This is a genomic window from Sphingomonas sp. J344 (assembly GCF_024700005.1).
GTDB lineage: Bacteria > Pseudomonadota > Alphaproteobacteria > Sphingomonadales > Sphingomonadaceae > Sphingomonas.
The window spans coordinates 1,021,932-1,132,492 of the sequence record NZ_JAJONB010000001.1; the positions used below are offsets into that span (position 1 = coordinate 1,021,932).

Annotated in this window: 106 protein-coding genes, 2 tRNA genes, 18 pseudogenes and 1 riboswitch (1 of these 127 only partly in view); of the genes and pseudogenes, 62 read left to right on the forward strand and 64 right to left on the reverse strand. The window is 66.6% G+C overall.

The genetic code is table 11. From position 1 onward, the window contains the following. Positions 1-116: 116 nt before the first annotated feature. A complete protein-coding gene (locus LRS12_RS05100) occupies positions 117-428 on the reverse strand; it encodes a LysR family transcriptional regulator (protein WP_257843621.1) in 312 nt (103 codons plus the stop codon). 346 nt (positions 429-774) lie between these two features. Here LRS12_RS05100 and LRS12_RS05105 point away from each other — a divergent pair, with 346 nt between their 5' ends. Both LRS12_RS05105 and LRS12_RS05110 read left to right on the forward strand, forming a co-directional pair. Then, on the forward strand, positions 775-1,011 hold the full coding sequence (locus LRS12_RS05105; RefSeq protein ID WP_257843622.1) for a hypothetical protein: 237 nt from the start codon (positions 775-777) through the stop codon (positions 1,009-1,011). A gap of 130 nt (positions 1,012-1,141) precedes the next feature. Continuing rightward, on the forward strand, positions 1,142-1,465 hold the full coding sequence (locus LRS12_RS05110) for a GIY-YIG nuclease family protein (protein WP_257843623.1): 324 nt from the start codon (positions 1,142-1,144) through the stop codon (positions 1,463-1,465). Between the two features lie 595 nt (positions 1,466-2,060). On the opposite strand, the pseudogene LRS12_RS05115 reads toward LRS12_RS05110, so the two are convergent. The 5 genes and pseudogenes from LRS12_RS05115 to LRS12_RS05135 form a co-directional block, all read right to left on the reverse strand. Next, positions 2,061-3,111, reverse strand: a pseudogene (locus LRS12_RS05115) (ribonucleotide-diphosphate reductase subunit beta). A 21-nt stretch (positions 3,112-3,132) separates the two neighbouring features. After that, positions 3,133-3,339 carry a hypothetical protein gene (locus LRS12_RS05120; protein WP_257843624.1) on the reverse strand — a complete coding sequence of 69 codons (207 nt, stop codon included), beginning with the start codon at positions 3,337-3,339 and terminating at the stop codon, positions 3,133-3,135. Continuing rightward, complete coding sequence (locus tag LRS12_RS05125) at positions 3,336-3,527, reverse strand: hypothetical protein (protein ID WP_257843625.1); 192 nt, start codon at positions 3,525-3,527, stop codon at positions 3,336-3,338. Before LRS12_RS05125 ends, LRS12_RS05120 begins: the two co-directional genes overlap by 4 nt. Before the next feature lie 13 nt (positions 3,528-3,540). Continuing rightward, positions 3,541-4,332: an endonuclease domain-containing protein gene (locus LRS12_RS05130; RefSeq protein ID WP_257843626.1), complete on the reverse strand. Its 792-nt coding sequence runs from the start codon at positions 4,330-4,332 to the stop codon at positions 3,541-3,543. Between the two features lie 64 nt (positions 4,333-4,396). Continuing rightward, entirely contained in the window at positions 4,397-6,331 is a 1,935-nt protein-coding gene (locus LRS12_RS05135) for a ribonucleoside-diphosphate reductase subunit alpha (protein WP_257843627.1), read from the reverse strand. A gap of 463 nt (positions 6,332-6,794) precedes the next feature. On the opposite strand from LRS12_RS05135, the gene LRS12_RS05140 reads away from it, so the two are divergent. The 4 genes and pseudogenes from LRS12_RS05140 (at position 6,795) to LRS12_RS05155 (ending at position 10,833) form a co-directional block, all read left to right on the forward strand. Continuing rightward, the gene (locus tag LRS12_RS05140; RefSeq protein ID WP_257843628.1) at positions 6,795-7,154 is read left to right on the forward strand and encodes a hypothetical protein; all 360 of its coding nucleotides are present in this window, start codon (positions 6,795-6,797) and stop codon (positions 7,152-7,154) included. A 55-nt stretch (positions 7,155-7,209) separates the two neighbouring features. Then, positions 7,210-8,810, forward strand: a pseudogene (locus LRS12_RS05145) (amidase). A gap of 36 nt (positions 8,811-8,846) precedes the next feature. Beyond that, the gene (locus LRS12_RS05150; protein ID WP_257843629.1) at positions 8,847-10,358 is read left to right on the forward strand and encodes a M20/M25/M40 family metallo-hydrolase; all 1,512 of its coding nucleotides are present in this window, start codon (positions 8,847-8,849) and stop codon (positions 10,356-10,358) included. 178 nt (positions 10,359-10,536) lie between these two features. Further along, entirely contained in the window at positions 10,537-10,833 is a 297-nt protein-coding gene (locus LRS12_RS05155) for a hypothetical protein (protein ID WP_257843630.1), read from the forward strand. A gap of 102 nt (positions 10,834-10,935) precedes the next feature. Here the strand turns inward: LRS12_RS05155 and LRS12_RS05160 are convergent, their stop codons facing one another. From LRS12_RS05160 to LRS12_RS05170, 3 genes are read right to left on the reverse strand one after another with little or no spacing between them, the layout of a single operon-like run. After that, positions 10,936-11,316 carry a thermonuclease family protein gene (locus tag LRS12_RS05160; RefSeq protein WP_257843631.1) on the reverse strand — a complete coding sequence of 127 codons (381 nt, stop codon included), beginning with the start codon at positions 11,314-11,316 and terminating at the stop codon, positions 10,936-10,938. Beyond that, the gene (locus LRS12_RS05165; protein ID WP_257843632.1) at positions 11,258-12,805 is read right to left on the reverse strand and encodes a hypothetical protein; all 1,548 of its coding nucleotides are present in this window, start codon (positions 12,803-12,805) and stop codon (positions 11,258-11,260) included. The genes LRS12_RS05160 and LRS12_RS05165 overlap by 59 nt, the downstream gene beginning before the upstream one ends. Further along, on the reverse strand, positions 12,798-14,858 hold the full coding sequence (locus LRS12_RS05170) for a S9 family peptidase (RefSeq protein ID WP_257843633.1): 2,061 nt from the start codon (positions 14,856-14,858) through the stop codon (positions 12,798-12,800). Before LRS12_RS05170 ends, LRS12_RS05165 begins: the two co-directional genes overlap by 8 nt. Positions 14,859-15,108: 250 nt before the next feature. On the opposite strand from LRS12_RS05170, the gene LRS12_RS05175 reads away from it, so the two are divergent. The 4 genes and pseudogenes from LRS12_RS05175 (at position 15,109) to LRS12_RS05190 (ending at position 18,145) form a co-directional block, all read left to right on the forward strand. Continuing rightward, positions 15,109-15,507: a penicillin acylase family protein gene (locus LRS12_RS05175; RefSeq protein ID WP_257843634.1), complete on the forward strand. Its 399-nt coding sequence runs from the start codon at positions 15,109-15,111 to the stop codon at positions 15,505-15,507. Between the two features lie 16 nt (positions 15,508-15,523). Then, positions 15,524-16,518 (forward strand): annotated as a pseudogene (locus tag LRS12_RS05180) (penicillin acylase family protein); the annotation flags it as partial. Between the two features lie 182 nt (positions 16,519-16,700). Continuing rightward, entirely contained in the window at positions 16,701-17,372 is a 672-nt protein-coding gene (locus LRS12_RS05185) for a penicillin acylase family protein (RefSeq protein WP_257843635.1), read from the forward strand. Between the two features lie 104 nt (positions 17,373-17,476). Then, a complete protein-coding gene (locus LRS12_RS05190; protein WP_257843636.1) occupies positions 17,477-18,145 on the forward strand; it encodes an alpha/beta hydrolase in 669 nt (222 codons plus the stop codon). 185 nt (positions 18,146-18,330) lie between these two features. Here LRS12_RS05190 and LRS12_RS05195 read toward each other — a convergent pair whose 3' ends face one another. Beyond that, positions 18,331-18,792, reverse strand: a complete 462-nt coding sequence (locus LRS12_RS05195) for a L,D-transpeptidase family protein (RefSeq protein ID WP_308222971.1) — start codon at positions 18,790-18,792, stop codon at positions 18,331-18,333. Between the two features lie 449 nt (positions 18,793-19,241). Between LRS12_RS05195 and LRS12_RS05200 the strand changes: the two genes are divergently transcribed. Next, on the forward strand, positions 19,242-21,044 hold the full coding sequence (locus tag LRS12_RS05200) for an aminopeptidase P family protein (protein ID WP_257843638.1): 1,803 nt from the start codon (positions 19,242-19,244) through the stop codon (positions 21,042-21,044). Here the strand turns inward: LRS12_RS05200 and LRS12_RS05205 are convergent. After that, positions 21,028-21,159, reverse strand: a complete 132-nt coding sequence (locus LRS12_RS05205) for a hypothetical protein (protein ID WP_257843639.1) — start codon at positions 21,157-21,159, stop codon at positions 21,028-21,030. The genes LRS12_RS05200 and LRS12_RS05205 overlap by 17 nt on opposite strands. Before the next feature lie 98 nt (positions 21,160-21,257). Between LRS12_RS05205 and LRS12_RS05210 the strand changes: the two genes are divergently transcribed. The 4 genes from LRS12_RS05210 (at position 21,258) to LRS12_RS05225 (ending at position 22,557) form a co-directional block, all read left to right on the forward strand. Beyond that, a tRNA-Thr gene (locus LRS12_RS05210) sits at positions 21,258-21,332 on the forward strand. Positions 21,333-21,438: 106 nt separating this feature from the next. After that, entirely contained in the window at positions 21,439-21,708 is a 270-nt protein-coding gene (locus LRS12_RS05215) for a hypothetical protein (protein ID WP_257843640.1), read from the forward strand. An 87-nt stretch (positions 21,709-21,795) separates the two neighbouring features. Next, a complete protein-coding gene (locus LRS12_RS05220; RefSeq protein ID WP_257843641.1) occupies positions 21,796-22,329 on the forward strand; it encodes a PepSY domain-containing protein in 534 nt (177 codons plus the stop codon). Positions 22,330-22,428: 99 nt separating this feature from the next. Continuing rightward, on the forward strand, positions 22,429-22,557 hold the full coding sequence (locus LRS12_RS05225) for a hypothetical protein (RefSeq protein ID WP_257843642.1): 129 nt from the start codon (positions 22,429-22,431) through the stop codon (positions 22,555-22,557). A gap of 151 nt (positions 22,558-22,708) precedes the next feature. On the opposite strand, the gene LRS12_RS05230 is transcribed toward LRS12_RS05225, so the two are convergent. From LRS12_RS05230 to LRS12_RS05250, 5 genes are all read right to left on the reverse strand, one after another. Beyond that, positions 22,709-23,656, reverse strand: a complete 948-nt coding sequence (locus LRS12_RS05230; protein ID WP_257843643.1) for a tetratricopeptide repeat protein — start codon at positions 23,654-23,656, stop codon at positions 22,709-22,711. Between the two features lie 95 nt (positions 23,657-23,751). After that, positions 23,752-24,390, reverse strand: coding sequence for an SOS response-associated peptidase family protein (locus tag LRS12_RS05235; RefSeq protein ID WP_257843644.1), 639 nt, complete (start codon positions 24,388-24,390; stop codon positions 23,752-23,754). 9 nt (positions 24,391-24,399) lie between these two features. Continuing rightward, positions 24,400-24,546 (reverse strand): hypothetical protein, encoded by a 147-nt coding sequence (locus LRS12_RS05240; protein WP_257843645.1) that lies wholly within the window; start codon positions 24,544-24,546, stop codon positions 24,400-24,402. Then, positions 24,497-25,570 (reverse strand): hypothetical protein, encoded by a 1,074-nt coding sequence (locus LRS12_RS05245; RefSeq protein ID WP_257843646.1) that lies wholly within the window; start codon positions 25,568-25,570, stop codon positions 24,497-24,499. The genes LRS12_RS05240 and LRS12_RS05245 overlap by 50 nt, the downstream gene beginning before the upstream one ends. A 95-nt stretch (positions 25,571-25,665) precedes the next feature. After that, positions 25,666-26,004, reverse strand: a complete 339-nt coding sequence (locus LRS12_RS05250; protein ID WP_257843647.1) for a helix-turn-helix domain-containing protein — start codon at positions 26,002-26,004, stop codon at positions 25,666-25,668. Positions 26,005-26,115: 111 nt separating this feature from the next. Between LRS12_RS05250 and LRS12_RS05255 the strand changes: the two genes are divergently transcribed. Further along, entirely contained in the window at positions 26,116-26,862 is a 747-nt protein-coding gene (locus tag LRS12_RS05255) for a glucose 1-dehydrogenase (protein WP_257843648.1), read from the forward strand. Between the two features lie 290 nt (positions 26,863-27,152). Here LRS12_RS05255 and LRS12_RS05260 read toward each other — a convergent pair whose 3' ends face one another. Beyond that, positions 27,153-27,461, reverse strand: a complete 309-nt coding sequence (locus LRS12_RS05260; protein WP_257843649.1) for a LysR family transcriptional regulator — start codon at positions 27,459-27,461, stop codon at positions 27,153-27,155. Positions 27,462-27,632: 171 nt separating this feature from the next. Between LRS12_RS05260 and LRS12_RS05265 the strand changes: the two genes are divergently transcribed. From LRS12_RS05265 to LRS12_RS05280, 4 genes are all read left to right on the forward strand, one after another. Beyond that, positions 27,633-28,283 (forward strand): hypothetical protein, encoded by a 651-nt coding sequence (locus LRS12_RS05265; protein ID WP_257843650.1) that lies wholly within the window; start codon positions 27,633-27,635, stop codon positions 28,281-28,283. Between the two features lie 24 nt (positions 28,284-28,307). Next, positions 28,308-28,421, forward strand: a complete 114-nt coding sequence (locus LRS12_RS05270) for a type II toxin-antitoxin system YoeB family toxin (protein ID WP_308222972.1) — start codon at positions 28,308-28,310, stop codon at positions 28,419-28,421. A gap of 119 nt (positions 28,422-28,540) precedes the next feature. Further along, the gene (locus LRS12_RS05275; protein ID WP_257843651.1) at positions 28,541-28,873 is read left to right on the forward strand and encodes a hypothetical protein; all 333 of its coding nucleotides are present in this window, start codon (positions 28,541-28,543) and stop codon (positions 28,871-28,873) included. Beyond that, on the forward strand, positions 28,863-29,594 hold the full coding sequence (locus LRS12_RS05280; protein WP_257843652.1) for a hypothetical protein: 732 nt from the start codon (positions 28,863-28,865) through the stop codon (positions 29,592-29,594). Before LRS12_RS05275 ends, LRS12_RS05280 begins: the two co-directional genes overlap by 11 nt. A gap of 199 nt (positions 29,595-29,793) precedes the next feature. On the opposite strand, the gene thiC is transcribed toward LRS12_RS05280, so the two are convergent. The 5 genes and pseudogenes from thiC to LRS12_RS05305 all read right to left on the reverse strand — a co-directional run bounded on the left by thiC (position 29,794) and on the right by LRS12_RS05305 (position 33,932). Beyond that, positions 29,794-31,668 (reverse strand): phosphomethylpyrimidine synthase ThiC, encoded by a 1,875-nt coding sequence (gene thiC / locus LRS12_RS05285; protein ID WP_257843653.1) that lies wholly within the window; start codon positions 31,666-31,668, stop codon positions 29,794-29,796. Positions 31,669-31,703: 35 nt separating this feature from the next. Next, positions 31,704-31,813: riboswitch (TPP riboswitch) on the reverse strand. A gap of 13 nt (positions 31,814-31,826) precedes the next feature. Continuing rightward, positions 31,827-32,054 carry a MipA/OmpV family protein gene (locus tag LRS12_RS05290; protein ID WP_374581248.1) on the reverse strand — a complete coding sequence of 76 codons (228 nt, stop codon included), beginning with the start codon at positions 32,052-32,054 and terminating at the stop codon, positions 31,827-31,829. Positions 32,055-32,115: 61 nt separating this feature from the next. Next, positions 32,116-32,682: pseudogene (locus tag LRS12_RS05295) on the reverse strand (MipA/OmpV family protein); the annotation flags it as partial. 115 nt (positions 32,683-32,797) lie between these two features. After that, a complete protein-coding gene (locus LRS12_RS05300) occupies positions 32,798-33,211 on the reverse strand; it encodes a DUF2141 domain-containing protein (protein ID WP_257843654.1) in 414 nt (137 codons plus the stop codon). Next, positions 33,141-33,932, reverse strand: coding sequence for a sterol desaturase family protein (locus LRS12_RS05305; protein WP_257843655.1), 792 nt, complete (start codon positions 33,930-33,932; stop codon positions 33,141-33,143). The genes LRS12_RS05300 and LRS12_RS05305 overlap by 71 nt, the downstream gene beginning before the upstream one ends. Before the next feature lie 13 nt (positions 33,933-33,945). Between LRS12_RS05305 and gluQRS the strand changes: the two are divergent. The 5 genes and pseudogenes from gluQRS (at position 33,946) to egtD (ending at position 38,053) form a co-directional block, all read left to right on the forward strand. Beyond that, positions 33,946-34,811 (forward strand): annotated as a pseudogene (gene gluQRS / locus LRS12_RS05310) (tRNA glutamyl-Q(34) synthetase GluQRS). Positions 34,812-34,954: 143 nt separating this feature from the next. Next, positions 34,955-35,185: a twin transmembrane helix small protein gene (locus tag LRS12_RS05315; RefSeq protein WP_257843656.1), complete on the forward strand. Its 231-nt coding sequence runs from the start codon at positions 34,955-34,957 to the stop codon at positions 35,183-35,185. Between the two features lie 15 nt (positions 35,186-35,200). Beyond that, positions 35,201-35,770: a cob(I)yrinic acid a,c-diamide adenosyltransferase gene (locus LRS12_RS05320; protein ID WP_257843657.1), complete on the forward strand. Its 570-nt coding sequence runs from the start codon at positions 35,201-35,203 to the stop codon at positions 35,768-35,770. A 46-nt stretch (positions 35,771-35,816) separates the two neighbouring features. Then, a complete protein-coding gene (gene egtB, locus LRS12_RS05325) occupies positions 35,817-37,076 on the forward strand; it encodes an ergothioneine biosynthesis protein EgtB (protein ID WP_257843658.1) in 1,260 nt (419 codons plus the stop codon). Then, positions 37,076-38,053, forward strand: a complete 978-nt coding sequence (gene egtD, locus LRS12_RS05330; protein ID WP_257843659.1) for an L-histidine N(alpha)-methyltransferase — start codon at positions 37,076-37,078, stop codon at positions 38,051-38,053. The genes egtB and egtD overlap by 1 nt, the downstream gene beginning before the upstream one ends. Positions 38,054-38,083: 30 nt before the next feature. Here the strand turns inward: egtD and LRS12_RS05335 are convergent, their stop codons facing one another. Then, a complete protein-coding gene (locus tag LRS12_RS05335; RefSeq protein ID WP_257843660.1) occupies positions 38,084-39,187 on the reverse strand; it encodes a GNAT family N-acetyltransferase in 1,104 nt (367 codons plus the stop codon). A 227-nt stretch (positions 39,188-39,414) separates the two neighbouring features. On the opposite strand from LRS12_RS05335, the gene LRS12_RS05340 reads away from it, so the two are divergent. Next, positions 39,415-39,864 (forward strand): DUF2721 domain-containing protein, encoded by a 450-nt coding sequence (locus LRS12_RS05340; RefSeq protein ID WP_257843661.1) that lies wholly within the window; start codon positions 39,415-39,417, stop codon positions 39,862-39,864. Here LRS12_RS05340 and LRS12_RS05345 read toward each other — a convergent pair. From LRS12_RS05345 to LRS12_RS05425, 16 genes and pseudogenes are all read right to left on the reverse strand, one after another. Further along, positions 39,861-40,502 (reverse strand): DsbA family protein, encoded by a 642-nt coding sequence (locus LRS12_RS05345; RefSeq protein ID WP_257843662.1) that lies wholly within the window; start codon positions 40,500-40,502, stop codon positions 39,861-39,863. The genes LRS12_RS05340 and LRS12_RS05345 overlap by 4 nt on opposite strands. Before the next feature lie 9 nt (positions 40,503-40,511). Beyond that, entirely contained in the window at positions 40,512-41,174 is a 663-nt protein-coding gene (locus tag LRS12_RS05350; protein ID WP_257843663.1) for a FadR/GntR family transcriptional regulator, read from the reverse strand. A 198-nt stretch (positions 41,175-41,372) separates the two neighbouring features. Next, positions 41,373-43,418 (reverse strand): TonB-dependent receptor, encoded by a 2,046-nt coding sequence (locus LRS12_RS05355; RefSeq protein WP_257843664.1) that lies wholly within the window; start codon positions 43,416-43,418, stop codon positions 41,373-41,375. A gap of 409 nt (positions 43,419-43,827) precedes the next feature. Then, a pseudogene (locus tag LRS12_RS05360) lies at positions 43,828-44,259 on the reverse strand (TonB-dependent receptor plug domain-containing protein); the annotation flags it as partial. A 105-nt stretch (positions 44,260-44,364) separates the two neighbouring features. Next, positions 44,365-45,228, reverse strand: a complete 864-nt coding sequence (locus tag LRS12_RS05365) for a rhamnogalacturonan acetylesterase (RefSeq protein ID WP_257845434.1) — start codon at positions 45,226-45,228, stop codon at positions 44,365-44,367. Then, the gene (locus LRS12_RS05370) at positions 45,225-45,305 is read right to left on the reverse strand and encodes a hypothetical protein (protein WP_257845435.1); all 81 of its coding nucleotides are present in this window, start codon (positions 45,303-45,305) and stop codon (positions 45,225-45,227) included. The genes LRS12_RS05365 and LRS12_RS05370 overlap by 4 nt, the downstream gene beginning before the upstream one ends. A gap of 106 nt (positions 45,306-45,411) precedes the next feature. After that, positions 45,412-45,978, reverse strand: a pseudogene (locus LRS12_RS05375) (SDR family NAD(P)-dependent oxidoreductase); the annotation flags it as partial. Further along, complete coding sequence (locus LRS12_RS05380) at positions 45,979-47,256, reverse strand: MFS transporter (protein ID WP_257843665.1); 1,278 nt, start codon at positions 47,254-47,256, stop codon at positions 45,979-45,981. It lies immediately after the preceding pseudogene. Next, on the reverse strand, positions 47,253-49,430 hold the full coding sequence (locus tag LRS12_RS05385) for an alginate lyase family protein (RefSeq protein ID WP_257843666.1): 2,178 nt from the start codon (positions 49,428-49,430) through the stop codon (positions 47,253-47,255). The genes LRS12_RS05380 and LRS12_RS05385 overlap by 4 nt, the downstream gene beginning before the upstream one ends. Beyond that, positions 49,427-49,645, reverse strand: coding sequence for a hypothetical protein (locus LRS12_RS05390; protein ID WP_257843667.1), 219 nt, complete (start codon positions 49,643-49,645; stop codon positions 49,427-49,429). Before LRS12_RS05390 ends, LRS12_RS05385 begins: the two co-directional genes overlap by 4 nt. Then, a pseudogene (locus tag LRS12_RS05395) lies at positions 49,590-51,610 on the reverse strand (chondroitinase-B domain-containing protein). The gene LRS12_RS05390 and the pseudogene LRS12_RS05395 overlap by 56 nt, the downstream one beginning before the upstream one ends. 99 nt (positions 51,611-51,709) lie before the next feature. Then, positions 51,710-51,877, reverse strand: coding sequence for a hypothetical protein (locus LRS12_RS05405; protein WP_257843668.1), 168 nt, complete (start codon positions 51,875-51,877; stop codon positions 51,710-51,712). Positions 51,878-51,938: 61 nt separating this feature from the next. Next, a complete protein-coding gene (locus tag LRS12_RS05410; protein WP_257845437.1) occupies positions 51,939-52,658 on the reverse strand; it encodes a Crp/Fnr family transcriptional regulator in 720 nt (239 codons plus the stop codon). A gap of 108 nt (positions 52,659-52,766) precedes the next feature. Next, a complete protein-coding gene (locus LRS12_RS05415; protein ID WP_257845438.1) occupies positions 52,767-53,831 on the reverse strand; it encodes a TonB-dependent receptor domain-containing protein in 1,065 nt (354 codons plus the stop codon). After that, positions 53,755-54,618 carry a hypothetical protein gene (locus tag LRS12_RS05420; protein WP_257843669.1) on the reverse strand — a complete coding sequence of 288 codons (864 nt, stop codon included), beginning with the start codon at positions 54,616-54,618 and terminating at the stop codon, positions 53,755-53,757. Before LRS12_RS05420 ends, LRS12_RS05415 begins: the two co-directional genes overlap by 77 nt. Beyond that, a complete protein-coding gene (locus LRS12_RS05425) occupies positions 54,569-55,513 on the reverse strand; it encodes a TonB-dependent siderophore receptor (protein ID WP_257843670.1) in 945 nt (314 codons plus the stop codon). The genes LRS12_RS05420 and LRS12_RS05425 overlap by 50 nt, the downstream gene beginning before the upstream one ends. A 339-nt stretch (positions 55,514-55,852) precedes the next feature. On the opposite strand from LRS12_RS05425, the gene LRS12_RS05430 reads away from it, so the two are divergent. The 7 genes and pseudogenes from LRS12_RS05430 (at position 55,853) to LRS12_RS05460 (ending at position 64,965) form a co-directional block, all read left to right on the forward strand. After that, a complete protein-coding gene (locus LRS12_RS05430; RefSeq protein ID WP_257843671.1) occupies positions 55,853-56,986 on the forward strand; it encodes a dipeptidase in 1,134 nt (377 codons plus the stop codon). Between the two features lie 2 nt (positions 56,987-56,988). Further along, positions 56,989-58,049: pseudogene (locus LRS12_RS05435) on the forward strand (DUF1611 domain-containing protein). Positions 58,050-58,120: 71 nt separating this feature from the next. Next, positions 58,121-59,605 carry a serine hydrolase gene (locus LRS12_RS05440; protein ID WP_257843672.1) on the forward strand — a complete coding sequence of 495 codons (1,485 nt, stop codon included), beginning with the start codon at positions 58,121-58,123 and terminating at the stop codon, positions 59,603-59,605. A 20-nt stretch (positions 59,606-59,625) separates the two neighbouring features. After that, positions 59,626-61,575 (forward strand): serine hydrolase, encoded by a 1,950-nt coding sequence (locus tag LRS12_RS05445; protein WP_257843673.1) that lies wholly within the window; start codon positions 59,626-59,628, stop codon positions 61,573-61,575. Positions 61,576-61,584: 9 nt separating this feature from the next. Beyond that, positions 61,585-62,574 (forward strand): dipeptide epimerase, encoded by a 990-nt coding sequence (locus tag LRS12_RS05450; RefSeq protein WP_257843674.1) that lies wholly within the window; start codon positions 61,585-61,587, stop codon positions 62,572-62,574. Next, entirely contained in the window at positions 62,571-64,193 is a 1,623-nt protein-coding gene (locus tag LRS12_RS05455) for an amidohydrolase family protein (RefSeq protein WP_257843675.1), read from the forward strand. Before LRS12_RS05450 ends, LRS12_RS05455 begins: the two co-directional genes overlap by 4 nt. 100 nt (positions 64,194-64,293) lie before the next feature. Continuing rightward, positions 64,294-64,965 carry a helix-turn-helix domain-containing protein gene (locus tag LRS12_RS05460; RefSeq protein ID WP_257843676.1) on the forward strand — a complete coding sequence of 224 codons (672 nt, stop codon included), beginning with the start codon at positions 64,294-64,296 and terminating at the stop codon, positions 64,963-64,965. 56 nt (positions 64,966-65,021) lie between these two features. Here LRS12_RS05460 and LRS12_RS05465 read toward each other — a convergent pair whose 3' ends face one another. The 11 genes from LRS12_RS05465 to LRS12_RS19920 all read right to left on the reverse strand — a co-directional run bounded on the left by LRS12_RS05465 (position 65,022) and on the right by LRS12_RS19920 (position 76,275). After that, positions 65,022-65,357 carry a hypothetical protein gene (locus tag LRS12_RS05465; protein ID WP_257843677.1) on the reverse strand — a complete coding sequence of 112 codons (336 nt, stop codon included), beginning with the start codon at positions 65,355-65,357 and terminating at the stop codon, positions 65,022-65,024. A 215-nt stretch (positions 65,358-65,572) separates the two neighbouring features. Then, on the reverse strand, positions 65,573-66,763 hold the full coding sequence (locus tag LRS12_RS05470; protein WP_257843678.1) for a dipeptidase: 1,191 nt from the start codon (positions 66,761-66,763) through the stop codon (positions 65,573-65,575). Further along, complete coding sequence (locus LRS12_RS05475; RefSeq protein WP_257843679.1) at positions 66,760-68,343, reverse strand: serine hydrolase; 1,584 nt, start codon at positions 68,341-68,343, stop codon at positions 66,760-66,762. Before LRS12_RS05475 ends, LRS12_RS05470 begins: the two co-directional genes overlap by 4 nt. Beyond that, positions 68,340-69,449 carry a hypothetical protein gene (locus LRS12_RS05480; protein ID WP_257843680.1) on the reverse strand — a complete coding sequence of 370 codons (1,110 nt, stop codon included), beginning with the start codon at positions 69,447-69,449 and terminating at the stop codon, positions 68,340-68,342. Before LRS12_RS05480 ends, LRS12_RS05475 begins: the two co-directional genes overlap by 4 nt. A 2-nt stretch (positions 69,450-69,451) precedes the next feature. Next, a complete protein-coding gene (locus LRS12_RS05485) occupies positions 69,452-70,498 on the reverse strand; it encodes a DUF1611 domain-containing protein (protein WP_257843681.1) in 1,047 nt (348 codons plus the stop codon). Positions 70,499-70,509: 11 nt separating this feature from the next. Continuing rightward, on the reverse strand, positions 70,510-71,622 hold the full coding sequence (locus LRS12_RS05490; RefSeq protein WP_374581252.1) for a TonB-dependent receptor: 1,113 nt from the start codon (positions 71,620-71,622) through the stop codon (positions 70,510-70,512). Further along, entirely contained in the window at positions 71,531-72,694 is a 1,164-nt protein-coding gene (locus tag LRS12_RS20255) for a TonB-dependent receptor (RefSeq protein ID WP_374580380.1), read from the reverse strand. Before LRS12_RS20255 ends, LRS12_RS05490 begins: the two co-directional genes overlap by 92 nt. A gap of 151 nt (positions 72,695-72,845) precedes the next feature. Further along, on the reverse strand, positions 72,846-74,831 hold the full coding sequence (locus LRS12_RS05500) for a serine hydrolase (RefSeq protein WP_257843683.1): 1,986 nt from the start codon (positions 74,829-74,831) through the stop codon (positions 72,846-72,848). A 130-nt stretch (positions 74,832-74,961) separates the two neighbouring features. After that, positions 74,962-75,216 carry a hypothetical protein gene (locus tag LRS12_RS05505; RefSeq protein WP_257843684.1) on the reverse strand — a complete coding sequence of 85 codons (255 nt, stop codon included), beginning with the start codon at positions 75,214-75,216 and terminating at the stop codon, positions 74,962-74,964. Between the two features lies 1 nt (position 75,217). Continuing rightward, positions 75,218-75,796, reverse strand: a complete 579-nt coding sequence (locus LRS12_RS19915; protein WP_308222973.1) for an NAD(P)-binding domain-containing protein — start codon at positions 75,794-75,796, stop codon at positions 75,218-75,220. After that, a complete protein-coding gene (locus tag LRS12_RS19920; protein ID WP_308222974.1) occupies positions 75,760-76,275 on the reverse strand; it encodes a Glu/Leu/Phe/Val dehydrogenase dimerization domain-containing protein in 516 nt (171 codons plus the stop codon). The genes LRS12_RS19915 and LRS12_RS19920 overlap by 37 nt, the downstream gene beginning before the upstream one ends. 128 nt (positions 76,276-76,403) lie before the next feature. Here LRS12_RS19920 and LRS12_RS05515 point away from each other — a divergent pair. Further along, positions 76,404-76,867, forward strand: a pseudogene (locus LRS12_RS05515) (Lrp/AsnC family transcriptional regulator). Positions 76,868-76,870: 3 nt separating this feature from the next. On the opposite strand, the gene LRS12_RS05520 reads toward LRS12_RS05515, so the two are convergent. Next, positions 76,871-77,209, reverse strand: a complete 339-nt coding sequence (locus LRS12_RS05520) for a hypothetical protein (RefSeq protein WP_257843685.1) — start codon at positions 77,207-77,209, stop codon at positions 76,871-76,873. 50 nt (positions 77,210-77,259) lie between these two features. On the opposite strand from LRS12_RS05520, the gene LRS12_RS05525 reads away from it, so the two are divergent. Further along, on the forward strand, positions 77,260-77,616 hold the full coding sequence (locus LRS12_RS05525; RefSeq protein ID WP_257843686.1) for a hypothetical protein: 357 nt from the start codon (positions 77,260-77,262) through the stop codon (positions 77,614-77,616). A gap of 59 nt (positions 77,617-77,675) precedes the next feature. Here the strand turns inward: LRS12_RS05525 and LRS12_RS05530 are convergent. The 5 genes and pseudogenes from LRS12_RS05530 to infA form a co-directional block, all read right to left on the reverse strand. Beyond that, positions 77,676-77,751: transfer RNA gene (locus tag LRS12_RS05530), tRNA-Phe, on the reverse strand. Between the two features lie 18 nt (positions 77,752-77,769). Then, positions 77,770-77,952, reverse strand: coding sequence for a DNA gyrase inhibitor YacG (locus LRS12_RS05535; RefSeq protein ID WP_257843687.1), 183 nt, complete (start codon positions 77,950-77,952; stop codon positions 77,770-77,772). Beyond that, positions 77,949-78,885: pseudogene (locus LRS12_RS20260) on the reverse strand (ribonuclease). The gene LRS12_RS05535 and the pseudogene LRS12_RS20260 overlap by 4 nt, the downstream one beginning before the upstream one ends. Further along, a complete protein-coding gene (locus LRS12_RS05545; RefSeq protein WP_257843689.1) occupies positions 78,878-79,447 on the reverse strand; it encodes a nucleoside triphosphate pyrophosphatase in 570 nt (189 codons plus the stop codon). Before LRS12_RS05545 ends, LRS12_RS20260 begins: the two are co-directional and overlap by 8 nt. Before the next feature lie 10 nt (positions 79,448-79,457). Continuing rightward, positions 79,458-79,676, reverse strand: coding sequence for a translation initiation factor IF-1 (infA, locus tag LRS12_RS05550; RefSeq protein ID WP_033923152.1), 219 nt, complete (start codon positions 79,674-79,676; stop codon positions 79,458-79,460). A gap of 153 nt (positions 79,677-79,829) precedes the next feature. Between infA and LRS12_RS05555 the strand changes: the two genes are divergently transcribed. From LRS12_RS05555 to LRS12_RS05585, 7 genes and pseudogenes are all read left to right on the forward strand, one after another. Beyond that, entirely contained in the window at positions 79,830-80,402 is a 573-nt protein-coding gene (locus LRS12_RS05555) for a NifU family protein (protein WP_257843690.1), read from the forward strand. Further along, positions 80,402-80,995, forward strand: coding sequence for a malonic semialdehyde reductase (locus LRS12_RS05560; RefSeq protein WP_257843691.1), 594 nt, complete (start codon positions 80,402-80,404; stop codon positions 80,993-80,995). Before LRS12_RS05555 ends, LRS12_RS05560 begins: the two co-directional genes overlap by 1 nt. Continuing rightward, positions 80,988-81,609, forward strand: a pseudogene (gene tsaB / locus LRS12_RS05565) (tRNA (adenosine(37)-N6)-threonylcarbamoyltransferase complex dimerization subunit type 1 TsaB). The gene LRS12_RS05560 and the pseudogene tsaB overlap by 8 nt, the downstream one beginning before the upstream one ends. 68 nt (positions 81,610-81,677) lie before the next feature. Next, a complete protein-coding gene (locus tag LRS12_RS05570; RefSeq protein WP_374581254.1) occupies positions 81,678-82,082 on the forward strand; it encodes a GNAT family N-acetyltransferase in 405 nt (134 codons plus the stop codon). A gap of 108 nt (positions 82,083-82,190) precedes the next feature. After that, a complete protein-coding gene (locus LRS12_RS05575; protein ID WP_257843693.1) occupies positions 82,191-82,607 on the forward strand; it encodes a MucR family transcriptional regulator in 417 nt (138 codons plus the stop codon). A 161-nt stretch (positions 82,608-82,768) separates the two neighbouring features. After that, positions 82,769-83,192 (forward strand): annotated as a pseudogene (locus tag LRS12_RS05580) (Fur family transcriptional regulator). Positions 83,193-83,196: 4 nt separating this feature from the next. Further along, positions 83,197-84,054 (forward strand): 1-acyl-sn-glycerol-3-phosphate acyltransferase, encoded by an 858-nt coding sequence (locus tag LRS12_RS05585; protein ID WP_260480704.1) that lies wholly within the window; start codon positions 83,197-83,199, stop codon positions 84,052-84,054. A 127-nt stretch (positions 84,055-84,181) separates the two neighbouring features. Here LRS12_RS05585 and LRS12_RS05590 read toward each other — a convergent pair whose 3' ends face one another. After that, positions 84,182-84,940, reverse strand: coding sequence for a L,D-transpeptidase family protein (locus LRS12_RS05590; RefSeq protein WP_374580388.1), 759 nt, complete (start codon positions 84,938-84,940; stop codon positions 84,182-84,184). Positions 84,941-85,131: 191 nt separating this feature from the next. On the opposite strand from LRS12_RS05590, the gene LRS12_RS05595 reads away from it, so the two are divergent. The 4 genes and pseudogenes from LRS12_RS05595 (at position 85,132) to LRS12_RS05610 (ending at position 90,651) form a co-directional block, all read left to right on the forward strand. Next, positions 85,132-87,165 (forward strand): DUF3857 domain-containing transglutaminase family protein, encoded by a 2,034-nt coding sequence (locus tag LRS12_RS05595; protein ID WP_257843694.1) that lies wholly within the window; start codon positions 85,132-85,134, stop codon positions 87,163-87,165. A 219-nt stretch (positions 87,166-87,384) separates the two neighbouring features. Further along, positions 87,385-88,041 carry a murein L,D-transpeptidase catalytic domain family protein gene (locus LRS12_RS05600; RefSeq protein ID WP_257843695.1) on the forward strand — a complete coding sequence of 219 codons (657 nt, stop codon included), beginning with the start codon at positions 87,385-87,387 and terminating at the stop codon, positions 88,039-88,041. A 55-nt stretch (positions 88,042-88,096) separates the two neighbouring features. Then, entirely contained in the window at positions 88,097-88,603 is a 507-nt protein-coding gene (locus tag LRS12_RS05605) for a CinA family protein (RefSeq protein WP_257843696.1), read from the forward strand. Positions 88,604-88,641: 38 nt separating this feature from the next. Next, positions 88,642-90,651: pseudogene (locus LRS12_RS05610) on the forward strand (NAD(+) synthase). Here LRS12_RS05610 and LRS12_RS05615 read toward each other — a convergent pair. Further along, the gene (locus LRS12_RS05615; protein WP_257843697.1) at positions 90,644-92,221 is read right to left on the reverse strand and encodes a cisplatin damage response ATP-dependent DNA ligase; all 1,578 of its coding nucleotides are present in this window, start codon (positions 92,219-92,221) and stop codon (positions 90,644-90,646) included. The pseudogene LRS12_RS05610 and the gene LRS12_RS05615 sit on opposite strands and share 8 nt — an antisense overlap. A 140-nt stretch (positions 92,222-92,361) precedes the next feature. Here LRS12_RS05615 and LRS12_RS05620 point away from each other — a divergent pair, with 140 nt between their 5' ends. Then, positions 92,362-92,676 carry a hypothetical protein gene (locus LRS12_RS05620; protein ID WP_257843698.1) on the forward strand — a complete coding sequence of 105 codons (315 nt, stop codon included), beginning with the start codon at positions 92,362-92,364 and terminating at the stop codon, positions 92,674-92,676. Positions 92,677-92,707: 31 nt separating this feature from the next. Here LRS12_RS05620 and LRS12_RS05625 read toward each other — a convergent pair whose 3' ends face one another. Then, positions 92,708-93,931, reverse strand: coding sequence for a phosphatidylserine/phosphatidylglycerophosphate/cardiolipin synthase family protein (locus LRS12_RS05625; RefSeq protein ID WP_374581256.1), 1,224 nt, complete (start codon positions 93,929-93,931; stop codon positions 92,708-92,710). Positions 93,932-94,060: 129 nt separating this feature from the next. Between LRS12_RS05625 and rpoZ the strand changes: the two genes are divergently transcribed. From rpoZ to LRS12_RS05660, 9 genes and pseudogenes are all read left to right on the forward strand, one after another. Further along, positions 94,061-94,405 (forward strand): DNA-directed RNA polymerase subunit omega, encoded by a 345-nt coding sequence (rpoZ, locus tag LRS12_RS05630; protein WP_224923005.1) that lies wholly within the window; start codon positions 94,061-94,063, stop codon positions 94,403-94,405. A 212-nt stretch (positions 94,406-94,617) separates the two neighbouring features. Next, a complete protein-coding gene (locus LRS12_RS19925; RefSeq protein WP_308222975.1) occupies positions 94,618-94,821 on the forward strand; it encodes a hypothetical protein in 204 nt (67 codons plus the stop codon). Between the two features lie 59 nt (positions 94,822-94,880). Then, positions 94,881-95,006, forward strand: a pseudogene (locus LRS12_RS19930) (hypothetical protein); the annotation flags it as partial. Between the two features lie 56 nt (positions 95,007-95,062). Then, a complete protein-coding gene (locus tag LRS12_RS05635; RefSeq protein ID WP_308222976.1) occupies positions 95,063-96,019 on the forward strand; it encodes a glycosyltransferase family 2 protein in 957 nt (318 codons plus the stop codon). Then, entirely contained in the window at positions 96,016-96,714 is a 699-nt protein-coding gene (locus LRS12_RS05640; protein ID WP_257843700.1) for a hypothetical protein, read from the forward strand. Before LRS12_RS05635 ends, LRS12_RS05640 begins: the two co-directional genes overlap by 4 nt. 36 nt (positions 96,715-96,750) lie before the next feature. Next, positions 96,751-97,041: a hypothetical protein gene (locus tag LRS12_RS05645; protein WP_257843701.1), complete on the forward strand. Its 291-nt coding sequence runs from the start codon at positions 96,751-96,753 to the stop codon at positions 97,039-97,041. Between the two features lie 49 nt (positions 97,042-97,090). Continuing rightward, a complete protein-coding gene (locus LRS12_RS05650) occupies positions 97,091-98,005 on the forward strand; it encodes a sulfite exporter TauE/SafE family protein (RefSeq protein ID WP_257843702.1) in 915 nt (304 codons plus the stop codon). After that, a pseudogene (locus LRS12_RS05655) lies at positions 98,002-98,768 on the forward strand (TIGR02186 family protein). The gene LRS12_RS05650 and the pseudogene LRS12_RS05655 overlap by 4 nt, the downstream one beginning before the upstream one ends. 163 nt (positions 98,769-98,931) lie before the next feature. Then, positions 98,932-100,516, forward strand: a pseudogene (locus LRS12_RS05660) (ATP-binding protein). A 40-nt stretch (positions 100,517-100,556) separates the two neighbouring features. On the opposite strand, the gene LRS12_RS05665 reads toward LRS12_RS05660, so the two are convergent. Together LRS12_RS05665 and LRS12_RS05670 are read right to left on the reverse strand one after the other, a co-directional pair. Then, the gene (locus LRS12_RS05665; protein ID WP_257843703.1) at positions 100,557-101,243 is read right to left on the reverse strand and encodes a LamG domain-containing protein; all 687 of its coding nucleotides are present in this window, start codon (positions 101,241-101,243) and stop codon (positions 100,557-100,559) included. Continuing rightward, positions 101,240-102,745: a M23 family metallopeptidase gene (locus tag LRS12_RS05670; RefSeq protein WP_257843704.1), complete on the reverse strand. Its 1,506-nt coding sequence runs from the start codon at positions 102,743-102,745 to the stop codon at positions 101,240-101,242. Before LRS12_RS05670 ends, LRS12_RS05665 begins: the two co-directional genes overlap by 4 nt. Positions 102,746-102,975: 230 nt before the next feature. On the opposite strand from LRS12_RS05670, the pseudogene LRS12_RS05675 reads away from it, so the two are divergent. From LRS12_RS05675 to LRS12_RS05700, 6 genes and pseudogenes are all read left to right on the forward strand, one after another. Further along, positions 102,976-105,451: pseudogene (locus LRS12_RS05675) on the forward strand (helicase-related protein). Continuing rightward, positions 105,444-105,743, forward strand: coding sequence for a S4 domain-containing protein (locus LRS12_RS05680; protein ID WP_257843705.1), 300 nt, complete (start codon positions 105,444-105,446; stop codon positions 105,741-105,743). Before LRS12_RS05675 ends, LRS12_RS05680 begins: the two are co-directional and overlap by 8 nt. Positions 105,744-105,847: 104 nt before the next feature. Further along, a complete protein-coding gene (gene fdxA, locus LRS12_RS05685) occupies positions 105,848-106,189 on the forward strand; it encodes a ferredoxin FdxA (protein WP_257843706.1) in 342 nt (113 codons plus the stop codon). 274 nt (positions 106,190-106,463) lie between these two features. Continuing rightward, complete coding sequence (locus LRS12_RS05690) at positions 106,464-106,997, forward strand: CarD family transcriptional regulator (protein ID WP_224921717.1); 534 nt, start codon at positions 106,464-106,466, stop codon at positions 106,995-106,997. Positions 106,998-107,111: 114 nt separating this feature from the next. Beyond that, a complete protein-coding gene (locus LRS12_RS05695) occupies positions 107,112-107,840 on the forward strand; it encodes a head GIN domain-containing protein (RefSeq protein WP_257843707.1) in 729 nt (242 codons plus the stop codon). A 46-nt stretch (positions 107,841-107,886) separates the two neighbouring features. Further along, on the forward strand, positions 107,887-108,600 hold the full coding sequence (locus LRS12_RS05700) for a DUF2807 domain-containing protein (RefSeq protein WP_257843708.1): 714 nt from the start codon (positions 107,887-107,889) through the stop codon (positions 108,598-108,600). Positions 108,601-108,636: 36 nt separating this feature from the next. On the opposite strand, the gene pdeM is transcribed toward LRS12_RS05700, so the two are convergent. From pdeM to LRS12_RS05715, 3 genes are all read right to left on the reverse strand, one after another. After that, positions 108,637-109,314, reverse strand: a complete 678-nt coding sequence (gene pdeM, locus LRS12_RS05705; protein ID WP_257843709.1) for a ligase-associated DNA damage response endonuclease PdeM — start codon at positions 109,312-109,314, stop codon at positions 108,637-108,639. Positions 109,315-109,345: 31 nt separating this feature from the next. Next, positions 109,346-110,296, reverse strand: a complete 951-nt coding sequence (locus tag LRS12_RS05710) for a retropepsin-like aspartic protease (protein ID WP_257843710.1) — start codon at positions 110,294-110,296, stop codon at positions 109,346-109,348. Between the two features lie 62 nt (positions 110,297-110,358). After that, a protein-coding gene (locus tag LRS12_RS05715; RefSeq protein ID WP_257843711.1) for a ligase-associated DNA damage response DEXH box helicase crosses the window boundary here: on the reverse strand, positions 110,359-110,561 show its 3' portion. It continues 2,206 nt past the right edge of the window; the window shows 203 of its 2,409 coding nt (coding positions 2,207-2,409); the start codon falls outside the window, past its right edge; its stop codon occupies positions 110,359-110,361.

A 110,561-nucleotide genomic window follows, 5' to 3' on the forward strand; every position in this document is an offset into this window, starting at 1 on the left:
GTTTGCGACACGCTGACACCCGTGGGGTGACGGTGGCGCGACTCCGACGTGACAGGTGCGCGACAGCGGCGCGACGGGCTGACACCGGGTCTGGACGGGTTGGCGACCGCGCCGCGTCATGGACGCGACGCCGGGGCGACGGGGGCGCTACGGGCTGTGGCGGGTTCGCGCGGGGCGAGCGGATCGGGGGCGAAGGGATCGGCGAGCCGTGCGGCGTGGAGTTTGAGTGCGTGGCTCCAGTGATGGTCGAACGGCGTGCCGGTCAGGCGGTTGCGCAGCGCATGGGCGCTGGAGCGCGACATGCCGGCGGCGCGCGCGGCGCGGGCGATGCTGCCGGTTTCGACGAGCGCGGTGAGGAAGATGCGCTGACGCGCGGGGGTCCAGTGGTTGCGCGCTGGCGGCGCGGCGGGTGTGGGTTGGTCGCGCATCGACTCGACTCCGGTTGGTTGGAGTCGATTCAGTTGACCTATTTGGTTCGTGTAGGAAAGGGGGGGTTTAGGAAGTTTCTGCTCGACAAGGCGAGTCTCTTTTTCGCACGTGTGGCAGAACGTGTAGTCAAAGGCAGCGCCCAACACCCAATTCTGTGTGTCCTCGTTCCACTCCGCCCAAGCGTCCCGGGTAACGAGCTTGCTTCCGCAGGCTTCACAAGTGAAGGTAACATGCGCCATGGATGACTCACATTTTGATCGAGAGGCCAGAATAGCCTGCTCGCTCCGTGATATCGGTGAGTTTCCTTCGTTTTGGATCAAGTTTCCTGCGTTCTGGAGTGAATGAATGACAAGCTGGACCGAGGCTGTCGAAGCAGCTGTGCGACGCCATGCGGCGCACTCGGGTAATGGAGAGTTCACCCGCCAGTCGCTGATCGAGAACGAGTTGAGTACAATCGTTTTTGAAACCGGATCGACGGGCGCAACACCAGAAATGACACTGAGCCGCGAGTTGCAGGATATGCGAGATCGCGGTTCATTAGAGTTCGTGGACGATCGGGGGACATATCGACTGATCGGTTGAGGAATCGCGAGCGCATCGCCTGCGAAACCGTGGCCCCCGCGGGTGGCGAAAGAGGCCAAGCACTACGTCCTAAGTCCACCGTCACCCCGGACTTGTTCCGGGGTCCACCGGAAGGCCGACAATGTCTCCAATGATCGAGCGCCTACCCTGCGTCTATATCCTCGCCAGCGCGTTTAACGGCACGCTTTATGTCGGGGTGACCTCCGACCTGATTGGCCGGATCGTCCAGCATCGCGCAGGTACGTTCGATGGGTTCACCAAGCGCCACGGCATTCACCGGCTGGTCTATTACGAGGTCGGCGGGACGATGGAGTCCGCGATCCGGCGCGAGAAGCAGGTCAAGCGGTATCGCCGGGAGTGGAAGCGCAACCTGATCGAACGCGAGAACCCCATGTGGAACGATCTGGCGGTGGGTTTGGGGCTGGAACCGCTGACGGCGATAGCGCGCGGATGAGTGGACCCCGGCACAAGGCCGGGGTGACGAATCAAAGCCTTGAAATCAGCCAACCCAAAGCGAAGAAGAGAGCGACAACACCCACAAACATGAGAGCGCCCGCTGAGGCTTGAAGCCACTTCGGATAGAGCCTCTGATGGATAACCGGAACAAGCCGACCACTTCCGCCAGCAGACCTTACGGAGTCGATAGGCGGCCCATTCAGGATTTGGAGCGTCACGACCTCCCCGGGCGAGATGAAGGGTATCTCGACAATCCACTCGCCCCGTGGTCCAGAACGTGTCTCATGCACAAGTGAAGGGATTAATACGTAACCAGCGGGCGGAGCGCCCGGGATCGAAGTAACTTGCACGCCCTCGGCAGCTTGCCGCCCGAGGTTCTGAATAATGATCTGACCTGAATTGATGTGGACGGGCTGAACGCCTGGCTCGTTGGAATGCAGAGTAAAATGAGTTGAATTTGGGCTAAACCAAATCAGCCGCACCCTTCCTCGAATAGCCTGACCGAGAAAGGTCGCCGACAGAGTTGCGACCGCAGAAAATGCAGCCGCAAATCCGGCGTCTGTTGCGAAGAAGGCTGCAAGGCTACCCAACTTCTACTCCGCCGCGACCGTCCCATCGAACAACCCGCCCTCAGCGGCATCCTCGTTCGCTGCCGGAGCCGCCTTGGCCTTCTGGCGCTTGTCGAACGAATCCCACACTTCGTTCCAGTTGCCCTTGGTCGCGCCCTTCGAATATTCGGTCGCGCGGGTTTCGAAGAAATTGGCGTGTTCGACGCCGTTGAGCAGCGGGGTGAGCCACGGCAGGGGGGTGTTCGTCGATCATGTAGATCGGCTTCAGCCCCAGCTGGTTGAGGCGCCAGTCGGCGATGAAGCGGATATACTTCTTGATCTCCTTGGGCGTCATGCCGGGGACCGGGCCCTGTTCGAACGCCAGGTCGATGAACGCATCCTCCAGCCGCACGGTCGTCTGGCAGACGTCCATGATGTCGTCCTTCACCGCCTTGGTCAGGCAGTCGCGTTCCTTGGTGAAGGCGTGGAACAGGCGGGTGATGCCTTCGCAGTGCAGCGATTCATCGCGCACCGACCAGCTGACGATCTGGCCCATGCCCTTCATCTTGTTGAAGCGCGGGAAGTTCATCAGCATCGCGAAGGACGCGAACAGCTGAAGCCCCTCCGTAAAGCCGCCGAACATCGCGAGGGTCTTGGCGATATCCTCGTCATTATCGACGCCGAACTTCTGAAGGTAATCGTGCTTGTCCTTCATCTCGGCATATTCGAGGAACATGCCATATTCGCTTTCGGGCATGCCGATCGTGTCGAGCAGGTGGCTGTACGCCGCGATGTGCACCGTTTCCATGTTGGAGAAGGCGGCGAGCATCATCTTGATCTCTGTCGGCTTGAACACGCGGCCGTATTTTTCGTGGTAGCAATCCTGCACCTCGACATCCGCCTGGGTGAAGAAGCGGAAAATCTGGGTCAGCAGATTGCGTTCGTGATCGGTGAGCTTTTGCGCCCAGTCGCGGCAATCCTCACCCAGCGGCACCTCTTCGGGGAGCCAGTGGATCTGCTGCTGACGCTTCCAGAAGTCGAACGCCCAGGGATATTCGAACGGCTTGTAGGTCTTGCGGGCTTCGAGAAGAGGCATGGGATTACTCCTAAACTGGATTCAACCCGCCCTGGACGGCGGGGGAAGGGTCGACAGGCCGAGGCCGAAATAATGATCGGCCAGCCCGATTGCCGACACGATGAGAACGGGAACCGCGATCCAGCGCACCAGATTGCGGTCATCGATACGCGCAGCGAGATGCGGGAACAGCACGAGCAGGAAGCTCAGCCAGAACAAAGCCCAGCCGGTCGCGAGTCCCCTAGTCATACCCCACCCGCCATGCTGGCGACCAGCGCGAAGCCGGTGAGGAACAGACAGAGCGCGACCAGCATCGTGCCGCCAATGCGCAGGGCATAGGCGCCCTCACGCGATGCGGCGCGGCGGCGCAGCAGGGCGATGCCCGCCGCGCCCGACGCGATGCCGATCCCGGCCTGAATGGCGAGGGCCCTATTCATGGCAGAAGGCTCGTCACAGGGGATCGCGGTCGCGCACCACGACGCGCTCCTTGACCACGACCTTTTTCCCGCGATGCGCGCCGACGCCGAACACGCAGATGCCGAGGAAATAGCCGAAATCATACCAGCCGCCATTGTTGGGCACGGCATAGACCGCGACGTCGGGGACGAAGAGCGAGAGCACCCAGGCGACCGGGAAGATGAAGCCGTGCCACAGCCCGAGCAGGAAGCCGGGCGCGCCGGGCTCGACACCGGTCGCGACCTGCTGTGCGCAGGCGGCGAGGAGGGTGAGGCCCAGCAGGGGGAGGAGACGGATCATGGGCGGTGCTCCTTCATCCCCTCTCCCATTGGGAGAGGGGCAAGCCGCAGCGGCGCGGGGTGAGGGTGAGCGGGAATGGCCTTGAGGTGTGTCACCCTCACCCTTCCGCGCCTTTGGCGCTCCCTCCCTCTCCCAATGGGAGAGGGAATTTGCGATTGTCGCGATCACGCCGTCGGTGTTGTTCAGCACATCATTGTTCCAGAAGCGGATCACGCGATAGCCTTCACCTTCGATGAAGCGGGTGCGGCGGGCGTCGCATTCGGCGTCCTCCGCGTGCTGGCCGCCATCGACCTCGATCACCAGTCGCGCCGCGAACCACAGGAAATCGACGCGGAACGGGCCGACCGGAGCCTGAAAGCGCCATTTGGCTTCGGGGAAGGCTTCCCGCAGCGCGCGGCGGAGATGTTTCTCCGCCTCGGTTGCGTGGCGGCGCAGGGTGCGGAGCTGATCCACCGTTCCAGATGGCTGGTCCTGATACAGACGCATCACCCTCACCCTTCCGCCGCCTGCGGCGGCTCCCTCCCTCTCCCAAGGGGAGAGGGAATTTAGCTCACTGGCAAGCCAGGCACTCGTCGTAATCGGTCGATTCGCCCAGGTTGAACTGCGGCGCGTCGATCGTGTTGTCGGCCTCGACCCCGCCCGCGAACCCGGCGCGCTGCACCGATTTGCTGCGGAGATAATAGAGCGACTTGATGCCGAGCTCCCACGCGCGGAAGTGGAGCATCAGCAGGTCCCATTTCTCGACATCGGCCGGGATGAACAGGTTCAGCGACTGGGCCTGATCGATATAGGGCGCGCGGTCGCCGGCGAGTTCGAGCAGCCAGCGCTGGTCGATCTCGAACGACGTCTTGAACACGTCCTTTTCCTCCTGGGTCAGGAAGTCGAGATGCTGGACCGAGCCGCCACGCTCGAGGATCGAGTTCCAGACATTGTCGCTGTTCTTCGACTTTTCGATCAGAATCTTCTCAAGATACGGGTTCTTGACCGAGAAGCTGCCCGACAGCGTCTTGTGCGTGTAGATGTTGGCCGGGATCGGTTCGATGCACGCGCTGGTGCCGCCGCAGATGATGCTGATCGACGCGGTCGGCGCGATCGCCATCTTGCAGCTGAAGCGCTCCATCACGCCCATATCGGCGGCGTCGGGGCACGGGCCACGCTCGACCGCGAGCTGCATCGATGCTTCGTCGACCTGCGCCTTGATGTGCTTGAAGATCTTGCTGTTCCAGGTCTTCGCCATCGCGCCCTCGAACGGCAGGCCGCGCGCCTGGAGGAAGCTGTGGAAGCCCATCACGCCGAGGCCCACGCTGCGTTCGCGGCTGGCCGAATAGGCGGCCTTTTCCATGCCCGGCTCGGCGCGGTCGATATAGTCCTGAAGGACGTTGTCGAGGAAGCGCATCACGTCCTCGATGAACCCCTTCTCGCCCTTCCACTCGTCCCAGGTTTCGAGGTTGAGGCTGGAGAGGCAGCAGACCGCGGTGCGCTCGTTCCCCAGATGGTCCTTGCCGGTCGGCAGGGTGATTTCCGAGCAGAGGTTCGAGGTCGAGACCTTGAGGCCCAGATCGCGGTGATGCTTGGGCATGTTGTTGTTCACGTGATCGGCGAACACGATGTACGGCTCACCGGTCGCGAGGCGGGTTTCGACCAGCTTCTGGAACAGCGCGCGGGCGTTGACCGACCCACGGACGCTGCCGTCCTTGGGCGATTTGAGGTCCCAGTCGGCGCCGGCGCGCACCGCTTCCATGAACGCGTCGGGGATCAGCACGCCGTGGTGGAGGTTCAGCGCCTTGCGGTTGAAGTCGCCGCTGGGCTTGCGGATTTCGAGGAACTCCTCGATCTCCGGGTGGCTGATGTCGAGATAGCAGGCGGCCGAACCGCGACGCAGGCTGCCCTGGCTGATCGCGAGGGTCAGCGAATCCATCACGCGGACGAAAGGGATGATGCCCGACGTCTTGCCGTTGAGGCCGACCGGTTCGCCAATGCCGCGGACATTGCCCCAATAGGTGCCGATGCCGCCGCCGCGCGAGGCGAGCCACACATTCTCGTTCCAGGTGTCGACGATGCCGTTGAGGCTGTCGGGGACGGAGTTGAGGAAGCAGCTGATCGGCAGGCCGCGCCCGGTGCCGCCGTTCGACAGCACGGGGGTGGCGGGCATGAACCACAGGCGCGAGATATAGTCGTAGATGCGCTGGGCGTGCGCGGCGTCATCGGCATATGCGGACGCGACGCGGACGAACAGGTCCTGATAATTCTCGCCCGGCAGCAGATAGCGGTCGTTGAGCGTGTCCTTGCCGAATTCTGTCAGCAGCGCGTCGCGCGAATGATCGACCTCGACCGGGTAGATGCGCGGGGCGACCGACTTGGTGTCGATCTTCTTCTTCGTCTTGGCAGCCTTTTCCGGCGCAGCAGTTTTGGGCTCGACGAGCGTCTCTACGGTATCGGTCACGGTTTCACTCACGCTCGTTTCCTGGCTTTCTCTGAAGTCCATCGGTCGTCCCCTGCCACGTCCAATCGTCACGACTCGGGGGCGGTGCCGATCGTAGCACCTTAGCATCCGGAACGGAGAGAACAAAACATGTCCACCCCCTCCTGCCCAGGCGACGGCAAAGCGCCCCGCGATATAGGATCGCGAGCCATGCTCCACCAGTGCTTGGGCTTGTCCCCCTGTGTGACCACTAGAGATTGTGCCAATCCGGCGCGGGAGGCAATAGCGTAAATGACAGTTAAGCGACTCGGTTCGTCGCTGATATGACTCGGTTCATGGCATGTTTACCAGCGCCGATGCGGTGCGACGCGCGGACCTTCCTCGCCTTTTCAGAATGCAAGAGAACGACGGGCGAACATGGGATTTTTTTCGCGCACAGGTTCATCCACAGATTTCTGACCCCAGAGCGACCGGTCAGCGATCAGACAGGGTTCGCATGCGACGATCAGGGCAGAGGAGATGCCCGATGCGCAAGCTGTTGATCCCGATTCTGCTCGCCACCGCCCCCGCCGCCGCGCAGATTCGCGATCCGGCGGGGAGCAATGCCGGGTGGCCCGCGCCGCGCCCGGCGCTGCCCGGGGTGGCGCGCGAACTGGATCAGGTCGACCGGTCGATCCGCGACGCGCGAGACGCGGAGGAGCTTTCGCGGCGCGAGGCGCGGGAATTGCGGCGCGAGAGCCGGCGGATCGCGGCGCTGGAGGAACGCTATGCCCGTGACGGGCTGAGCGAGATCCGAGCGTGCGGGGTTGCAGGCGCGGATCGCGGCGCTGCGCAGCGTGGCGAGCGCGCGGGCCAAGCCATGATCGTTGCACACGACACCGCTTGAGGGGGCGTTGGTGCACGGCTAGCCTCGCCTTCGAAGACGCCCTTCGGAGAATGCGATGTCGCTGTTGTTCCTGTCCCTCGCCCTCGCCGCTCCTGCTGTCGCAGCATCGCCGTCCGAGCCGGTACCGGCGGCAACGGATGCGCGGATCGTCGAGCGATCGATCGACGACCTGTCCGCCGATCTCGCGGCGGGGCGGACGAGCAGCGAAAAGCTGGTGCGCGCTTACCTCACGCGGATCGCCGCGATCGACCGCAAGGGACCGACATTGCGGGCGGTGATTGCGACCAACCCGCAGGCGATTGCGGAGGCGCGGTTGCTGGATGCCGAGCGGCGCGCGGGCAAAGCTGCGCGGGCCGCTGCATGGCATTCCGGTGCTGGTGAAGGACAATATCGACACGGTCGGGATGGCGACCACGGCGGGCAGTCTGGCGCTAAAGGACAATATGACCAATCGCGATGCGCCGCTGGTGGCCCGGCTGCGCGCGGCGGGGGGCGATTATCCTGGGCAAGGCGAACCTGTCCGAATGGGCCAATATCCGGTCGTCCCGGTCGATGAGCGGGTGGAGCGCGGTCGGCGGGCTGGTCCGCAACCCCTATGCGCTCGACCGCACCGCGTGCGGATCGTCGAGCGGGTCGGGCGCGGCGACGGCGGCAAGCCTGGCTGCCGCGACGGTGGGAACCGAGACCGACGGGTCGATCGTGTGCCCGGCGTCGAGCAACGGCGTGGTGGGGATGAAGCCGACCGTGGGGCTGGTCAGCCGCACCCATGTCGTCCCGATCAGCCATAGCCAGGACACGGCGGGGCCGATGACGCGCAATGTCCGCGACGCCGCGCTGATGCTGACCGCGATGGCGGGGAGCGATGCCGCCGATCCGGCGACGGCGCAGGCGGATGCGAAGCGGGTCGATTATGCGGCGGGGCTGGACGGCACCGGCCTGCGCGGGGTCCGCGTCGGCGTGGTGCGGCCGGGGAACATGTCGCCCGATCTGGCCAAGGTATATGACGCCGCGCTGGAGCAGATGAAGGCGGCGGGGGCGGTGCTGGTGCCGGTCGAGATTCCGCCCGCGCCCGAATTGGGCGGGGCGGAGTTCAAGGTGCTGCTGACCGAACTCAAGGCCGATCTCGACGCCTATCTCGCGACCACGCCGCCGGCGGTGACCGCGCGGACGCTGGACGCGGTGATCGCGTTCAACAGCGCCAATGCTGCGGCGGAGATGCCGTTCTTTGCGCAGGAAATCTTCCTCGACGCCGCGAAGACCAAGGGGCTCGACGATCCCGACTATCGCGCGGCGCGGGCGACGTCGCTGCGGCTGGCGGGCAAGGAGGGGATCGACGCGATGCTTGCCAAGGCGGAGGTCGCGCTGATCGTCGCGCCGACGCGCGGGGCGGCGTGGCTGTCCGATCCGGTGCATGGCGATCAGGCGAGCGGGCCGTCGGCGAGCCGGTTGCCGGCGGTCGCGGGCTATCCGCATCTGACCGTGCCGATGGGGCTGGTCGATGGGTTGCCGGTTGGGCTCAGCTTCTTCTCCACCGCATGGCGCGATGCCGAGGTGCTGAAGGCGGGCTATGCCTTTGAGCAGCAGGCGCGCGCGCGGGTCGCGCCACACTACCTGCCCAGTGCGGATGCCGGGCCGGGGCTGGACGGGGTGCGCTGAGCGCGCGAACATCGGGATCAGGAACAGGGGGCGACAATGGACAGAGCGATCGGGCGGCGCACGATGCTGAAGGCGGCGGCGGCAGGGGCGGCGCTGACCGCGCCGGGCGCGGCAATGGCGGCGGATCCGCTGGCGACGGTCAAGGCGGCGATCGCGGCAGGGCATGATGCGTCGGTCAAGCGGTTGCAGGACTGGATCCGGCTGCCGTCGATTGCGGCGGAGGATCGCGGCTATCCCGAGGGGCCGGAGTTCATGAAGCGGCTCGCGCTCGATGCCGGGTTCCAGCATGCCGAGATCGTGCCGTCCAAGGGCAAGCCGGGGGTGTTCGCGACGCTGGACGCGGGCGCGAAGAAGACGCTGGGCATCTATTTCATGTACGATGTCAAACAATTCGATGCGGCGGAATGGGAGCATCCGCCACTCGACGCGAAGCTGGTCGACAAGCCGGGATTCGGCACGGTGATGATGGGCCGGGGGACGGTGAACCAGAAGGGGCCACAGGCGGCGTTCCTCGCCGCGCTGCACGCCTTCAAGGCGGCGGGGCGCAAGCTGCCGGTCAATCTGGTGCTGGTCGCCGAGGGCGAGGAGGAGATCGCCTCCCCCAATTTCCACGAGATCGTGACCAGGCCGCAGGTGATGGTGGCGATGAAGAAGTGCGTGGGCGTCATCATCCCATCGGCCGGACAGGGCGAAGATGGCGGGGTGACGCTGACGCTGGGCGCAAAGGGCGCGATCGAGTTCGAGCTGATCGCGAGCGCCGAGAAGTGGGGGCGCGGCGCAAAGGTCGATATCCATTCGAGCCAGAAGGCGCGGCTGGACAGCCCGGTGTGGCGGCTCGTCGCCGCACTCTCTACCCTTGTCTCGGCCGACGGCAATACGGTGCTGATCGACGGGATCGCCGACAAGGTGAAGCCGCTGACCGCGCGGCAGAAGGAGCTGATCGCGATCAACGCGCGCGCGACGAGCGAGGCGGCGTTCAAGAAAGCCTATGGCGTCGAGAAGTTCATCGACGATCTCGACTGGGAGGCGTCGCTCGTGCGGCTGGCGCAGGCGCCGACGGTGAATATCCAGGGGCTGGTGGCGGGCTATACCGGGCCGGGCGGCAAGACGATCCTGCCCAACAAGGCCACCGCGAAGCTGGAAATCCGCCAGGTCCCCGACATGACCTATGACGACACCGTCGCCAAGCTGAAGGCGCATCTCGCCAAGCGCGGGTTCGGCGATATCGAGGTCAATGTGTCGGGCGGGTACGGGCCGACGGAGACCGACGAGAATAGCCCGCTGGTGCGCGCGGAGATTGCGACGCTCAAGCGGCTGGGGCTGCCGGTGACGCTGTATCCGCGCAGCCCGGGCAGCTGGCCGGGAGTGATCTTCACCGGGCCGCCGCTCAACCTGCCCGCCGGACAGTTCGGCGTGGGACGCGGCTATGGCGCGCATGCCCCGAACGAGTTCTTCGTGATCGACAGCAGCAATCCGAAGGTCGCGGGGCTGGACGGCGCGGCGTTCGCCTTTGCCGATTTCCTGTATCAGGTCGCCGCGACTGCCTGAAAATCCCGGTTCGGGCCGTCGCTTATCCGCCACGACCCGTCCCGCCCCAACGCATGAACGCGCGCGAGTCAGCCGTTCTCTCCTCGAAACCCGTGCGCCCGGTCAGCCGTTCCTGGCGTCAGGTTCATGGCAACATGAGGAGTAACACGATGCGTACCCCCTGATCATCGCGACCGCGATGACGCTGCTTGCCAGCCCGGCGCTGGCGCGCGACGTGGCGCATGCGGAGGTCTTTACCGACAGCAATTCGCACTATCTGGATTACAAGACGTCGATCAGCGAGGCGAAGCGCGAGCTGCGCAAGGACCTTGCCCGCGCCAATGACGAGGCCGACCGGATCGACGCAATCGCCGAATATGAGGCGGAGATCGCCGATGCCGAAAAGGACTTCCGCAAGGAGATGGCCGAGCGCGGCGTGGTGCTGCCCAAGGGCAGCGTGATCGTCGAGGAGGATGTAGCGGTCTTCCCGCAATAAGCTGACCAGCTCGACGGCCCGGACCTGGGGTTCGGGAGGGCGGGAGGATCGTTCGCGCGGACAGCGTAGCGAGCGGTTCTCCCGCTCTTTATGTGCGTGGCCCTACCCGCACCACCCCGTGCGGCGACCGCGATAGGGACGGGCAAGCCCCTCCGCGACGAGCGTATCGCCGACGCCGCGGCCATCGACTTCGACCAGACGCAGTTTGCGGCCATAGCGGTCGGTGTCACGATCGATTGCGTGGAGGGTGACCGCGCCGCTGTTGAGCAGCGCCTGAAGCCGCTGGGTCGCCGCCGCGCCGAGCCGGGCTTCTTCAGGGCAACGTGCGGGGTGGGTTTCGGGGGTGTCGATATCGGCGATGCGGATCTTGACCCCCGCAATCCAGAAGGTGTCGCCATCGACGACGCAATTGGTGCCGCCGCCGCTATGGCAGAAGCCGAAATTGGCGCGCGGCACTGGCGCGGGATCGACGGGCCCGGGCATCGCGGCGGGGAGCATCGTCCACGCCAGCCCGCCGACGATCCCGGCGAGCAGCATCCCGGCCAGTTCGTTGCGCCCGAAGCTGAAGCGCGCGCTGCGGCGGCGCAGCAGCGCGCCCTCCTGGTTCCAGCCGTACCAACTGCGCCGAGAGCGGTGCAAATCCAACGGGTGCTTCACGCCAACGCCTCCATGGGAGGCGAGGGTAAGGCGCAGGGCTCACCAATTCCTTAAACGACGGGTCCGCGATGGCGGGAGTCCCGCCATTACGGAGGAAGGCTACGCGCCCTCGGCGGCGGCCTCGGCCTCGGCTTTCCGCAGCTTTTCGAGCCGTTCCGGGCGCTGGGGGATCGGGACAGCGGGGTCGAGATGGATGAAGATTGCGCCGGTCGGGGCCAACGCGGCGGCGACGCGGTCCTTCCATGCGGCGGAGATCGCGACATAGATGCGGGCGCCTGCCGCCGCTCCGGCCTTGATTGCGCGCGCGGCCTTTTTCGAGTTCGAGCAGGAAATGTTCGGGTGGCGCGAGCGTTGCGAGCGAGAGCCCCGAGGCGAGAAGCGCCTGCCCCTTAAGCTCGTCGTGGAGCCATTTCACGGACTGCTTATAGTCCCTTGCACGCGGATCTTGCAGGACAGCAGTCGCAGGAAATCCCTCCTCCCAATCGGGATCGATGCGATAATAGGCCTCCCGCAAATAGTCATGCCAGTCTTGCTCGTCGGGGTTCGCTGGCCCGACAAGCGGTGCGAGGAACGCCGCCCGGCGCTCCGCATCGGCCGCATCATAGGCCTTGGCCACAGCCAGCGCCTTGGCGAGCGCGCGTTCCCATGCCGCGCCGGACGGCTCGACGGGGGTGCCGGAGGCGAGGTCGATCTCGATCTCGACATGCTCCTTCGCGCCGGCGAACGGCTCTTGTTCGGGGACGACGATGGCGAGGATCGCGCGCGCGCCGTCCGGCGACAGGCGATGCGTTCCACCCCACCAGATCGAACTGACCGAGTGCGGGAGCGCGCGAATATAGGCGGGCGGGAGCAAGTCGGTGAGCCCGAGTGAGCGGATGCGCCGCCCGTCCGCGCCATAGATCACGACGACATCGGGGCCGAAGCCGACCGAATGCCAATTGTCGAAGGTCACGACATGGCGACCGTCATCGGCCACCAGCGCGTGCGTTGGCGCCACCTCGTTCACCAGCGGCGCGGCCCAGACGCGGGTCCATTTGCCCGCAGCGTCGCGGCGTTCGAGCACCGCGCTGGCAGTGGTCGCGGTCTCGCCCTTCGCCTGACCGGCGGGTTCCTTGCCCGCAACCTTGTCCTCGAAATAGCCGAGTTGTCCGCGGAGCTTGCGCGGGGTGACGTTCAGGCGGAAGCTGCCATTGGCCGAGCTGTAGCTGGCTGGTTGAGGTGGCCCCCAGCTGTCGGCCCGCACGGCGGGCGTGCCGAGCACCAGCGCTGCAAACGCGAGCAGCAGGGCCGCCGATGCCCGAATGGCATCACGCATTCGCCAGCCCCAGCTGCCACAGAATGAAGGCGTTTTCGTCCGCCGCCTCGCGCAGGCTTTCCCAGCGGCCGGACTTGCCGCCATGGCCCGCGCCCATATTGGTCTTGAGGACCAGCACATTGTCGTCGGTCTTGGTCGCGCGCAGTTTCGCCGCCCATTTGGCGGGTTCCCAATAGGTGACGCGGGGGTCGTTGAGACCGCCCGAAATGAACAGCGGCGGGTAATCCTGTGCCTTCACATTGTCATATGGACTGTAGCTGCGGATCAGGTCGAACGCGGCCTTGTCGGTGATCGGGTTGCCCCATTCGGGCCATTCGCCCGGGGTCAGCGGCAGGCTGTCGTCGAGCATGGTGTTGAGCACGTCGACGAAGGGCACGTCGGCGACGACCACGCCCCACAGGTCCGGGTCGGAGTTGACCACCGCGCCCATCAGCTCGCCGCCCGCGCTGCGCCCGGCGATGGCGATGCCGCCCTTGTGGGTGTAGCCGCGATCGATCAGCCCCTTTGCGACATCGACGAAGTCGTAGAAGGTGTTGGTGCGCTTTTCGAGCTTGCCGTCGAGATACCATTGCTGGCCGAGATCGTCGCCGCCGCGGATATGCGCGATGGCGAAGGCGACGCCGCGGTCGAGGAACGACATGCGCGCGGTCGAGAAGCCGGGCGGGATGGCATAGCCGTACGCGCCATAGGCGTAGAGATAGAGCTTGCCGGTGCCGTCGCGCGGGAAGTCCTTGGGGTAGACGATCGAGCAGGGGATGTCGGTGCCGTCGCGCGCGGCGATGTGCAGCCGTTCGGTCGCGTATTTGCTCGCGTCATAGCCCGATGGGATGATCTGGACCTTGAGTGTCTCTAGTTCGCCCGTCGCGACGTCATAGTCATAGACGGTGCCGGGCGTGACCATCGATTCATAGCCGATGCGCAGCTTTGCCATCGCATATTCGGGATTGTCGCCGAGGCTGGCGACATAGCTGGCTTCCGGGAAGGCGATGCGCTTGCCCGGACCGCCTTCATACTGGTGGATCTCGATCTGATCGAGGCCGGCCTCGCGCCCCTCGACCACGAAATAGTCGGCAAAGGTGGTGACGCCGGTCATGTAGAAGGTTTCGGACGGGGCGATCCGCTCGTGCCACGCGCCGGGTGCATCGAGGCTGGCGGTGACGAGCCGCCAGTTGGTGTGGGTGTCGTTGGTGTGGATGTAGAGCGTGCCGTCATGCTCCTCGACATCGTACTCGCGCCCGGTCTGGCGCGGGGCGACGAGGATCGGTTCGGCGAGCGGATTGTCGGCGGGGAGCAGGCGGACTTCGCTGGTGACGTGATCGCCGGTCGAGATGACGAGGAAGCGGCGCGACTGGGTCTCGCCGACGCCGACGCGATAGCCCTCGTCATCCTCGTGATAGAGTTCGATGTCCTGGTCGACCGGATCGCCGAGCTTGTGCCAGCGGGCATTGTCGGTGCGCCACTGGTCGTTGGCGACGCCGTAGAGAAAGCCCTTTGAGTCCGAGGTCCAGACGAGGTCGGACAGGACGCCGGGGATGGTGTCGGGGAGGAGGTCGCCGGTGGTGAGGCCCTTGACCCGCACCTCGAACCGTTCCGAGCCGTTGTCGTCGAACGCGTAAGCGAGATAGCGGTCGTCGGGGCTGATCGAGAAGCCGCCGAGGACGAAATACTCCTTGCCCTCGGCGAGCTTGGGTTCGTCGAGGATCAGTTCGTCCGGACCACCCGCGACGGGCCTCCGCCACCAGCGGCGATATTCGCCGCCGGTCTCGTGGTCGGTCCAGTAGAGATACGCACCGTCCTTTTGCGGAACGGTGGCGTCGTCCTCCTTGATCCGGCCGCGCATCTCCTGAAACAGCGTTTCGGAGAGCGGCTTGAGCGGTTCGATCACGCCCTCATAATAGGCGTTTTCGGCCTCGAGATAGGCGAGGACGTCCTTGTCCTTCACATCGGGATAGCCGGGGTCGCGCAGCCAGTTCCACGGGTCTTCGATCGTCGCGCCGTGGCGTTCGTAGGAGAAGGGGCGGGTGGCGGCGACGGGGGGCGTGGTCTGGCTCATTCCGCCGCTCTAGCGCAGCCACGCGCGACCGCAAACGGTTGCCGTAAACGTAAGCCGCGCTAGGGTGATTCGATACTTGGCGGAAAGCCACTCCAATCCTCCCCCGCAAGGGGGAGGTGGCAGGCGTAGCCTGACGGAGGGGACGGAAGCACGACGGTCGAGAGGACACAGCCGTCCTCCCCCTCCGTCGCCTTTGGCGCCACCTCCCTGGCGGGGGAGGATAGATGGGACTGCAACGGGAGCGGATCGGATGGGCAAGGCGGTGGTGTTGGCGGCGGCGGGTGTCGCGTTGCTTTGGGGCGGGGCCGCCGAGGCGAAGTATCGCTATGCCGCGACGATCACCCGTACCGCGCATGGCGTGCCGCATATCGTCGCGCAGGACTGGCGCGGGGCGGGCTATGGCGTGGGGTACGCCTATGCGCAGGACAACCTCTGCATGATCGCTGAGGAGTTCGCGACGGTGGCAGGCGAGCGGTCGCTGCATTTCGGGGCGAAGGGCAGCGCGACCCTGGGGTTCCAGAGCGTCGACAATCTGTCGTCGGACCTGTTCTTCCGCTCCGCGATCGACCTGCCGGCGTTGCGGCGCGGGGCGAAGGCGCAGGGGGGCGGCGGCGCTGGCGCTGACGGCGGGCTGGGTCGCGGGGTATAATCGCTATCTCAAGGATCTGGGGCCGGAGCGCGTGCCGAGCGAGTGTCGCGGCAAGGCGTGGGTGCGGGCGATCACCGCCGACGACATGCTGCGGCTGAACGAGAAGCAGATGCTGCTTGCCAGCTCGCTCAACTTCGCGCCCGCCATCGCCAATGCGGTGCCGCCGGGGGGCGAACCGGCGGCGAAGGTGGGCATGGCGCTGCCTGATCCGGCGCAGTTCGAGATCGCCAGCAATGGCTGGGCCTTCGGCGGCGATGTCACCGCCAACGGCAAGGGGATGGTGATCGGCAACCCGCACTTCCCGTGGCACGGGCCGAGCCGCTTCTGGCAGATGCATGTGACGATCCGGGAAAGATGGATGTGGCGGGTGTCGGGATTGCGGGGTCGCCCTTCCCTACCCTTGGCTTCAACAAGGACATTGCCTGGACGCATACGGTGACTGCGGCGCGGCATTTTACGCTGTATCAGCTGACGCTCGATCCGAACGATCCCACCGCCTATCTGGTCGACGGCAAGTCGGAGAAGATGGTCGCGAAGACCGTGACCGTGCCGATGCCCGATGGCGCGGCTCCGGTGACGCGCACGCTGTATTCGACGCGCTTCGGGGCGGTGATCGTGATCCCGCAGGCGATGGCGAACTGGACCAAGACCGCCGCCTTTGCGATGCGCGACGCCAATGCCGGCAATCAGCGCGGGATCGGCACCTGGGTACGGATCGCGACGGCCAAGAACGTCGGCGAGGTGCGCGCGGCGGTGAGCGAGACGCTGGGCATTCCGTGGGTCAACACCATCGTCGCCGACCGGCATGGCGACGCGCTGCACGCCGATGTGACCGCCGTGCCCAACGTATCGGCGGAGAAGGCCAAGGCATGCGCGACGCCGCTGTCGGCGGTGGTGGCGCGGACCGCGATCCTGCTCGACGGGTCGAAATCGGACTGTACGTGGGACGCGGCGGCGGGCACGCCGGTGCCGGGGCTGATGCCCGCCAGCGATCAGGCGGTGCAGGCGCGGCGCGATTACGTCGCGAACATGAACGACAGCTATTGGCTGAGCAATGCCGACCATCCGCACCGGGTGCTGTCGCCGATGCTGGGCGAGGCGGAGAAGCCGGTCAGCCTGCGCACGCGATCGGGGTTCATCGAGACCCGCGCGCTGATCGCGGGGGCAAGGTCGATCATGACCGCGCCAAGGCGATGGCCTTTGCCAACAAGAGCCATGCGGGCGAGCTGGCGCTCAAACCCCTACTCGCTTTGTGCGCGGGCCGGGCCGAGGTGGCGGAGGCGTGCGCAGCGCTGGGCAAATGGGACGGGCGCTTTGACAATGACAGTCGCGCGGCGTGGCTGTTCGACCGGTTCTGGATGAAGGCGCGGAGCGTGCCGGGGCTATGGGCGGTGCCGTTCGATGTGAAGGACCCGGTGCATACCCCACGCGATCTGGTCACCAGCGGTGAGGTGGGCGACAAGCTGATCGCGGCGCTCAAGGCTGCGACGGAGGAGGTCGCCAAGGCGGGGATCGCGCTCGATGCGCGCTGGGGCGACGTCGCCTTTGCGCGGCGGCTCACCGACCGGATCCCGGTGCATGGCGGCGACGGAGTGCTGGGCGTGCTCAACGTCCAGATCATGGTGCCGACGCAGGGCGGGGTCACGCCGCGCCACGGGTCGAGCTATGTCCAGGTGGTGGGGTTCGATGACGCCGGGCCGGTCGCGGAGACGATCCTGACCTACTCCCAGTCGCCCGACCCGCAATCGCCCTGGCATGGCGATCAGACGCGGCTCTATTCGGAGAAGAAATGGGTGCGATTCCCTTTCAGCCCGGCGCAGATCGCGGCAGCGAAGGTCGGGGAGGCGGTGACGATCCGCGAATAGCGGTCGGGCGCACGCCGCCATCGCTTCGGCGCAAGTCTATTGCATACTAAATCAGTAGGAATAAATTCACCTGCAAGGGAGCCGCCTTTCGCAGGAGACTATGCATGTCCATTTTCTCACCGCACGACGCGCGCGAGCCCGTCGTTTTGACCGTCCCCGGCCTTGGCGGATCGGGGCCGTCGCACTGGCAGACCCTGTGGGAAGTGTCGCGCCCCGACACCCGCCGGGTCGAGCTGGGGATGTGGAACACGCCGCATCGCAATGCCTGGGTCACCAAGCTGGATCAGGCGATCCGCGCGGTGCAGGGGCCTGTGGTGCTCGCCGCGCACAGCCTGGGCTGCCTTGCCGTCGCCTGGTGGGCGGAGCTGGCCGGGCAGATCTATGGCACGCCGGTCGCGGGTGCGCTGCTGGTCGCGCCGGCCGATGTCGATAGCGGCAATCACGCGGCGCTGAGCGCCTTTGCGCCGTCGCCGTCCAAGCCGCTGCCCTTCCCGTCGATCCTGGTCGCGAGCAGCGACGATCCCTGGGCGCATATCGACCATTCGCGCAATCTGGCCGCCAATTGGGGCAGCGTGTTCGTCGATGCCGGGCCGCAGGGGCACCTCAACGCCGACAGTGACCTAGGCTGGTGGGCCGAGGGTCAGCGGATGCTCGATCGCGTGCTGGATGCCGCGAGCGACCGGCAGGGACGGCCGCGACCGGTGGAGCGGCATGCGCTGCTGGCGGTCAATGCCTCCGACGCGGCGCAGCGGCATTATCTGGGGCAGGAGTAAGACGGCCCAACAATCCCCCTCCCTGGGAGGGAGGGGCTAGGGGTGGGTTTAGCGCTGGGCGAGGCTCGATGCCTCGCCTAGCGCTTCCTTACAGGGGGTCGAGAGTCTTTTTGAGCGCGCAGACGCGCGCACCCACCCCCGACCCCTCCTTTTCCGGGAGGGGAGCAAGGTTGAGCGTCGAAGGCTCAGTCCGGGGTGACGACGCCGCCCAATCCCAGCCGCTTGCCGCGGGTGATGATGACCTTGTCGCCGAGCTTGGCCTGGGCGAACACCAGTTTCGCGAAGGGGGTGGGCACGCCGATGCAGCCATGGGTCGCGCGCCCCTCTTCCACCTCGGACCCGTGGATCGCGATCCCGTCCCAGGTCAGGCGCATCATGTACGGCATCGGCGCGCCGTAGAGGTTCGAGATGTGGTGCACCTTTTTCTGCTTGATCTCATGCACGCCGAGCGGGGTCGGCTTGCCATCCATGCCATAGAGGATCGCGGTCGCGCCGATCTCGTACCCGTCGCGGAACACCGACATGGTCTGCGCTTCGAGGTCGACGGTGATGACGAGCGGGCCGTTGGCGGGGACGCCGTCGGTGTCCCAGTAATAGGTGCCGAAGCTGATCGGGCCGGGGATATCGAGAATGCGCTTGACCGTCATCGCCTCCAGTGCCGGGGCGGCGGGCGGCAGTGCGGCTGTGGCAGGCGGCGCAGGGGCCGGTGCGGGAGCAGCAACCACCGGCTTTGGTGCGGGGGGCGACGGCCCTGACCGGCGGGGCGCTGCGGGCCGGTTCGGGCGGGGGGATCAGCGCAGCGGCAGCCATCGCGCCGACGCCAAGCGCCGCCACGATCCCCGTCCGCACCATCCATCCACCCGCGCGCATCATTCTCCTCCAGTCCATCAACGCCAGATCGTCCATCGGGGTGCGCCTGACCACCCCCCGATTTGCGCGCGTATCGCCGTGGGACAGGGCGCGGGGGTGTTAACCTCTGCGTCGTCACCCCTTTTCAACCCGCGTCGCTTGGGCCACCAGAGCGCCTTAACGGCGCGCGATCCGCTCCCCATATCGGGCGGAGTCGCAGCCCACACCGCATTCAAGGACCGATCCCATGTCGACCCATGCCGCCCGCCTTCAGGCCCTGCGTGACCAGCTCCAGCGCGACCAGCTCGACGGGTTCGTCGTGCCGCTGACCGACGAGCATATGAGCGAATATGTCGGTGCCTATGCGCAGCGGCTGGCGTGGCTGACCGGGTTTCAGGGGAGCGCGGGGAGCGCGGTGGTGCTGCCCGAGGCCGCGGCGATCTTCACCGATGGGCGCTACACGATTCAGGTGCGCCAGCAGGTCGATGGCACGCATTGGGACTATGTCCCGGTGCCGCAGGTGAGCATCGCCGACTGGCTGCGCGATCATGCGCCGCAGGGCGGGCGGATCGGGTACGACCCGTGGCTGCACACGCGCGGCTGGGTCGAGGAGGCGCGCAAGGCGCTGGCCGAGCGCGGTGCCGAGCTGGTCGCGGTCAGTCGCAACCCCATCGACGCGGTGTGGGACGACCAGCCCGCGCCGTCCGACGCGAAACTTGCGGTGCAGAGTGACGATGCGGCGGGGCGAACCAGCGCGTCCAAGCGCGCCGAGATCGCCGACTGGCTGGCCGAGCGCAAGGCGGATGCGGTGGTGCTCTCCGCACTCGATTCGATCGCATGGGTCTTCAACGTCCGCGGGGCCGATGTCAGCCACACGCCGGTCGCGCTCGCCTATGCCATCGTCAATGCCGACGGCACCGCCGATCTGTTCGTGGCGAAGGACAAGGTGGGTGACGACGTCGCCCAGCATCTGGGCAATGCCGTGCGCCTGCATGACCGCGGCGCCTTTGCCCCGGCGCTCAAGCAGTTTGCGGGCAAGCGCGTCGCCGCCGATCCGATGGGGTCGGTCGCGGCGATCTTTGACGCGCTCGATGCGGGCGGCGCGACGATCCTGGCGACGCGCGATCCGGTGGTGCTGGCCAAGGCGATCAAGAACGACGCCGAGATTTCGGGCCACAAGGCGGCGCAGGCCCGTGACGGCGCGGCGCTGGCCCGGTTCCTCAAATGGGCCGAGGCGGAGATGCCCAAGGGCGGGGTAACCGAGATGTCGGCCGCCGAGCGGCTGCAGGCGTTTCGCGAGGAAACCGGCGTGCTGCGCGACCTGAGCTTCGACACGATTTCGGGCACCGGGCCCAATGGCGCGATCCCGCATTACAAGGTCACCGAAGAGTCGAGCCTGCCCATCGAGCAGGGCCATCTCTATCTGGTCGATTCGGGCGGGCAATATGAGGATGGCACCACCGACGTGACCCGCGTGATCCCGGTCGGCGAGCCGACGCAGGAGATGCGCGATCGCTTCACCCGCGTGCTCAAGGGCCATATCGCGATTGCAACCGCCGTGTTCCCCGAGGGCACCACCGGCGGCCAGATCGACGCGTTCGCCCGCCGCCCGCTGTGGGAAGTCGGCTGCGACTATGGGCATGGCACCGGTCATGGGGTCGGGGCGTATCTGTCGGTGCATGAGGGGCCGCAGCGCATCGCCGCGCCCAACTATCCCGGCGGCGGCCCGGCCGAACCCTTACGCGCCGGCATGTTCCTGTCGAACGAGCCGGGATACTACAAGGCGGGCGAATTCGGCATCCGCATCGAGAATCTGGTGCTGGTGGTCGAGAAGGACATTCCGGGCGCCGAATCGGTGATGCTCGGGTTCGAGACGCTGACCTTTGCGCCGATCGAGCGGACGCTGATCGAACCGGGATTGCTGACCGAAGAAGAGCGCCGCTGGCTCGACGCCTATCATGCGCGCGTGCTCGAGATCCTCGGCCCGCAGCTGTCGCCCGACGAGCGGGCGTGGCTGGAGGGCAAGTGCCGGCCTATCGCGGCGCGGTAGAATCGGCCGGCGGCGGGCCGGGCAGGTCCGCGGCTTCCCGCGCCTGTGCCTTCCGCTTGCGCAGATTTTCGCGCAGCGCGGCAGCGAGGCGGGCCTTTTTGTCGGCATCGGTCATTCCGCCGCGATAAACCGGGGTGCTGCGCCTTGACAACCGGGCGTTGCCGCGCGAAAGGGCCGCTCCCGCGTGGAACGGACCTTCCGCCCGCGCCGAGTGCTGCCGTAGCTCAGTGGTAGAGCGCATCCTTGGTAAGGCTGAGGTCGTGAGTTCAATCCTCACCGGCAGCACCATTTTTTCCTAACCCTGCCCGCAGCGTGCGGGGTCGCGCGTGCGGTTCGCGTGGAACCGCTTTGCCCTCCACTCATTGATGCGCGGCATCAACAGGAGGAAAATCCAATGAAAATCATTTTCAAGGCCGCGCTGGCCGGAGCCGGGCTGTTCGCGCTGGCAGCGTGTGGCGGCGATGCCGATGACCGCGCGGCGGACAATGTCGAGGCGGCGGCAGAGGCGCAGGCCGACAATCTGGAGGAACAGGCCGACATGGCCCCCAACGAGACGATGGAAGAGGCGTTGGAGCAGCAGGCCGACAATGTTCGCGACGCGGGCGAGGCCAAGGCCGACGCCATCGACGACGCGGACGACGCCCGGATCGAAAACCGGCGCTGATCGACTGGACAGGGCGCGCGCCGGCGGGTTGCGTCGGCGCGCGTCCGGGCGCACCATGACACCGGTATCCAGAACCGGAGTTTCGTCATGCGCTTTCTCGCCCTTCCCCTTTTCGCGCTCGCCGCCTGCTCCCCGGCTGGCGACGAGGCCGCTCCGGCCAATGGCACGCTGCCCGAAGGTCCGGAGGCGGTGATCAGCAATGTCGCGGCGGTCGATCTGCCCGCCGGAGTCGCCGAACTGGCCGAGGCGACGGTGCCGGGGATGCGGATCGCGGAGGCGGAGCGGAAGGACCGCGAGGGGCGTACCTATTATGATGTCGAGGGGACGCGACCCGACGGGAGCGACGTCGAGATCGACATGCTGGTCCAGCCCGACGGGTCGCTGAAGGCGGTCGAGGTGCAGCGCGACATCGCCTGGGCTGACGCCCCGGCACCGGTGCGCGCCGCCGCCGCCGCGACCGCCGACGCCTTTACCCCCGAGCGGGTGATCGAGAGCCGCCAGGTCGAGGACGGGCGGACGATCTATGAGCTGTTCGCGCCGGGCAAGCCGAAGGAACCGGCGATGGAGATCGCGTGGAAGGACGGCAAGGCGGCGCTGTTGACCGAACGCGCGATCCACTGACCCAGCGCGCCGAGCGGACCGGAACGCGAATTCGCAAGCCAGCGCCCCGCCAAGCGCGTAGGCTGTGCGCCGGGCGCAACGCCCGCGAAGGAACAGGTCATGGCCAAGAGCCAGAAGAAATCGAACCGCGAACTCCGAAAACCCAAAAAGGAAGCCCCGCCCAAGGCGAATGCTTCCAACCCATCGACCAAGGACAAGCCGGTCGCGATGGTGACGATCAAGGGATGAGGGCAACGCCCCCCTCCCCCGCCGCTATGGCTGTCGCGACGGGGGAGAGGCTGTCCGGCGAAGCTGTGGAAAAAGCGGGTGTGTGTGGCCAGGATCAGCGTCCGCATCGCCGCAGATCCGATGCGGTCAGCCCAAGTGGGCGACATGCGGATCATCCGGGCTCCTTGATCCGCAGCCGCGCCATTTCTGCGCGCGCGGCGGCGACCGAGGGGAAGCCGGCGATCTTGAACCATCTCAGCGCCTCGGCCCGATTCACCGGGGTGCCTAGCCCCTTTTCATAGTAAAAGCCGATCTGCATCGCGCCGACCGGGTTGCCGCGCCTGGCGGTTTCGAGAAACCAGCGCAGCGCCTGGCCATAGTCGCGGGGGAGGTTGCCGCGCCCTTCGGAGAAGAGCAGCGCGAGCGCGTAGTTCGCGCCGTTGCCGCAGGCAACGGGGTTCTCCGCCGCCATCCGGTACCAGCGCACCGCCTCTGCCACATCGACCGCTCCGGTCTTCGGATCGGAGAGCAGATAACCGATCTTGGTCATCGAATCGCAATGCCCCGCGGTCGCCGCGCGCACATACCAGCGCAGCGCCTCCGCCCGGTCGGCACGAACGCCGCGACCCAGATCATAGGCCTGGCCGACGCCCGCCGCCGCTTCGGGGTCACCCGCTTCCGCCGCCGCGAGATAGGCCGCGAATTTGCGGTCGTCGGTCCATTGTTCGGCGAGCCATCGCTGAAACGCCAGCTGGTACATCGCATAGGGATCGCCCTGCTCCGCAAGCGCGGGGGCGATCTGAAGGATGCGTTTGCTCAGCCGCTCATATTCGGGCCAGCTCTGCTTGACGCCGAGACCGTTCTGATACTTCAGCGACAATGCGTAGATCGCACGCAGATCCCCCGTCGCGGCGCGCTGCTGAAGCACCGGGATGGGGAGGAAATGGATTGCGTACATCGCTTCCATCCGCGCGACGATTGCGGCGTGATCGGGATGGACGAGGGCGGCGTCGGTGGTCCGGGTGACCGGCAATGCGGCGGCGGCATGGGCCGTGGCGGTGAGCGGGGCGAAGGCTAGCGCGGTGGCGGCCAACGCTGGGGTCAACCGATATCGGGCCATCGCTCTCTCTCCAATCCATCTGCGTCTCGGCGCGGACCATCATTGCTAATCCGAAACAAATTTCACGCAACGGTCAGTTTCTGTCTTCCTTTCGGTCAGCGCTCCCGCGTCGCGGTGAGGCTGCCGCCGGGCAAGGGGCGGCACAGCTCTGAACTGGGCGTCGCCGGGTCGAGCCAGCGCGCCCAGTCGGCGGGGGGCAGCACCACCGGCTGGCGGTCGTGGATCGGCGCGACATCGGGGCCGGGCGGACAGGTGAGCATCGCCCATGCCTCCCCCACCACCGGGTCGGCGCGCCACACCCCGGCGATCGCGAACCCCTCTGCCCCCGACAGGGTGAAGGCCCATTTGGCCTTGAGCGGTTTGCCCCGCCGCACCGGCACCGAGGCGCCGAACAGGTCGGTGGGGGGCGCGTCGTCCGGAGCATCGCCATATTCGTAAAAGCCGTCGACCGGGATCAGGCAGCGGCTGGCATGCGCGATCGCGCGGCCATCGGAGCGGACATTATACACCGGCTTGCCATTGGCGGCGGGCCAGCTCCAGCGGCGCGTCACCATTTCCGCCACCCCCGCTTCGGCGGTGGCGGGACGTATGATCTCGACCCGGTCGGTGATGCGAAAGCCGTCGAGCGGGGCGAAATTGGGTCGCCCCTCCGGAAAGCGCAGCGGCACATACTGGGTCGGCCAGTCGGCGAGCAGCTTGGCGAGCTCGCGCTTGCGATAGGCTTCATTGCACATCCGGCGACCCTAGCGCCGCATGCCGCCATAGGCATTCATCCGCGATTCCATCGGGGTGGGCAGCTCGAGCTGGTCGGGGTCGCCCTTGAGCAGATAGACGACGCCCTCATCCCAGCTGGGGGTGCCATAGAGTTCGTGCGCGCGGCGGCCGGGCATCGGGGGGCAGGAAGTAGCTGCCCCCGGTCGCCATTGCGCGTCGCGACCCGAACGGTGCGCCGAGCTTGAACCCGCGGAGGATCACCAGCCCCGGTGCATAGCCCTGAGCCATTGCACGCGGTCCGGCGGTGACGATGATGCCCGACATGGTCCCGTCGGCCTCCAGCCGCAGCTCGATCTCGTTGCCCTGCTGCACATTGCGCCAGCGACCGAGCAGCAGCCCCCAGCCGGCCAGGGCGGGGGCCGGCGCAGCGGTGACCGGGGCTGCGACTGTGGCGCGCGGCGGCGGCGCGGGGCCGAGCAGCTTTGCACAGGCCGCGCGGTAGCGGAGGAAATCGAGCTCGGCGGCGTCGAAATCGCGTTGTTCGGCGCGGAACACGCGCTCCGCCGTCTCGGGATCGACCTGGGCAAAGGCACCCTTCATCCGCGCGCGATCGGCGCTTTGCCCCAGCATCGTAACGATCGCGCGCCATACCGACATATAGGCCTGCGCCACTGGCACCTCGCAGCGGCGGGTATCGGCGAAGATCGTCGCAAGCTTTGGCGCATAGCCATGCTCGCCCACTTCATAGGTGCCGTGGCGGATCGCATCGGCGATCTGGGGTGGCACCTCCGCTGTGATCGGCGACAGGCGTGGGAGGCGGGCGGCGGCATCGGCGAGCCGGGCATCGTCGGTGGCGGGGGTGCAGGTTCGCGCTGCCTCCGCGTCGAAGCTGGTGCGGGCGCGGTCGAACGCGGTGCGCCATTCCGCGGCGGTGAGCCGTTCGGGACGCTCGCGCCGCGCCGGGCGCAGGTCGCGCTGGCCCCGGGCGATCGCGGCGGTGCGCGCCTGGCACGCCCCTTCGAAGCGCAGCCGCATCGCCTCCCCCAGCGACGCGCCGACCACCGGATCGCGTTCGGCGGCGGCGACCTCTGCCTCCTGCGCCGGGGTGAGGTCGGGGGCGGCCCCCAGCATCAGCGGCGCGATGAGGACAAGCGCCAGCAACGGAACCCGGTGACGCGGCAACGACGGCGTTTTGCGCATCCTGCTTCCCCTGTTCAGGACCAGCCGCGCCGATCATGCGCCTGTCGCGCGAGTCGCGCAATCGGGGGGAAGGCAAGCGTGACCGGGCGACCGCCTCAGCGCGCCGTCTCGCCAGCCTCCGCATAGGCGCCCATGATCGCCTTGAGCAGCCCCGGGAAGCGGCCGTCGATCTCCTGACAACGGGCATAGTTGCGCATCTCCACGCCGTGCCGCTCCGACCGGATCAGCCCGGCTTCGCGCAGGATGCGGAAATGCTGGGACAGCGAGGATTTGGGGATCACCCGCTCCCCGGTGTCGGCAAGCGTCGCGCAACCCCGAACACAGCCCAGCCCGGCGATCTCGGCATAGATGCGCGCGCGCTCCGGATCGGACAGCGCGTGCAGGATCGCCTGTGGGGTCACGCTGTCGACGGACGGATGGACAAGAGGGCGCATGATAAAATTCAGATAGGCCCCCTTGCCGCATGGTTCAACAGTTCCATATTCCTGAACTATCGCACTAACGCGGCCATTCCGGCGGCGGGCGAGAAGTAAGGGATTGAAATCATGAGTCGCTTGCAGGGCAAGGTCGCGGTCGTCACCGGCGCGTCCAAGGGGATTGGCGCGGCGATCGCACGGTCGCTGGCCGCCGAGGGCGCGGCGGTCGTCGTCAACTATTCGAGCAGCCGCGCGGGCGCGGACGCCACTGTCGCGGCGATCGAGAGCGCCGGCGGCAAGGCACTGGCGGTCCAGGGCGATGTCGCCGACGCCGCACAGGCCGCGGCGCTGATCGACGCGGCGACGCGCGAATTCGGGCGGCTGGACATCGTGGTCAACAATAGCGGCGTCTATGCCTTTGCCCCGATCGACGACTTCGACCCGGTCGAATATCACCGCATGTTCGGGATCAACGTGCTGGGCCTGCTCAACGTGACCAAGGCGGCGGTGCCGCATCTGGGCGCGGGGGCGAGCGTCATCAACATCTCGTCCAACATCACCCGCATGAAGATGCCCGGCGCATCGCTCTATACCGCGACCAAGGCGGCGGTGGACGCGATCACCCGCGTCCTGTCGAGCGAGCTGGGCCCCCGCCAGATCCGGGTCAACGCGATCTCGCCCGGCATGACGATGACCGAGGGCACCGACGCGGCGGGCATCGTCGAGGGATCGGACTTCGCCAACCAGATCGTCGCGCAGACGCCGCTGGGCCGGGTCGGTCATGTCGACGACATCGCGGTGGCGGCGGTGTTCCTGGCGTCGGACGAGGCGCGCTGGATCACCGGCGAGGTGATCGGGGTCAGCGGCGGGGCGTGACCCGCAACGCCGTCGCGCGCGCCGCAGATCGCGGCAGCGCGGCGGCGCTTCGCTTCCGGGGACAGGGATTTGCGCCTGACACCGCCCGGCGAAGCTGACGAAAACATGCGGGTTGCGGGCCGACAGGACGGGATGGCACCCACGAAGCGCCCGCGACGCGACAGGTGCGCGACACGGGCGCGACGGGTGCGCGACGATTGCGCGACGCATGCCCGACTGTGTCGCGACGCGATCTGAACATCGGGCGACGGGCACGCGACGCTTTGGCGACAGGACGCGACGGCGCGGCATCAGCGAAGCGACGACGGCGCGACGGGTGCGGGTCTGGGCGCACGCGGCGCAACGGGATCACGCGGGGCGAGTGGATCAGGGCCGAAGGGATCGGCGAGCCGCGCGGCGTGGAGCCTGAGCGCGCGGGCCCATGCATGGTCGAAGGGCGTGCCGGTGAGGCGGTTGCGCAGCGCATGCGCGCTGGACCGCGACATGCCCGCGGCACGGGCGGCGCGGGCGATGCTGCCGGTTTCGACAAGGGCGGCGAGGAAGATGCGCTGTTTGGCCGGGGTCCAGTGCGCACGGGCGAGTGGGGGTTGCTGAGTCATCCGGCAGGATGAAGCGGATTGCGGGCGTGTAGGACAGCGGGTGGCGGGGCGTGTTGGATGGATTTTGGGTGGGGTGTGGCGTGGGGGCATCCGTCAGGCGCGCATGCTACAGACCCGATTTCCGGTTGGTTTGGGACGTGATAGCGTCGCGTTTCGATCCGAGGAGTAGCTATGTCCCAGTCGTGGTTGTCGAGAATCTTTGGGGGCACGAAACCCGCCCCGTCGATCCCCGCCCCCGTCACTTTCAGCGCGGACGCGACAGCGGATATTCAAGACTATGTCGAACGACTGGTCGCTGCGGGTTTTATGCCGCGAGACGAGATCATCGACACCGCGCTTGCCTATGTCGAGGCGGATGGCGATGCGCAGCGCGCCGAGGCCGAACGCGCGACCGACGCCGCGCTGAAAGCGCATGCATCGGCACAGGCGCAATGGCCGGAGACCACCGATTGCGACCGGCTCGATGCCGCCTTTGCCGCTCTCGATGCGGACGGGATTATCTCACGACAGGATTTCACGTGCTGCGGCAGCTGCGGCGCGGCGGAAATCTGGGATCATGTTCAGGCGGCGGAAGGCGCTGGTTTGTCGGCAAGGGGATATGCCTTCTTTCACCAGCAGGACACCGAGTCTGCGGTGGAGGGCGATGGCCTGTACCTGAACTATGGGTCGATCGAAGAAGGCGCACCGGCGGCAGTCGCGATCGGGCATGAAATCGTCGCCAAGCTGAACGCCCATGGCCTGCAAACCGACTGGAGCGGGAGCATCAGCGAGCGGATTGGCGTGTCGCTGGACTGGAAGAAGCGGCGGACGGCGGCCGGATAACGGCGCGTCGGGGACGGGCGGCAATTGTCAGGCTGGTGGTCGCGGCGGATCAATCAGGCGCATCGGCTGGTGTACCGCGTGGCCGGGAACGGGAAGGATCAGACGCTGCAGGTGGCGCAGTGTCGGTATCATTATTGAGACAGGTATTGTGTCGCCGGAATTTGTGTTTCCGGAATTCACCCCGAATTCGAGTCGGCTCTGGTGCTGTTAGTGCCCATGCCCTACCGTCTGCGAGTTAGTCGTGCGGAAGAAGCCCCATGTTCTCACCTAAAACTGTTTTCGTTGTTGGCGCTGGCGCAAGCTGTGAAATCGGCCTCCCGATAGGAAACGCACTTCGCGACCGCATCATCGAAATGACTTACTTTGATCGCAACTCGGGGTTCTCAAATCGCAACTTTGAACTTGCGGTTCACCGAAAGTGTGAGAACAATCAGTCCCTGTGGCAGCATGTGCACATCGCCCTACAGCAGCTTCGTCTGGGCCTCGTCAACGTCGCCTCAATAGACACCTATCTTGATATTCATCGCGGTAATGAAGCGATGATTGCGGTAGGAAAAAATGGCGATAGTAATCGCAATCTTGGAAGCTGAACGTAACTCGGCATTTTTCTCAAAATTTAAGCTTCCAACACAAACGCGCGACGATATCGTATTCAGCTTTGGCGGAAATGAGAAATATGATGCGTCGTGGTACGTCCACTTCGGTCGCTTACTGACTCAGAATGTCACGCTGGAGAACGTCGATTCGATATTCGACAACGTAAGCTTTATCACTTTCAACTATGACCGCTGTATCGAGACTTTTGCTTTCGAATGGCTGAAGCAGACTTTTGGTTTGCCAGAAAACAGAGCGGCCGAAATAGCATCGAAGCTGGAGGTTCTGCACGTCTACGGTTCCGTTGGATCGCCGCCTTGGAAGGGAGGAGATGTGCCGTTTGGCCTAGATTATGGTGCCGATTTTCCTGCGCTTGCCGAAGGAATAAAGACCTTCACCGAGTCAGCCGACAGCGCCACCGTTGAGACGATCCGCAACCGTATTGTAGCGGCAGAAACACTGGTGTTCCTCGGGTTCGGCTGGCTCCCCCAGAATCTCGATATCCTTGATACCGGACAGGTTTCAAATGCGAAACGTGTCTTCTTTACGTCTCGCGGCGTGAGCCAAACAGACAGAGAAACGGTTCGCGCGGATCTGGCTCATCTGTTGCAAAAGCGCGTGCTCCACGAGCAAGGCGCGCCGTGTCGCGCGTTCGAGGAACGAGATACCTGCGCCGACCTGTTCCAGAATAACTGGCGTCAACTGACCCGCGCGTGACTCGCTCTACATCACGCGCCGACCCAGAGGCACCAATTCCGGGGACATAACACTTAGTTGGCTCGACCGTTAAGCGCGGAGATGGATTGACCCCGGCACGGCAGCCGGGGTGACGATGGGAGTCGAGGTGGGGCGTGGGGCACGCCTTTGGCGGCCCCGGCCTGCGCCGGGGCGATGGGGTATCGGCGGCGCCATCCCTTCAGTCGTGCTCCCGCCCGCCCGAACCCAGATACAGCTCCCGCCCCATCTCGTCATACACCCGGCTCATCTGCGCCATGCCCTCCTCGGCTTCAGCCACATCCACCGATTGCGCTGCGATGAAGCCATCCGCATCCTGATTCTGCTTCGCCGCGAAGTCGCGCACTTCCTGCGTGATCTTCATCGAGCAGAATTTGGGGCCGCACATCGAGCAGAAATGGGCGGTCTTGGCGCCTTCCGCCGGTAGCGTCTGGTCGTGATATTGTTCGGCCGTGTCGGGGTCGAGCGACAGGTTGAACTGGTCGCGCCAGCGGAATTCGAAGCGGGCGCGGCTCAGCGCGTCGTCGCGGACCTTGGCCGCCGGGTGGCCCTTGGCGAGGTCGGCGGCGTGGGCTGCCAGCTTGTAGGTCACCACGCCGACCTTGACGTCGTCGCGGTCGGGGAGGCCGAGATGCTCCTTGGGCGTGACGTAGCAGAGCATCGCGGTGCCGTACCAGCCGATCATCGCGGCGCCGATGCCGCTGGTGATATGGTCGTAGCCGGGGGCGATGTCGGTGGTGAGCGGGCCGAGCGTGTAGAAGGGGGCTTCGCCGCAGGCCTGCAGCTGCTTGTCCATATTCTCCTTGATCTTGTGCATCGGCACATGGCCGGGGCCTTCGATCATCACCTGAACATCCTGTTCCCAGGCGCGCTTGGTCAGTTCGCCCAGCGTGTAGAGTTCGGCGAACTGTGCCTCGTCATTGGCGTCGGCGATCGATCCGGGGCGAAGGCCGTCGCCGAGCGAATAGGCGATGTCATACGCCTTCATGATCTCCGTAATCTCGTCGAACTTCTCGTAGAGGAAGCTCTCACGATGGTGCGCCAGGCACCATTTGGCCATGATGCTGCCGCCGCGCGAGACGATGCCGGTGACGCGCTTGGCGGTCATCGGGATATAGGGCAGGCGGACGCCGGCGTGGATGGTGAAATAGTCGACGCCCTGCTCGGCCTGTTCGATCAGCGTGTCGCGGAAGATTTCCCAGGTCAGGTCTTCGGCGATGCCGCCGACCTTTTCGAGCGCCTGATAGATCGGGACGGTGCCGACGGGGACGGGCGAGTTGCGCAGGATCCATTCGCGGGTGTCGTGGATGTTGCGGCCGGTCGACAGGTCCATGATCGTGTCGGCGCCCCAGCGGATCGCCCACACCATCTTGTCGACCTCTTGCGCCACGTCCGACGCGACGGCGGAGTTGCCGATATTGGCGTTGATCTTGACCAGGAAGTTGCGGCCGATCGCCATCGGCTCGGACTCGGGGTGGTTGATGTTGTTGGGGATGATCGCGCGGCCGCGGGCGACCTCGTCCCGGACGAATTCGGGGGTGACATAGTCGGGGATCGACGCGCCCCAGCTTTCGCCGTCGCGGACATATTCGGCGAGCATCTGGCGGCCGAGATTTTCGCGGGTGGCGACATATTCCATTTCGGGCGTGACGATGCCGGCCCTCGCATAGTGCATCTGGCTGACATTCATGCCGGGCTTGGCGCGCAGCACCTTCTTGCGCACGTTCGGGAAGGGCTGGACGCCGCCGCTGCGGTCGGGGCCGAGCTGGCCGTTGTCCTCCGGGCGCACCTCGCGCTGGGTCACCTCTTCCACGTCGCCGCGATCGCGGATCCAGTCGCGGCGCAGTTCCTGGAGGCCCGCCATGATGTCGATGCGGGCTTGCGGGTCGGTATAGGGGCCGCTGGTGTCATAGACGCGGACCGGGGGCTCGCCGCTCGACGGTTCGAGATGGATTTCGCGCATCGCGACCTTGCGCGGGCCGACATGGATCTTGGTCGATCCGCGGATCGCTCCGGTGGTGACGGCAAGTTCGGTCTTTGCGGGGATGTCGGCCATGATGCGCTCCAAAATCGCGGAGAGCGCACGGTTTTCGGGTGAAAGCCGCCCACTCCCTACGCCGGTGTCAACCGGATCAGGTTCAGCGGGTCGGTGGCTGCTGCCACCCTCTCAAGCGCGCGTCAGCGCTCCCCCGGGGATGCGGTCTTGTAGCCGGGTCAGAAGGTCAGCGCCAGCCCCGCGCCGCCGGTCCATTGATGGCGCGAGCCGGCGATGGCGACGAGGGGGCTGTCCGCGAAGTCGCCGATCAGCTTCTTGTAGGTGCCGCCCGCGACCAGCGCGAGACCCTTGGTCAGGTTGCCGGTGAGCGAATGGGTGAACATGCCGCCAAAGGTGATGTCCTTCTGTCCGCCTTCCGGCGTGAAGGCGGGCAGGCCGCTGAGCACGCTGCCCGTGGGGGGTGACGCCGAAATAGGTGCGGGCGTAGCGGTCTTCGACGATCTCCGCCGTGGCGAAGAGCGATACCAGCGCCTTGGTGCTGAGCGGGGTGGTGTAGGTGACCGAGGGGGTGAAGATGCCGCTGCGGTGGATTTTGGTCACGTCGTGGCGGTAGCTGAGGCTGGCCGAGAGCGTGTCATAGTCGTGGAGGATCCCGGTCTTGGCGATGCCGGCATATCCGCCGACCTCGACTGCGGTGTCGACCTCTCCCAGCGCGCGCACGCGCGGGTCGGCGATCGCGTCGCGGTTGGTGCGGTTGAGATTGATGACCGCGACGGGGCCGAGCTGGAGGTTCCAGTCCTTGTCCGCAACATCTGGAATGACGTCGAGGCTGGCGCGGTTGCCGAGCACGGTGAAGCTCATCCCCGCGACGGTGCCGTTGGCGGCAGGCAGGGGCGTCCAGCGACTGTCGTCCGACCCCTCATAGTCGGGGATCCACGCCGCGCCGCCACCGATGCTGAGCCGCGCGCGCGCCTCATTCGCGACCTCGGCCTGTTCGGCGGGGGGCGCCCCGTCCTGCGCGACGGCGGGAGTGGCGAAGGCTGAAGCGAGGAGCGCGGGGACGAGGAGACGCATACGGGTTGTATCCTGAAACGGTTTCAGGTGCGCAACGCCGCAGCGCACAAATGGATGCGTGCGCCCATTCCGGTTTCAGTCTGGTTAATGGAAAGGGGGCAGGTCGGCGTCCGCCCTAAAGCATATACTTCATCTTCACCTGCTGCTTCGCGCCGTCGAGCGGGAAGCTGGCTGCCTTGAACTTGGGCGGGCCGAAGGTGATGACGGGGTTGCGGCTGAAGCCGAAGCCTTCGCGCGGGATGCCCATCATCGTGTCGAGTTTCTTGTTCGAGTTCGCGTCGTGGATCACCGCGACGGCATAGGTGGCGGTGGCCAGTCCTTCGAAGCGGGTCGCCGGGTGCGCGGCGGAAATGGTGCGCGAGACGGCGCGGGGGTCGTCCTTGCAATCGGGGAAGCTGTCCGGGCGCGCGGTCAGGCAGATCTGCAGCACCCCCTTCGCATCGCGCAGCCCGGTGAACTCAACGTCGATGCTGCTGACCGGCGAGGCCGCCGGGAGGAGCAGAAGGGCTGCGGGCAGCAGCGCGCGCATGTGCTTTTTCGAAATCGCCAATCCCCCGGTCGGTGCCGCACAGCCGGTCCCAGAAACGGAAATAGAGACCATAGTTGCACCCATATTGCTCATGGTGCCGCTGATGATGGCTCGCGGTGATCAGCCACGCCCCAAGTGGCCCCCGCCACATCACCCGCGGGAACACCTCCCACCCCATGTGATTGGTCACACCCATAACCGTCATGATTCCAAGCACAAAGCCCAATGCGCCGACATGAACCGGAATCACGAAGACCAGTGACGGAATTACCACGGCCCCGGTCAGCGCCTCTACGGGGTGAAAACTCATTGCCGCCCAGGCGGTTGGCGGACGGCTGTCGTGATGGACGGCGTGCGCGATGCGGAACAGTCGGGGGCGGTGCATCCAGCGATGCGTCCAGTAGAACCAGGTGTCGTGGGCGAAGAGGTAGAGGAAGACCGAGAGCGGAAGGTACCAGAGCGGATAGTCGGCGACATCGGTGTAGATCCGTGTCCAGCCGTGATTCTGCCAGCCCCACGCAACGATGCCGGCCGGGATGCCGTAGATGGCGGCGCTGGCGAGGCTCCAGATCACTTCGCGCCGCATCTGGCCGTCGAGCCCGGCGTACAGGCCGGGATGTCGCACCCGCGTCGCCCAGGCGAAGGCGCCCGAGACGATCAGGTAGCGGACCCCGACGATCAGGGTCATCGCGAGCGCCGACAAGAGGATGGCGAGGAACATGGTGCGGCTCTACATGGAAAAGGTGCCGTCCGACAGCCAGACCATCGTCACCCGCTTTGCGCCGAGTCCGACGGGCCGGCTGCACATGGGCCATGCCGTTTCCGCGATTGCCGCGCATGATTTCGCGCGCGAACGCGACGGCCGGTTTTTGCTGCGGATCGAGGATATCGACGGGACGCGCAGCCGGGCGGAGCATGTCGCGACGATATTGGACGATCTGCGCTGGCTGGGGCTGGACTGGGATGGGGAGGTGTTGTTCCAGTCGTCACGGCTGGATGCGTATCAGGCGGCGCTGGACGATCTGCGGGCGCGGGGCCTGATCTATCCGTGTTTCTGCACCCGCGCCGATATCGCGGCGAGCGCGAGTGCGCCGCATGGGCCGGAGGGGCTGGTGTATCCGGGGACATGTCGCGGGCTTGAGGCACCGGATTTGAGTGCGCCGCATTGCTGGCGGCTGAATATGGCGGCGGCGCTCGGGGGAGCGTCCAGGCTCTGACCTTCACCGACTCGCGCTTCGGCCCGGTCATCGCCGACCCCGCAGCGCATGGCGATGTCGTCCTTGCACGCAAGGATGCGCCGGCGTCCTACCATCTTGCCGTCACCATCGACGATGCGGCGCAGGGCGCCACCGATGTCGTGCGCGGCGAGGATTTGTTGCCCGCGACGCATGTCCACCGGCTGTTGCAGGAACTGCTAGGACTTCCGGTGCCGCGCTACCACCACCATGGGTTGCTGACCGGGCCGGATGGCGAGCGGCTGGCCAAGCGGCATGGCGCGCCGACGCTGGCGGCGCTGCGCGAAACCGGTGCTGATGGGCGGGCACTGGCGGATGCACTGCGGCGGGGCGAAATTTTCACCCTGACGTCACCCCGGGCTTGACCCGGGGCCCAGCTTCTTCGGGCGCTCAAGGCAGCTGGGCCCCGGGCCAAGCCCGGGGTGACGATTGTTTGTTCGGATGGTCAGCGCCGATTGAGATCGGTGCGGGGCTTTCATCGCGTGCCAACAACCCCTAGATTACGCCCATGCAACTCTTCCTCGTCCTGCTCCTCGTCGCCGCGATGCTTGCGACCGTCTTCGCCCTCATCAAGGGAATCGTCGCATTCCTGCGCACGACCGAGGCGGAGCTGAAATCGGGCGAGGGGCCGAGCGCGTCGGCGCTGAAGTCGAACAAGGCGATGCAGCAGCGCATCCTGTTCCAGGGCATCGCGATTGCCATCGTCGCGCTGTTGCTGTTGCTCGCCAGCAACGGCTGAGGCGCTGCCTGAGCGGTGGTCAAGCTCAATAAGATTTATACGCGCACCGGCGATGACGGCACCACCGGTCTGGTCGACGGGTCGCGGGTGGCGAAGCATGACGCTCGCATGGCCGCGATCGGCGATGTCGATGAGGCGAACAGCGCGATCGGGGTCGCGATTGCGGCAATCGGCGAGGACTATCCGGCGCGGTTGCTGACCACGATCCAGAACGACTTGTTCGACCTGGGTGCGGACCTGGCCACACCGAGCGAGGATTTCGAGCCGGGCGAGATGAGCTTGCGCATCGTCCCCGCGCAGGTCGCGCGGCTGGAGGTCGCGATCGACGCAGCGAATGAATCGCTGTCCCCGCTGACCAGCTTCATCCTGCCCGGCGGATCGGCGGGCGCGGCTGCGGTGCATCTCGCACGCGCGATCGTGCGGCGGGCGGAGCGCAGCGCGACCGCGGCAGCAGCACAGGTTGCGATCAATCCGCAGGCGATCGCGTACCTCAACCGGTTGTCGGACCTGCTTTTTGTGCTGGCGCGCGAAATGAACCAATCGGCGTCGGGCGACGTTTTGTGGACTCCAGGGGCGCATCGCTGATTTCCGGCATTTGACCCGCGCCCCGGTTTCGGGTTACAGGAACAAAATGCGAACGAGTGCGAGTCCCGTCGCGTGCAGTTCAACGCTTGAAACGCGGTTCCGCAAGGTTCGCGCGCTGACCGCCAATCTCGCCGCCTCGCTGTCCGACGCCGATGCGTGCGTCCAGTCGATGGACGACGCCTCCCCCGCCAAATGGCATCTGGCGCATACGACCTGGTTCTTCGAGACGTTCGTATTGCGCGATCATGTGCCAGACTATCGGCTGCACGACGACCGCTTCCCGTTCCTGTTCAACAGCTATTACGAGGCCGAGGGACAGCGCCATGCGCGGGCGCGGCGGGGGATGGTGACGCGGCCGACGCTGGACGAGGTGCTGGCGTACCGCGCGGCGGTGGAAGCGGCGGTGATCGACGCGCTGCCGGATTTGCCCGAGGCGGTGTTGGCGCTGGTCGAGCTTGGCTGTCACCATGAGGAGCAGCATCAGGAGTTGCTGCTGACCGACTTGCTTCATCTGTTTTCATGCAATCCGGTCGAGCCGGCGGTGTGGCCGGGCGATCCGAAGGTGCCGGTGGCGATGCCGGGGCCGATGGGCTGGATCGAAGGTGCCGAGGGTGTCGCCGAGATCGGCGCGACCGGCGATGGCTTTGCGTTCGATTGCGAAGGACCGCGCCATCGCGTGCTGCTGCATCCGCATGCGATTGCCGACCGGACGGTGACCAACGGCGAATGGGCGGCGTTCATCGCCGATGGCGGTTATCGCGATCCGCGCCACTGGCTGTCCGATGGTTGGGCATGGGTGCAGGCGCAGCGGATCGAGGCACCGCTTTATTGGGAGATGCGCGACGGCGGTTGGACGCGGTTCGGGCTGGACGGGCGGCGGCCGATCGACCCCGCCGCGCCCGTGACGCATGTGAGTTTCTTTGAGGCCGACGCCTATGCCAGCTGGGCAGGCGCGCGATTGCCGACCGAGGCGGAGTGGGAGGTCGCGGCGACGGGACATGACCCGGTGGGCGGCAACCAGCTCGACCGCGCCGGGCCGGTCGAGCCGCGCCCCTCCCCCACCGGCCCTGCCTTCTTCGGCGATGTGTGGGAATGGACCGGGAGCGCCTATCGCCCCTATCCCGGCTTTGCCGCCGCCGAGGGCGCGGTCGGCGAGTATAATGGTAAATTCATGAGCGGGCAGTTCGCCCTGCGCGGCGGAAGCTGCGCAACGCCGCGCGGCCATGCGCGCGCCAGCTATCGCAACTTCTTTTATCCGCACCAGCGCTGGCAGTTCACCGGGGTGCGGCTGGCGAAGGATCTGTAATGCTGAAGCGGGAAATCGAGGATGGTCAGGCGGGTCTGGCCGATCCGGCGTTTCGCGCGGATGTGCTGAACGGGCTGGCAGCGCGGCCACGCGCGATTCCGGCGCGCTGGTTTTACGACCGGCGCGGGTCGGAGCTGTTTGAGGCGATCACGCGGTTGCCGGAATATTATCCGACGCGGACCGAAACGGCGCTGCTCGAGCGTGTGTGCCCGGAGGTAGCACGCGAAGTGGGCCTGGGCGGTGCGGTGGTCGAGTTTGGGTCGGGTTCGTCGGCCAAGACGCCGATCCTGCTGCGCGCGGTGCGCCCGGCCGCCTATGTCCCGATCGACATTTCGGGCGAATTCCTGCGCGCGTCCGCGCGGGAAATCGCGGCACAGTTTCCGGTGATGGCGGTCGAGCCGGTGGAGGGGGATTTCCTGAAGCCGCTCAAGCTGCCCGCAGGAATTGGCGGATTGGCGCGGCTGGGCTTTTTTCCCGGATCGACGATCGGCAACATGACGCCTGTCGCCGCAGTCGACCTGCTGCGCGCGATGCGGGCGTCGCTGGGCGAAGGGTCGGCGCTGTTGATCGGGATCGACCGGATCAAGGATCCCGCAGTGCTGGTTCCCGCCTATGACGATGCGGCTGGCGTGACGGCGGCGTTCAACCTCAACCTGATCGAGCGGATCAATGCCGAGCTGTCGGGCACGATCCCGGTCGATGCGTTTGCGCATGTGGCGAAGTGGAACGATGACCTTGCGCGGATCGAGATGCATCTGGAGGCGAAACGCGCGGTGGCGTTCGAAGTGGATGGACGCGGCTTTGCAATCGCGGCGGGCGAGACGATCCATACCGAGAACAGCCACAAATATGGGGATCGCGACGCACGGCTGCTGCTCGCGGCAGGCGGGTGGAGCGTGACGCGCGCATGGACCGATGATGCCGGGCTGTTCGCGCTGTATCTGGCGCAGGCGCGGGCGGCGGAGGTTGCGCCGTAGCGATGCGCTCCTGCGACCGGAGCGCTGAGGCTATCCATTCGGCTCCACAGCCCCGCTCGCGCGCCAGCGGCGGCGCAGCAGCCGCGCCGCGACGCCAGGCAGTCCCGGCCGCACAAACAGCCAGTCGCGAATCGCAGGACCGGTGTCCGCGCCGATGACACGCTTGTAACCGCTGTCCCCTGCACCCCAGTCGACATCGGTAATGCCGTCCTCGAGCGCACGGACGAGGTTGCGGTAATAGAGCAATTTCCCCGGCGAATGCTTGGCAACGCGCGGGTCATAGCTGTTGGCGATCGCGTATTTGAGCGTCCCGGCGTTGAGATCGAAGGAGAAGGCGGTGGGTTCGCCATCGATGCGCAGCACTGCGGCCCACAGCATCTGCGCAACCACCGGGTCCTGCGCCGCCGCGCGCCAGAATGCGCCGTGGCCGGTGTCGGTGAACTTCGCATCGCGCCCGTCGGTGCGGTCGGCGATCCAGCTCTTGCGTTCGATTTCCGCCAGGGCGTCGAACGCCTGCGCGGTCCAGTCCCCGCCGCTGACGAAGCTCCAGTCGGGTTCGCCATGTTCGGCGAGATGCTTTTCGTGGAAGCGGTTCTTGCGCAGGGTCGAATTGCGGGGCCAGGTGCCTTCGGCCTGCAATGCGGCCATGTCGAGCAGGAAGCTTTCGGCGACGAAGCGGTCGAGCGCGACCCAGCCGCGCGTCGCGGCGGCGGCGCGCAGCCCCTCCAGCGCCGGGTCGCCGTCATAAACGGGGCCGATGCGCAGCGCGTTGGCGTGCCGCGCGAGCAGGTCGAGCGCGACCTCGAACGCCTCGGTCCCCGCCTCCTGCGCAACCGGGAAACTTCGAAACGGCCAGTAGCAGCCGGGGACTTGCGCGAGACGCAGTGGCGCGGGGCCAGTGGGGATCAGCGGCAGCGCGAGCACCGGCACGCCTTCGCGCAATATGGTCAGCGTGCGCGCTTCACCGCCATAGACGTGGAGCGCGGCGGCAAACCATCCATAGCGCAGAAAGCGGTGGGTTGGCGCGGCGGATGCGGCAACGCTGTCGATCGCGCTCGCCAACCCGTCCCCGATGCTGGCGGTCAGCACGGGCGGCAGGCGCGTGAAGTCGGCAAGCGGCATCGGCTTCGTCATAGCTCCGCTCTACCGGCAAGTCGTTACGAATGGGTGGAAGTGCTTGCACTCGCGCGCGGCGCTCCTAGTGTTTGCTTCGCTGCGCTCAGCAACGGCACCGGCCCGCTCCCCCACCCGGCCACCCAACGACAGTGTATTCTATGGGTGGCCGGGTGGGGGGAGCGGGCCGGTGCCGCCACGGGTTCAGCTTGTCTGAACCCAAGCAAAGGCTTTCGATGCAGGCCCCGATGATCTCCACCGTCGCCGCGACGATCCAGATATCGATCGCCCCCGTGTTCCTGCTGGCGGGCATCGCCGGCATCCTCAACGTGCTTGTCGGGCGGATGGCGCGGGTGGTGGATCGCGCGCGCAAGCTGGAGCAACTCCACCCGGTGTCGACCGGCGCGGAGCATGAGCGGCAGGTGTGGGAGCTGCGGCTGATCGACCGGCGACTGTCGATCATCAACACGTCGATCTGGCTGTGCGTGGCGAGCGCGATCGCGATCTGCCTGGTGGTCGCGTTGCTGTTCGGGGCGGAGATCGTCCATCTCGACATCGGCGTGGTGGTCGCGGTGGCGTTCATCGCGTCGATGCTGTTGCTGACGGCGGGACTGGTCGCGTTTCTGGTCGAGGTACGACTGTCGGTGCAGGCGGTGCACGTCCGAGAGGAATTGCTGGAGCGGGATCGGGTCGGCTAGCGCCGCTCGCGCGCCTGTGCGACGGCGCGCTTGAGCGTGGGGAGATCGACCAGACCGGGGACGAGATAGGGGCCGACCATCATGCCGGGGGTGCCGGTCAAGCCGAGCAACCGGGCATAGTCGTTGGTCCGCGCGAGCAAGGCGTCGATCTCACCCTTGCGTTTGACCAGGTCGCTGTCGAGCCGCTTCCAGTCGACGCCGGAGGCATCGGCCGCGGCGCGGATCTTTGCCGCGTCGATCCGGCCCGATTGCGCGATCAGCGCGCGGTGGAACGCGAGATGCTTCTTCTGGAAGCTGGCGGCAATCGCGGCGCGCGCAGCGGGGCCGGAGCCGCCGCCAAGGATCGGCCAGTCGCGATAGACGACGCGAACCTTTCGGTCCTCCGCCATCAACGCGTCGAGCGTCGGGCTGAACCGACGGCAATAGCCGCATTGATAGTCGGAGAAGACGACGAGTGTGACGTCATAACCGCGCGGCGCGATCGTCGGGGCGAGCACGTCGTTGCGGATCTTTTCGCGGATCGCCTCGGCGGCCGCACGGCGGCGGGTGTCGCCGGATTCGGACACGCCCTCGTCCTGCGCTGCGGTGGAGAGCGGGATCGCGAGCGCGAGCGCGGCAAACAGGAACTGGCGAAGCATCTGCGCGCCTTAGCGCAGACGCGCGGTCATCAGGAAGCGTTCGCGGCTTTCGGCGGCCTTGCGGCGCAATTCGCTGATCTCGCGCTCTTCGGTCGCGTCCAGCATCGCTTCGAGCAGGCGGTTGAAATGCTGGCGCATCGCGATGCGCGCGCCACCCGAATCCCCGGCGCGCAGCGCATCGACGATCGCGGCGTGCTCGCGCTGGCGGGTGCGTCCGTCATGCTGACACACGCTGGCATAGGTGGTCCGCACTTCGGGCATTTCGGTGCGCATCCGCCACAATTGCTTGATGACGTGGATCACAGCCTGATTGCCCGATGCCGAAGCGATCAGCAGGTGGAATTCCTGATCCGCCTCGGTCGACGCAGCGTCGTCGCTGTCGTCGCGACCCATGATTTCGAGCAGCTCGTCGAGCCGGGCGAGCATTTCCGGAGTGACGGTGGACGCAGCAAGCGCCGCCGCCTCGCTTTCGAACAGCGAGCGCGCCTCGGTCAGTTCGAACGCGCTGACCGAAGGGGGCGTGTCGGTCGGCGCGGACTTGCCGTCGGTGACATAGACGCCCGATCCCGTCTTGATGACGATCCGACCGATCGCCTGGAGCGCGATCTCCGCCTCCCGGATCGTCACGCGGCTGACCCCGAACCGTTCGGCCAGCTCTCGCTCGCCGGGCAAACGGGTGCCGGGGGGAACACCCCTGATCGATCAGCGCGGTGATCTGGTCGGCGATCCCCTGGTATAGCCGGTCAGCCATTGCGCTCCTCACCAATTCGCATGGCCCGATCCTTATTGCCTTCGCACCAAAGCGCAAGCGAAGAGGGTTCCGAGCATCGCTTTGCCATGCGTGCGGTGCCGATCGGCTCCCCCAAGCCCCTAAATCCGGAACCGCGCGCCGATGAAGTAGCGCGGGCCGTAATAATGGTACTGCCGGATGCTGCCGACGACCGGCATATCGGTAACCTTGGGCGAATCGAAGATGTTGGTCGCTTCGGCGCGCAGCGAGATGTTGCGGTTGACGTTGAACGAGGCGCGCAGGTCGAATGTCTCGTTGCCGCGCACATAGCGCAGCTGCGTGTTGCCGCCGACAAAGTCCTGATAATAGCTCGACCGATAGTTGTAGATGCCCTGGAGCGAGAAACCGCCAATCTCGTAATAGAGCTGCGCCGAGACGACGTGCTTGGAGAAGCCGCTGAGGCCAGCCGGCGGGATGATCCCCTCGCTGACATTGCCGGTCAGCGGATCGAGAATGTCGCCGAGGCTGACATCCTCATTCTCGAAATCGGTGTCGGCATAGTTGTAGCTGAGCTTGCCGCCAAACCCGTCGAGCGGCTTGGGCAGCCAGGAGAAGCGGTTGGCGAGCGTGACCTCGACGCCCCAGAGCTGGCTCTTGCGGTCGCTGTTCGCGGTCTGGATCACCGGGACGCTTACATTCTGGCCGCCGATCACAAAGTCTTCGTTGGTGACGAACGGGATGAAGCCGCCGCTGAATTCCTTGAAATAGAGCGTCGCGGAGAAGAGCGAGTCGCGGTTCGGATAGTATTCGAGCGCGATGTCACCGTTCCACGACATCAGCGGCTTCAACGCCGGGCTGCCATTGGCGCGGATTTCATTGATCGCGTCGGCGACGCTGGTGCCGCTCGCGTCGAGGACGAAGGTGCGGCCGGCACCGAGCGCGCTGGGTGCGGGGCGCGAAAGGGCACGATATGCAGCGGCGCGGAGCAGCAGCCGGTTGGGCTGAAGCTCGAAGATCGCATTGACGCTCGGCAGGACCCGGGTGGTCTGCGCTTCCAGCGTCACCGTGTCGAACGTCCCCGGCGTCGGGGTCAGCGTGACCGTGCCGTCGGGATTGTTGACCACCGTGAACGCGCTGCGCAGCCCGACCGAGGTCAGCTGCGTGTTGACCACGCGCACGCCGACATTGCCGCGCACCGGCATGTCGCCAAGGTCGCCCGCATAATCGGCCATCACATAGCCGGCGAGCGTGGTTTCGGTGACGTCGCGATTGGCGGGCGAGCGCAGGTCCGCCGGGCGCCCGGGGTCTTCCGACCCGGTATATTCGCGCATCAGGCACAGCGGGTCGAAGGTCGCCCAGCTGGTGATGCTGTTGCCCTCCGCACGCTCGAGGAAGCCAGTCTGCGGGAAGGCGGTGCGGCACAGCGTGTTGATGCGCGCATCCTCACGCCCCGCAGCGGGCGGACCCAACGGGTTGAGCGTGACTTCGTTCCGGACATCGTAATCGGTGAAGGTCTGCTGCGCCCAGCGACCGCCGACGGCGATGTTGGTGATGAAGCCGTCGAGCCGGTAGTCGAGGTCGAGGCGCGCGCCCCAGATCTCGTTATGGCGGCGGCTTTCGTCGCGGCGGGCGCGGGCGTCGTCCCAGAACAATGCGTGGTTGTTGGGGTCGAAGCGCGGATCGAAGGTCACCGTCGGCGCGAAGTTCCCCGGCAGCACTTCATAGGTGTAGGGGACGCGCATGCTGTTGGTGGCAAATGGCGCGGTCGCGAAGAAATTGCGGGTGCCGTTCATGTCGAACGGGTCGGTGCGCAGGCGGACCTGACGCTCGATTTCGGTGCGGATGGTTCGCGAATAGGCGCCGTCGAGTGCGACAGTGAGACGGTCGCCGCTCCAGCGCAGGTTAGCACCTGCGCCCAGATATTCCTCGGCGCGCGACAGGTTGGAGGCGGTGGATTCGACCGCGCTGAGGCCGTTCATCCGCTGAATCACGCCATTTTCGTCATAGACGACGTTGGTGAGGCCGTAGCGCATTTCCGAAATGTTGAGGTCGCGGCGGTTCTCGACGAACGTCCGGTCCGACCATTGTGCGTCGAGGTTGAGTTCGACCCGGTCCGAAAATTGCCATTGCAGCGCGCCGAACACCGCGTCGCGCGTGTCGACTTCGCTGATCTGCCGCCATGCCATCGCGTTGGGCGCAAGGTAGAAGGGCGTGCCGGCCGCTGCCTGGGGGGCGGGTGACCGGGGTGCAATTGTTGTTGGCGACGACGATGGTCGCGTTGCATGCGGTCCAGGTCGAGCTGCCCGCGACGGTTTCCTCGGGGTTGTTGGTCGAATTGCGCTGGACGCCGATCGCGATGCCGACCTCGCCGAGGCCGCCCAGCTGATACTGGTCGACATAGGACAGGGTACCGCGCCAGCCCCAGGCCGACGAACCGGTGACCTTGTCCTGATAGGGGCTGTAGTTTGCCTTGATCTCGCCCTGCACGCGCATCTTGCCGAAGTCGAGCGGGCGCAGCGTGCCGATGTCGATCGTGCCGGCGACGCCGCCTTCGACCAGGTCGGCCTGCTGGGACTTGTAGATCTTGATGTTGTTGACCAGTTCCGACGGGAACTGGTTGAAGTTGACGGCGCGGTCGCCCGACCCGTTGGTGGCGTCGCGGCCGTTGAAGGTCGTGTTGCTGAGGAATGGGCCAAGGCCGCGCAGCGCGATTTCCGATGCACCGCCCTTTTCGCGGTGCGTGGTCGCGCCGGTGATCGTCTGGATCGCCTCACCGACCGACAGCGCGGGAAGGTCGCCGATTTCCTCGGTCGACAGCGCATCGACGATCGCGGTCTCGCGCTTCTTGACGTCGATCGAGGTGCGCAGCGTTTCGCGGATGCCGGTAACGACGACCTCGTCCTCCGCCGCGGCATCGGCGTCCTGCGCCAAAGCGGGTGCAGCGGCGAACAGCGGGAGCGCGGCTCCGGCCAGCAGAATGTTACGAAGTGCGCGCGGCGTGCGTGCGGCCTGATCGAGCATGGCCATCGGCCCTCTCCCCAAAGTTCATGTTATGCCAGCTTGGTCGCCGGTCAGGGCGATTCTGTCAACCTGTTATTTAGTCCTATTATCGCAATTGGTCCTACCAATTTGTCAGGGCACCAATTGCGATGCGAGCGCCGGGACCGCGCGGGCGAGGTCGTCGGCGACCAGGCGCGCGAATACGCCCGCCCCGGTTTCCCCGAGATGGGTGTAGTCGAACTTGCGCGTGTGCTGGCCGCGCGCGCCGCCGGGCCGGGTCGGCAGATCGGGCTCGCGCGCTTCCTCGGTCGAGCGCTGCCTGAGCGTCGTGCCGGCCTTGGCGGCGGCGCGTTCCTCGGCCGTCGGTTCGGCCTGGGCGAGCGCCATCGAGTCTTCCGCGCCCAGCTTCTGCACCACTGCGGCGCTCCGGCGATTGAGGTCGACCAGTGGGGTCTTGGTCGCGGTCGCGACCTTGCGCACCTCTTCCGACCATTCGTCGAGATTGTTGTCGAGCTTGCCGCTCTTGAACACGCGGCGGGTCAATGGGGTGACGAGGACGGGAATTCCCCCAGCGGCGCGGACCTCCTCGACCATCTTCGTCAAATTCGCGGGGAATTCGGTGGTGCGGTCGGTCCAGCGCTCGGGGACACTCGACTGGTCGTTATGGCCGAACTGGATCAGCACATAGGTGGCGCGATAACCCGGCACCTTCGCCTCGGCCAGCGCGATGTCCCAGCCGCCTTCCTGCCGATAGCTGCGCGTCGAACGCCCGCCGCGCCCCGCATTGAGGCAGGCGACCGAGGACTTGACGTGACGGGCACAGAACATCGACCCCCAGCCGCTCGCCACCGCCATCGTCGAATCGCCGACCAGCACGATCTTGTACGGCTGAAGCGGCGGTGCGTCGGTGCGCTCCTTCGTCTGCGCCCTGGCAATGGCGGGAGCCAGCGCGAGGGCGACGGCGGCGAGCGCGGCGGTGGCGAGGATGCGGGTCATGAGAAGGCGAGCCCCCCGTTGATGTCCATGTTGAGTCCGGTGAGGAAGGAGGCATCGTCGGAGGCGAGGAATGCCACTGCGGCAGCGACCTCGTCGGGATGGCCTTCGCGGCGCAGCGGGGGTGTTGCCGGCGACCGCGGCGCGTCCCTCGGGCTTGGAGAAGATGTCGTGGAAGCTAGTGCCGATCAGGCCCGGGCACAGCGCGTTGACGCGGATGCCCTGCGGACCCAGCTCCTTCGCCCAGCCGCGCGTCAGCGTGGTCAGCGCGCCCTTCGACGCGGCATAGATGCTCGCGCCCGGCCCGCCGCCGTCGCGCGCGGCGAGCGAGGACAGGTTGACGATCGCCGACCCCCTGGCGAGGTGCGGGAGCGCCGCCTTGGTAACGAGGAAGGCGGACTTGAAGTTCAGGTCCATGACGGTGTCGAAGAACGCTTCGTCCATCTCGGACAGCGTCTTGCGCGCGACCATGCCGCCCGCGCAGTTGACGAGCACGTCGATCGCGCCGCCGCCGAACTGTGCCGCCGCAGCGATCAGCTCGGCGACCTCGTCGGACTTCGTCACATCGGCGCGGTGGAGCAACGCGGTGCCGCCTGCTGCCTCGACCGTAGCCAGTGTGTCCTGTGCCGCTGCCTCGTCGCTGCGATAGTTGATGACGACCTTCGCGCCCTCTGCCGCGAGTCGCAGCGAGATCGAACGGCCGATGTCGCGACCGCCACCGGTGACGATGGCGAGCTTGTCCTTGAAACGCATTTATGCCCCTTGGTCTTGAGTGTTCGATTGGACGGGCTCGATGCGCCCGCCGATGAAGATGCAGATCAGCGACAGCGGCACGAGCGCCGCGCCGAGGATGAAGATCGGTGCGAAGCTGGTCGCGGTCATCGACGGGACCAGCCAGGTGGTGATCAGCGTGCCCGCGACCGCCGCCGTGCCGCTGATCCCGGCGAGCGAGCCGACTGCGCCACCGCCGAACCAGTCGGACGGCAGCGTCTGGATATTGTTGATCGCGACCTGAAAGCCGAACAGGATCGCGGCGATCAGCAGCACGGCATAGAGCGGCGTCGCGGCGGTCGCGGTGAGCAGCAGTGCGGGCAGCATGATGATGCAGCCGAGCGCAATCACGCTCTTTCGCGCCCGGTCGGTACTCCAGCCGCGCTGGATGAGCTTGCCCGACAGCCAGCCGCCCGACAGCGATCCGGCCATCGCGCCGACGAACGGCACCCAGGCGAACATGCCGATCTGCTTGACGTCGAAGCCGAAGCTTTCGTTGAGGTAGATCGGCAGCCACGAGACGAACAGCCACCAGATCGGATCGAGGAAGAAGCGGCCCGACATGACCGCCCATGCCTGACGATGGCGCAGCAGTTGGCCCATCGAGGGGGCGTAGCCGGCGCTCTTTACGCCGCCCTCCGCCTCGTTCGCGCCGAGGATGTGTTCGCGCTCGGCCTTGCTGAGCCAGGGGTGGGCGTCGGGGTCGGATTTGTAGACCCAGATCCACGGCAGCAGCCACAGGAAGCCGAACACGCCGATGATGACGAAGGTCGTCCGCCAGCCGACAAAGCCGAACAGGATCGCGATCAGCGGCGCGGACACGATCGCGCCCATCGACGCGCCGGCGTTGAAAATCCCCTGCGCAAAGGCGCGTTCGGAGCGCGGGAACCAGGTGGCGTTGGCCTTGGCCGCGCCGGGCCAGTTGCCCGCCTCGCTGACGCCGAGCGCAGCGCGGAGCACGCCCAGGACGAGCATCGAGCGGACCAGACTGTGCGCGGCGATCGACAGCGACCAGACGACGATCGAGATGGCGAAGCCCATGCGGGTGCCGACCACGTCGAAAATCTTGCCGAAGATCGACTGGCCGAGCGCGTAGAAAACCATGAAGATGGTCACCAGCAGCGCATAATCTTCCTTGGTCGCGCCGATGTCCTTGGCGACTTCAGGCCACATCACCGCAAGCGCATTGCGGTCGATGTAATTGATGACCGTCGCGATCGCGATCAGGCCGATGATCCACCAGCGGAACCCGGATTTCATTTGCTCTCTCCATCGAACCGGCCGACCGGGCCGCTCCAGTCGAGCTTGCGCCCGTTCACGGTGACGCTGTGCGCCTTGCCCGCAGTGGTGTCGGTGGCGATGGCGATCAGGATGCTGCGCCCGCCGGTGAGGGTGATCGTCGCGACGCGCGCGCCGCCCGTTTCGGTCATGGTCAGGCCGGTCACCGCGCTGCGGCTGCCGGTCGTGGTCTCGGTCGCGGCGTCGTAGCGGCCATGCGGTTCGAGCAGGCTGAGGAACGCGGCGTCCCCTGCCCCGCTCAGCCGCTGGATCAGCACCGGTTCACGGCGCAGGTTGAAGCGCGGATCGTTCGCGCCGCTTTCGGCGACGATCAGCTGCGCGCCGGGCGTCGCCATGCGGTAACTGTAGAAGCGCCCCTGATTGATCCAGGTAACGCGCCCCTGCCCGTTCGCAAGCGGCCCCGTCGCATCGACCCAGAGATGCTGATAGCCGTTCGCCTTGCCCAGCACCGGGCGGGTGGTGACGTTCGATGCCAGTTTCACGTCGGTATCGATGATGTGCCCGGCGAAGTGGAGCGGCAGGTCATAGGTTGCCTTGCCTGCGTTCTTTACGGTCATCAGATCGAGGACGAGCGGGGCGTTCTTGCCCATGTCGATCTGGACCAGCGCGCGGCGGAAGACGATGCCGGGATAGGCACCCGCCATCTCGCCGATCGAATAGCGGGCCGGTCCTTCGCCCTGGAACGCCAACTGGACCGGCGCCACCTTTTCAGCCGGCGCGAGCTTCGCGTCGAAATGGCTGGTTTCGTTCACGACCAGCGTGTTGTGCGCGACGCTCTGCTGCGCCCAGCTGTCGTTTTCGGGAAGGTAACGACCGCCGTCCTTCGCCTCGATATTGAGGAAGCGGGCGGCGCCGTAATCTGTCACCACCGCCTGGCCATTGTCGTAGAGCAGCCAGTTGAGCTTGTCGAAATGGCCGTGGCCCATGCCCTGCGCCGTATTCTTGGCGACGACCACCTGCGCGGTGTCGTGCGGACCGGAGCGCAGGATGGCGAGCGCGCCGTCGCGGCCCTGTGGCCCGTCGCGGAGCAGGGTGGAGGCGAAGGCAAAGGGTTTGGCCTTTCTCGCCGCAATGTCGCGCGCGACCGCGAAGCCCTCGGGCGAGAGGGCGACCTTGTCCTGCCATTTGGCGATGCCGAGCAGGCCGGGATCGCGGGTCGCGGCATAGCCGATGGCTACACCCTGATAGAGTTCCTCGGTCTTGAGGCTCTTGTCGGGCATCGCGTCGTTGATCGGGAAGAAATAGCCGCCGTAGCTGGTCTGGATCGCGGTACGGATCGCCTTGAGCACGATCCCGTCGCGGTAGGTGAAGATCTTTCGCTGCGGCTCGTTCGCCTCGATCGCCTGCGCGAACACGACGAAGGGCTGGAGCGCGTAGCGCTGATAGTACGGCCCCTCGGCATAGTAGCCGTCGGGGGAGAAGAGTTCATCGAGCTGACGCAGGAAGCCAACCTTGCCCGAGCGGTCGCTGCCCTTGAGTGCCTGCTCGACCAATACGGGATCGCGCAGGACGTAACCGGTCATGCCGACCCCGGCATTGGCCCAGGTCGAATGATTGTGAATGCGGTCGAACGTCTTGGGCTCGCTGGTCAGCCACGCGGCAATGCGACGGAACACCTGCTCGTCGATCGTCTTGCGCTCGGCAGCGGTCAGGTCGGCGCGGACCGCGTCGTAACCCTGGATCGCATGGACCAGCCAGACGCTGTCGTTAAGGCTCTGCCAGAACAGCCGGCCCGGCACCTGATTCGACGCGGCAGGGTGGTTCGCAAGCGTCGGATACAGCTTCGCATAGGCGAGCAGCAAGTCGCGGACATAGTCGGCGTAGCGGCGCTCGCCGGTCACCCGGTAGAGCGTCCCCGCCTGCTGGATCAGCTTGTAGTTCGCCTTGTGCCGCTCATGCGTCGGCCCGCCGCCGCGATCTTTTGGGATCGGCACGTCGATCCCCGCACGGATGGCGGCATCGACCGATTTGCGTGCGGCGGCGAGCTCGCGCGCAAACAGCGGGGCGGACTCGGCGCCGGCGGTCATCGCGCGATAGGCTTCGAGGCTGGTGAGGACGGGCGCGGTCGCAGCGTCCTGCGCGAAGGCGGGCGCGGCGCTGGCGAGCAGCAATGCGGCGAGCGTGATGCGGATCATTGCAGCGCCTCGACGCGGTTGTCGGCGACCAGAATGTCGGGCGCTCCCTGTGGGTAGAGACGGGTGATTGCCGGTTCGGGCGTCGCGGCGAAGACATTGGCGGTGATCCGCACCACCGGCGCGCCGACGCTGTTGGCGATGGCGATGCCCCCTGCCCGCTCAAACCGGTTGCCGCTGATCGTGACATTCTGAACCCCGCGAGAGGCGCACCGCACCGCCGCCGGCAACGCGGTTGCCGGTCATCGCGAACCACGGACCGAAGGTGCTTTCATCAGTTCCGAGCCGCGCGACATCGGCGATGGTCGCCACATCGGTGAAGTCGCTGTCGGCGACGGTGATCCGCTCGGCACTGTACAGGCCCTTGCTGCCGGTCTCGGCGGCGGCTGCGACCACCGCACCGGAGACGTTGGCGAAGCTCGAGCGGCGGATTTCGATATCCTCGGCGAAGGTGCCTGCAGTCGTCGCGATGACATCGCCCGCGCCGCGCACGGCGACATCGGTCAGCGACACGCGATAGTTCAAAATGCTCACCGACTGCGGCGCGCGAATGAGGGCGGCGCGCGCCGCAGCCGGTGAGGCAGCGACGCCGGAGAGGGTGACGCCGCTGAAGTGAAGACTTCCGCCGGGGAGCAGCTGGAACAGGGTCGGCGACGCGCTTTCGAGGATCGCGGCGCGCGGGCCGGTGAGCGTCAGGCTGTGGCCGACCGGGATCGGCGCTGTGACGCGATGCGTGCCGGGGGCGACGCGGATCGTGTCGCCGGGGCCGGATGCTGCCACCGCCTGCGCCAGCGCGCCGGGGGCCGCGTCGAGCGTGCGACCGCTCGCGGCGGCGGCGTCCTTGGGATACCAGGCCGGGCCGGCATCCTCGCGCTTGAGCATGACGAGGTCGCGGGGCGCGCCGACGTTCGCGAGCGCGGGGTCGGCGGGATAGAGCAGGCCATTGGCCGCGCGAACCAGCTTGATGTCGGCCCGCGCGAAACCGGTCAGCCCCTTGGGTGCCGGGCCGGACTGGACGTTGCCGGCCATGGCGATGCCCGACGCATCGCCCTCGACCCGGACGATATCCTTGCCCGATGCGGTGTAGATCAGGTTGCGCTCGAACCTGCTCGACACCGGCGGCGCGCTGCGTTCGGCATCCGCCCCCGCGCCGAAGGTGATGCGCGCGGCGTCCACGATCGTATTGCGTTCGATCACCGCATTGGCGACCTGGTGATAGCGATTGATCGTCGAATTGGGCACGCCGTGCATCACGGCGATGGCGCTGAGGAACGAGGTGCCGGTGACGCCTTCCAGATAATTGTGCCGTACGATCTGGTCACGGTTGATCACGCGGATACCCCCGGTCGACGGCTTGCCGCGCCCCAGGAAGATGTTGCGCTCGACCAGATTGCCGTTGCCGTGGCGCAGCACGATCGCGCCCTGCGATTCGACGACCATGTTGCCGCGGATGATGTTGCCACCGGCCTTGACCGAGACGATCTCGACCTCGCCATCGCAGCGTTCGAACCAGTTATTCTCGACGATCGACTTCGAATCGCTGAGCGATTCGTCGCTGGTGCCGATGCGGATCGTCTCGCCACCGTTGGAGCCGAGCGGGGGCGCGGGCCGAAGAAATTATGGTCGATGCGTGCGCGGTTCTCCTGCCCCTGTCCCTTGGGCCGGATCACCGCGAGGGTGACGCCGCCATTGCCCTTGCCCGCGAACCAGCTGTGGTCGACGCGGTTGTCGGTGCCATAGAGCGCAACCCAGATATCCTCCGCGCGACGATCGGGATTGGTGAAGCGATCGACCACGATGCCGGTCAGGCGCGTGTGCGATGCGGGCGTCTTCGAATCGCGGCGGAGCGCGATCAGTTCCTTGGTCGGCGAAAAGCCGTTGCGGAAGACGAGGTTGGAGACGACGAGATGTTCGCCGCCGATGCGCAGGTTGGACTGACCGGAAATGATGACCCTGCCCGGGGTCTGTGCGGTCAGCGTGATCGGATTGTCGGCGGTGCCGCGCCCGGTAAAGACGATCTGGAAGTCGCGCCACACCCCGTCGCGCAGGATGATGCGATCGCCGGGCTTCGCTTTCTTGACCGCAGCGGCATAGGCGGCGGGGTCGGCGACGAGATAGTCTGCGGCGAACGCGGGCATCGGCGCGGCGATCACCGCAACTGCAATGAGTGCCCCAATCCGCATCCCGATCCCCTCAATCTGTTCTCTATACCCATTGGACTAACCAATTGGTCGTAACACTTCAAGGGGTCTTCATACCATTTCGTCGCGACGACGTTGGCCCTACCCGCGCTCGACGATGCCAAGCGTGAGTTTCTCGCCCGCCGCGACGCGTTCATAACGTTCGGCCATGGCCCGGTGCGCGGCGCGGACTGCGGGATCGATGGCGGCTTCCGCACGCGCCCGCTCTTCCGCCGCCCGCGCACGGTAATAGTCGAGATCAGCTTCCATGGCGCGTCCTCCTGTTCACGGAGGCGTAGCGCGTCGGGCGAGGCGGACCGGCTAACCCGTGTTAGAGCGGGTCCGCATCGAGATAGAGATAGGCGGGATCGAACTCGGCAATCGCACGCAGCGCGACCGCATCGGTGATCTCGACCCGCCCGGCGCGGAAGGTGAGTACCCCCATTTCGCGCAACCGGCGGAGCGAGCGGTTGACGTGGATCGAGGTGAGCCCGTGGCACTCGGCTAGATCGGTCTGGCTGAGCGCGAGCGCATAGCAATCGGGATCGGCCAGCCCGACGATGCCGAGCCGTAGGTGCAGTTCGCAGAACAGATGCGCGATCCGGGCGAGCGCATCGCGGATACCCATCGACAGCACCCATTCGCGGTGGATCGATGCGTCGAGATTGGTCGAGAACCAGTAGAGCCGCCCGATGCGGGGGTATCGGGTGATCAGTTCCTCGATCCGCGCATGGGGCACCGCGGCGATGCGGCACGGGGTCAGTGCGATCAGCGAATGATCGAGACGCTTCAATGTGAAGCTGTGCAGATCGGCGAAGTCGCCGGGAACGTGGAGTTCGGTGATCTGGCGCTGACCGTCGCTCAAGTCCTTGTAGCGCGCTGCGATGCCGTCGAGGATCAGGATGCTGTGGTCGAGCCGGGTCCCCGCCTCGATAAAGGTGCGCTGCGCCGGGACGGTCAGGGGAGCGCCGATGATCTCTCGAATCGCCCGCTCCTCCTCCGTGTCGAGGCTGTGGCGCGCGCGGATGCGGGCGAAATGGCGGTCGATCATTTCGGTCACGCCCCGCCAACGCGTGGGCCGCGATTGGGGTCCGTAAAGCAGAAGGGCCCGGGCATCGTGCGATGCCCGGGCCGCCCCCGTTCGCCCAAGGGGTCGGGCTTAGAAGTTCAGGCGCGCACCAAAGGTGAAATAGGTGCCGATCGCGTCGTAGAAGACCGGACCGACCGGGCTGAGCGGCGGCTTCTGGTCGAGCACGTTGTTGATGTTGAGCGACAAAGTGACGCGGTCCATCACCTTCGCCCGCGCGCCCATATCGAGATAGGTGTAGGCACCGATATCGTTGTTCACCAGATAGCCGGTCGGGTTTACCGACTGGTCGAGCTGGCTGTTGAACTTGCCCGCGCCGACATAGCGGACGCGCGCATCGAGCCCGAGTACCTCGTTCTGGTAGGCGAAACTGAGGACGCCGCGCCAGCTGGGGATCGCGTTGCCGGTGCCCGCACCGACATCGCCCGCCGTGTCGACGCGCGACACGCCGGTGTCGATCACGAATTCGCGAACATGGGTTGCCAGCGCGCGAATGCGCATCGTGCCGGGGATGTTCGCGATCGCCGACATCGGGAAGACATAGGATGCCTCGATATCGACACCGCCGGTTTCGAAGATCGCCAGATTCTGGGAGTTCGATCGGACTTCGGTGACCGTGCCCGTCGCATCTCGGGTGATCCGCGCACAGGCGGCGGCGTTGCCGTTCTTGCACGCCAGCGTCAGGTTGGAGCCCGACAGGGTGCTGATCGCGCCGTCGATCTTGATGTCGTAATAGTCGACCGACAATTTGAAGCCCGGGATGAACTTCGGCGTGAACGATACGCCCAGCGCGGTGGTGTGGCTGATTTCCGGCATGAGGTCCGGGTTGCCGCCGCTGTAGGTGGTTACCGTCGCCGGGGTCGGGTTGTAGGCAGCGTTGGCAGCAGCCCGCCCGTCGGTGTCGCGATCGACCAGCGGACCGACATTGATCGCGCGGGTCGAGAACAGCTCGCCGATGGTCGGCGCGCGAATGTCGCGCGAGCGTGTGCCGCGGAACATCACCGTGTCGAACAGGGTGACGTTGGCGCCGCCCTTCCACGACCAGATCCCGCCGCTGCGGCTATAATCCGAATAGCGCGCCGCGCCGGTGGTATCGATCTTGGCCGTGCCCTCGATATCGAGCAGCGGGAGCGCGATTTCGGCAAAAGCCCTCCTGCACGTCGAACCCGCCGCTGACCGGCGAACCGTAAAGGTTGAGCGGGCCGAACGCACCGGCCAGGTCGAGCGCGCCGCTGACCGACTTCTGCTCCTCCCACCGGCTTTCCGCACCGAACGCGACCGTCACCGGCCCCGCCCAGAGCGAGAACAGGTCGCCCTGGATCTGCACCGCCGCCGAATCGAGCTTGCTGACCGTGTCGTTCTGCTGCGTGCCGCGGATATAGGCGAGCGCCTCGGGCGAGGCCGCATTCAGGCCGAACAGGTTGAGCGGGCGGCACGCCGCGTCGTCATTGGTGGTGCTGGCGTCGGCATTGATCCCGCACACGATCTGGCCGCCGCTCGACACCGCGTTGATCGCGGCGTTGAAGCGCGAAACGATGCGCGCGTTGCGGATGCGCTGCGCCTGATCGACTTCGCCATGGCTGAAATGCGCATTGGCCTTCCATCCGCCGCCAAGATCGGCCTCGATCCCGATCGCGCCCTCCTTCTGCTCGCGCGTGCCGTCATAGATCAGGCTGTAGGGACCGGTGAAAAAGCGGCCGAGGGTGAAGCTGGTTTCGCCGGCATTGGCGAGCGTGGTGCGGATCGTCTGCGACAGGAACGGGTTGGTCGCCGAAATCGTCAGCGCCGGCGAAATGCCGATGTCGGGCAGGAAGGCATAGGTCGATTGCGACCGGCCATAGCTGACATCCGCCCATAGCTTCACCGCGCCGAAATCATAGGTGGCCCGGCCATAGGCGCTGATACGCTCCAGCGGCGTGGTCACGGCGACGACGTCGTACAGCCCGACCGCATCGGCACCGCCCAGTACCTGTGATGGAAAGCGGATCGCCGGGTTGGCGTTGAGCGAGGTGCCCGCGCCATAGGTACGCAGCGTGCCGTCGCTGTTGAACATCTGTCCGGCCAGCACGCCAGTGGTGATCAGGCCGCCGGGGGGTCTGGTTGCCGTAATTGACGTCGGGGACGAGGATCTGGCGCAGGTCGGTGGTCGAGGTCGGGTTGAGCCGGACGATACCCGCACTGCCCAGCCGGTCGCGCGAATTGCGATCGGGGATCGATTCGTCCTTCACATATTCGGCGGTGACCATGATCTGGCCCCGGCCATCGGCGAAGGAGGTGCCCGCGGTGATGTCGCCACCGTAACGCGCGCCGTCGCCGCGCGTCGAAATGCCGCCAACGCCACCAACGGTCACGCCCTTGAAGCTGTCCTTGAGGATGATGTTGACCACGCCCGCGACGGCGTCCGAGCCCCACGCCGCAGAGGCACCGCCGGTGACCACCTCGACCCGTTCGACCAGGCTCATCGGGACATAGTTGAGATTGTTGTTGCCGACGAAGCGCCGTCCCTCCAGCAGCGTCAGGGTGCGGTTGGTGCCCAGGCCGCGCAGGTCGACCGGCGCGCTGCCGCTCGACGTATTGCCGACCGACACCTGCGGCGTGACGCTAGGGCGGAAGGCAGGCGAATCGTTGAGCACCTGAGCCAGATTCGGGCGCTGCCCCTGGCGCAGTTCGGCCTCGCCGATCACCGTGGTCGGGGTCGGCTGGTCGAACCCGTCGCGCACGATGCGCGACCCGGTGACCACGACGGTATCGTCCTCGGCGACAGCCTCCGCGGGCGCGGCAGGCGCGGTTTGTGCGAATGACGGCGTTGCAGACAGCAATGCGACGACCAGCGCGGCGGCGCTGCTCCCGCGAGCGATGCCGAGTTTCCGATTCGATACGAGCTTGCGCATGTCTTCTCCCCTTGTTGGCCTGCCTCCCGGGCGGCCATCCTCTCCCAGGGAAAGAAAAGTGACACATTGTCCCGATCAGGACAATATATTTCCTATGGTGCAAGATGTGGGCAATTATCCCCCTGATTCTCCACTATTTTGAGTCGATTGGACGCACAACAGGTCGCCGCGCACCCAAAGCAGGCCGCGACAAGTCGCGCGGGACCGGTTGACCTTCTCCATTCGGGACTATAGCGTCCTCATCAGAAAATTCGGGGAGATGGGGCAATGCGGGTTTCTCGTCGTCAGGCCATCGGCGGGCTGGGGGTCGTCGCGATTGCCGCGCCGCACATCGCGCGCGCCAGCTTCCAGGTCGATCCGGTCACCGGGCGCAGCTATTCGAAGCGCGCGATCGAGCTGGTCCGCCAGTCGGTGGTCGTCGACATGCTCGCCCCGATCAAGATCGACTTCAGCCCCGAATTCTATGCCGCACCGATGAGCGACCAGATGGTCGCGGACTTTCGCGCGAGCGGCATTACCGCGATTCACCACGCGGTCGGGCTGGGCGGCCCCAACGCCAAGGAAGCGGCGTTCAATTTCTTCGCGATCTGGGGCAATTATGTCGCGCGCAACAGCCATGTCCTGACCGGGATGAGCAAGTTCGCCGACATCCTGCGCGCGAAGAAGGACGGCAAGGTCGCGGTGATCATGGGGCTGCAAAATGCCGACCATTTCCTGCGCCCGGCCGACGTCAAGACCTTCTACGACCTGGGCCAGCGCTGCGCGCAGCTGACCTACAATTCGCAGAACCGGATCGGGTCGGGATCGACCGACCGGGTCGATGGCGGGGTGAGCGATTTCGGCGCCGAGATCATCAAGGCGATGAACGATGTCGGGATGCTGATCGATGTGTCGCATTGCGGCGACCGCACCACGCTCGACGCCATCGCCATCTCGACCAAGCCGCTGTCGATCACCCACAGCAATTGCCGCGCGCTGGTCGACCATCCGCGCGTCAAGACCGACGAGGCGATCAAGGCGATGGCGGCCAAGGGCGGGGTGATGGGCATCACCGGGGTGCGCAACTTCATCAGCAAGACCGACCCGACCACCATCCGCCATTATGCCGACCATATCGATCATGTCGTGAAGCTGACCGGGATCGAGCATGTCGGGATCGGCACCGATTCCGACCTGTACGGCTATGACGACACCTCGCCGGAGATGAACAAGATGCTGCGCGGCGCCTACAAGGACAGTTACGCCTTTCGCGAAAAGATCGATGTCGACGGGTTCGACCACCCGCTCAAGATGTACGCGCTGGCCGACGAGCTGATCCGGCGGAACTATTCCGATGCGAATATCAAGGCGGTGCTGGGCGGCAATTTCCAGCGGCTGCTGACCGCGACCTGGGGCGGCTGATCATGGGCAATTTTACCACCCTCACCGTCCCGAGCGACGGACCCGATCTGGATGCTCTGGCGCTGCCCCAGCCCTATCTGCTGTTCCTCGGCGACACGCGCGAGCCGGGCTTTGCCAAGACCGCGTTCGGCCTGCGCGACTGGGCACCCGAGCGCTGCGTCGGCGAATATGCGCTGGCCGAGGCGGAGGTCACCACCGGGCTGACCGCAATGACCCCGGCCGAGGCACAGGCGCGCGGCGCGCGGGCGATGGTGATTGGTGTGGCCAATCCGGGCGGGGTGATTCCCGACAGCTGGCGCGCGGCACTGCTCGACGCACTTGAGGCAGGGCTGGATCTGGTCAGCGGGATGCACGCGCGGCTGTCCGACATTCCGGGGCTTGCTCATGTTGCTGAGACACTGGGCCGCCGGTTGATCGACGTGCGCGTGCCGCCAGCGAACATCCCGGTGGCGAGCGGACGCAAGCGGACCGGCAAGCGGCTGCTGACCGTCGGCACCGATTGCGCGCTGGGCAAGAAATACACCGCGCTCGCATTGTGGCGCGCGTTCGAGGCGCGCGGGATCGACAGCGATTTCCGCGCGACCGGCCAGACCGGGATCATGATCGCGGGCGGTGGCGTGCCGATGGACGCGGTCGTCTCCGATTTCGAGGCCGGTGCCGCCGAAATCCTCTCCCCGACGCCGCGCCCGATCACTGGGACGTGATCGAGGGTCAGGGCGCGCTGACGCATCCGTCCTTTGCCGCGGTGTCGCTGGGACTGCTCCATGGCAGCCAGCCCGATGTGTTCGTGGTGTGCCACGAGCCGGGGCGACGCGAGATGCTGGGGACGGCGGGCTATGCGCTGACATCGATCGACGAGATCGTCGATCTGACGATCCGCCTCGGCAGTCGTACCAATGCAGCGATCCGCTGTGGCGGGTTCGCGTTCAACACATCGGCGTTCAGCGCCGAAGAAGCGGCCGAACTGATGGCGCGTGAGAGCGAGCGGCTGGGATTGCCGGTCGCCGACCCGATCCGCGGCGGCCCCGCGTTCGACGCACTCGTCGCGAGCTGCCTCGCATGATCGGCGCGCGGCGCACCGGGAAGCATCCGGGCGCCGCGCCGCCGCTGAACTTCGTTCAAGGGGAGAGTAAGATGCCGCGTCCATCGTCCTGGCTGCGCGGCACCGCCGCGCTTGCGCTGATCGGGTCGGCGCTGCCCGCCGCCGCCGGCGGTCGCGAGCCCGCGCCCGTCGCGACCTATTCCACTCCCCCTGCCCGCATCGCCGGTCTCGCCGATTTTGTCGACGGAGTGATGGCGCAGCAGATTGCGACGCGCGAGGTAGCGGGCGCGGTGGTCACCGTGGTCTATCAGGGCAAGATCCTGTTCTCGCGCGGCTACGGCTTTGCCGATATCGACAAGGGCGTACCGGTTGACGGGATGCGCACGCTGTTCCGCCCCGGGTCGACGGGGAAGATGTTCACCTGGTCCGCGCTGTTGCAGCAGGTCGAGGCGGGGAAGGTCGATCTCGACGCGGACGTGAACACCTATCTCGACTTCAAGATTCCGCCGTTCGAGGGCAAGCCGATCCGGGTGCGCGACCTGTTGTCGCACGCGCTGGGCATGAGCGATGTCGGCAATCTGACCGCGCCGTCGGTCGACAAGCTGATCCCGTACCAGACCTGGCTCAAGCAGCGCGTGCCCGAACGGCTGTGGCCGGCGGATGGCGAGATTTCCTATTCCAACTATGGATCGGCGATCGCGGGCTACATCGTCGAGCGGGTGTCGGGCGTGCCTTTCCCCGACTATGTCGAGCGCAACATCTTCGCGCCGCTCGGCATGACCTCAACCACCTTCCGCGAGCCGCTGCCGCCCGCGCTCGCGCCGCGCATGGCCAATGGCTATGTGGTCAAGGACGGGAAATTGGTCGCCGAGCCGTTCGAGCTGTTCAGCCCGGTGATGCCGGCCGGTTCGGCGAGCAGCAGCGGCGCGGACATGAGCCGGTTCATGCTGGCGATGCTGAACGGCGGCGCGCTCGACGGCAAGCGCATCCTGAAGGCAGAATCGGTCGCATTGCTGATGCGCGATTCGCGCGCCAACGCGCCCGGCCTGCAGGGCATGGCACATGGCTTCATGGTGGTGCGAAAGGCCGGGCCGCGTCTCGTCGGCCATGGCGGCAATACCGGCGACTTTCATTCGAACATGATCCTCGCACCCGAGGCGGGGTTGGGTTTCTTCGTGTCCGAGACCGGGGGGCAGGGCAGCTATGGCGGGCGCACCGAACTGGTCGAGGCGCTGATCGGGCGGCTGTTCCCGGTCAATGCCGCGCCAAAGGTCGCGACCCCGGCGGGCGAGAGGGTGCCGGTCGGCGCCTATCGCATGAACCGCCGCGACTATGCGCGCCCGGCCAACCCCGACCGCGACTGGAAGGTCGAGGCGGCCGGGCCGGACGCGATCACCCTGGTCGTCGAGGGTGCCAAGACGCATTGGGAGCGGATCGGGCCGCAGTTGTACGAACGCCGCACCGGCGCGCGCGCGGGCGGGCCGTTCGAGCGGCTGCAATTCTATGGCGGCGAGGGGAAATGGCGGCTGGGGTTCAGTTCGCTTCCGCATGTCGCATTCCACCAGGTAAAGCCGTGATCGTGCCAAGGAGACGTCGCATGAAGTTCCTGACCGCCATCGCCCTGATGACCCTGCCCGCCGCCGCGCTCGCGCAGAGCGTGGCCGCCGACACGCCGGGCAAGACCCAGAGCGGCGTCCAGTTCGTCCAGCCCAAGGACTGGACCGCCGCGCGCAGCGGGCAGGCGGTGACCTTCACCGCGCCCGAGGGCGATCTGCGCATCTCCGTGATCGACATCGGCGCGGCGAGCGACGGCAAGGATGCTGCGGCCAAGGCATGGGTCGCCGTGCGCGGCGCCGCCGGACCGGAGCCGCGCCTGACCACCCCGGTGCCAGCGGGCGATGGCTGGGATGAACGGTTGAGTCTTGCCTATGAAGTCGCACCGACCGAGCGCGCGGTGCGTTCGGCGCTGGCGCTGCGCAAGGGGACGGCGTGGACGGTGCTGATCGTCGATGGCGGCGCGGGAACGGCCGCCAAGCGCTCCGCCGCGATGTCGGTGGTGCAGGCGGGGCTGAAGCCCGCCGGGTTTCAGGCCGAGAGCTTCGCGGGCAAGACCGCGCACGAGCTGACCCCCGAACGGATCAAGCTGCTCACCGATTTCGTCGAAAAGGCGCGGCAGACGCTGGAGGTGCCGGGCATCGGCTTCGCGCTGATCGATGACGGCAAGGTCCTGTGGCAGGGCGGGTTCGGCGTCCGCGCGCTGGGATCGCCGGAGAAGGTCGACCAGAACACCAAGTTCATGGTCGCGTCGAACACCAAGGGGATGACGACGCTGCTGCTCTCGGTCCTCGCCGACGAGGGCAAGCTCGACTGGAACCAGAAGGTCGTCGACCTCTATCCGCAGTTCCGCCTCGGCAATGACGAGGTGACCCAGTCGGTGCTGGTCAAGCATCTGGTCTGCGCCTGCACCGGCCTGCCGCGCAAGGATTACGCCTTCATCCTCGCCGACAAGGGCCAGCCCGCATCGGACACCTTCGCGCAGCTCGCCGCGACGATGCCGACCAGCAAGTTCGGCGACCTCTTCCAGTACAACAACCAGCTGGCATCGGCGGCAGGCTATGTCGCGGGCTATGTCCTGCATCCCAAGATGGAATTCGGCGCGGGCTATGACCGCGCGATGGAAGAGAAGATCTTCAAGCCGCTCGGCATGAAGGACGCGACCTTCGACTATGCCGAGGGGATGGCGGGCAACTGGGCGGCACCGCATGGTCTCGATATCGATGGCAAGGTCACGTTGATGTCGAACGACTTCAACTGGTCGCCCTACCCCTATCGCCCCGCAGGTGCGGCGTTCGCGACGACAGCCGACATGATCCGCTATGTCCAGCTCGAGCTGGGCAAGGGCGTGCTCGACGGCAAGCGCGTGGTGAGCGAGGCGAACCTGACAGAGCGGCGCAAGAAGGGCGTCCAGGTCGGCCCCGACAGCTGGTACGGCATGGGCCTGTTCCAGACCAATGCGAAGGGCGTCAACGTCGTCACCCATGGCGGCACGTTGCTCGGCTATCACAGCAACTGGTACGCGCTGCCCGAGAGCGGGGTCGGCATGGTGATCCTGACCAACAGCGATCCGGGCGCGGCACTGCTCGCCCCGACGCTGCGCCGCCTGCTCGAAATCCTGTATGACGGCCAGCCTGAGGCGGAGCGCGATGTCGCGGCAGCGGCGGCGCGGATCAAGGCGGGCGCGGCGGCGCGGCGCGGGCGGCTGACCTATCCGGGCGATCCGGCGGTGCTCGGCAACCTTGCAGGCCATTATTCCGACCCGGCGGTGGGCCAGATAGCGATCAGCGAGAAGAATGGCGCGAAGTGGATCAAGGCCGGGTTCGTCGAGGGACCGATCGCGACACGCAAGAATGCCGATGGCACCATCTCGATCATCTCGGTCGGGCCGGGCAATATCGGCGTCGACGCGCTGGTCGGGGTCAAGGACGGCAAGCGCACGCTGACCATCAATGACGGGCAGCAGAACCAATATGTCTATGTCGAGGATTGAGGGGACTCCATGAAGCTTACCGTCGCGCGCGAGAGCCTGCCGCTCAACGCCCCGTTCCGCATTTCGGGCCATGTGTTCGAGACGTCGGACATCGTCGTCGTCACGCTGGAGGATGACGGCGCGCGGGGTCGCGGCGAGGCGGCGGGGGTCTATTATCTGGGCGATGACGTCGATCACATGCTCGCGGCGATCGAGACCGCGCGGCCGGGGATCGAGGCCGGGATCAACCGGCTGGCGCTGCGCGAGCTGATGCCGGCGGGCGGTGCGCGCAACGCGGTCGACGCGGCATTGTGGGAGCTGGAGGCCGACCGCGCGGGCGTGCCGGTGTGGCAAGTCGCCGGGATCGACGCACCGCATCCGGTGGTCACCACCTTCACGCTTGGCGCGGATGACCCCGAAGCCATGGCAGCGGCAGCGCGCGGCTGGGCCGATGCGCGCGCGATCAAGGTCAAGCTGACCGGCGACGACGATCTCGACGCCGCCCGCGTGCGCGCGATCCGCGCGGCGCGGCCCGATGTGTGGCTCGGCGTCGACGCCAATCAGGGCTATACGATCGACCGGCTCGACGCATTGGTCGCGGTGCTGGTGGAGGCGAATGTCGACCTGCTCGAACAGCCGCTCAAGCGCGGGCGTGAGGCGGACCTGGACGGCTATACCTCCCCGATCCCGCTCGCGGGCGACGAGAGCATCCTGACGCTCGCCGATGTCGCGAGCGCGCGCGGCAGGTTTGACGTGATCAACATCAAGCTCGACAAATGCGGCGGGCTGACCGAGGCGCTGAGGATCGCCGATCTGGCCGAGGAGCTGGGGCTGGGCGTGATGGTCGGCAACATGGTCGGCACCAGCCTGTCGATGGCCCCGGCCTTCATTCTCGCGCAGCGCTGCAACATCGTCGATCTCGACGGCCCGACGTTCCTGAAGCAGGATCGCACCCCGTCGATCGTCTATCGCGACGGCAAAGTCAGTTGTGACGACAGTGTCTGGGGACCCAAAACATGATCCGATCGCTCGCCCTGCTCGCCGTGCCTTTGCTGATCGGGGCCACCGCCCCGGCCGATCCAATGTTCGACATCGTGATCCGGGGCGGGCGCGTGCTCGACGGGGCGGGCAATCCCTGGGTCAGCGGGGACGTGGCGATCAAGGACGGCAAGATCGTCGCGATCGGCACCGTCACCGGCACCGGCAAGCAGGAGGTCGATGCGCGCGGCCGCTATGTCGCGCCCGGGTTCATCGACATGCTCGACCACAGCCAGCGCGCGCTGCTCAACGACGGGTCGGCGGTCAACAAATTGCGCATGGGCGTGACCACGCTGATCGCGGGCGAGGGCGGCACCGCGGTCCCGGCAGGCGAACTGACCAGCTATTTCGACCAGCTGGAGCGCCAGGGCATCGCGGTCAATTTCGGCACCTATTACGGCGCGGTGCAGGCGCGGGTGAAGGTGATGGGCGACGCCGCCGGCACCCCGACCGAGGACCAGCTGAAAGCGATGGAGGCCGAAGTCCGCACTGCGATGCGTGCGGGCGTGTTCGGCATCTCGACGGCGCTGATCTATCACCCCGCATCCTTCCAGTCGGAAAGCGACCTCGCCCGGCTGGCGGCGATCCCGGGCAAATGCGGCGGATTTTACGCCACCCATATGCGCGACGAGAGCGACAAGCTGCTGACCGCGATCGACGAGGCGGTGAGCATCGGCGAGCGCAGCGGAGCGAAGGTCGAGATATTCCACATCAAGGCCGCCTATGCACCACTGTGGGGCAAATTGATGCCGCAGGCGATCGCGCGGATCGAGGCTGCGCGCAGCCGCGGGGTCGATGTCGGCGCGAACATCTATCCCTATCGCGCGGGCGGCACGGGACTCGACGTCACCGTCCCCACCCATGTCTTCGCCAAGGGGCGCGAGGCGGCGCACGCCGCGCTGCGCGACCCGGCAGTGCGCTCGAAGATCAAGAAGGAGCTGGCGGCGGGGTCGCAGCCCGACTGGTCGAACCTGGTCCATGCCTCGGGCGGGTGGACGAACGTCGTCCTCGCCAATGCGCAGAACGAGAAGTACGCCCGGTTCCACGGCAAGAGTTTCGCGGAGATCGGCAAGGCGCTGGGCAAGGATCCCGCCGACGCCGCGTGGGACATCTGGCTCGACGCACTGCCCGCACGCGCCACCGCGCTCTATTTCATGATGGACGAGGCCGACATCGCGCTGGCGATGAAGCAGCCCTGGGTCAGCGTCGGCACCGATGCCGGCGCGACGGATTCGACCGTCGATCCCGAGAAACAGGGACGCCCGCATCCGCGCGCCAACGGCACTTTCCCACGCATCATCGCCGAATATGTGAAGGCGCGGAAGGTGCTGACCCTGCCCGACGCGGTGCGCAAGATGAGCGGATGGCCCGCGCATCGGCTGGGCCTGTCCGACCGCGGACTGCTGCGTCCGGGCATGCGCGCAGATGTGGTGGTGTTCGACCTCGACACGATCAAGGACGGTGCGACGTTCGACGCGCCGACCACCCCGCCCACGGGGATCGACACGGTGATCGTCAACGGCGCGCTGGCGCTCGACAAGGGTCAGCCGACCGGCGCGCGCGCAGGGCGCGTGCTGCGCCATCCGTGCCCGGGGATTTAGGTCCGCAACGGGATTGTCTGGCGGCAAGACGCTGCTATCACCAAAGGGTGCCGATCGGGACGGACTGTCCTGATCGGAAACTTTGAGGTGATCGCGCTCTATGTCTGATGCCCCCACTCTTGGCAGTTTCCTGCGCCGCCTGCGCGGTCAGGAGGGCTGGACGCTCAAGCAGATGAGCGAGCGGACCGGGATTCCCGTATCGACCCTGTCGAAGATCGAGCACAACCGCCTGACGCTGAGCTATGACAAATTGCTGCAGCTCGCGCAGAAGCTGGGGCTGCGCATGTCGGAGCTGTTCGCCGAAAGCAGCGAGCCCGCCGATCCGCAGCAGCAGCCGGTGACCGCGCGCCGCAGCGTCGGCAAGCTCGACCGCGCGGTGCGGGTCGAGACCGCGAATTACGACTATTTCTACATGAATACCGAACTCCGTCGGAAGCGGATGATCCCGATCGTCACCAGGATCCGCGCGCGCACCGTCGAGGAGTTCGGCGAGCTGGTCCGCCATTCGGGCGAGGAATTCATCTACGTCCTGCAGGGCGCGGTCGAGGTGCATACCGAATTCTACGACCCCGTGGTGCTGCACGAGGGGGAGTCGATCTACATCGATTCGAACATGGGCCACGCCTATATCGCCGCCGAGGGCTGTGCCGAGGCGACCGTGCTGGGCGTGTGTTCGAGCGCCGAGGAGCGGCTGATGGAATCGCTGATGACCCTGCAGGGGCAGGAAGTGGTCGAAGCGGGGGGGCAGCGGCGGTCGAAGTCGGCGTTGTAGGGCCGCACACCGCGACGGTGCCGTTCGGATGACGGCTAGTGAGTGGGAAACTGCCATCAAGCGACAAGTATGTCGTCCAGTTCGATTGAAGTTTCGCCATCCACATTCATCACTGTCAGGCGAAGCTCCAAATCAGACCGCCCACCCTCACTTTGGCTCCACAGCGGCGCTCGGACTGACCATTCCTGCCCGACCTCATTGCCGACCGCTATGACGTCCCAATCAGCAAACGGGGGCGCTGAAAGCGCTCGTCCATGCTCGGAAATTGCGCGTGAAAGGTCTTCTGCCGAACAGCGCGATCGACTGACTTCCGCCAAGGCGCTTCGATAGTCGCCCGTCGAAACTGCAACGATGATCCGGCGGATTGTAGTTTCGACATCAGCGGACAGCATGGTCCAGGGAATGCAGTTTTGCGCCCCCTGCCGTCAGCGCCCGCAATGGGGTCGGAAGCCAACCGGCAGCTGATTGACCCTCAACCCTCCCTCGTCACCCCGGCCTTGTGCCGGGGTCCACCGAGAGGCGAGGCGCGACGCAAGAAGCTTGAGCGCGGGAAGTGCGGCGCAGTGGACCCCGGCACAAGGCCGGGGTGACCAACGGAGTTTGCCCCTCAGCCCTCCGCCTTCGCCTGTGCCTCCGCGACGATGCGCAGGATATTCCCGCCCCACATCTTCGCCAGATCCTCGTCCGAATAGCCCGCCGCCTTGAGCCGCGCGGTGACCAAAGGCAGCGCCGAGATATCCTCGAACCCCTTGACCCCGCCGCCGCCGTCCCAGTCGCCGCTGAAGCAGACATGGTCGGGTCCGGCGACTTTCACGACGTACAGCACCATCGCCATGTACTTCTCGAAATCGGCGTCCCACAGCGGCTGGGTCTTGTCGAGTTCGCGCCACTTGCGCACCAGCTCCGCCTGTTCCGCGGGTGTGAGGGTCGCGATCTTTTCATATTGCGCGAACAATGCGCCGCGCTCACCGGCCAGGTTGATCTCCGACAGGAAGATCGTGCTGATGCAGATCGCCCCGCCCTTTGCCGCCAGCGCGCGGAGGCGGGTGTCGTCGAGGTTGCGGGGGTGGTCATAGGCGGCCCGCCCGCTCGAATGCGACAGGATGATCGGCGCGCGCGAGGCCGCGAGCATCTGGTCGAATGCCGCATCGGAGGAATGGCTGGCGTCGATCACCATGCCCAGCCGGTTCATCTCCGCCACCCATTGGCGACCGAGTGGGCTCAACCCGTTCCAGCGCGGCTTGTCGCCCGAGCTGTCGGCGAACTGGTTGTTCTTGCCGTGCACCGGTCCGGCCATGCGCACGCCGCGCTTGTGGAACTCGGCCAGCAGCGTCAGGTCCTCGCCCAGCGCATAGCTGTTTTCCATGCTCTTGAACGCGATCAGCTTGCCCGCAGCGTTGTAGCGGCGCGCTTCTTCGGCGGTGGTCGCAGGCAGGATGCGGTCACGGAACTGCGCGAGGGTGGTGTCGATCGCGTCGGATCGCCCGCGCGCAAAGGCGAGCGCATCGGCATAGCCCTTGGCCGTCAGCGGCCCCTGATCGGTGTAGATGACGAAGAAGCCGCCATCGAGCGCGCCTTCTTCCATCCGCCCCATATCGACCTGCGCAATGTCTGTCGCGGGGTCGTGCCTGTCGCCAAAACTCCACCCGGGACGTCCGAAATGAAGCGGCGTGTCGAGATGGGTGTCGAGAACCAGCAGGCGCTTGTGCAGCGCCGCAGTGTCTTCGGCGGGTTTCTCGGGCGTCGCGGCGGTGCAGGCGCCGAGCAGTAGCAGGGCGAGCGTCGAGAAACGCTTCACTTGCCCGCTCCCACCGGACGCAGGTCCAGATCCTGGTAATTGTAGCTGAAGTCGGCGATCGGGCTTTCGGCCTTCATCGACACGCGCGCGACCTTGCCATCGGCGTCGAGCGCGAAGGTGACATAGGCGGGCTCGAGCGACTTGTCGTCGAAGCGGGTGACGAAGCTGTCATACTGCCAGTGAACCAGCTTCCCCTTCATCGCCGGGGTAGTCGTGAAGTCGATGGTCAGCCCGCCATCCGCGCCCTTGCCCACCACGACATCGCCATACCAGGCGTCGCGATAGGTGCCGACATAGCGGTCCAGCGCCAGCGACGGCCCGACCTTGGCGGGTGCAGCGCGGGTGGTCGACAGCGCCGCCTTCGCCCCGGTGATGCGTTGTTCGATGAAGCTGTTGAAGCGCGTCGGCCAATCCTGATCTGGCACGCCCAGATAATGGTCGACCAATGTATGGATCACCCCGCGCAGCAGCGCCGTCTCCTCGGCATTGACCACCCCGGCGATGCCGACCTCCTGATCCGGGAGCAGGATGACATAGGCGATCGCGCCGAATACCGCGCCACCATGCGCGATCACGCGGACACCGCGATAGTCGGTGACGCTCCAACCGAGCGCGTAAGAGCTGAAATTGGGGGTCAGCGGCGCGAGCTGGCCGGGCATCGGTGAGATCGGCTGGAGCGTCACCCCCTTCCACATCTCCGCCGACTGCGCCGCGCTGAACAGGCGCCCGCCACCGGGCAGCGCGCCCTTGGCCAACTGGATCTGGAGCCAGCGCGCGAGATCCTTGGCACTGAGCGCGAGGCCGCCCGCCGGGAGCGCCGCGCGGCCAAGCTCCGCCGCACGCTCGTCGAGCATCGACACGGGGCCATCGCCGCGCACTGCGCCGCCGATCCGAGCGTGCGGATGCGCGCGATTGGGGTTGGCGAGGCGGCTTTCGTAATTCGCCGTCGCGCTGGTCATCCCGCCCGCGGCGAACACGTCCTGCGCCATGAAGTCTTCCCAGCTCTTGCCGCTGACTTCCTCGATCAGCTGCCCGGCGACCGAATAGAGGATATTGTCATAGGCATAGCCCGATCGGAAGCTGCGCGCGGGCTGGATATAGGCGAGGCGCTTCACCGTCTCCTTGCGCGACAGCTTGCCGCGCGGGACGTAGAGCAGGTCGCCCGCACCGAGCCCCAGCCCGCTGCGATGGACCAGCAGGTCGCGGATCGTGATCTCGCGCGTGACCCACGGATCGGCCATGCGGAACCAGGGCATGTGGTCGATCACGCGGTCGTCCCATTTGATCTTGCCGCGATCGACGAGGATGGCGAGCGCGGCGGCGGTCATTGCCTTGCCGGTCGATCCGGTCTGGAAAATCGTGTCGGCATCGACCTTTTGCGTGCCGCCGAGCTTGGTCGTGCCCCAGCCCTGCGCCAGTTCGACCTTGCCCTTGTGCACCACCGCGATGGCGATGCCGGGCGCGCCGCTTTTCGCGCGGAGCGTCTCGACCTTCTCGGCGAACCCCTTGGGCAGGTCGGCGGCGGCGGGGAGCGCGGTGGCGAGCAGCAGCGCGGGAAGCGCGATCAGGGCGCGGATCATGCAACAGTCTCCACTTCGGGCCGCGCGCGCAGGATGCGCACGACGCCCAGGGTCATCACGGGAAGGACGAAGACGGCGAGCATCGCGAAGGCGAGCATGCGATAGCCACTGCCGATCAGGTCGATCAGGCCGATCGCGGTGGCGACGAACACGCAGCCAAGCAGCAAGGCGAGCGCGATGCCGGCGCGCGGCCCGCTGCCGAGCGGCACGCCACGCCTTGTCTGCCAGACGCCGGACACGCGCTCATTGACCGCGTGGATGATGCCGACCCCGGTTTCGAGCAAGGCGGCGAAGATCATCGCCTGGAACGCGATCGTGAACACCGGAATATTCATCTGTCCCAGCAGAAAAGCGGACGGAAGGGTTTCGTCGCCGATCGCAGGGTAGAAGGCGATCATGCACAGGAAAAAACCAAACGCCGGCAGCATCGCCAGCGGCCCGGCGATCGATCCGGCGATCACGGCATCGCGGCGGCTGGTGAAATGCGCGGTGAGCGGCAGCACTGCGGCGGCGGCGATCAGGTTATAGCCGGCATAGGCGATGCCCCCCATCACCCAGCCCGTCGTCGGGGTCGGCGTGGCGAGGTTCGCACCGATGCGGTCGCCGAACAGCCACAGGCCGAGGATCAGGAACAGCGCATAGACGATGTAGAGCAGGGTCGAAGCATATTTGAACAGACGCTCGACCGATGCGGTGCCCATGCCGGTCACCACAGCGATTGTCACGGTGAGGAGCAACGTGCCGAGGATCGCGGGTGCGCCAAAGCTCGCCCCGATCTCCCCCGCCGCCGCCCCGACCACCGCGAGGATCAGCACCAGGAGCAGGACATAGACGATCTCGAACGCGATCCAGCCGGGGCCGAGCAGTTTCTGGAAGAAGCTGCGATAGTCATAGCTGCGCGTCAGATGCGCGAAAGCGAAGGTCGCGGCGCACACCGCGCTCCAGATCAGCATCGCGAGGATCATCGCCATCAACCCGCCTTGCGGCCCACTGGGGATGAAGAATTCAGCCAGCTCGCGCCCGGTGGCATAGCCGCCCCCGATCACCACCCCCTTGAAGGCGAGGCCGGGGAGCAGGAAGCGCTGGAACAGCGTCGGTTGGGTCATCGTCATGCGCCCTTCAGGCAATTGTCGACCAGCGCGTCGAATGCGGCACCGCCGCGGATTGGATCGGCGACGGGCAGGCCCAGCCGCGCGCTTTCGGCGGCCATCAGCGCCTCGGCCTCGTCGGCGTCAAGCGCAGCGGTGTTGTACGAATATCCGCCGCAACGGATAGCGGGATTGGTGCGGCGCCCGAGCGCGATGGCGAGGCTCGCTATCTCCTCGACGCTGACCACGCCATAGCCTGCCGTGCCAAGCATCGCAGTGCGCCCCGGCTCATGGCACACCACGAACACATCGGGCTGGCTGCCATGGAGCAGACCGAGCGACACGGCGGCATAGGCGGGGTGCGCCAGCGACCCCTGCCCCTCGATCACGTCCCAATGATCGGGCGCGGCGTCGGGCGACAGGATCTCAGCCGCACCCGCCTCGAAATCCGAGACGACCGCGTCCATCGGGATGCCGCTGCCCGCGATCATGATCCCGGTCTGCCCCGTCGCGCGGAAATCGGTCGGCACGCCGCGTGTCGCAAAGGCGCGGGCGAGCGCCAGTGCGGTGTATTTCTTGCCCAAGGCGCAATCGGTGCCGACGGTCAGCAGGCGCTTGCCGCTACGCTTCCGCCCGGTCGCGACCGGGATGTCGGCGGGCGGCACGCGCACATCGTGCAGCGTCCGCCCCAGCCGCTGCGCCGTGGCCGCGATCTCGGGCAGATCGGCAAGGCGCATATGCATCCCCGCGATCAGATCGAGTCCCGCCTCCAGCGCCTCGACCAATGACGCGCGCCAGGCGAGCGGGATGATCCCGCCCTGATTGGCGACCCCGATCACCATCGCCCGCGCGCCCTGTGCCCGCGCCTGAGCCGGCGTCATTTGCGGGAGCCCGGTCGACACGGTCGCGTCGGTCAGCCGCAGCTCCCCCACGCATTTGTCCGCCGCCCAGTCGCGCAACCCCAGCGCGGTCTTGGCAAAGCCGCGCTCGACCGTATCCCCCAGAAAGAGCAGATAGGGCTGAGGCAGCGTCGCGTCCGACGACGGCGCGTTGAACGGAGCGTTCATGCCCGGCGCGATCAGAAGGACAGGTCGATGGCCAGGCCCAACGTGCGGGGTTGCAGCGGCACGGTCGACAGGAAGCCGGGATTGGTGGTTGCGACGTTGCTGGTGATCCGCCCCTCGGAATCGGTGAGGTTGCGGGCATAGGCACGCAATGTCCATTTGTCGTTGAAGGTGACGGCTGCGTTGAGGTCGAGCGCAGCATAGCCGTCGATCGGCACCGCCAGCGCCGAACTCTCGACCGCAGAGATACGATCCCCGACGATGCGCACCGAACCGCCCAGCCGGGCCTCAGCCGAACTGCCGACCGCAAAGCTATAGTCCGCAGTCATCGCCGCCGCGATCTTCGGCACGCTCGGCAACTGGTCGCCATCGGTACAGGCAGCCGTCGTCTCGGTGCATTTGGCGTCGGTATAGGCAAAGTTCGCGCCGACATTCAGGCCCGTGATCGGCGTGATGGACAGCGATGCCTCGACGCCCTGACTGCGCGCGGTGCCGGCGTTGACCAATCCATTGATGCCGGCGGCAAAGGCGGCTGCGGTCTGCAGGTCGGTCCAGTCGAGCATGAACACGGCCGCATCGAGGCTGACTGCACGGTCGAGGAAGCTGGCCTTCACGCCGACTTCATAGCTCGTCACTTTCTCGGCATCGACGGTGGCGGGGAAGCCCGGCAGCGCGACGTTCGGCCCGCCCGGCTTATAGCCGCTGGCGACGCGGGCATAGATCATCGAGTTGCGGCTCAGATTGATCTGGGGGCTGACGCTGTAGGTGACGATCTCTTCCGACGATTCGCCGTCGCCGCTGGCGTTGAGGCCGAGCAGCGGGATTGCGGTCGACTGGGTGAAGGTCTGGTCGTTGCGCGCCCAGCGCAGTCCGCCGGTCAAATGGAACTTCTCGCTGATCTTCCAGGTCGCGTTCCCGAAGACGGCATATTCCTTGTACGTGTTGGGCAGGCCGACGATCGCGAACGGATCGAAGCCGGGGATCGGCGTGCCGCTGGCGTCGAGCGCGCGGACCACCTGGCTGTGGGTGTTGTCCTCATCGGTGTAGAAGAAGCCGACCATCCATTCGAGGCTGGTGCTCGGCGCTGAGGTCAGGCGCAGCTCCTCGGTCCATTTCTTCTGTTCCAGCGTCGCCGGATAGGGCGCGAAGCCGCCGAAGATACCGCCGAACACGCGGCTCGCGTCGGTCACCTCGGAGAATCTCGAGCTTGCTGTAGGAGGTGGTCGAGCTCAGCTCGGCAAAGCCCAGATCATAGCCGATCGTGGCCGAGTAGAATTGAAAGTCGCTGGTGAAGGGTTCGGCCAGCTGGGTGTTGGTGCTGAAGAACGACCTGCCCGGCGCGATCGGCGTATTGCCCATGCCTTCGTAGACGATGCTGACATTGTCGGAGTCGACCGACTGCCACACGCCGCTCAGCTTGATGGTGAGCGCGGGATCCGGCCGCCACAGCAACGCCACCCGGCCGCCCTGCTGGACCGCGTCGTTGACGTCCTCCTCACCGGTCTGGATGTTGTCGACATAACCCGGCGTCTCGCGGCGCGCATAGCTGGCGCTGACCGCGAGCTGATCGGGCACGAGCGGCACATTGACCATGGCGTTCCCCGCCCAGCCAACTCCGTCACCATGCGCCACGGTAAAGACTTCAGCGCCGCCACGGACAGTGAGATTGTTCAGATCCGGCTGGACGGTCACATATTTGAGCAGCCCGCCGATCGAGCTGGCGCCGTACAGTGTCCCCTGCGGCCCGCGCAGCACCTCCAGCCGCTCGATATCATAGGGCATCAGGTCGAGCGTGAAGACCTGTGAGCGGTTGTAGATGCCGCTCGATCCGATCGGGGCATCGTCCAGGTACATACCGACCGTGGCGCTGGGGCCGATCGGTGCGACGCCGCGCAGCGACAGGGTGGAGCGGCCGGGGGAGCCGGCATTGTCGACCTGAAGCCCGGGGATCGACGCGGCATAGTCGGAGAGCTGCGACGCGCCACTCTGCTGCATCGCCGCGCCACTGACCACGGTGATCGAGATCGGAACGTCCTGGACGCGCTCGCTGCGCTTTTGCGCGGTCACGACGACCTCGTCGCGATCGACGGTGACGCCGGTGCCGTCATCCTGTGCGAGCGCCGATGCCGGGAGCATCAGCGCGGCGGCAGCCGTCGAGAGGGACAGGACGATACGGGTCGAGTTGATATGCCGTGTCATGTGAGTCTCCCTGAGCCCGCCTGTCGCACGGGTCCAATCCGGCGCGCGGTATTTCTGATTGGGATAGTGTTGTCTCAAATGGACAATTGTCAATCGTGATTTGGCGCGATCCGGGCGCGGCGGCGTGCCGCGCCCGGATCGCCGGAGCCGATCAGTAGCCGGTGCCGAAACTCACCAGCTTGAACACCAACGCCACCCACAGAAGGACGAAGGCGCCGAGCACCAGCAGTACCGACCAGAGCTTGGAGAACCAGCCGCGACGCCCCTTGAACGCAAGCCAGGCGTTCCACACCGAGGCAGCGAGCAGGCCCAGATAGGCGAGCGTGCCCACCGCCTGCAGCGTCAGGATCAGCCAGTCATTCTTGCCATGGCCTTCGAAATTCTCGATTCCGGTGACCACGACCAGCCAGCCGACCAGCACCAGCACGACCAGCCAGGCAAGCCCGCGCACGGCACGGAAGGCCGTGCGCGACGGGCCGGTCAGTGCAAGCTGCGCCCCGTACCGCTTGCGCGCGATCCAGCCGATCGGCCAGCCGAGTGCGGTAATCAGGATGACGGCGAGCGCGAACAGCAGGGCCGGGATCAGCCACGCGCCCGTCGCATACCAGGGAGTACGATCCCACACCATGAAGGGCGAGACCATGCCGAAGGTCCAGCGGACGATCTTTCCGTCGCGGACTTCGGCGACGAGGCGCTCCTTGCCATAGGCATCCTGCCACACGAACGGTTCGACCTCGATCCACTTGCGCGGCGCGCCGCCGAGCGAGGGGATGCCGGAAACCAGCGGGCGACCATCCTCGTCGAGCCCGATCTTTTGCTCACCGAGCAGATAGACGAAGGATGCGAAGCTCGATGCGACACGACGGCTGTTGGTCCAGCTGCCGACGAGCATCTTGGCATGTTCCTTCGCGGTCGCCAGCTCGACCGGCGGCTTTGCGTCGGCGGCAGGGAGGTAGCGATCGGCAAAGCCGTCGACCAAAGCGCCGCGCACCGCGCCGGGCGCGCCGCCCTTGCCCTGGCTGTTGACCGAGACATAGATGCCGACCTTCTCCGCCGGGAAAATCTTCAGGTCGGTGTGGAAATAGACGGTGTCGCCGCCATGGCCGAGCGCACGGCGACCATTGATCCAGTTTTCGTAGAAGCCGAGCGCCATCTGGTTGCCGCCCTTGACGCTCAGATTCTGCGCGGTGAGCATCTCTGCGGTGGTCGCGGGCTTGAGCAGCGGGCCGCCGTCGTTGAGGAACGCCAGCATGAACTTGCCCATGTCCGCACCGCTCGCCGACATCGCGCCGGCGGGCGCCATGCCGATCAGTTCGAACCGCTGCGCCTTGCCCGCACCCGATTCATAACCCTGCGACATGAACGGCTTGAGCCGGGCGGGGAGCGGCTGACGGAAGCTGGCATATTGCATGCCGAGGCGTCCGAAGATGTTGCGCTCGACATAATCGTCGAACGTCTGACCCGACACGCGCTCGACGACGTAGCCGGCCAGCGCCGTCGCATAGTTGGAGTAGGCCGGCGTGGTGCCGGGGGCGTAGATGCGCTCGGGAATCCGCTCCTTCAGGATGTCGCCCAGGGGTTTCAGCTGGATATCGAACGCCAGCAGACCCTTGATGATCTCCTCGAACCCCGCCGTATGCGTCATCACCTGGCGCATCGTGATCGGCTTGCCGTCATAGGCGGGAATCGTGAAATCGAGGTACTTGTTGATGTCCGCGTCAAGGTCGATCTTGCCCGCCTCGACCTGCTGCATCACCGCGGTCCAGGTGAACAGCTTCGAGGTCGAACCGGGGCGGAACAGCGTCTTGTCGGGATCGACCGGCGCGCGCTTGGCGACATCGGAATAGCCAAAGCCGCGCTGCGTCAGCACCGCGCCGTCCTTGACCACCACGACCACCGCGCCGGCGATATCGCCGCGCGCGAGCGCATAGGGCATATATCCGTCGAGCCAGGTGTCGACATCGGTCTTGGTCAGCCGGTCCAGCCCGACCGGGGTGGTGGGCGATGCGGTCTCACCGACCGGAACCTCGGTCGGTTTAGGCACCAATGGCGCCTGCTGGGTTGAAGCCGGTATCGCGACGGTCAGCGCGAGTACCGCCGCTACCGCCAGTTTGACCTTATGCGTCCATACGCGCATCGCGTTTCCCTTCCCCGTAACGTCGCGACCCTTCCCGTGCAGCCAATGGCGCGACGCGGGTGAATCGTCCTGATCTGGCGATGATGATCCTATTTAGAGAATTGTCAAATCGGATCGCGAGATATCGGAGTCAGCCGAACCGAAGCCGCACGGTGCGCACGCTGACGATTGCGCGCATCTTGTGTCCGATGATCTCGGCGCGGTGCGCGTCGATCCCGGCAATGGTGATCGCGGCGCGATAGCCGCGCGGGCGTGCCTCGACCGATAGAGCGTCGACCATCCGGTCCTGTTGCGCGAACAGCCCGAGCAGGCGGCACAGCAATTGCGGGCAGCGCGCAGCGGTCACGACAAAGGTCGCGGTGCCCATCGACTCGCTGAAGGACATGTCAGGCGGCGAGCCCCGGCTGGCGAGGCGCGCGGGCGATGGCCGCGCGGGCGAGGCGATCGGCGGCAGCATGCGGCGCGATCCGTTCGGCGGCTGCATGGTCGAGCACCGCAGCCAGCCGCTCGCCAGTCGCCTCGACCCGCGCGCGGGCTTCATCGACGCCCCAGCCGAGATGTTCGGCGGCGACGTTGATGATCCCGCCCGCGTTGACGACATAATCGGGCGCATACAGGATGCCGCGCGCGAGCAGCGCATCGCCCTGTGCCGGGCTTGCCAGCTGGTTGTTCGCCGCGCCGCATACCACTGCGGCCTGAATCCGCTCCACTGCGACCGCGTCGAGCACGCCGCCGAGCGCGCAGGGGGCGAACACCTCGGCCTTTGCGGAGACCAGTTCCTCCGACGCCACCACGCTCGCGCCAAAGCGCCGCGCGGCCTCCGCCGCCACTTCGGCACGCGGTTCGGCGACGACCAGCCGTGCGCCCGCGTCGTGGAGTTGTTCGCACAGCGCGAAGCCGACATGGCCCAGCCCCTGCACCGCGACGGTCACGTCCGACAGCGACGCACCCAGATGGCGCTGCACTGCAACCTCCATCGACCGCAGCACGCCGAGCGCGGTCCAGGGCGACGGATCGCCCCCGCCGCTCCGACGCGCGCTGGAAGGCCCGCGACATGGCGCGTGCTATCGGCGACGCACTGCATATCCGAGACGCTCGTCCCGACATCCTCGGCGGTCACATAGCGCCCGCCCAGCGATGCGACCGCACGCCCGAATGCGCGGAACAATGCGGTGCGATCGAACGGCCCGTCGGGCATCCGCACCACCGCCTTGCCCCCGCCCAGCGGCAGCCCGGCCAGCGCATTCTTGTAGCTCATCCCCTCCGCCAACCGCAGCGCGTCGGTCACTGCGTCGGCATCGCTGGCGTAGCGGTGGAACCGGCACCCGCCCGCCGCCGGGCCGAGCGCGGTCGAATGGATCACGATCACCCCCGACAGGCCCGATTGCGGGTCGTCGAGGCGCAGCACCTCTTCGGGCGGAACGGGGGCGGAGAATTCGGGCATAGCGGGTCACCTTGATCGCGAAGCCCCGATCGTAACGGCTGACACCGGAATTTTCTGACCTATTTGTTCGCGTTTTGGCGAGAATTGGCTAAACTCTGACCGCATATCGCCGCAATCTAGGTCAATTCATGCCCGAACCACTCGACTCGCACGATCGCCGCATTCTCCGCGTGCTCCAGGAGGATGCCTCGCTCTCGACTGCGGCGGTGGCCGAAGCGGTCGGCCTGTCGCCCTCCCCCTGCTGGCGGCGGATCGACCGGTTGGAGCGCGAGGGCTATATCAAGCGGCGCGTCGCCCTGCTCGACCGGCGCAAGATCGGCTGCGCGCGCAGGTCTTCGCTCTGGTGAAACTCAACGCGCATGGCCGCGCCAATCTCGACGAATTCGCCGCGTCGATTCACGAGCTGCCCGAAGTGCTCGAATGCTATGTGTTGATGGGGACGGTCGATTTCATGCTGCGCGTGGTCGCGGCGGATATCGAGGCCTATGAGCAATTCTTCTTCGAAAAACTCTCGCGCCTGCCCGGGGTGCAGGAAATCAACTCGACGGTCGCGCTGTCGGAGATCAAGTCGACCACGGCGCTGCCGGTATAGCTTTCACCGCTGCTTCTTGGCGATGGTCGCGGTGAAATCGGGATCCTTGTTGGCAACCCAATCGACGAACTTGCGGACATTCGGATTGTCGAGCAGCCCCGCGACTTCCATCCCGTGGCGCTGCAGTTCGGAATTGGTGAAGTTGGCGATCACCGTCTGCTGACAGATCGAATGCATCGGCACGACGTCGCGGCCGCCACGGCTCTTGGGTACGGGATGGTGCCAGACGATTGTCTTGCCGGTCGGGCGGCCGCACAGCCAGCAGAGCACCGGCGCAGGTGGCGCCTCGTCCTCCGGTGGAAGGTGATCATAGGGATCGTGTTTTGAACGCCTGCGGGCCATAGCGCGATGCCGCTATCATGAAGTTGCCGCGAAACGAACTGGAACCTGCCATGACGACCCCATCCAAGCCCTGGGACGCGGCGCTGGTCCGCACCTGGCTCGAACGCCGCCTCGTGGCATCGCGGCTGGATCAGGCGGCGGCGGATCGGCGCGGCTATGACTATCGCGACGACTATGATCAGGCCGCTGCAGAGGAATATGCGTGCCGCGCGCTGGCCGACGCCCCGGTCGACGATCAGGTGGCGTTCGCCAAACGCATCAAGGATCTGATCGCTCAGGACGAGTATCGCGCGACCGGCCTGTACGACGACGCCCGGTTCGAGCGGCATGTACGCGCCTGGTTCAGGAAGGTGGCGAAAATGACCAAGGCGAATGAGGGGTTCGACAAGACGCTGCGCCGCCAGTGAGGCGGTGCCGCACGTGTTTCACGCCTGGCTGAAACATACACTCGACAATGTCTGGAAAGTGGTGCCCGGAGACGGATCCGAACCGCCGACACTGCGATTTTCAGTCGCATGCTCTACCAACTGAGCTATCCGGGCACGGATGAAGGCGCGCTCTTAGTCGCGGGGTTGGCCGCTGTCCAGCCCGCTTTGCAATTCTTCCGGATCGGCGGCGCGGCCGGGGATGCGATAGCCTTCGCCCAGCCATTGCAGCAGGTCGCGATCCTTGCAGCCGCGGCTGCAGAACGGCTTGAACTCGGGCGTCGGCTTGGCGCCGCAGATCGGGCAATCGGTCTTCATGTTGCTTCCACAAAACGCGTATGTCCGCCGGTGCGGCGGTGGAGTTGCGCGGTCCAGTCGGGCTCACGCTCGATCCGGCGCAGCAGCGCTGCGGGCAGGATATGGGTATCCGGCGCGGGCGGGGAAGGCGTTCGAGGCGGCGCAATTCGGCCCGCAGCGCTGCGCCGACCGGGTCGGCGGCGATCAGCTCGGGCAGCGACATGCGCGTCTTGCGCCGGACGATCTGAAGGAAGCCGAAACCGTTCATCGCAGTCCGCTCGAACGGCTGGGGCAAGGCGGCGTCGATTGCCTCGCCGACCGCGTTGCGCTCATTCTTGTTGGCGAGCGTCGGGAAATCGACCCCGACCGACCCGGCAATGTCGAGCCGCTCCATCGCTGCGGCAACCGCATGCGCGGCGTCGATCGACAGCGGTCCCAACGGCGGGCCGCCATCGACATCGAACAGGTTCATCGCCGGGGTGAGCGAGAGCAGCAGCGCGCCGCTGGCGAAGCGAATCTCGCCGGCGCGCGCTTCCTCCAGCACTTCGGACCAGCCCGCTTCCTCCAGCGCATCCGCTTCATGCGGCCGGCAATGGCGGACGGGAATGCCACTCGCGGTGATGCGCGCGAGCAAATCGGGGCCGGGCGCAGGCGTGGCATCGGGCGCGGGTACCGCCTTGGGCAGCTTGATCCGTCCGCGCTCGGCGACGGCTTCGCGGACGATGCGCACCGGGAAGGACACGCCCTGCGTCACCCCTTGGGCAGCGGGTCGCACAGCGCCTCACCGCGATCTGCCAGCATCACCTTGCCGGTGCCGCGGTCGATCAGCTTGGCGATGGCGACCGTGTCGGCGCGGAGGCCCGGCAGCTCGATCCGCGCCTTGCGGATGGTGCCGCGTGCGACGAGCGCAGCGCGGTTCTCGCCGATCCCTGCTTCGTAGAGCCACTCAGCCAAGATCGTATCCGGCAGTCTCCAGCAAGGCGCGGGTGTCGTAGAGCGGCAGCCCGACCACGCCCGAATGGGTGCCGGAGATAAAGCGCACGAACGCTTCTGCGCGACCCTGAATGGCGTAGCCCCCCGCCTTGCCCAGCCCCTCGCCGCACGCGATGTAACGATCGATCTCGGCTTCGCTCAGCCGCTTGAACGCGACGACCGTGTCGGACAGGCGCACGCGGGCACGCCCGTCACGGCCGATCAGGCACACCGCCGACAGGCAATGATGGCGGCGTCCGGAGAGCTTGGCCAACAGGTCGCGCTGCACATCCTCGGTCTCGGCAGGCGGCAGGATGCGGCGACCGAGCGCGATGGTGGTGTCGCCCGCCAGGACAATCTCATCGTCAGCCCGGTCCACCGCGCGCGCCTTGGCCTCCGCCAGCCGCAGCGCATAGGTACGCGGCAACTCGGCCTTCAACGGGTTCTCGTCGATATCGGGAGCCGCCACGCGATCCGGCACGACGCCGATCCGCGCCAGCAGATCGCGGCGGCGCGGGGAGGTGGAGGCAAGCACGAGCCGCATGACGCGGCCCTTATTTGAAGCGATAGGTGATGCGGCCCTTGGTCAGGTCATAGGGCGTCAGTTCGACGAGCACCTCGTCACCGACCAGCACGCGGATGCGGTTCTTGCGCATCTTGCCGGCGGTATGGCCGAGAATCTCGTGATCATTCTCAAGCTTCACACGGAACATCGCGTTGGGGAGAAGCTCCACAACACGGCCGCGCATTTCAAGCAGTTCTTCCTTGGCCAAACAAACCTCTTGGTACGGATCAGAAAAAGTCGCGGTGCCTTACTCCGACTGCACGCAAAAGGGAAGCGCGCCGATCATGCGCCGATGGCGCGGCAACAAATGGTTTCCCGCTGTTCGCTTGATGCGGCGCGCGTTCGTCGCCAAATGGGGGCCATGCTGATCGAAACCGAATTGACGCCCAACCCGGCGACGCTCAAATTCCTGCCCGGCCGCTCCGTGATGGACAGCGGCACGCGCGACTTTGCCACGCCCGAGGAAGCAGAGGTGTCGCCGCTGGCCGATGCGCTGTTCCGATTGGGTGATGTCACCGGCGTATTCTTCGGCCGCGACTTCATCTCGGTAACCGCCGCGCCGGGGGTCGACTGGTCCGGCCTGAAGCCCGATGTGCTCGGCATATTGCTCGACCATTTCAGCGCCGACATGCCATTGTTCCGCCAGGGCAGCGCCGGCTTCAGCGTCCCCCCGCCCGAAGCCGACTTCACCGACGATCCCGAGGATGCCGACATCGTCGCGCAGATCAAGGATCTGATCGAGACGCGCGTGCGCCCCGCCGTCGCCAATGATGGCGGCGATATCGTCTATCGCGGCTTCGACAAGGGCAAGGTCTATCTGCAGATGCAGGGTGCCTGCGCCGGATGCCCCTCATCGAGTGCGACACTCAAGAACGGGATCGAACAATTGCTCAAATATTATGTACCCGAAGTCACCGAAGTGCGGGCCGTCTGATGGGAACGCCGCTCGACGACGCCGCGCTCGACACGCTGTTCCGCACCGCGCGCACCTATAATGGCTATCTGCCGGGTGAAGTGACCCAGGCGGATATCGAGGCGATCTACGATCTGGTGAAGATGGGGCCGACCTCGGCCAACCAGCAGCCGGCGCGCTTCGTCTGGTGCCTGTCGCAGGCATCGAAGGACAAGCTGGCCGAATGCGCGACCGGGACCAACCCCGACAAGATCCGCAAGGCACCCGCTGCGGTGGTGATCGGCATGGATCTCGACTTCCATGAGGAACTGCCCTGGCTGTTCCCGCATACCGACGCCAAGAGCTGGTTCGTCGGGCCGCAGGAAAAGCGCCGCGACAGCGCGTTCCGCAACGGGTCGTTGCAGGGCGCCTATTTCATCATGGCGGCGCGCGCACTGGGCTGGGACACCGGGCCGATGTCGGGGTTCGACGCGGCAAAGGTCGAGGCGGCATTCCTCGCCGACCAGCCGTCGGTGCGCGTCAATTTCATCTCGACCTTCGGCAAGGGCGATCCCGCGACCATCTTCGGCCGCTCGCCGCGCCCCGAATTCGGGAAGTTCAACAAGATTGCCTAGGCTTCTCGTCATCGAGACGGCGACCGCCGCCTGTTCGGTCGCCCTGATTGACGGCGACACGCTGGTCGCCGAAAATCACGCGGAAGTCGGACGCGGCCATGCCGAGCGGCTGGTGCCGATGATCGCCGAGTTGCCCGATGGCGGCCGCGCCGGAGCGATCCTGGTCGATTGCGGGCCGGGCAGCTTTACCGGAATCCGCGTCGGCATCGCCGCTGCGCGCGGGCTGTCATTTGGTTGGGGCATCACGGCGCAGGGCTTTTCCTCGCTGCCGCTGGTTGCCGCCGGCGCGTTTGCTGCCGATCCGGGTATCGCGGAGGTGGCGGTCGTGCTCGAAGGCGGGCATGGTGAGGTGTTCATGGCCGCCTATGACCGCCAGCTCGCGCAGATCGCGCCCTTTGCGTCGCTGAAGCCCGAAGCCGCGCGCGCGCAATTGGCCGGGCGGGTCGCGGTCGGCAACGGCGTGCGCCACCTCGCCGTGCTCGACCCCGCACTCGATCTGCGCGAGGCATTGCCCCGCGCCGCCGACGCCCGACTGCTCCCCCGCCGCCCTCTGCGCATTGCCGCCGCGCCCGATCTATGGTCGCGCGCCGGACGCCAAACCGATCGCGGCATGAGCACCGCGCCCTGGCCGATCGAGATCGTTCGCGGCGACGCCGCCGATTTGCGCGCGGTGAACGCGATCATGGGCGAGGCGTTCGAACCTCGCTATGGCGAGGCATGGACGCCCAGCCAGTGCCTGGGGATGCTGGCGCTGCCCGGCGCGTGGCTGACATTGGCCCGTGTCGACGAGCGGGTCGCGGGATTCGCGCTCGCCCGCGCGGTGCTCGACGAATCCGAACTGCTGTTGCTGGCGACCTGCCCCACATTGCGCCGTCGCGGGATCGGCGGGGTTCTGCTGCGGTCGGTGATCGCCGATGCACGGATTCGCGGCGCGACGATGATGCATCTGGAAGTCCGCGCGAACAACGACGCGGTTGCGCTCTATCAGGGCGAAGGATTCCGGAAGATAGGTGAACGTCGCGATTACTATCGCGGAAATGACGGCAAGCTGTTCGACGCGCACACATTTTCCAAAATGCTCGACTGATCCCACCCGAAATCGGACAGAATGACTTGCAAAGGTCGCGTCATGGCGTGATAGCTCAATTGACGGCCCGTAAATCTTATCGCCGCCGCGTTATGTGAAAGGACGAAAATGGACACGCAGAATGACATGCAGGAAACGCTGATCACGCTGACCGCGGATATTGTTGCGGCGCATGTCAGCAATAATAGCGTGGCAGTTTCCGATCTTCCGCTGCTCATTTCCAACGTTCACGGCGCACTCGCCAATCTGGGTAGTGCGAAGCCTGAACCCGAAGTGAAGAAGCAGGAGCCTGCCGTTTCGATTCGCTCTTCGATCAAGCCGGACTTCATTGTTTGCCTTGAGGACGGAAAGAAGCTGAAGATGCTGAAGCGCCATCTGATGACTCATTATCAGATGACCCCGGATGACTATCGCGCCAAGTGGAACCTGCCCGCCGACTATCCGATGGTCGCGCCGAACTATGCCGAACAGCGCCGCACCCTGGCGAAGAAGATCGGCCTGGGCACCAAGCGCCGCAAGCGCTGAAGTTTCCATATCGGATTTGCAGACGCCGGAGCGGATCACCCCCGCCCCGGCGTTTTTGCGTTGCGGATTGGTGGCACCGGCCCGGGACCGAACGCGCCGACCGGCACAGCAAACGCGCTCCGCCCCTTTTCCCCCGCCGCGGTTGCCGCTACACCGTCCCAATGAGCCGCAAGATCGATCTCGAAGCGCTGTGCCACGAAAAGGGCCTGCGCATTACCGAACAGCGCAAGGTGATCGCGCGCGTCCTGTCCGAAGCGGATGACCATCCCGACGTCGAGAAGGTCTATGCCCGCGCATCGGCGATCGATCCGGGCATCTCGATCGCGACCGTCTATCGCACGGTGCGGCTGTTCGAGGAGGCGGGCATTCTCGACCGCCACGATTTCGGTGACGGCCGTGCGCGTTACGAACCCGCGCCCGAGGCGCATCACGATCACCTGATCGATGTCGAAACGGGCAAGGTGATCGAGTTCGTCGATCCCGAGCTGGAATTGCTGCAAAAAGCAGATCGCCGAGCGGCTCGGCTTCCGACTGGTCGATCACCGAATGGAACTGTACGGCGTCGCGCTCGAGCGCAAGACCTGAGGCAATGGCCGATGGCGTCGATCCGCGGCGCCACGACGCCGCCCTTGGGCTGCCGACCCCGCTGACCGCAACAGAATTGTTTCGATTCTGGCGGCGGGTCGGGCTGTTGCTGCTCGCGGTGCTGACCCATGTGCCGATGCATTACCTTTGGCGGCTGCTGCGCCTCCCCTCCCCGTGGCCGCGCTGGTTTCTGGGACGCGCCGGGCGGATCGCCGGGGCGCGGGTCGAGATCGTCGGCACGCCGTTGCGGCGCGACGTCTTTTACGTCTCCAACCATCTGTCGTGGATCGACATCCTCGCGCTGGGCGGGGCGAGCGGGACTGCCTTCGTCGCCAAGGCGGAGATCGGCGCATCGCCGGTTGTCGGATGGCTCGCGGGGCTCAACCGCACCGTCTATGTGAAGCGCGAGAACCGGATGGGGGTCGCCGAACAGATCAACGCGCTGCGCGACGCGCTCGCGGAAAACTGGGCGATCACCGTATTTCCGGAGGGGACGACCACCGACGGCAAGTCATTGCTGCCGTTCAAGACGCCGATGTTGCGCGTGCTCGAACCCCCGCCGCCGGGCGTGATGGTCCAGCCGGTTCTGCTCGATTATGGCGCGGCGGGTGAAGAGATCGGTTGGGTCGGCGATGAGGGCGGGATCAACAATGCGCGGCGCATTCTGTCGCGCAAGGGCAGCTTTCCGCTGCGCATCACCTATCTCGACCCGTTCGACCCGCATGACTTTCCCGGTCGCAAGGCGATCGCGGCGGAGAGTCGGCGGCGGATCGAGGACGCGCTGGTCGCCGCACTCGGCGGGCCGTTGCGACCGTTCGCCTGGTCGGTCGAACCGGTGAACTACAAGCCCACCGACAGTTAGTTGACCCGGCTAACGCCGGGTGCGGCACCGGCCCGCTCCCCACCCGGCCACCCATCTAGGATATTCTGCTTGGGCGGCCGGGTGGGGGAACGGGCCAGTGCCGCATTTCAGCGAAGCTGAAACAAGCCTAGCGCTTCCGCCGCGTCTTCTGCACCACCGGTTCCATGGGCGCGAAGACGACACCTTCAGGTGAGACCGACTGGCCGCCTGAAGCGGGGATGATCACATCGTTGCTCGACGTCACCACGTCATAATCGCCGGTGCGGAAAGCGGCATAGTCGGCGCGCAGAAAGGGCGGATCGGCGCGCTTCGCCATTTGCGTCGGCGGAAGGCGCGGCGCGCCGCGGCGGACGCGGGGATCGACGATCTCGTAATCCACGACCGAGACTGCGGTGCCGAGTGCGGTGATCCCGAACAGGCGTCTCGCAAACTCCATCGGGAAACGGATGCAGCCATGCGATGCGGGATAGCCGGGCAGCTTCCCCGCATGCAGCGCGATCCCGTCCCAGGTCAGCCGCTGCATGAACGGCATCGGCGCGTTGCTGTAGAGATTGGAGCGGTGATGCACCCGCTTTTGCAGGATGGTGAACTCACCCGCGGGCGTGCGCTTGCCCGGCTTTCCGGTCGAGATCGTCGAGGCCGCGATCAGCACGCCGTCGCGATAAACATAGGCGACCTGGGCGGGAATGCTGATCAGGATGGTGACGCCCGACGCGCCGCCCGCAGGCTGAAAAGCCGCGTCCTCGATCCAGGTCCACTGGCCGTTGCGGAGCAGGATTTCGGCCGAGCTATCCGCCGCTACCTCCTGCGCACCGGCCGGAACCGCCACGCACAGCATTAGGCCGAATGCCACTGCCCGCACTGTCCGCGCCATCGCAGACGCCATTCGCAAGACTCCATCGTTACGCGGGCGAATGCCCCACATATCATGGTTAACGCCGTTCAGGGCAAGGTGGTGCCGTAGCCCTTTCCCCCGCACATCACGGAAATTTCCTAAGTACAGTGGGCTCGCCCCACCTGATTGGCGTTGCATCTGAAGCCCGCTGGGACATTATGGAGTGAAATCGGGGGGATAAGATGCGCCGTTTCGTTGCTCCGCTGCTGGTCGCAGCGCTGGTTGGGCCACTGCCTGCACTCGCTCAGGCGGATGGTGTCGGGCGCGGCCCGGTTCCGAATTGGGTGTCACCGTCCACGCCGCTCGCGGTTCCGGATAATCCCGGCGGACTGGTTTTCGTGCGGCGGCAGGACGTGCTGGTGCGGTTGGATGCCAAAGGACTGAACCAGCATCTTGGCTATCATTTCCGCATTCTTCACCCCAACGCCCTGCAGGCGGGCAATATTTCGATCGCATGGAATCCCGCACACGGGGCGCCGATTGTCCACATGGTCAGGGTGCATCGCGACGGACAGATCATCGATGTGCTCAAGACCACCAAGTTCGAGGTACTGCGTCGAGAGGATCAGCTCGAGGCGATGATGCTCAACGGCGTGCTTACGGCGGTGCTGAAGGTCGCTGACCTGCGCGTGGGAGATGAGCTGGAAGTTGCCTTTACCACGCGGGTAAGTGATCCCACGCTCGCCGGGCAGGATTCAGGTTTCCTGATGCTTGGGCCGAACCCCGCCCCAGGGCGCTACCGGCTCGGACTGAGCTGGGACAAGGGTCAGAAGCCCGCAATCAAGCTGACACCCGATCTGACCGGAGCCGCACAGCTGAGCGAGGACGGACTTGAACTCAAGTTCGACAACCCCGCCCTGCTTGTACCCCCAAAGGACGCACCGTCGCGGTACCAATGGCAACGGATCGTCGAATATAGCGACTTCGCGGACTGGAAGTCGATCTCACGCCATTTCGCGCCACTCTATGTCAGGGCGGCGAAGCTGGCCGATGGATCGGCACTCGCCCGCGAAGCCGACCGCATCGCTGCGGCGCATGCCGATCCGATGGAACGGGCGCGGGCGGCGCTGAAGCTGGTCCAGCAGGATGTCCGCTACATCTATGTCGGCCTGGACAGCGGCAATCTGACCCCCGCGACCGCCGAGGAAACATGGCAACGGCGCTATGGCGATTGCAAGGGCAAGACGGCCATGCTGCTCGCCCTGCTCGCCCGTCTCGGAATCACGGCGGAGGCGGTGCTCGCCAACAACAACGGCAGCGACGACGGTCTCGACGCCCGTCTGCCCAGCCCGCGCATGTTTGACCATGTCCTGGTCCGGGCACGGATCGGCGATGGCATTTACTGGATGGACGGAACCTTGCCGTCGGCCGCCCCGCCGTCCACCGCGCCGATACTGCCCTATCGTTGGGTGCTTCCGCTCAGCGCGGAAGGCAGCGGGATCGAGGCGCGGCCGTGGTCGCCGGCACAGAAGCCGGATGAGACCCAGCTGGTCGATCTTGACGCGAGTGCTGGATTCGATGCGCCTCCCCGTGTCACCACGACGTCGATCATGCGCGGCATCAAGGGCCTGCAGCAGCAGGTCCAGCTGTCCGGGCTGACCCCGGGCCAGCTTACCGAGAGCTTTCGGCAGGAGATCGTCGGCGACACGTGGCAAAGCGTCGAGGATGTCAAATGGCGCTACGACACAAAGGCCGGGGCCAGCATACTCACGGTCACCGGGACATGGGCTCCAGATTGGGACGATGACGGCGGCGAGCGATCGATGGCGCTGCCTGGCGGCGGCTTCAGTCCGCCAGAGCGGCGGGTGCGCGCAGCGCAACAGGATCAACAGATCCCGTTCTACAAGGAGCCGAGTTTTACCTGCCATGTGACAACGGTGCGCGTTCCTGCATCCGCGCGGACAGGCGCCTGGACGACGCGAGCCGGCTTCGACACGCGCATGTTCGGGATCAACTATTACCGCGCCTTCGACGTCCGCCCGGAGTCGATCCGCATGGTGCGCGCCTCCAGGGTCGAGCAGCCGGAGATTGACGCAGATGCTGCGCGCAAGGACAATCAGCGAATCGCCGGGTTCGACAACAGCATGGGCTGGATCACCTATACGCCCGGTGCGGCCAAGACCGCGCCACCCGCAAAGGTCAAGGTCCCTGCGACAGATGAAGTGGATTGGGTCGCAGATTCGAACGCGTGCCTGGCACCCGCCACGAAGCCGTAAGCCGCGTTGATCGCCACGCTCGATTTGGCACAAGCTTCGACAAGGCGCTCCGACTCTGCGGCGAACCGACGCACAACCGTGGAGTCCCTTAGGACGAATCGGCCGCGACCTTTGCTATAGTTCACATCCGATAGGCGAAGTTTGTGGGGGCACAGAGGTCGCATGGACAAGATGATTGACGTTGCGGCATCCCGCCGCGCTTTCCTGAGGACCGCCGGCATGGTTGCGGGCACCGGCCTGCTCGCCGGATGCGCCGCGCGCAGCGTGACCACTGCGGTTCTCCCCGCCACGCCGGTTCCCGTGCCGCCACCGCCGGTCGCCACGCCAGTTCCCGCCGCGCCGCGCGCGGTCGCCAGTGCGCCGCGCGGCATTCGCCCCGAATTGTTCGAGCGCGCGGTCGCGGCGATGCAGCGCCATTCGACCCGCATCCGCCAGCAGGACCGGATCGCGATCGCCGATTTTTCGCTGCCCAGCTCGCGACTGCGCTTCCACTTCGTGGACATGATCAACGGCGCCACGCGCTCGATGCTGGTCAGCCACGGCATCGGGTCCGACCCTGAGCATACCGGCATGCTCCAGCGCTTCTCGAACGAGGTGAATTCGGAAGCGACCTGCGAAGGCGCGTTCCTCGCCGCCAACTATTATGTCGGCAAGCATCAGCTGTCACAGCGGCTGATCGGGCTCGACCCGACCAATTACAACGCGCTCGACCGCGCGATCGTGGTCCATGCCGCCTGGTATTCGAACCCCGAGATGATCGCCAAGCATGGCAAGCTCGGCCGCAGCCAGGGCTGTTTCGCGGTGGGTGAGCGCGACCTCGACACGCTGTTCGCGCTGCTCGGCGAAGGCCGGATGATCTACGCGACCAAGGTCTGAGGCGGAGCAACCGGCCCGCCCCACGCGTTGATCCCCCCACCATCGGGAGGATCGCATGACCGAAACGCTTCATCCGGCGCTGCCCGACGACGTTGATCGCGCCGCGCGCGACGTACTTCAGGCCGCCTGCGACGCGAAGCTGAGTCTCTCCACGGCCGAAAGCTGCACGGGCGGGATGCTCGCATCGCTGCTCACCGATGTCGAAGGTGTCAGCTCCGCGTTCGAGCGCGGCTTCGTGGTCTATTCGAAGGATGCCAAGTGCGAGTTGCTGCACATTGCGCGCGACACGGTCGAGCGTTGCAATGCGGTCAGCCGCGAGGTCGCGGTGGCGATGGCGGAGGGGGCGCTGGCGGCGAGTCACGCGGATATCGCGCTCGCCATCACCGGCTTTGCCGGACCCGGCGGACCTGATGACGAACCCGGCCTTGTCCACTTCGCCTGCGCCCGAAATGGCCGCCCGACCGCGCATCGCGAAGAACATTTTGGCGATATTGGTCGCGGACCGACCCGAATTGCCTGTATGCGCGTCGCACTGGAGATGATCGGCGAGGCGATAGGTTAGTGGCAAAGCACCGGTTCCACTCGATCCACGCGCATGGAATGGTGCGCGTCGGCGCGTGCACACCCAGCGCGAGCGCGGGCGATATCGCCGCGAACACCGCGTCGCACATCGCGCTGGCGAAACAGGGCGATGCGGCGGGTGCCGACCTGCTGCTGTTCCCCGAGCTTGGCATCACCGGATACGCGATCGACGATCTGCACCTGCAGGATGCGGTGCTGCGCGCCACGACGCAGGGCCTGGACGAGCTGATCGCGGCGAGCGCGAAGCTGAAACCCGTGCTGCTGGTCGGCGCGGCGCTGGAACGCAACGGGCGGCTGTATAATTGCGCGGTGATCATCGCACGCGGGCGGGTGCTGGGCGTGGTGCCCAAAAGCTATTTCCCCAATTACCGCGAATATTATGAGAAGCGCTGGTTTGCTTCGGGCATCGGCCTGTCGGGCACGGTCGAACTTGCTGGCCAGACCGCACCATTCGGCACCGACCTGATCTTTGCCGCCGCCGACCTGCCCGATTTCGTCTTCCATGCCGAGATTTGTGAGGATTTCTGGGGGCCGCTGCCCCCTTCCACCTTCGGCGCGATGGCGGGCGCGACAATCCTGTGCAACCTATCGGCCAGCAACATCGTCATCGGGAAGGCGCGCGAGCGGGCATTGCTGTGCGCGGCGCAATCCAGCCGCACCGCATCGGCCTATCTCTTCTCCGCATCGGGGCCGGGTGAGAGCACCACCGACCTCGCCTGGGACGGGCAGAGCCTGATCTATGAGCTGGGCGAACTGCTCGCCGCATCGGGCCGGTTCGACCTCGAGGACGAGCTGATCACCGCCGATATCGATGTCGCGCGGCTGCGGCAGGAGCGGATGCGCTTCGGCACGTTCAACGACAATGCCGCCGCCGCCGGTCATCCCGAGCAGCGCTTTCGCCGCATCGCGTTCGAGCATCAGCCGGGGTTCGACGATATCGGCCTCCACCGCGCGATCCGCCGCTTTCCGTTCGTCCCCAACGCGCCCGAAAAGCTCGACGAGGATTGCTACGAAGCCTTCAACATCCAGGTCGAGGGGCTGCGCAAGCGCATGGTCGCGACCGGCAATGGCAAGATCATCATCGGCATTTCGGGCGGGCTCGATTCTGACCCATGCGCTGATCGTCGCGGCCAAGGCGATGGACCGGCTGGGCCGACCGCGCAGCGACATTCTCGGCTTCACCATGCCCGGCTTTGCCACCGGCGAGAGGAGCAAGGGCAATGCCTGGGCGCTGATGAAGGCGCTGGGCATCACCGCCGAAGAGGTCGATATCCGCCCGGCTGCGCGGCAAATGCTGACCGACATGGGCCATCCCTATGCGGACGGCGAGCCGGTCTACGACATCACCTTCGAGAATGTTCAGGCCGGGCTGCGCACCGATTATCTCTTCCGCCTCGCCAATCAGCGCGGCGGGTTCGTGCTGGGTACTGGCGACCTGTCGGAGCTGGCGCTGGGCTGGTGCACCTATGGCGTCGGCGACCATATGTCGCACTACGCCGTCAATGCCGGCGTCCCCAAGACGCTGATCCAGTTCCTGATCCGCTGGTGCGTCGCGACCAACCAGTTCGACGCGGAGACCGATGCGGTGCTCGACGCGATCCTGGCGCAGGAAATCTCGCCCGAACTCGTCCCCGCCGACGCCAGCGGCGCGATGCAGAGCACCGAGGCGAAGATCGGTCCGTACGCGCTCAACGATTTCTTCGTCCATTATGTCGTGCGCCACGGCCTCGCGCCGTCGAAGATCGCGTTTCTGGCATGGCAGGCGTGGAAGGATGCCGATGCGGGCGAATGGCCGCTGGGCGTGCCGCCGCACCAGCGCGTCGCCTATGACCTGCCCACGATCCGCCACTGGCTGGAGAGATTCCTGATCCGCTTCTTCGCGCAGAGCCAGTTCAAGCGCAGCGCGATCCCGAATGGGCCAAAGGTGTCGGCCGGCGGCGCGCTCTCCCCCGCGGCGACTGGCGCGCGCCGTCGGACGGCGTGGCGAGGCCGTGGCTCGACGAGCTGGAGGCGAACGTGCCTACGTAGCCAGCCGCTCCAGCCCCGCGATCGTATCCGCCTCATGCGCGGGTTTGTCGGTGCGGATGCGGCTGATCCGCGGGAAGCGCATCGCGAGGCCCGATTTGTGCCGCTTGGATGCGTGGATCGAATCGAACGCGACCTCCAGCACCAACGACTTCTCCACCTCACGCACAGGGCCGAAGCGCGCAACGGTGTGGTTGCGCACGAAGCGGTCGAGCCATTTCAGCTCTTCGTCGGTGAACCCGAAATAGGCCTTGCCGACCGGCAACAGCTCGCCGCCATCGGTCCATGCGCCGAAGGTATAGTCGGAATAGAAGGATGAGCGCTTGCCGCTGCCGCGCTGGGCATACATCAGCACGCAATCGGCGGTGAGCGGGTCGCGTTTCCATTTGTACCACAGCCCGACGCGCCGCCCGGCGACATAGGGGGAATCGCGCCGCTTGAGCATCACCCCCTCGATCGCCGCGTCGCGCGCACCGGCGCGCAATTCTTCGAGCGCGGCGAAATCCTCCGCTTCGATCAGCGCGGAGACATCGAACCGCTGTGGGTCGAGCGGCGCGGCGAATGCCTCCAGCCTGGCGCGCCGCGCATGCCACGGCAACTCGCGCAGATCCTCTAGGCCATCGAACAACAGGTCGTACAGCCGCACGAACGCCGGAAACTCCGCCAGCGTCTTCGCCGACACGACCTTCCGTCCCAAGCGCTGCTGCAACGCATTAAAGCTCCCTGCCTCACCCCCCTGCGCCTCGCCGCGCACCAGCAACTCGCCGTCGAGCACGCCCGGCGTCGCGAACGCGCTCGCCACATCGGGGAAGCTGGCGGTGATGTCGTCGCCCGCACGGCTGTAGAGCCGCGTCTCGCCCGCGACGTGGACGATCTGGACGCGGATGCCGTCCCATTTCCATTCGGCTGCATAGTCGGCAAGGTCGACCTGCGTCTCCTCCAGCGGGTGGGCGAGCATGAATGGGCGGAACACCGGGACGTCGGTCGTGGTCGGCTGTGGCCCGCGCCCCTCGCCCCAGTCGAACAGCGGGGCATAGGGCGGGGTGAGGCCGTGCCACACCTCCTCCACCGCCTCGACATCGACCCCGAACGCCTCGGCGAACGCGGTTTTGGCAAGCCGCGCCGACACCCCGACCCGCAAGCCGCCGGTGGCGAGCTTGAGCAGGGCATAGCGCTCGTCCGCCGCCAGCCGGTCGAGCATCGCGCCGAGCGCGGCGGGCGCGTCCGAACGCGACAGGCTGGCAAGGCGGTCAACCACCGCTCCGAGCGTCAGCGGTTCGGACTCGGGCGGTGGTGTCAGCGGTTCGGGCCAGATCAGCGCAACTGTCTCCGCCGTGTCGCCGACGAAATCGCGGCTGAGCCGAAACAGCACCGGATCGACCCGCTCGCCCACCAGCGCGCGGATCACGGCGGGTTTCACCGCCGGCAGGTCCAGCGTGCCGGTCAGCGCGGCCAGCCCCCAGCCGCGATCGGGGTCGGGCGTTTCGCGCAGCCACGCGCCGATCAGCCGCAGCTTCGCATTGCGCGATCGCGTGTAGATCAACCGGTCGAGCAGGTCGGCAAAGGCGCGCATGGGCGCTCAACATGGCGCGATGCGACCGGTTCCGCCAGCGCCGCGCCAATCCCACTCGCGAAGCTCCCGGCTTCACGCTAGCGTCAACCCACCGGAAAGGTCGGTGCGCGATTCGCGCGCGCCGTGGGAGGGATTACCAGATGAAGACCCTGTTGCTTGCCGTTGCGCTGTCGGCCCTGCCGCTCGCCCCCGCTTCGTTCGCGCAGGACGCCGCCGCGCCCGCCGCGACCGCAGCGACCGCCGCCAAGTTCAACCTCGACACCCCGATCCAGGACATCGTCGCCAATCCGGCAGCAAAGGCCGCGTTCGACGCCGCGCTGCCCGGCGTTTCGACGCATGAAAGCTATGAAATGTTCAAGGGCATGAGCCTCAACCAGCTCAAGGCCTATGCCGCCGACAAGCTGACGCCGGAAGTGCTCGCGAAGGTCGAGAAGGATCTCGCTGCGGTGGAGTGATGGCTTGGCCCCGGGCGCGCGACGTCCGGGGCTAATCCTCGCGGGTCAGGTTGAGCGATCGGGTTACCCGATAATCGAGCACGCCGACCACGAAATAGACCGCCGCCTGCATGATCCGCGTCCACCAGCCGGTGCGCGCGCGATGCAGTTCCCGCGTTACCTCCAGCGAGCGGGCGACCTCCGCATCGACATAGGCGCGGACGTGATGCGCGAACCCCGGATCCTCGATCCGCAGCATCACCTCGAGGTTCAGAAACAGGCTGCGCATGTCGAAATTGGCCGATCCGATCTGCACCTTGTCGTCGATCACGAACAATTTGGTGTGCAACTTGGTCGGCAGATATTCGAACACCCGAACGCCGCGCCGCAACAGCCCGCGATAGGTGAAGCGCGCGGCGTGCAGCGTCAGATGATTGTCGGTGATCGACGGCACCACGACCCGCACCTCCCCGCCCCGCCGCGCCGCGCGACCGAGGCGCAGCAACATTGCGGGACTCGGGAAGAAATAGGCGGCGAGGATGTCGATCGTGCGCGCGCCCTTCATGTCGCGGCGCACCGCGCGTGCCCAAGGCGACAGGCGCCGCGTCGGTCCGCCGAGCAGCCAGCGCAATTGTCCCTCCGGCTCGCTCCACTGCTTGAGCGCACGGCGCAGCACCCGCATCGGCGCGCGCGGTCGCACTGTCCAGCGCCATAGCGCGTCGAAATAGCCGGTCAGCCGCGCCGCGGCCGGCCCCTCGACCAGCAGCCCCAGGTCGCGCCATCCGTCGCTGCCCGGCGCGCCGAAATAATCGTCCTGGATGTTGAACCCGCCGATGATGATTCGCGCGGTATCGCCGCTCTCGCCATCGGCCAGCGCGATCTTCTGGTGGTTGCGCAACAGATAGCGCCGCCCCAGCCGCGGTACGAAGAAGCACACCCGCCCGCCCGCATCGCGGAGCGGTGCGAAGAAGTCGGTGTCATAGGCCGGATCGCTGCCCAACCCGTCGACGATCAGCGTCACCTCGACCCCGCGCGCGACGGCCGCGACCAGCGCGTCGCGCATCTGCTCCCCCACCGTATCGTCGGTGTAGATGTAATAGAGCAGACGCAGCGAATGCCGCGCGCCCGCGATCAGCCCGAGCAGCGCGTCGAGTCGGCGCGGCCCGGTGTCGAGCAGTTGCAGCCGACTGCCCGCGATCGCAAAGACCGGCTGGGGCGGCGGTTCGGGCGGCAGGCCGGTGGCAATGGCGGGCGAGGGATCGGGGGCCGGCTCCATCCTCATGGGATTGCACCCTTTGTCCCGACTGCGCCAGCCCCGCCGGGCATCGGGCGATTTCCTTGACTCGGCGGAGGACACCAACTAGATGGCCCCCTTTCCTGTATCTCTGCCCAAAGGAAGCGTTCCATGGCGCGCGTCACTGTCGAGGATTGCGTCGACAAGGTCTCCAACCGTTTCGATCTCGTGCTGCTCGCGGCCCAGCGTGCGCGCCAGATTTCGGGCGGCGCGGAGCTGACCATCGATCGCGATCGCGACAAGAACCCGGTCGTCGCACTGCGCGAGATCGCCGAAGAGACCGTGCGTCCCGACAATCTCGAGGAATCGCTGGTCGGAAGCCTGCAGCGCGTGCAGATCGACGACGAGGAAGCGCCCGATGACGTCGGCAGCCTCGCCGCATCGGCAGAAGCGCTGCGCCTCACCGCCGCTGCGCCGCCGCGCAACCAGAATCTGGGTGCCGATTACGACGGCTGATCCCGCCGCTATCGCTGCCTGACGAAAGGCCGCTGCCCCATCGGGCGGCGGCCTTTTCGTTGTTGGGCGGCCGGCACCGGCCCGCTCCCCCACCCGACCACCCATCGAAGATACCTTGTGGGTGGTCGGGTGGGGGAGCGGGCCGGTGCCGTAACCCATCCGCACAGCCGGTTAGAACTATTCCCTTGATCCCCGCCGATCCGAATCGGAGAGTGTCGCGTCCGATCGGGGGAGTCGGGTTGGAAGCGAGCGCGGCGATCCTGTTCGTTATCGACACCATCGCGCGCGAGGCGATGCTGTTCGCGGCGATCGGCTTCCTGATCGGCGGGATCGACGATCTGCTGGTCGACTTGGCCTATGGCGTGGCGCGGCTGCGCGATCTGATGCGGCGCGCGAGGCCGCGACGACTTCCCTAACCCCACCGCCGATGGCGCTGTTCGTTCCTGCATGGGATGAGGCGACAGTCATCGGACCGATGCTGCGCGCGACGCTCTCGCGTTACGGCGAGGGCAATTATCGCATCTATGTCGGCACCTACCCCAATGACCTGAAAACCATCGTGCGGGTTGCAGATGTCGCGCTGACCGATCGGCGGGTGAAGCTGGTTGTCGGCCCCGCGCGCGGTCCGTCGACCAAGGCGGACTGTCTCAACGCCATGTGGCGCGCGCTGCTGCGCGACGAAGCGGCGGGGACCGCTTCGCGGCGGTGGTGCTGCACGACGCCGAGGATCTGGTCCACCCGCTCGAACTGCCGCTGTTCGCCACCTGGCTGCGCGACCATGACGCGGTACAGCTGCCGGTCCGGCCGCTCGCCGATGCGCGCTCGCCGCTCGTCGCCGGCCATTATCTCGACGAGTTTGCCGAGAGCCATGGCAAGAATCTGATTGTGCGCGAGTTGCTGGGCGCGGCGATTCCGTTTGCCGGGGTCGGCTGCGCGATCCGGCGCGAGATGCTGGGCCGCATCGCCGACAGCCGGGGTGGCCAGCCATTCGACGCCGCCAGCCTGACCGAGGATTATGAGCTGGGCCTCGCTGTCGCGGCGCTGGGCGGGCGCACCCGCTTCGTCCGCGCGCGCGACGCGGCGGGCGGGCTGATCGCGGTGCGCGCCTATTTCCCCGCCGAATTGCCCGCAGCGGTGCGGCAAAAGGCGCGCTGGCTGACCGGCATCGCGCTCGCCGGATGGGACCGGGTCGGGTGGCAGCGCGGCGGATCGCTCGGCGAACATTGGATGCGGATGCGCGACCGCCGGGCGACGCTCGCAATTCCGGTGCTCGCCATCGCCTATCTCGCGCTTGTCGCATGGGGCCTGTCGCTGATTGGCCATTGGCTGGCGGGCAGCGCGATTCCTGTGCCGGATGGGCCTGTCGCCTGGCTGCTGGCGATCAACGCGGCGCTGCTCGGCTGGCGCGTGGCGATGCGGGTCGCGTTCACCGGCGCGGCGCATGGCCCCATTCAGGCCGCGCTCGCGGTGCCGCGCGTGCTGGTCGCGAACCTGATCGCGCTGCTCGCCGCACGGCGCGCGGTCGCGATCTATTGGCCGACGCTGCGCGGCGATGCTGCCCGGTGGGACAAGACTGCGCACCACTTTCCCGAACCGGGCGAGGAAGCCGCGTGATTGGGGTCGAGGCTACCGGGAGGGGCCGCCCGCTGCGCTTCGTGGCGATGGTCGCGGTCGGATGGGTTGCGATGCGCGTCATTCTCCTCTGGCCAGAGAACGCGACGCTGCCCGAGGCGATTGAGGCGGCGATGCCGTTGCGTCTCGCACAGGCTGCAGCACCGGAACCGGTGCCAGTCGACGTGACGCCCCAGCCGCGCATCGCGGTGATGCGCCCCATCCTCCGCACGGGTGCCGCACCGGCACGCCATGCCGCGCCGCCCGCCATAGCGGTGCCGCCGCCGATGGCCAGCATGGCGCTGCTCAACCTGGTCGCCTTTGGCGCCGAGCAGGAGCGCGCGCCCGACGCCCGGCCGCTGCCGCGCATCCCGGCCCCACCCGCGATGCTCGCCTCGCGCGCCGTGCCCAACCGCTGGCAGGCGAGCGCGTGGCTGGTCACCCGCCGGGGCGGTCCCGCCGGCGGGGCCATGCTCGGCGGCGATCAGGCCGGGGTGCGGGTTGCGCGCGCGATCGACCGGCGCGGGCGGCTGGCGCTCTACGCCCGTGCCAGCGCGCCGATGGCGGGGACGGGACGCGAACTCGCGCTGGGGATCGAATGGCGGCCGTGGCGGGCGCCGATGCGCTTCCTCGCCGAACAGCGCATCGCGCTGGATCATGGCCGATCCGGCCCGGCGGTCGCTGCGGTCGGGGGGTAAGCGGCGATCTGCCCTTCGCGTTCGAACTCGAAGCCTATGGCCAGGCCGGCGCAGTCGCGCGCGGACGAGATCGAGCCCTTTGCCGACGGCGCGCTGCGGATCACGCGCACCGTCGCGGCGACGGGCCAGGCCCAATTGGCGGTCGGCGCGGGTGCATGGGGCGCGGCACAGCGCGACGCGGCGCGGATCGATATCGGCCCCAGCGCGGTCACCACCCTGCCCATATCGGGCCAGACGCTGCGCATCGCCGTGGACTGGCGCGAGCGGATCGGCGGCGATGCCCGACCGGGATCGGGACCGGCGCTCACGCTTGGGGCGGATTTCTGATCCCCTTCGCCTTCCGCCTGAGCGCACGAACGGCTAGGCAGAAACCCGCATGGACCTCTATCTCCCCATCGCCAACCTCTCGGTCAACGCGCTCGTCATCGTGGTGCTGGGGCTGGGCGTCGGACTGCTGTCGGGGATGTTCGGGGTCGGCGGCGGGTTCCTGACCACGCCGTTGCTGATCGTCTATGGCATCCCGCCCACCGTCGCGGCGGCATCGGCGGCGAGCCAGGTAACCGGAGCGAGCGTATCGGGCGTGTTCGCCCATTTCCGCCGCAACGGCGTCGATCTGCACATGGCCTGGGTGCTGATCGGTGGGGGCGTGCTGGGGTCGGGGGCTGGGGCATTGCTGTTCCGCCTGCTCCAGGCGAGCGGGCAGATCGATACCGTGATCGCGCTGCTCTATGTCGTGATGCTGGGGTCGATCGGCTGGCTGATGCTGTCCGAATCGCTCGGCGCGATCCGCACCGCGCGAACCGGAACAGTGGCACGAGCCAAGCGTCGGCGGCATCATCCGATGGTCGCCGCGTTGCCGTTGCGCTGGCGCTTCTACAGATCGGGCCTGTACATCTCGCCGTTCGCGCCGTTGCTGCTGGGATTCGCGACCGGGATCCTGACGATGCTGCTCGGCGTCGGCGGCGGGTTCATCCTGATTCCGGCGATGCTCTATCTGCTCGGCATGCCCGCGCAGGTCGTGGTCGGCACGTCGCTGTTCCAGATCCTGTTCGTCAGCGCTGCGGCGACAATGGTCCATTCGATGACGACCAAGGCGGTCGATATCGTGCTGGCGGCGCTGCTGCTGCTCGGGTCGGTGATCGGCGCACAACTCGGCGCGCGCTTCGCCGCCCGCGCACGCCCGGAATATCTGCGGCTCGCGCTCGGCGTGATGGTGCTGCTGGTCGCGCTCCAGATGGTGCTCGGCCTCGCCTGGCGTCCTGACGAGATCTATTCGGTGGAATTGGGATGAAGCTCCCACCGCTCCTCCTCATCCTCGCTGCGCCGCTCCTTCTCGGCCAGGCCAAGCCGACGCTCGTCCCCGACGTGTCGCAGCGCGAGATCGAGATCATCTACTCCTTCACCGGGGCCGAGCTGCTGCTGTTCGGCGCGATCGTCCAGCCGGGCAACAGCACGCCACGGCCGGGCGATCCGCCCACCGACATCGTCGTGGTGGTCAAGGGACCGACCGAATCGGTGATCGTCCGCGAGAAACAGCGGGTTGCCGGGATCTGGGTCAATGCCGACCGCACCCGCTACCGCTCCGCCCCGTCCTTTTACGCGATCGCCTCGTCGCGGCCGATCAAGCGCATCGTCGATGCACGCACCCGCGCGATCTACGAGCTCGGGCTCGACAGCCTCCAGCTTTCCCCCGCCTCGGGCGACACGCCGACGGTCCAGTCGCGCTTCGACGCGGGGCTGGTCGACCTCAAGCGCCGCGCCGGCCTCTATTACGAAGCCCCGGGCACGGTCGAGATCACCGACAATGTCCTGTATCGCGGGCGCATCGAGATCCCGCGCGCGTGCCCGTGGGGCGCTTCACCGCCGAAACCTTCCTGATCCGCGACGGCCGCGTGCTCGCGGCGGCAGTGCGCGAGATCGACATTCGCAAATCGGGCTTCGAACGCTGGGTCGCGCGCGCCGCCGAACGCAACTCGATCCTCTACGGCATTGCCGCCGTGCTGCTGTCGATTGGCCTGGGCTGGGCCGCCGGCGCAATCTGGCGAAGATTCTAATCCTTTTACCAACGAGTTCTTTACCGACGCCCGGTAGAACCACCCCGTCTTGCAGGGGAGCAGCACCGCGTGATGAGCGAAGATCTGGGCGGCCAACGATTCTGACCGTATCCGTCCGGCCTCCGAAGCCAGCGACCATAACGCTGGCGCAGCGGCCCATGGCATCGGCGCGGTGTCGGCGATCGGCGGTGCCTCGAGCGAGGTCGTGTTCGACACCGCGGCGCTCGAATCGCTCGCCAACAGCGCCGATCCGGCAGTTGCGGGTGCGGGCACGGTGGGCAGCCAGATCAAGCTGCGCGCCGGCAGCAGCTGGCTGATCGCCAACGTCCGTGCGCTTCGCCTCGACGAGCGCAGCGGGTCGGTGGTGGCACAGGTCGACTTCCTGGGCGAGGGCGATGAGGAAAAGCTGACCGGCAAGCTCTACAGCTTCCGGCGCGGGGTCACCCGCTACCCCGTCCCCGGCACCCCGATCTTTCCGGTCTCGACCGCCGACCTCAAGCAAATCTACGCTGCCGACGACCGCGCGCATATCGAGGTCGGCAACGTCTATCCGACCCGCGACATCCGCGCCGCGCTCTATATCGATTCGATGCTGGGCAAGCATTTCGCGCTGCTCGGTTCGACCGGTACCGGCAAGTCGACTGCTGCCGCCCTGATCCTCCACCGCATTTGCGAGCTGGCGCCGCAGGGTCATATCGTGATGATCGACCCGCACGGCGAATATTCCGCGGCCTTCAAGACCAATGGCGCGCTGTACGACGTGTCGAACCTCGCCATGCCGTACTGGCTGATGAATTTCGAGGAACATTGCGAGGTGTTCCTGACCACTCAGGGGTCGGATCGCCAGGTCGATGCCGACATCCTTGCGCGCTGCATCCTGATGGCCAAGCAGAAGAACCGGCTCGCCGCCGAATTCGGCAAGCTGACCGTCGATGCGCCGATCCCCTATCTCTTGTCGGACCTTACGCAAATCATCCAGCTCGAAATGGGCAAGATGGACAAGGCGACCGACACCGCCCCCTATTTGCGGCTGAGGGGCAAGATCGACGAAATCAAGGCCGACCCGCGCTACACCTTCATGTTCAGCGGTATGCTCGTTTCCGACACGATGGCGAGCTTCATCGGCCGCATTTTCCGCCTGCCCGGTGACGGCAAGCCGATTTCGATCATCGATGTGTCCGGCGTGCCGAGCGAGATCACCAGCGTCGTCGTGGCGGTGCTCAGCCGCATGGTGTTCGACTATGCGATCTGGTCGCGCGGCGAGGCGCAGCGCCCGATCCTGCTGGTCTGCGAAGAGGCGCACCGCTACGTCCCAAATGAGCGCAACGCCGATGGGTCGTCGGTCGGCCGCATCCTCAGCCGCATCGCCAAGGAAGGCCGCAAATACGGCGTGTCGCTGGGCCTGATCACCCAGCGCCCGTCCGACCTGGCGGAAGGCGTGCTGTCGCAGTGCGGCACGATCATCTCGATGCGCCTCAACAACGACCGCGACCAGGCGTTCGTCCGCGCGGCCATGCCCGAAGGCGCGCGCGGCTTCCTCGACGCGATCCCCGCGCTGCGCAACCGCGAGTGCATCATGGTCGGCGAAGGCGTCGCCACCCCCGGTCCGCGTCGCATTCGACGCGCTCGAGGAAAACAAGCGTCCCGCATCGGGCGACCCGCTCTTCTCCGAACTGTGGCGGCACATGGGCGGCGAGGACCAGATCCTCGACCGCACGATTCGCCGCTGGCGCGCACAGGGGCGCTGAGTTTCTTGCGCTCCTGCGAAGGCAGGAGCACGGGACCCTCTCAGCGCGGAATCTTCAGCACGTAACGACGCGGCCCCAGCGCCGCCCCCCGCGTAAACGCCGCCGCGCGCACCGCTCCGTTGAACGGGTTCACCGCGTTCATCCGCATCCCCACCGACGCCACCCCCGCTGCTTGCGGCACAAAGGCGAGTTCGGCGCGTGCCTGCTCCACCCCGTTGACGAAGGCCCGATAGACCCGCCCGTCATAGCTTTGCGCGACATGGTGCCAACGCCCGACCGGCCAACGCTTGGTCGCATCGATCAGCGGCGCGCGATAGCCGGGGCCGAGCAGGAAGGTGTCGAGCCACCATTCGCTCCCCTCGGTGCGGATCTCGAACAGCATCCGCTGGCCGTCGCGCGCAGTCGAGTTCGCTCCGTCGCCGCTCTCGAGATGGAACCAGCGCTGTTCGAACGCGCCGCCATCGGGGCGAAACAGCGCCTCGAAGGTGAAGCGCGGCGTGCCCGCAAGCGGATGGCGCGGGATCAACAGCCGGTCGCGCACGCCGTCGAACAAGACCGCCTTGCCCAACGGGCTGTCGATCAGCTTCGGCGCGCCCTCGACCTGCGGGACAAGCCCGCCGATGCGGGAGAGCGAATCAAATTTCCAGATTTCGCCACGCGACTTCGCGAATGCGGGCACGACGCCGGCGAACGCCGCGCCGGCGATCAGCGCGCGGCGACCGATCACTCCGCGTCGGCGGTGTCGGCGGGCTTGCCGCGCGTGCCCCCAACCGGCACCGCGAGCAGCTGCGCCAGCTTCGACTTGAACGCGCGCAGATCGTTGCCGCCCAGCTGCTGGACCACCGAGAAGCTGACCGAGCGCGGGTTGATCGCGACGCCGTTGCGATAGAGTTCGTAATGCAAATGCGGACCGGTCGAGATGCCGGTCGATCCGACATAGCCGATCACCTGGCCCCGGCTGACCCGCTGGCCCCCGCGCACCGCGATCCGGCTCATATGGCCATAGCCGGTGCCCATGCCGCCGCTATGGTTGAGCCGCACGAAATTGCCATAACCGCCATTGCGCCCGGCGAAGGCGACGACACCGTCATTCGCGGCGCGGATCGGCGCGCCATAGCCTGCGGCGATGTCGAGTCCCTTGTGCATCCGGGTGAAGCGCAGCACCGGGTGGCGGCGCAAGCCGAAGCCGGAGCTGATCCGGCCCGCTGCGGGCATCGCCATCTGGCCCTTGCGCTCGCCCTTCCCGGCCCCGTCATACCAGCTGACCTTGCCATCCTCTTCCCAGCGGACGAGCTGAAGCTTGCCCGACCCGCCGCCGCTGAGCCCCGCGAAGAGGAGGTTCCCCATCTGGACTTCGCCGGTTGCGGCGCGAGCCTGTTCGACGATGATGTCGAACTCCGCGTCCGATCCGACCCGGCCGATCGGCATGCGGGTGGCGATCGAACGGATATAGGCTTCGACCGCGCGCGCAGGCGCGCCAGCGGCCCGCGCCGAGCGGTAGAGGCTCTCACCCACCCGGCCACGGATGCGCAGCGGGGTATGATCCACCGCGATCGGAATTTCGTTGAGCGCGAGACCGGTCGGCGTGCGAACCAGCTCAAGGCTGAGGTCGAAGCGCGCGCGGAACGCCAGCTTCTCCAGCGGGCGCGGCGCAGACTTGTCGACGCGGCGGCCGAGCGTCAGGTCGAGCTGCGTGCCCGACTTCAAATCGCCCAGCGCCATCGCGCCAGCGATCAGGTCGGCTGCCTGCGCCGCCTCACCCTTGCCAACGCCCGAGCGGGCGAGCGCCGCCTGCAGCCCGCTGCCCGAACCCAAAGTCACGCTGTGCTGGATGATCGGGCGTTCGGGGGTGTCGGTCAGCGTCGTGACCAGCCGGTTGGCGGCGAGCCGGGTGCCGGTCACGCCGCCCTTGTCCAACGGTGCGATCGACTGAGCACGCATCAGGTCGGCGCTGGCGGCATGGGCAGAGGGGACCCCGCCATAGATCGGGCGCTCGAACCCCGGCGACAGCAGAAATACGAACGCGCACAGCCCGCCGCACGTCGCCGCGCCGCGAAACCATTCGCGGCTGCCGATGCGAGACCCCAGGTCGGGGATCAGCTCGAAATCGGGATAGCGTTCGCGGAACCGCTCGGCGAGGCCGGGCTTGCGGCTGTCGACGCCGCGCCCGAACGACAACGCCGCAGCGCCGCCCGATTGCTCCAACCCATGATCATTGCGCAGAAACAAGGCGCGCTGCCCCCACCCAAATCGATTGAACGAAACGCCGTTCCCCCGGCTTCAGCCCGAACGGTTGTGGATAGTATATGCTAAAGTCAAATTAAGCAGGTCGCGGCGGCCAAGTTCTTGCGGCGAGTCGTTCTGGCGCGGGGACGGGTCGTGTTGTTAACCGAAAACGCTACGGAAACTGCGTATGCGCCGCTTGCGCCGCAATCGAGTCGGGGCAATCTTGGCGCATAATGAGTCTCTTCTCCACCAGCCCGGTCACTGCGGTGCTCGGCCCGACCAATACCGGCAAGACGCATCTGGCGATCGAACGGATGGCCGCGCATTCGAGCGGCATCATCGGCTTTCCGCTGCGGTTGCTTGCGCGCGAGGTCTATGACCGGCTGGTCGCGCTCAAGGGGCCCAAGGAAGTCGCGCTGGTCACGGGCGAGGAACGCATCGTACCGCCCGGCGCGCGCTGGTTCCTGTGCACGGCGGGAATCGATGCCGCTCGACCGCGAAGTGAGCTTCGTCGCGCTCGACGAAGGACAGCTGGGCGCGGACCCGGAGCGCGGCCATGTCTTCACCGACCGCATCCTGCGCGCGCGCGGCCGCGACGAAACGATGATCCTGGGATCGGACAGCCTGCGCCCGGTGCTGCGCAGGCTGGTGCCGGATGCCGAGATCGTCACCCGCCCGCGCTTCTCGACGCTCAGCTATGCCGGCGCGAAGAAGCTCTCGCGCCTGCCCAAACGCTCCGCCATCGTCGCGTTCAGCGCCGAGGAGGTGTACGCGGTGGCCGAGGCGCTGCGGCGGCTGCGCGGCGGCGCGGCGGTCGTGATGGGCGCGCTCTCGCCCCGCACCCGCAATGCGCAGGTCGCGATGTTCCAGGCGGGCGAGGTCGATTATCTCGTCGCCACCGATGCGATCGGCATGGGCCTCAACCTCGATGTCCATCATGTCGCCTTCGCCAGCCTCAACAAGTTCGACGGCCGGCGCCAGCGCCGCCTGACCGTCGCCGAAATGGCGCAGATCGCCGGGCGCGCCGGCCGCCACCAGCGCGACGGCAGCTTCGGCGCCTTGGTCGAGGAAGGGCCGGGCGCATTTACCCCCGAGGAGATTGCGGCGATCGAAGGGCATCGCGTCCCCCCGCTCGAACATCTCTACTGGCGCGAGGGCGAGCCCGACCTGTCCAGCATCGATGCGCTGATCGCCAGCCTTGAGGCCAAGCCCGATCACCCGATGCTGCGCGCCGCGCCCGAGGCGGCGGACCTGATGGTGCTCAAGCGCCTCGCCGATGAGGCGTGGGTGCGCGACCGTGTCCGCTCGCCCCGCGCCGTCGCGCGGCTCTGGGCGGCGTGCGGCCTGCCCGATTTCCGCAAGCTCGGGCTCGACCCGCATGCCCGCTTCGTCTCGCGCATCTTCCGCCATCTGAGCGAGGGCAAGGGCCATCTCCCGCACACATGGTTCGCCGACGAGATCGCCCGGCTCGATCGAGTCGATGGCGATGTCGAAAGCATCGCGGGCCGGATCGCCGCCGCACGCAGCTGGGCCTATATCGCGCACCGCGCAGACTGGCTCGACGATCCCGCGCACTGGGCCGACCGCACCCGCGCGCTGGAGGAAAAGCTCTCCGACGCGCTCCACGCCAGCCTCACCCAGCGTTTCGTCGACAAGCGCACCACCGTGCTGCTGCGCCAGATCGGCGCGGACGCATCGCACCTTCCGGTCGTCATCGGCCCCGAAGGCGAGGTGACGGTCGAGGATCATGTCCTTGGCCAGCTCAGCGGCTTCCACTTTGCGGTGTCGCCCGATGCGCGCGCGGCGGATAAAAGGATGCTGCTCGCCGCTGCCGAAAAGGGGCTCGCCCCCGAACTGCGCCGCCGCGCCGCCGCACTGGCCGATGCGCGCGACGATACGCTCAGCCGCGTGGGTGACGAGCTGCACTGGCAGGGGGTGCGCGTCGCGCATCTCGACGCGACCGCCAATCCGATCCGCCCCGCGATCCGGCTGTGCCGAACCCTCGACATCCTCGATGTGCGCGAAAAGGCCGCCGCGCAGGCTCGAGTGGCCAACTGGCTCGACGCCCGCATTGCATCCGACCTGCCCGATCTCGCCACGCTCGACGCGCTCAGCCGCGATGCGGCGGCGGGCAGCCGGGTGCGCGCGCTCGCCGGGCTGCTGGTCCGGTCGGGCGGGCTGATGCCGCGCCGCGCCGCCGGGGCATTGGTCGAGGCGCTCGAACCCGACGACCGCAAGCGGCTGCGCAAGGCGGGGCTGGTGATCGGCACGCTCGACCTGTTCATGCCCGGCCTGCTCAAGCCCCGCACCGCCGCCGCGCGTCGCGCTCTGCTGAACCTTGGCGAAGGTCCGGCGGAGGGCGCGAGCGTGCTCCCACGCGGTGCGCCCGGCGCATCGCTCAATCATGGCTATCGCCCACTGGGGCAACAGGCGGTGCGCGTCGATCTGGCCGAACGCATCGCCCGCGCCGCGCATGATGCGCGCAAGGGCCGGACACCCTTCGCCCCCGACCCCGCGCTCGCCACCTCGATGGGCCTTACCGCAGACACGCTCGCGCGGCTGATGGCGCAGCTCGGCTTTCAGAGCGTCCGCGCCCGCCCCGGCCAGCCGCAACATTGGGTGTGGAAGGGGCTGACCCCGCTCGCCAAGCCCAGGGCCGCGCCGCGCGACAACGCCTTTGCGGCGCTTGCGGACCTGATCGATGGCTGACGCGATGCGCCTCGACCGCTTCCTGTGGTGGTCGCGCATCTCCGCGTCGCGCAACTTTGCCCGCGCGCTCGCGGAGTCCGGCCATTTTCGCATCGACGGGCGCCGGGTCGAGCGCTGCCACCTTCCGGTGCGGCCCGGCAACATCCTCGCCTTTGTCACCCATGGTGGCCAGGTGCGCGTCGTAAGGGTCGAGGCGCTACCACATCGCCGCGGCCCACCTGCCGAGGCACGCGACTGCTACACCGAACTCACCCCCCGGCACGGCCCCTCCGCCGGATTGATCCAAAATTGAGAATGTATCGCAGAAAGCGCGTCTTGATTGACCTTGCCGAAAGCCGGGCATAGCAGAAAGGGGATAACACCGCCCGATCGGGCGCATGAGGGGCCGAACCTGCCATGACCTATGTCGTCACCGACGCCTGCATCCGCTGCAAATATATGGACTGCGTCGAGGTCTGCCCGGTCGACTGCTTCTATGAGGGCGAGAATATGCTCGTCATCAACCCGAGCGAGTGCATCGATTGCGGCGTGTGCGAACCCGAATGCCCGGCCGAAGCGATCCTGCCCGATACCGAGAGCGGGCTGGAACAGTGGCTGGAACTCAACAACACCTTCTCCGCGCAATGGCCCAACGTCACGCGCAATGCGGGGCAAACCCCCGAAGACGCCGACGCGCACAAGGGCGAAGAGGGCAAGTACGAGAAGTATTTCTCGCCCGAACCCGGCAAGGGCGACTGAGGTTTTCCAGTCCGGCCGGTTCGGCGACCGGCTGCGGCCCCGATCCTTATTCCACGCGGCATCACGCCGCGCGCTGCCTTCGGGCGCGCGCGATTCCGGGGTGGTAATTTTATTGCATCTGTGTTAAATACGGCGTCGGACGCGAGGAATCGCGTTTCGGTACTGGAGACCGTTGTTGATTTGCCCCGAACCGCCTTCACCCGCCCGGTAACTGCACCGGGCCTGTGAAGCAATCCCTTCAGGGGCTTGAGTTCAAAAGAAAGGCTTCCCGCACATGGCTGCCAAGGCGCTGTCCTTCGATGTCGGCGATTATGTCGTATACCCCAAGCACGGCGTTGGCCGTGTGATTGAGCTCCAGAAACAGGAAATCGCGGGCATGCAGCTCGAGCTGTATGTGCTCCGCTTCGAAAAAGAGAAAATGACCCTGCGCGTTCCGACCAACAAGGCGGAAAGCGTCGGCATGCGCAAGCTGTCGAGCGACAAGACGCTGCGTGAGGCGCTCGACACGCTCAAGGGCAAGCCCAAGGTCAAGCGCACCATGTGGTCGCGCCGCGCCCAGGAATATGAAGCCAAGATCAATTCGGGCGACCTGGTGTCGATCGCCGAAGTGGTCCGCGACCTGTTCCGCGCCGACGACCAGCCCGAGCAGAGCTATTCCGAACGCCAGATCTTCGAAGCCGCCGCCTCGCGCCTCGCGCGCGAACTCGCGGCGATGGAGCAGATCGACGAAAAGGCCGCACTGGAAAAGCTGCTCGAGATCCTGCGCGCCTCGGCCGCGATCTACAACAAGGAGAAGGCGAGCGCCTGATCGCGCCCCGCCGATCCGATGACGAAGGGGGCGGTCCCGCCGGGGCCGCCCTTTTTCGTTGCACCCGCCGCGCACAGCGTGTATTATCTCAACAACACACATTGGAGAGAGCCGATGACCCGCTTCCGCATCGCACTTGTCGCCACCGCCGCGCTGTCGCTGTCCGCCTGCAACTTCGCCAACGGCATGACTGGAGACGTCGTCCAGCCGAGCGGCCAGGGCGGCACGCGCAGCTTCCAGGTCGCCGACTTCACCGGCGTGTCGCTGCGCGGCGCGGACAATGTCGAGGTCCGCACCGGCGCCTTTTCGGTCACCGCCGAGGGCGATACGGCGCTGCTCGACCGGCTGGAAATCCGCAAGGACGGCAACACGCTACGCATCGGCCGCAAGGACGGCGAATGGAACTGGGGCGGCGACAAGGCCGCGAAGGTCATCGTCACCCTCCCCGCGCTCGCCAGCGCCGACATCGCCGGGTCGGGCGACATGACGATCGACCAGGCCAAGGGCGATTTCTCGGGCGCGGTTGCCGGATCGGGCAACATGACCCTCGCCAGCCTCGCCGGAGGCAAGGCCGATTTGTCGATCGCCGGGTCGGGTGACATCAATGTCGGCGGCGGCACCGCGACCGCGCTCGACGTGTCGATCGCTGGCTCCGGCAATGTCGGCGCCGCGGGCCTGAAGGCGGGTAGCGCCGACATCTCAATCGCCGGCTCCGGCAATGTCCGCGCCCAGGTGAGCGGCGACGCCGATATCTCGCTGGTCGGGTCGGGCGATGTCGAGCTGACCGGCGGCGCGAAATGCTCGGTCAGCAAGATGGGCTCGGGCGACGCGCGCTGTAGCTGAGCCCCCTCACTTGCGCGGGGCGGGCAATCAGTGCGATGCTCGCCTGATGCGCATGCTTGCACTGCCCGTCCTGCTTTTCGCCTCCGCTGCGGCTCCTGTGCCCCAGGCGGCGGAGAGCACCACCGTCATGCTCACCGGGTTCGAGCGGCTGCGCGTCGACGGCCCGTTCCTCGTCAAGGTCATCGACGGCCAGCCGCCCAAGGCGATCGTCACCGGCGACCGCCGCGCGGTCGACAGGGTCAGCGTCCGCAACATGGGCGGCCAGCTGGTGATCGGCCCGCGCAACCAGACCTTCGAAGGCTGGAGCGAGCAAAGCGGCGCGGTCACCGTCACGGTCGGCGCACGCGGGCTGCGCGGCATCAACATCAATGGCGGCGGATCGGTCGATGTCGACCGGATGAGCGGACAGCGCGTCGATCTGGGCGTCAACGGCGCGGGATCACTCAACATCGCGCGGCTCGACGCCGACCAGCTCGCGGTCACGCTGACCGGCACCGGTGCGGTACGGCTCAACGGCGGCATGACCCGCGCCGCCCGCTTCGCCACCTATGGCGCGGGATCGATCGACGCGACGGGGATGAGCGTCAACGACCTCACCGTCCAGTCGCAAAGCGCCGGGGACAGCCGCTTCGCCGCGCGCTACACCGCACAGATCGCGACGCTCGGCACCGGCACGGTGCGCGTGACCGGCAACGCCGCCTGCCTGATCAGCGGCCCCGGCCCGGCGAGCTGCACGGGCAAGACCGACCGGCGGAAGTAGGGAGGCCGGCGCCGCGCCCCAGCGAAGCCGAGCAGATCAAGCCGCGATCGGAAACCTGAGCAGCCGATCCTCCAGCGCCACCAGCGCCTCCGCGCCGCGTCCGACCGCACGGACGATCTCGGGGTGATCGACGTCCAGCCCGCCGGTCAGCGCGCCGAATGCGGGCAGGATCAGCTTGGTTCCGGTCGCCACGAAACAGCGCCGCGCCACCTGTCGTCCGCGCGACCGCACGCGCAATTTGGGGTGAAAATGCCCCGACAGTTCGGGGCGCAGCTCGCCCGGCTCGGCCTCATGCCGCAACAACAACCCATCGACCTCGGCCTCGACGACGACGCGCCCGCCACAATGGTCGATCGCCCTCTGGTCGGCCAGCGCCGCGTCATGGTTGCCGGTAATCCAGGTCCAGTCCAGCGCGCCGGTCAGCGCACGCAGCCGCTCGCGCGCCGCTTCGGGAAGCCGGTCACACCCTTCCGAATCGTGGAAGCTGTCGCCCAGGCACCACAGCTCCCGCGCCCCTGTCCGTGCTGCCAGCGCCTCCAAGGCATCGAGCGTCGCCAGGCTGTCATAGGGCGGCAGCATCTGGCCCCAGCGCGCAAACCAGCTCGCCTTCTCGAAATGCAGGTCGGCGACGATCAGCGCACGCCGCGCCGACCAGTAGAGCGCCGCCTCGGGCAGCGCGCACAACTCGTGGCCAGCGAACGAAAAGGGAACCATGCGCCCGCTATCGCGCCGCCGGGGCGCGGCGTCAACTGATCAGCGAACCCGTGCGCGGCACGTCGCGGCGGGTCATCATGAATCGCACCCGGCGTGCGGGAAAATCGATCTCGACCCGCTTGAACGCACGCAGGGCATCCATCCCCAGCATCAGCGCGGGCCGATCCTGCAGCCCGAAATGGGCGAAGGGCGGAACATCGGCAAACGCCACCGGCACGCCGCCCATCACCACGCCGCCGATCCGCACATTGCTGGCGATGTGGTAATTGGCCATCAGCTTCTCGCCGGTCACGCTGGTCAGCTCGATCGGACCTTTCAGCGGGATGCGCCGCAACCGCCGCTGCAGCGCCAGATTCCCCATGCTGATCTGTGACCCGGTATCCAGCACCACGGTCACCCGATGCCCCTCGAACGTGGCTTCGGTGACGATCAGCTGGCCCATCCGGCTGCGCGCGACGATCACGATCTCGTCCGCATCGCCGCGAAAAAGCTTCGGGGCGATCGCCCCGCGCGAGGGGCGTACTGCCATCTCCTTCCGGGTAAAGTCGATCGCGACCATATGCCCGCGCAACTGCTCGACCCCCAGCAGGCCATGCGCGCCCAGATGCGTCGCTTCCAGCGCCGGGGCATTGAACGCACGCTGGTCACGCACCGGGCCGACGGACAGCGACGGCACGACCACGGTCGAAACGCGCGAGATGCCGGTCATCGTCGTCAACCGGACATGCGGCCCCGCCGTCAATCCGAGTTGTCCGGCGAGCTGGCGCGACACCACCGATCGCTCGGCCCCGGTGTCGATGACAAAGGGTCGGGGTGCAGCGCCGTTGATCGACACCGGCACGGTCATCCGCGTCGCGAGCGCGCCCAGCTCGACGAGTTCCTCGCCGGCATCAGCCTGCCCCGCGATCGCGGGCACGTCCTGGGGCACGGCCGGAGCCGCGCCGAATGCCACGACAAGCGGCAGAAGAAGTGCGTACCGCATGGCGACAGACTACACCTCTCCATGCTGCGCAGCAATTGCGGTTGGTCGAAAGGCAGATGCGGTCAGTCGAGCCGCATCGCCTCGACCGCCAGCGCCTCGGCCTCGATCAGCATCGCATCCTCCGCCGCGCCCTGCGCCACAGTCTCGCGCCCGATCATGATCAGCACCGGCACCGCCATCGGACTGACGCGGTCGAGGTCGACATGCACCATCTGCGCTGCCGCAGTATCGAGCAGATGCGCCAGCCTCCCGACATCGGTCATCC

What these genes read in the sequence shown, in the direction of transcription:
- LRS12_RS05100 (WP_257843621.1), bottom strand. Translation starts at nt 428, where the DNA reads ATGCGCGACCAACCCACACCCGCCGCGCCGCCAGCGCGCAACCACTGG.
- LRS12_RS05105 (WP_257843622.1), top strand. Translation starts at nt 775, where the DNA reads ATGACAAGCTGGACCGAGGCTGTCGAAGCAGCTGTGCGACGCCATGCG.
- LRS12_RS05110 (WP_257843623.1), top strand. Translation starts at nt 1,142, where the DNA reads ATGATCGAGCGCCTACCCTGCGTCTATATCCTCGCCAGCGCGTTTAAC.
- LRS12_RS05120 (WP_257843624.1), bottom strand. Translation starts at nt 3,339, where the DNA reads ATGACTAGGGGACTCGCGACCGGCTGGGCTTTGTTCTGGCTGAGCTTC.
- LRS12_RS05125 (WP_257843625.1), bottom strand. Translation starts at nt 3,527, where the DNA reads ATGAATAGGGCCCTCGCCATTCAGGCCGGGATCGGCATCGCGTCGGGC.
- LRS12_RS05130 (WP_257843626.1), bottom strand. Translation starts at nt 4,332, where the DNA reads ATGCGTCTGTATCAGGACCAGCCATCTGGAACGGTGGATCAGCTCCGC.
- LRS12_RS05135 (WP_257843627.1), bottom strand. Translation starts at nt 6,331, where the DNA reads ATGGACTTCAGAGAAAGCCAGGAAACGAGCGTGAGTGAAACCGTGACC.
- LRS12_RS05140 (WP_257843628.1), top strand. Translation starts at nt 6,795, where the DNA reads ATGCGCAAGCTGTTGATCCCGATTCTGCTCGCCACCGCCCCCGCCGCC.
- LRS12_RS05150 (WP_257843629.1), top strand. Translation starts at nt 8,847, where the DNA reads ATGGACAGAGCGATCGGGCGGCGCACGATGCTGAAGGCGGCGGCGGCA.
- LRS12_RS05155 (WP_257843630.1), top strand. Translation starts at nt 10,537, where the DNA reads ATGACGCTGCTTGCCAGCCCGGCGCTGGCGCGCGACGTGGCGCATGCG.
- LRS12_RS05160 (WP_257843631.1), bottom strand. Translation starts at nt 11,316, where the DNA reads ATGCCCGGGCCCGTCGATCCCGCGCCAGTGCCGCGCGCCAATTTCGGC.
- LRS12_RS05165 (WP_257843632.1), bottom strand. Translation starts at nt 12,805, where the DNA reads ATGCGTGATGCCATTCGGGCATCGGCGGCCCTGCTGCTCGCGTTTGCA.
- LRS12_RS05170 (WP_257843633.1), bottom strand. Translation starts at nt 14,858, where the DNA reads ATGAGCCAGACCACGCCCCCCGTCGCCGCCACCCGCCCCTTCTCCTAC.
- LRS12_RS05175 (WP_257843634.1), top strand. Translation starts at nt 15,109, where the DNA reads ATGGGCAAGGCGGTGGTGTTGGCGGCGGCGGGTGTCGCGTTGCTTTGG.
- LRS12_RS05185 (WP_257843635.1), top strand. Translation starts at nt 16,701, where the DNA reads ATGGCCTTTGCCAACAAGAGCCATGCGGGCGAGCTGGCGCTCAAACCC.
- LRS12_RS05190 (WP_257843636.1), top strand. Translation starts at nt 17,477, where the DNA reads ATGTCCATTTTCTCACCGCACGACGCGCGCGAGCCCGTCGTTTTGACC.
- LRS12_RS05195 (WP_308222971.1), bottom strand. Translation starts at nt 18,792, where the DNA reads ATGACGGTCAAGCGCATTCTCGATATCCCCGGCCCGATCAGCTTCGGC.
- LRS12_RS05200 (WP_257843638.1), top strand. Translation starts at nt 19,242, where the DNA reads ATGTCGACCCATGCCGCCCGCCTTCAGGCCCTGCGTGACCAGCTCCAG.
- LRS12_RS05205 (WP_257843639.1), bottom strand. Translation starts at nt 21,159, where the DNA reads ATGACCGATGCCGACAAAAAGGCCCGCCTCGCTGCCGCGCTGCGCGAA.
- LRS12_RS05215 (WP_257843640.1), top strand. Translation starts at nt 21,439, where the DNA reads ATGAAAATCATTTTCAAGGCCGCGCTGGCCGGAGCCGGGCTGTTCGCG.
- LRS12_RS05220 (WP_257843641.1), top strand. Translation starts at nt 21,796, where the DNA reads ATGCGCTTTCTCGCCCTTCCCCTTTTCGCGCTCGCCGCCTGCTCCCCG.
- LRS12_RS05225 (WP_257843642.1), top strand. Translation starts at nt 22,429, where the DNA reads ATGGCCAAGAGCCAGAAGAAATCGAACCGCGAACTCCGAAAACCCAAA.
- LRS12_RS05230 (WP_257843643.1), bottom strand. Translation starts at nt 23,656, where the DNA reads ATGGCCCGATATCGGTTGACCCCAGCGTTGGCCGCCACCGCGCTAGCC.
- LRS12_RS05235 (WP_257843644.1), bottom strand. Translation starts at nt 24,390, where the DNA reads ATGTGCAATGAAGCCTATCGCAAGCGCGAGCTCGCCAAGCTGCTCGCC.
- LRS12_RS05240 (WP_257843645.1), bottom strand. Translation starts at nt 24,546, where the DNA reads ATGCCCGGCCGCCGCGCGCACGAACTCTATGGCACCCCCAGCTGGGAT.
- LRS12_RS05245 (WP_257843646.1), bottom strand. Translation starts at nt 25,570, where the DNA reads ATGCGCAAAACGCCGTCGTTGCCGCGTCACCGGGTTCCGTTGCTGGCG.
- LRS12_RS05250 (WP_257843647.1), bottom strand. Translation starts at nt 26,004, where the DNA reads ATGCGCCCTCTTGTCCATCCGTCCGTCGACAGCGTGACCCCACAGGCG.
- LRS12_RS05255 (WP_257843648.1), top strand. Translation starts at nt 26,116, where the DNA reads ATGAGTCGCTTGCAGGGCAAGGTCGCGGTCGTCACCGGCGCGTCCAAG.
- LRS12_RS05260 (WP_257843649.1), bottom strand. Translation starts at nt 27,461, where the DNA reads ATGACTCAGCAACCCCCACTCGCCCGTGCGCACTGGACCCCGGCCAAA.
- LRS12_RS05265 (WP_257843650.1), top strand. Translation starts at nt 27,633, where the DNA reads ATGTCCCAGTCGTGGTTGTCGAGAATCTTTGGGGGCACGAAACCCGCC.
- LRS12_RS05275 (WP_257843651.1), top strand. Translation starts at nt 28,541, where the DNA reads ATGTTCTCACCTAAAACTGTTTTCGTTGTTGGCGCTGGCGCAAGCTGT.
- thiC (WP_257843653.1), bottom strand. Translation starts at nt 31,668, where the DNA reads ATGGCCGACATCCCCGCAAAGACCGAACTTGCCGTCACCACCGGAGCG.
- LRS12_RS05300 (WP_257843654.1), bottom strand. Translation starts at nt 33,211, where the DNA reads ATGCGCGCGCTGCTGCCCGCAGCCCTTCTGCTCCTCCCGGCGGCCTCG.
- LRS12_RS05305 (WP_257843655.1), bottom strand. Translation starts at nt 33,932, where the DNA reads ATGTTCCTCGCCATCCTCTTGTCGGCGCTCGCGATGACCCTGATCGTC.
- LRS12_RS05315 (WP_257843656.1), top strand. Translation starts at nt 34,955, where the DNA reads ATGCAACTCTTCCTCGTCCTGCTCCTCGTCGCCGCGATGCTTGCGACC.
- egtB (WP_257843658.1), top strand. Translation starts at nt 35,817, where the DNA reads ATGCGAACGAGTGCGAGTCCCGTCGCGTGCAGTTCAACGCTTGAAACG.
- egtD (WP_257843659.1), top strand. Translation starts at nt 37,076, where the DNA reads ATGCTGAAGCGGGAAATCGAGGATGGTCAGGCGGGTCTGGCCGATCCG.
- LRS12_RS05335 (WP_257843660.1), bottom strand. Translation starts at nt 39,187, where the DNA reads ATGACGAAGCCGATGCCGCTTGCCGACTTCACGCGCCTGCCGCCCGTG.
- LRS12_RS05340 (WP_257843661.1), top strand. Translation starts at nt 39,415, where the DNA reads ATGATCTCCACCGTCGCCGCGACGATCCAGATATCGATCGCCCCCGTG.
- LRS12_RS05345 (WP_257843662.1), bottom strand. Translation starts at nt 40,502, where the DNA reads ATGCTTCGCCAGTTCCTGTTTGCCGCGCTCGCGCTCGCGATCCCGCTC.
- LRS12_RS05355 (WP_257843664.1), bottom strand. Translation starts at nt 43,418, where the DNA reads ATGGCATGGCGGCAGATCAGCGAAGTCGACACGCGCGACGCGGTGTTC.
- LRS12_RS05365 (WP_257845434.1), bottom strand. Translation starts at nt 45,228, where the DNA reads ATGACCCGCATCCTCGCCACCGCCGCGCTCGCCGCCGTCGCCCTCGCG.
- LRS12_RS05380 (WP_257843665.1), bottom strand. Translation starts at nt 47,256, where the DNA reads ATGAAATCCGGGTTCCGCTGGTGGATCATCGGCCTGATCGCGATCGCG.
- LRS12_RS05385 (WP_257843666.1), bottom strand. Translation starts at nt 49,430, where the DNA reads ATGATCCGCATCACGCTCGCCGCATTGCTGCTCGCCAGCGCCGCGCCC.
- LRS12_RS05405 (WP_257843668.1), bottom strand. Translation starts at nt 51,877, where the DNA reads ATGGAAGCTGATCTCGACTATTACCGTGCGCGGGCGGCGGAAGAGCGG.
- LRS12_RS05410 (WP_257845437.1), bottom strand. Translation starts at nt 52,658, where the DNA reads ATGATCGACCGCCATTTCGCCCGCATCCGCGCGCGCCACAGCCTCGAC.
- LRS12_RS05430 (WP_257843671.1), top strand. Translation starts at nt 55,853, where the DNA reads ATGCGGGTTTCTCGTCGTCAGGCCATCGGCGGGCTGGGGGTCGTCGCG.
- LRS12_RS05440 (WP_257843672.1), top strand. Translation starts at nt 58,121, where the DNA reads ATGCCGCGTCCATCGTCCTGGCTGCGCGGCACCGCCGCGCTTGCGCTG.
- LRS12_RS05445 (WP_257843673.1), top strand. Translation starts at nt 59,626, where the DNA reads ATGAAGTTCCTGACCGCCATCGCCCTGATGACCCTGCCCGCCGCCGCG.
- LRS12_RS05450 (WP_257843674.1), top strand. Translation starts at nt 61,585, where the DNA reads ATGAAGCTTACCGTCGCGCGCGAGAGCCTGCCGCTCAACGCCCCGTTC.
- LRS12_RS05455 (WP_257843675.1), top strand. Translation starts at nt 62,571, where the DNA reads ATGATCCGATCGCTCGCCCTGCTCGCCGTGCCTTTGCTGATCGGGGCC.
- LRS12_RS05460 (WP_257843676.1), top strand. Translation starts at nt 64,294, where the DNA reads ATGTCTGATGCCCCCACTCTTGGCAGTTTCCTGCGCCGCCTGCGCGGT.
- LRS12_RS05465 (WP_257843677.1), bottom strand. Translation starts at nt 65,357, where the DNA reads ATGCTGTCCGCTGATGTCGAAACTACAATCCGCCGGATCATCGTTGCA.
- LRS12_RS05475 (WP_257843679.1), bottom strand. Translation starts at nt 68,343, where the DNA reads ATGATCCGCGCCCTGATCGCGCTTCCCGCGCTGCTGCTCGCCACCGCG.
- LRS12_RS05480 (WP_257843680.1), bottom strand. Translation starts at nt 69,449, where the DNA reads ATGACCCAACCGACGCTGTTCCAGCGCTTCCTGCTCCCCGGCCTCGCC.
- LRS12_RS05485 (WP_257843681.1), bottom strand. Translation starts at nt 70,498, where the DNA reads ATGAACGCTCCGTTCAACGCGCCGTCGTCGGACGCGACGCTGCCTCAG.
- LRS12_RS20255 (WP_374580380.1), bottom strand. Translation starts at nt 72,694, where the DNA reads ATGACACGGCATATCAACTCGACCCGTATCGTCCTGTCCCTCTCGACG.
- LRS12_RS05500 (WP_257843683.1), bottom strand. Translation starts at nt 74,831, where the DNA reads ATGCGCGTATGGACGCATAAGGTCAAACTGGCGGTAGCGGCGGTACTC.
- LRS12_RS05505 (WP_257843684.1), bottom strand. Translation starts at nt 75,216, where the DNA reads ATGTCCTTCAGCGAGTCGATGGGCACCGCGACCTTTGTCGTGACCGCT.
- LRS12_RS19920 (WP_308222974.1), bottom strand. Translation starts at nt 76,275, where the DNA reads ATGCCCGAATTCTCCGCCCCCGTTCCGCCCGAAGAGGTGCTGCGCCTC.
- LRS12_RS05520 (WP_257843685.1), bottom strand. Translation starts at nt 77,209, where the DNA reads ATGGCCCGCAGGCGTTCAAAACACGATCCCTATGATCACCTTCCACCG.
- LRS12_RS05525 (WP_257843686.1), top strand. Translation starts at nt 77,260, where the DNA reads ATGACGACCCCATCCAAGCCCTGGGACGCGGCGCTGGTCCGCACCTGG.
- LRS12_RS05535 (WP_257843687.1), bottom strand. Translation starts at nt 77,952, where the DNA reads ATGAAGACCGATTGCCCGATCTGCGGCGCCAAGCCGACGCCCGAGTTC.
- LRS12_RS05545 (WP_257843689.1), bottom strand. Translation starts at nt 79,447, where the DNA reads ATGCGGCTCGTGCTTGCCTCCACCTCCCCGCGCCGCCGCGATCTGCTG.
- LRS12_RS05555 (WP_257843690.1), top strand. Translation starts at nt 79,830, where the DNA reads ATGCTGATCGAAACCGAATTGACGCCCAACCCGGCGACGCTCAAATTC.
- LRS12_RS05560 (WP_257843691.1), top strand. Translation starts at nt 80,402, where the DNA reads ATGGGAACGCCGCTCGACGACGCCGCGCTCGACACGCTGTTCCGCACC.
- LRS12_RS05570 (WP_374581254.1), top strand. Translation starts at nt 81,678, where the DNA reads ATGGGCGAGGCGTTCGAACCTCGCTATGGCGAGGCATGGACGCCCAGC.
- LRS12_RS05575 (WP_257843693.1), top strand. Translation starts at nt 82,191, where the DNA reads ATGGACACGCAGAATGACATGCAGGAAACGCTGATCACGCTGACCGCG.
- LRS12_RS05585 (WP_260480704.1), top strand. Translation starts at nt 83,197, where the DNA reads ATGGCCGATGGCGTCGATCCGCGGCGCCACGACGCCGCCCTTGGGCTG.
- LRS12_RS05590 (WP_374580388.1), bottom strand. Translation starts at nt 84,940, where the DNA reads ATGGCGTCTGCGATGGCGCGGACAGTGCGGGCAGTGGCATTCGGCCTA.
- LRS12_RS05595 (WP_257843694.1), top strand. Translation starts at nt 85,132, where the DNA reads ATGCGCCGTTTCGTTGCTCCGCTGCTGGTCGCAGCGCTGGTTGGGCCA.
- LRS12_RS05600 (WP_257843695.1), top strand. Translation starts at nt 87,385, where the DNA reads ATGGTTGCGGGCACCGGCCTGCTCGCCGGATGCGCCGCGCGCAGCGTG.
- LRS12_RS05605 (WP_257843696.1), top strand. Translation starts at nt 88,097, where the DNA reads ATGACCGAAACGCTTCATCCGGCGCTGCCCGACGACGTTGATCGCGCC.
- LRS12_RS05615 (WP_257843697.1), bottom strand. Translation starts at nt 92,221, where the DNA reads ATGCGCGCCTTTGCCGACCTGCTCGACCGGTTGATCTACACGCGATCG.
- LRS12_RS05620 (WP_257843698.1), top strand. Translation starts at nt 92,362, where the DNA reads ATGAAGACCCTGTTGCTTGCCGTTGCGCTGTCGGCCCTGCCGCTCGCC.
- LRS12_RS05625 (WP_374581256.1), bottom strand. Translation starts at nt 93,931, where the DNA reads ATGGAGCCGGCCCCCGATCCCTCGCCCGCCATTGCCACCGGCCTGCCG.
- rpoZ (WP_224923005.1), top strand. Translation starts at nt 94,061, where the DNA reads ATGGCGCGCGTCACTGTCGAGGATTGCGTCGACAAGGTCTCCAACCGT.
- LRS12_RS05645 (WP_257843701.1), top strand. Translation starts at nt 96,751, where the DNA reads ATGGCCAGGCCGGCGCAGTCGCGCGCGGACGAGATCGAGCCCTTTGCC.
- LRS12_RS05650 (WP_257843702.1), top strand. Translation starts at nt 97,091, where the DNA reads ATGGACCTCTATCTCCCCATCGCCAACCTCTCGGTCAACGCGCTCGTC.
- LRS12_RS05680 (WP_257843705.1), top strand. Translation starts at nt 105,444, where the DNA reads ATGGCTGACGCGATGCGCCTCGACCGCTTCCTGTGGTGGTCGCGCATC.
- fdxA (WP_257843706.1), top strand. Translation starts at nt 105,848, where the DNA reads ATGACCTATGTCGTCACCGACGCCTGCATCCGCTGCAAATATATGGAC.
- LRS12_RS05690 (WP_224921717.1), top strand. Translation starts at nt 106,464, where the DNA reads ATGGCTGCCAAGGCGCTGTCCTTCGATGTCGGCGATTATGTCGTATAC.
- LRS12_RS05695 (WP_257843707.1), top strand. Translation starts at nt 107,112, where the DNA reads ATGACCCGCTTCCGCATCGCACTTGTCGCCACCGCCGCGCTGTCGCTG.
- LRS12_RS05700 (WP_257843708.1), top strand. Translation starts at nt 107,887, where the DNA reads ATGCGCATGCTTGCACTGCCCGTCCTGCTTTTCGCCTCCGCTGCGGCT.
- pdeM (WP_257843709.1), bottom strand. Translation starts at nt 109,314, where the DNA reads ATGGTTCCCTTTTCGTTCGCTGGCCACGAGTTGTGCGCGCTGCCCGAG.
- LRS12_RS05710 (WP_257843710.1), bottom strand. Translation starts at nt 110,296, where the DNA reads ATGCGGTACGCACTTCTTCTGCCGCTTGTCGTGGCATTCGGCGCGGCT.